Origin of the sequence: Bradyrhizobium sp. SZCCHNS3052 (assembly GCF_032484495.1) — a bacterium.
Classification (GTDB): domain Bacteria; phylum Pseudomonadota; class Alphaproteobacteria; order Rhizobiales; family Xanthobacteraceae; genus Bradyrhizobium.
In genome coordinates this window covers 456,490-570,240 of record NZ_JAUETB010000004.1, presented here as the reverse complement: position 1 = coordinate 570,240, position 113,751 = coordinate 456,490, and the positions used below count along the sequence as shown (strand labels likewise).

General features: G+C 66.5%; 101 protein-coding genes (1 of these 101 only partly in view). 49 read left to right on the top strand and 52 right to left on the bottom strand.

Annotated features, from left to right (window positions below):
- On the top strand, positions 1-1,088 hold the 3' portion of the coding sequence (locus QX073_RS17475; protein WP_316226088.1) for a citrate synthase/methylcitrate synthase. It extends 1 nt beyond the left edge of the window; only the last 1,088 of its 1,089 coding nucleotides appear in the window; the start codon is cut by the window's left edge — 2 of its three bases fall inside, at positions 1-2; it ends in the stop codon at positions 1,086-1,088.
- 43 nt (positions 1,089-1,131) lie between these two features.
- Here the strand turns inward: QX073_RS17475 and QX073_RS17470 are convergent, their stop codons facing one another.
- Positions 1,132-1,776, bottom strand: coding sequence for a J domain-containing protein (locus QX073_RS17470; RefSeq protein ID WP_315715227.1), 645 nt, complete (start codon positions 1,774-1,776; stop codon positions 1,132-1,134).
- A 110-nt stretch (positions 1,777-1,886) separates the two neighbouring features.
- Between QX073_RS17470 and QX073_RS17465 the strand changes: the two genes are divergently transcribed.
- Positions 1,887-2,156, top strand: coding sequence for a BolA family protein (locus tag QX073_RS17465; protein ID WP_316166243.1), 270 nt, complete (start codon positions 1,887-1,889; stop codon positions 2,154-2,156).
- Between the two features lie 7 nt (positions 2,157-2,163).
- Here the strand turns inward: QX073_RS17465 and QX073_RS17460 are convergent, their stop codons facing one another.
- The 3 genes from QX073_RS17460 to QX073_RS17450 all read right to left on the bottom strand — a co-directional run bounded on the left by QX073_RS17460 (position 2,164) and on the right by QX073_RS17450 (position 5,352).
- Positions 2,164-3,468 carry an HlyC/CorC family transporter gene (locus tag QX073_RS17460; RefSeq protein ID WP_315715225.1) on the bottom strand — a complete coding sequence of 435 codons (1,305 nt, stop codon included), beginning with the start codon at positions 3,466-3,468 and terminating at the stop codon, positions 2,164-2,166.
- Between the two features lie 73 nt (positions 3,469-3,541).
- Positions 3,542-4,690 (bottom strand): 3-dehydroquinate synthase, encoded by a 1,149-nt coding sequence (gene aroB / locus QX073_RS17455; protein ID WP_315715224.1) that lies wholly within the window; start codon positions 4,688-4,690, stop codon positions 3,542-3,544.
- On the bottom strand, positions 4,687-5,352 hold the full coding sequence (locus tag QX073_RS17450; RefSeq protein ID WP_315715223.1) for a shikimate kinase: 666 nt from the start codon (positions 5,350-5,352) through the stop codon (positions 4,687-4,689). The genes aroB and QX073_RS17450 overlap by 4 nt, the downstream gene beginning before the upstream one ends.
- A gap of 156 nt (positions 5,353-5,508) precedes the next feature.
- Between QX073_RS17450 and QX073_RS17445 the strand changes: the two genes are divergently transcribed.
- The 7 genes from QX073_RS17445 to QX073_RS17415 all read left to right on the top strand — a co-directional run bounded on the left by QX073_RS17445 (position 5,509) and on the right by QX073_RS17415 (position 13,475).
- Complete coding sequence (locus tag QX073_RS17445) at positions 5,509-5,655, top strand: histidine kinase (protein ID WP_315715424.1); 147 nt, start codon at positions 5,509-5,511, stop codon at positions 5,653-5,655.
- 171 nt (positions 5,656-5,826) lie between these two features.
- Positions 5,827-6,783, top strand: a complete 957-nt coding sequence (gene xerD / locus QX073_RS17440) for a site-specific tyrosine recombinase XerD (protein ID WP_316226087.1) — start codon at positions 5,827-5,829, stop codon at positions 6,781-6,783.
- A 219-nt stretch (positions 6,784-7,002) separates the two neighbouring features.
- Positions 7,003-7,965 (top strand): acetyl-CoA carboxylase carboxyltransferase subunit alpha, encoded by a 963-nt coding sequence (locus tag QX073_RS17435; protein ID WP_315825525.1) that lies wholly within the window; start codon positions 7,003-7,005, stop codon positions 7,963-7,965.
- A gap of 294 nt (positions 7,966-8,259) precedes the next feature.
- Complete coding sequence (locus QX073_RS17430; protein ID WP_316226086.1) at positions 8,260-9,747, top strand: murein L,D-transpeptidase family protein; 1,488 nt, start codon at positions 8,260-8,262, stop codon at positions 9,745-9,747.
- A gap of 984 nt (positions 9,748-10,731) precedes the next feature.
- Positions 10,732-11,196, top strand: coding sequence for an Rrf2 family transcriptional regulator (locus tag QX073_RS17425; RefSeq protein WP_315735202.1), 465 nt, complete (start codon positions 10,732-10,734; stop codon positions 11,194-11,196).
- Entirely contained in the window at positions 11,186-11,893 is a 708-nt protein-coding gene (locus QX073_RS17420; RefSeq protein WP_316226085.1) for a class I SAM-dependent methyltransferase, read from the top strand. The genes QX073_RS17425 and QX073_RS17420 overlap by 11 nt, the downstream gene beginning before the upstream one ends.
- A 262-nt stretch (positions 11,894-12,155) precedes the next feature.
- Positions 12,156-13,475 carry a hypothetical protein gene (locus QX073_RS17415; RefSeq protein ID WP_315715216.1) on the top strand — a complete coding sequence of 440 codons (1,320 nt, stop codon included), beginning with the start codon at positions 12,156-12,158 and terminating at the stop codon, positions 13,473-13,475.
- 57 nt (positions 13,476-13,532) lie between these two features.
- On the opposite strand, the gene QX073_RS17410 is transcribed toward QX073_RS17415, so the two are convergent.
- On the bottom strand, positions 13,533-14,426 hold the full coding sequence (locus tag QX073_RS17410; RefSeq protein ID WP_315715215.1) for a hypothetical protein: 894 nt from the start codon (positions 14,424-14,426) through the stop codon (positions 13,533-13,535).
- A 321-nt stretch (positions 14,427-14,747) separates the two neighbouring features.
- Here QX073_RS17410 and QX073_RS17405 point away from each other — a divergent pair, with 321 nt between their 5' ends.
- Positions 14,748-16,820: a putative bifunctional diguanylate cyclase/phosphodiesterase gene (locus QX073_RS17405; RefSeq protein WP_316226084.1), complete on the top strand. Its 2,073-nt coding sequence runs from the start codon at positions 14,748-14,750 to the stop codon at positions 16,818-16,820.
- A 263-nt stretch (positions 16,821-17,083) separates the two neighbouring features.
- Here QX073_RS17405 and QX073_RS17400 read toward each other — a convergent pair whose 3' ends face one another.
- Entirely contained in the window at positions 17,084-18,265 is a 1,182-nt protein-coding gene (locus tag QX073_RS17400; RefSeq protein WP_315825529.1) for a substrate-binding domain-containing protein, read from the bottom strand.
- A gap of 185 nt (positions 18,266-18,450) precedes the next feature.
- Here QX073_RS17400 and QX073_RS17395 point away from each other — a divergent pair, with 185 nt between their 5' ends.
- From QX073_RS17395 to QX073_RS17385, 3 genes are all read left to right on the top strand, one after another.
- A complete protein-coding gene (locus QX073_RS17395; RefSeq protein ID WP_315715212.1) occupies positions 18,451-18,894 on the top strand; it encodes a MarR family winged helix-turn-helix transcriptional regulator in 444 nt (147 codons plus the stop codon).
- A gap of 343 nt (positions 18,895-19,237) precedes the next feature.
- Positions 19,238-21,145 (top strand): acyl-CoA synthetase, encoded by a 1,908-nt coding sequence (locus tag QX073_RS17390; RefSeq protein WP_316170989.1) that lies wholly within the window; start codon positions 19,238-19,240, stop codon positions 21,143-21,145.
- Positions 21,146-21,262: 117 nt separating this feature from the next.
- The gene (locus QX073_RS17385; RefSeq protein ID WP_316170990.1) at positions 21,263-21,988 is read left to right on the top strand and encodes a porin family protein; all 726 of its coding nucleotides are present in this window, start codon (positions 21,263-21,265) and stop codon (positions 21,986-21,988) included.
- A 57-nt stretch (positions 21,989-22,045) separates the two neighbouring features.
- Here the strand turns inward: QX073_RS17385 and QX073_RS17380 are convergent, their stop codons facing one another.
- A complete protein-coding gene (locus QX073_RS17380) occupies positions 22,046-23,044 on the bottom strand; it encodes a glycerophosphodiester phosphodiesterase (RefSeq protein ID WP_316226083.1) in 999 nt (332 codons plus the stop codon).
- Positions 23,045-23,254: 210 nt separating this feature from the next.
- On the opposite strand from QX073_RS17380, the gene QX073_RS17375 reads away from it, so the two are divergent.
- The gene (locus tag QX073_RS17375; RefSeq protein ID WP_316226082.1) at positions 23,255-24,553 is read left to right on the top strand and encodes a flavin-dependent oxidoreductase; all 1,299 of its coding nucleotides are present in this window, start codon (positions 23,255-23,257) and stop codon (positions 24,551-24,553) included.
- A 72-nt stretch (positions 24,554-24,625) separates the two neighbouring features.
- The gene (locus QX073_RS17370) at positions 24,626-25,759 is read left to right on the top strand and encodes a glycoside hydrolase family 3 N-terminal domain-containing protein (RefSeq protein ID WP_315825532.1); all 1,134 of its coding nucleotides are present in this window, start codon (positions 24,626-24,628) and stop codon (positions 25,757-25,759) included.
- A gap of 288 nt (positions 25,760-26,047) precedes the next feature.
- Here the strand turns inward: QX073_RS17370 and secA are convergent, their stop codons facing one another.
- Positions 26,048-28,900, bottom strand: coding sequence for a preprotein translocase subunit SecA (gene secA / locus QX073_RS17365; protein WP_315751945.1), 2,853 nt, complete (start codon positions 28,898-28,900; stop codon positions 26,048-26,050).
- A 392-nt stretch (positions 28,901-29,292) separates the two neighbouring features.
- On the opposite strand from secA, the gene QX073_RS17360 reads away from it, so the two are divergent.
- Positions 29,293-30,222 carry a peptidylprolyl isomerase gene (locus QX073_RS17360; protein ID WP_316226081.1) on the top strand — a complete coding sequence of 310 codons (930 nt, stop codon included), beginning with the start codon at positions 29,293-29,295 and terminating at the stop codon, positions 30,220-30,222.
- 76 nt (positions 30,223-30,298) lie between these two features.
- Here the strand turns inward: QX073_RS17360 and QX073_RS17355 are convergent, their stop codons facing one another.
- A complete protein-coding gene (locus tag QX073_RS17355; RefSeq protein ID WP_315751903.1) occupies positions 30,299-31,240 on the bottom strand; it encodes a transposase in 942 nt (313 codons plus the stop codon).
- A gap of 347 nt (positions 31,241-31,587) precedes the next feature.
- Between QX073_RS17355 and argJ the strand changes: the two genes are divergently transcribed.
- Positions 31,588-32,829: a bifunctional glutamate N-acetyltransferase/amino-acid acetyltransferase ArgJ gene (gene argJ / locus QX073_RS17350; protein WP_315715203.1), complete on the top strand. Its 1,242-nt coding sequence runs from the start codon at positions 31,588-31,590 to the stop codon at positions 32,827-32,829.
- Between the two features lie 9 nt (positions 32,830-32,838).
- Here argJ and QX073_RS17345 read toward each other — a convergent pair whose 3' ends face one another.
- The gene (locus QX073_RS17345) at positions 32,839-33,210 is read right to left on the bottom strand and encodes a hypothetical protein (protein ID WP_316203484.1); all 372 of its coding nucleotides are present in this window, start codon (positions 33,208-33,210) and stop codon (positions 32,839-32,841) included.
- A 91-nt stretch (positions 33,211-33,301) separates the two neighbouring features.
- A complete protein-coding gene (locus QX073_RS17340) occupies positions 33,302-34,651 on the bottom strand; it encodes a TadE/TadG family type IV pilus assembly protein (RefSeq protein WP_316193277.1) in 1,350 nt (449 codons plus the stop codon).
- 180 nt (positions 34,652-34,831) lie between these two features.
- Between QX073_RS17340 and QX073_RS17335 the strand changes: the two genes are divergently transcribed.
- Positions 34,832-35,242 (top strand): (deoxy)nucleoside triphosphate pyrophosphohydrolase, encoded by a 411-nt coding sequence (locus tag QX073_RS17335; RefSeq protein ID WP_316226080.1) that lies wholly within the window; start codon positions 34,832-34,834, stop codon positions 35,240-35,242.
- Between the two features lie 119 nt (positions 35,243-35,361).
- Here the strand turns inward: QX073_RS17335 and QX073_RS17330 are convergent, their stop codons facing one another.
- The gene (locus QX073_RS17330; protein WP_316226079.1) at positions 35,362-36,210 is read right to left on the bottom strand and encodes a methyltransferase domain-containing protein; all 849 of its coding nucleotides are present in this window, start codon (positions 36,208-36,210) and stop codon (positions 35,362-35,364) included.
- A 126-nt stretch (positions 36,211-36,336) separates the two neighbouring features.
- On the opposite strand from QX073_RS17330, the gene QX073_RS17325 reads away from it, so the two are divergent.
- The 6 genes from QX073_RS17325 (at position 36,337) to QX073_RS17300 (ending at position 39,931) form a co-directional block, all read left to right on the top strand.
- A complete protein-coding gene (locus tag QX073_RS17325) occupies positions 36,337-36,927 on the top strand; it encodes a macro domain-containing protein (RefSeq protein ID WP_316159292.1) in 591 nt (196 codons plus the stop codon).
- A complete protein-coding gene (locus QX073_RS17320) occupies positions 36,911-37,699 on the top strand; it encodes a ComF family protein (protein WP_410052372.1) in 789 nt (262 codons plus the stop codon). Before QX073_RS17325 ends, QX073_RS17320 begins: the two co-directional genes overlap by 17 nt.
- Before the next feature lie 29 nt (positions 37,700-37,728).
- Positions 37,729-38,004: a glutaredoxin 3 gene (grxC, locus tag QX073_RS17315; protein WP_315715197.1), complete on the top strand. Its 276-nt coding sequence runs from the start codon at positions 37,729-37,731 to the stop codon at positions 38,002-38,004.
- A complete protein-coding gene (locus QX073_RS17310; protein WP_315715195.1) occupies positions 38,001-38,879 on the top strand; it encodes a carbon-nitrogen hydrolase family protein in 879 nt (292 codons plus the stop codon). Before grxC ends, QX073_RS17310 begins: the two co-directional genes overlap by 4 nt.
- On the top strand, positions 38,876-39,352 hold the full coding sequence (locus QX073_RS17305; protein ID WP_315715194.1) for a DUF1178 family protein: 477 nt from the start codon (positions 38,876-38,878) through the stop codon (positions 39,350-39,352). The genes QX073_RS17310 and QX073_RS17305 overlap by 4 nt, the downstream gene beginning before the upstream one ends.
- A 141-nt stretch (positions 39,353-39,493) precedes the next feature.
- On the top strand, positions 39,494-39,931 hold the full coding sequence (locus tag QX073_RS17300) for an EamA family transporter (protein ID WP_315715193.1): 438 nt from the start codon (positions 39,494-39,496) through the stop codon (positions 39,929-39,931).
- On the opposite strand, the gene QX073_RS17295 is transcribed toward QX073_RS17300, so the two are convergent.
- Complete coding sequence (locus tag QX073_RS17295) at positions 39,932-40,831, bottom strand: DMT family transporter (protein WP_315715192.1); 900 nt, start codon at positions 40,829-40,831, stop codon at positions 39,932-39,934.
- A 233-nt stretch (positions 40,832-41,064) separates the two neighbouring features.
- Between QX073_RS17295 and QX073_RS17290 the strand changes: the two genes are divergently transcribed.
- On the top strand, positions 41,065-41,346 hold the full coding sequence (locus tag QX073_RS17290) for a GIY-YIG nuclease family protein (RefSeq protein ID WP_316170998.1): 282 nt from the start codon (positions 41,065-41,067) through the stop codon (positions 41,344-41,346).
- Positions 41,347-41,448: 102 nt separating this feature from the next.
- Here the strand turns inward: QX073_RS17290 and ubiG are convergent, their stop codons facing one another.
- Both ubiG and QX073_RS17280 read right to left on the bottom strand, forming a co-directional pair.
- Positions 41,449-42,213 (bottom strand): bifunctional 2-polyprenyl-6-hydroxyphenol methylase/3-demethylubiquinol 3-O-methyltransferase UbiG, encoded by a 765-nt coding sequence (ubiG, locus tag QX073_RS17285; RefSeq protein WP_409977941.1) that lies wholly within the window; start codon positions 42,211-42,213, stop codon positions 41,449-41,451.
- Positions 42,214-42,260: 47 nt separating this feature from the next.
- Positions 42,261-42,728, bottom strand: a complete 468-nt coding sequence (locus QX073_RS17280) for a PH domain-containing protein (protein WP_315715189.1) — start codon at positions 42,726-42,728, stop codon at positions 42,261-42,263.
- Between the two features lie 147 nt (positions 42,729-42,875).
- Here QX073_RS17280 and QX073_RS17275 point away from each other — a divergent pair, with 147 nt between their 5' ends.
- From QX073_RS17275 to QX073_RS17255, 5 genes are all read left to right on the top strand, one after another.
- Positions 42,876-44,132, top strand: a complete 1,257-nt coding sequence (locus QX073_RS17275) for an aspartate kinase (protein WP_315715188.1) — start codon at positions 42,876-42,878, stop codon at positions 44,130-44,132.
- A 302-nt stretch (positions 44,133-44,434) separates the two neighbouring features.
- Positions 44,435-46,702 (top strand): phosphoenolpyruvate--protein phosphotransferase, encoded by a 2,268-nt coding sequence (gene ptsP, locus QX073_RS17270; RefSeq protein WP_315715187.1) that lies wholly within the window; start codon positions 44,435-44,437, stop codon positions 46,700-46,702.
- 62 nt (positions 46,703-46,764) lie between these two features.
- On the top strand, positions 46,765-47,850 hold the full coding sequence (prfA, locus tag QX073_RS17265) for a peptide chain release factor 1 (RefSeq protein WP_315751933.1): 1,086 nt from the start codon (positions 46,765-46,767) through the stop codon (positions 47,848-47,850).
- Positions 47,851-48,043: 193 nt separating this feature from the next.
- Entirely contained in the window at positions 48,044-48,931 is an 888-nt protein-coding gene (gene prmC / locus QX073_RS17260; protein ID WP_316226077.1) for a peptide chain release factor N(5)-glutamine methyltransferase, read from the top strand.
- A 551-nt stretch (positions 48,932-49,482) separates the two neighbouring features.
- On the top strand, positions 49,483-50,313 hold the full coding sequence (locus QX073_RS17255) for a DUF4167 domain-containing protein (protein WP_315751931.1): 831 nt from the start codon (positions 49,483-49,485) through the stop codon (positions 50,311-50,313).
- An 87-nt stretch (positions 50,314-50,400) separates the two neighbouring features.
- Here the strand turns inward: QX073_RS17255 and QX073_RS17250 are convergent, their stop codons facing one another.
- The gene (locus QX073_RS17250) at positions 50,401-51,177 is read right to left on the bottom strand and encodes a class I SAM-dependent methyltransferase (protein ID WP_315751930.1); all 777 of its coding nucleotides are present in this window, start codon (positions 51,175-51,177) and stop codon (positions 50,401-50,403) included.
- Between the two features lie 193 nt (positions 51,178-51,370).
- Between QX073_RS17250 and gloB the strand changes: the two genes are divergently transcribed.
- Both gloB and QX073_RS17240 read left to right on the top strand, forming a co-directional pair.
- Complete coding sequence (gene gloB, locus QX073_RS17245) at positions 51,371-52,138, top strand: hydroxyacylglutathione hydrolase (protein WP_316166271.1); 768 nt, start codon at positions 51,371-51,373, stop codon at positions 52,136-52,138.
- Between the two features lie 14 nt (positions 52,139-52,152).
- Positions 52,153-52,587 (top strand): cupin domain-containing protein, encoded by a 435-nt coding sequence (locus tag QX073_RS17240; protein WP_315715181.1) that lies wholly within the window; start codon positions 52,153-52,155, stop codon positions 52,585-52,587.
- Position 52,588: 1 nt separating this feature from the next.
- On the opposite strand, the gene QX073_RS17235 is transcribed toward QX073_RS17240, so the two are convergent.
- From QX073_RS17235 to QX073_RS17220, 4 genes are all read right to left on the bottom strand, one after another.
- The gene (locus tag QX073_RS17235) at positions 52,589-54,598 is read right to left on the bottom strand and encodes a putative bifunctional diguanylate cyclase/phosphodiesterase (RefSeq protein WP_316193272.1); all 2,010 of its coding nucleotides are present in this window, start codon (positions 54,596-54,598) and stop codon (positions 52,589-52,591) included.
- Between the two features lie 227 nt (positions 54,599-54,825).
- Positions 54,826-55,698: a DMT family transporter gene (locus QX073_RS17230; RefSeq protein WP_315715179.1), complete on the bottom strand. Its 873-nt coding sequence runs from the start codon at positions 55,696-55,698 to the stop codon at positions 54,826-54,828.
- Positions 55,699-55,851: 153 nt separating this feature from the next.
- Positions 55,852-56,577: a beta-ketoacyl-ACP reductase gene (locus QX073_RS17225; protein ID WP_315715178.1), complete on the bottom strand. Its 726-nt coding sequence runs from the start codon at positions 56,575-56,577 to the stop codon at positions 55,852-55,854.
- 271 nt (positions 56,578-56,848) lie between these two features.
- Positions 56,849-58,027: an acetyl-CoA C-acetyltransferase gene (locus QX073_RS17220; RefSeq protein WP_315715177.1), complete on the bottom strand. Its 1,179-nt coding sequence runs from the start codon at positions 58,025-58,027 to the stop codon at positions 56,849-56,851.
- A 382-nt stretch (positions 58,028-58,409) separates the two neighbouring features.
- Between QX073_RS17220 and phaR the strand changes: the two genes are divergently transcribed.
- A complete protein-coding gene (gene phaR, locus QX073_RS17215; RefSeq protein WP_315751926.1) occupies positions 58,410-59,003 on the top strand; it encodes a polyhydroxyalkanoate synthesis repressor PhaR in 594 nt (197 codons plus the stop codon).
- Between the two features lie 21 nt (positions 59,004-59,024).
- Here the strand turns inward: phaR and QX073_RS17210 are convergent, their stop codons facing one another.
- Positions 59,025-60,692, bottom strand: coding sequence for a bifunctional diguanylate cyclase/phosphodiesterase (locus QX073_RS17210; protein WP_316226117.1), 1,668 nt, complete (start codon positions 60,690-60,692; stop codon positions 59,025-59,027).
- Between the two features lie 367 nt (positions 60,693-61,059).
- Between QX073_RS17210 and QX073_RS17205 the strand changes: the two genes are divergently transcribed.
- The gene (locus QX073_RS17205; RefSeq protein ID WP_316226076.1) at positions 61,060-61,281 is read left to right on the top strand and encodes a hypothetical protein; all 222 of its coding nucleotides are present in this window, start codon (positions 61,060-61,062) and stop codon (positions 61,279-61,281) included.
- An 18-nt stretch (positions 61,282-61,299) separates the two neighbouring features.
- Here the strand turns inward: QX073_RS17205 and QX073_RS17200 are convergent, their stop codons facing one another.
- The 3 genes from QX073_RS17200 to QX073_RS17190 all read right to left on the bottom strand — a co-directional run bounded on the left by QX073_RS17200 (position 61,300) and on the right by QX073_RS17190 (position 63,235).
- Positions 61,300-62,025, bottom strand: a complete 726-nt coding sequence (locus QX073_RS17200; protein WP_316226075.1) for a hypothetical protein — start codon at positions 62,023-62,025, stop codon at positions 61,300-61,302.
- A gap of 187 nt (positions 62,026-62,212) precedes the next feature.
- On the bottom strand, positions 62,213-62,395 hold the full coding sequence (gene rpmF, locus QX073_RS17195) for a 50S ribosomal protein L32 (RefSeq protein WP_006610266.1): 183 nt from the start codon (positions 62,393-62,395) through the stop codon (positions 62,213-62,215).
- A 168-nt stretch (positions 62,396-62,563) separates the two neighbouring features.
- A complete protein-coding gene (locus QX073_RS17190; RefSeq protein WP_315751924.1) occupies positions 62,564-63,235 on the bottom strand; it encodes a transglycosylase domain-containing protein in 672 nt (223 codons plus the stop codon).
- A gap of 185 nt (positions 63,236-63,420) precedes the next feature.
- On the opposite strand from QX073_RS17190, the gene QX073_RS17185 reads away from it, so the two are divergent.
- Positions 63,421-64,344, top strand: coding sequence for a farnesyl diphosphate synthase (locus QX073_RS17185; protein ID WP_315751923.1), 924 nt, complete (start codon positions 63,421-63,423; stop codon positions 64,342-64,344).
- Positions 64,345-64,353: 9 nt separating this feature from the next.
- On the top strand, positions 64,354-65,046 hold the full coding sequence (locus QX073_RS17180; protein ID WP_316166273.1) for a DUF1345 domain-containing protein: 693 nt from the start codon (positions 64,354-64,356) through the stop codon (positions 65,044-65,046).
- Here the strand turns inward: QX073_RS17180 and QX073_RS17175 are convergent, their stop codons facing one another.
- Positions 65,047-66,945, bottom strand: coding sequence for a caspase domain-containing protein (locus QX073_RS17175; RefSeq protein ID WP_316191469.1), 1,899 nt, complete (start codon positions 66,943-66,945; stop codon positions 65,047-65,049). It lies immediately after the preceding gene.
- A 219-nt stretch (positions 66,946-67,164) separates the two neighbouring features.
- On the opposite strand from QX073_RS17175, the gene QX073_RS17170 reads away from it, so the two are divergent.
- Both QX073_RS17170 and QX073_RS17165 read left to right on the top strand, forming a co-directional pair.
- Entirely contained in the window at positions 67,165-67,539 is a 375-nt protein-coding gene (locus QX073_RS17170; RefSeq protein ID WP_315825547.1) for a nuclear transport factor 2 family protein, read from the top strand.
- Positions 67,540-67,569: 30 nt separating this feature from the next.
- Positions 67,570-69,177, top strand: a complete 1,608-nt coding sequence (locus tag QX073_RS17165) for a Na+/H+ antiporter (protein ID WP_316226074.1) — start codon at positions 67,570-67,572, stop codon at positions 69,175-69,177.
- A 1,115-nt stretch (positions 69,178-70,292) separates the two neighbouring features.
- Here the strand turns inward: QX073_RS17165 and QX073_RS17160 are convergent.
- The 4 genes from QX073_RS17160 to QX073_RS17145 form a co-directional block, all read right to left on the bottom strand.
- Entirely contained in the window at positions 70,293-70,805 is a 513-nt protein-coding gene (locus QX073_RS17160; RefSeq protein WP_315751918.1) for a GNAT family protein, read from the bottom strand.
- 460 nt (positions 70,806-71,265) lie between these two features.
- Positions 71,266-72,567: a flavodoxin-dependent (E)-4-hydroxy-3-methylbut-2-enyl-diphosphate synthase gene (gene ispG / locus QX073_RS17155; protein WP_315715167.1), complete on the bottom strand. Its 1,302-nt coding sequence runs from the start codon at positions 72,565-72,567 to the stop codon at positions 71,266-71,268.
- Between the two features lie 13 nt (positions 72,568-72,580).
- Positions 72,581-73,534, bottom strand: a complete 954-nt coding sequence (locus QX073_RS17150; RefSeq protein ID WP_315715166.1) for a DMT family transporter — start codon at positions 73,532-73,534, stop codon at positions 72,581-72,583.
- Positions 73,535-73,730: 196 nt separating this feature from the next.
- Positions 73,731-74,222 carry a Fur family transcriptional regulator gene (locus QX073_RS17145; protein ID WP_315751916.1) on the bottom strand — a complete coding sequence of 164 codons (492 nt, stop codon included), beginning with the start codon at positions 74,220-74,222 and terminating at the stop codon, positions 73,731-73,733.
- A 173-nt stretch (positions 74,223-74,395) separates the two neighbouring features.
- Here QX073_RS17145 and QX073_RS17140 point away from each other — a divergent pair, with 173 nt between their 5' ends.
- From QX073_RS17140 to QX073_RS17130, 3 genes are read left to right on the top strand one after another with little or no spacing between them, the layout of a single operon-like run.
- Positions 74,396-74,875, top strand: a complete 480-nt coding sequence (locus QX073_RS17140; protein ID WP_316226073.1) for a MarR family winged helix-turn-helix transcriptional regulator — start codon at positions 74,396-74,398, stop codon at positions 74,873-74,875.
- On the top strand, positions 74,868-76,025 hold the full coding sequence (locus QX073_RS17135; protein WP_315715163.1) for an HlyD family secretion protein: 1,158 nt from the start codon (positions 74,868-74,870) through the stop codon (positions 76,023-76,025). Before QX073_RS17140 ends, QX073_RS17135 begins: the two co-directional genes overlap by 8 nt.
- A 4-nt stretch (positions 76,026-76,029) precedes the next feature.
- Entirely contained in the window at positions 76,030-77,586 is a 1,557-nt protein-coding gene (locus QX073_RS17130) for an MDR family MFS transporter (protein WP_316226072.1), read from the top strand.
- Between the two features lie 263 nt (positions 77,587-77,849).
- Here QX073_RS17130 and QX073_RS17125 read toward each other — a convergent pair whose 3' ends face one another.
- From QX073_RS17125 to pcaF, 6 genes are all read right to left on the bottom strand, one after another.
- Complete coding sequence (locus QX073_RS17125; RefSeq protein WP_315751913.1) at positions 77,850-79,541, bottom strand: flotillin family protein; 1,692 nt, start codon at positions 79,539-79,541, stop codon at positions 77,850-77,852.
- 36 nt (positions 79,542-79,577) lie between these two features.
- Entirely contained in the window at positions 79,578-80,228 is a 651-nt protein-coding gene (locus tag QX073_RS17120) for an OB-fold-containig protein (protein ID WP_316195399.1), read from the bottom strand.
- Positions 80,229-80,250: 22 nt separating this feature from the next.
- Positions 80,251-81,423, bottom strand: coding sequence for a PspA/IM30 family protein (locus tag QX073_RS17115; RefSeq protein WP_316226071.1), 1,173 nt, complete (start codon positions 81,421-81,423; stop codon positions 80,251-80,253).
- Between the two features lie 257 nt (positions 81,424-81,680).
- The gene (locus QX073_RS17110) at positions 81,681-82,676 is read right to left on the bottom strand and encodes a phosphotransferase (RefSeq protein ID WP_316226070.1); all 996 of its coding nucleotides are present in this window, start codon (positions 82,674-82,676) and stop codon (positions 81,681-81,683) included.
- A 127-nt stretch (positions 82,677-82,803) separates the two neighbouring features.
- On the bottom strand, positions 82,804-83,697 hold the full coding sequence (locus QX073_RS17105) for a dioxygenase (protein ID WP_316226069.1): 894 nt from the start codon (positions 83,695-83,697) through the stop codon (positions 82,804-82,806).
- A gap of 131 nt (positions 83,698-83,828) precedes the next feature.
- Complete coding sequence (gene pcaF / locus QX073_RS17100) at positions 83,829-85,037, bottom strand: 3-oxoadipyl-CoA thiolase (RefSeq protein WP_315751909.1); 1,209 nt, start codon at positions 85,035-85,037, stop codon at positions 83,829-83,831.
- A 359-nt stretch (positions 85,038-85,396) separates the two neighbouring features.
- Here pcaF and mutS point away from each other — a divergent pair, with 359 nt between their 5' ends.
- The gene (mutS, locus tag QX073_RS17095) at positions 85,397-88,141 is read left to right on the top strand and encodes a DNA mismatch repair protein MutS (RefSeq protein WP_316226068.1); all 2,745 of its coding nucleotides are present in this window, start codon (positions 85,397-85,399) and stop codon (positions 88,139-88,141) included.
- 217 nt (positions 88,142-88,358) lie between these two features.
- On the opposite strand, the gene QX073_RS17090 is transcribed toward mutS, so the two are convergent.
- The 5 genes from QX073_RS17090 to QX073_RS17070 form a co-directional block, all read right to left on the bottom strand.
- Complete coding sequence (locus QX073_RS17090) at positions 88,359-89,162, bottom strand: hypothetical protein (RefSeq protein WP_316202420.1); 804 nt, start codon at positions 89,160-89,162, stop codon at positions 88,359-88,361.
- 219 nt (positions 89,163-89,381) lie between these two features.
- Positions 89,382-89,891 (bottom strand): OsmC family protein, encoded by a 510-nt coding sequence (locus QX073_RS17085; RefSeq protein WP_316226067.1) that lies wholly within the window; start codon positions 89,889-89,891, stop codon positions 89,382-89,384.
- A 57-nt stretch (positions 89,892-89,948) separates the two neighbouring features.
- Positions 89,949-90,734, bottom strand: coding sequence for an ABC transporter ATP-binding protein (locus QX073_RS17080; protein WP_315715154.1), 786 nt, complete (start codon positions 90,732-90,734; stop codon positions 89,949-89,951).
- Positions 90,734-91,585 carry an ABC transporter permease gene (locus QX073_RS17075; protein ID WP_315825556.1) on the bottom strand — a complete coding sequence of 284 codons (852 nt, stop codon included), beginning with the start codon at positions 91,583-91,585 and terminating at the stop codon, positions 90,734-90,736. The genes QX073_RS17080 and QX073_RS17075 overlap by 1 nt, the downstream gene beginning before the upstream one ends.
- Positions 91,586-91,912: 327 nt before the next feature.
- Positions 91,913-92,887, bottom strand: a complete 975-nt coding sequence (locus tag QX073_RS17070) for an aliphatic sulfonate ABC transporter substrate-binding protein (protein ID WP_315751904.1) — start codon at positions 92,885-92,887, stop codon at positions 91,913-91,915.
- A gap of 193 nt (positions 92,888-93,080) precedes the next feature.
- Here QX073_RS17070 and QX073_RS17065 point away from each other — a divergent pair, with 193 nt between their 5' ends.
- The 3 genes from QX073_RS17065 to QX073_RS17055 all read left to right on the top strand — a co-directional run bounded on the left by QX073_RS17065 (position 93,081) and on the right by QX073_RS17055 (position 97,942).
- Positions 93,081-95,876, top strand: coding sequence for a [protein-PII] uridylyltransferase (locus QX073_RS17065; protein WP_316226066.1), 2,796 nt, complete (start codon positions 93,081-93,083; stop codon positions 95,874-95,876).
- A 94-nt stretch (positions 95,877-95,970) separates the two neighbouring features.
- Positions 95,971-96,336: a DUF1304 domain-containing protein gene (locus tag QX073_RS17060; RefSeq protein WP_315715150.1), complete on the top strand. Its 366-nt coding sequence runs from the start codon at positions 95,971-95,973 to the stop codon at positions 96,334-96,336.
- Between the two features lie 379 nt (positions 96,337-96,715).
- Positions 96,716-97,942 (top strand): ABC transporter substrate-binding protein, encoded by a 1,227-nt coding sequence (locus QX073_RS17055; protein ID WP_316226065.1) that lies wholly within the window; start codon positions 96,716-96,718, stop codon positions 97,940-97,942.
- A gap of 255 nt (positions 97,943-98,197) precedes the next feature.
- Here QX073_RS17055 and QX073_RS17050 read toward each other — a convergent pair whose 3' ends face one another.
- From QX073_RS17050 to QX073_RS17035, 4 genes are all read right to left on the bottom strand, one after another.
- Positions 98,198-98,815: an ATP-dependent Clp protease proteolytic subunit gene (locus QX073_RS17050; RefSeq protein ID WP_315715148.1), complete on the bottom strand. Its 618-nt coding sequence runs from the start codon at positions 98,813-98,815 to the stop codon at positions 98,198-98,200.
- A 43-nt stretch (positions 98,816-98,858) separates the two neighbouring features.
- Positions 98,859-99,218, bottom strand: a complete 360-nt coding sequence (locus QX073_RS17045) for an SRPBCC domain-containing protein (RefSeq protein ID WP_315715147.1) — start codon at positions 99,216-99,218, stop codon at positions 98,859-98,861.
- Entirely contained in the window at positions 99,215-99,529 is a 315-nt protein-coding gene (locus QX073_RS17040; RefSeq protein WP_315715146.1) for a metalloregulator ArsR/SmtB family transcription factor, read from the bottom strand. Before QX073_RS17040 ends, QX073_RS17045 begins: the two co-directional genes overlap by 4 nt.
- 258 nt (positions 99,530-99,787) lie before the next feature.
- Entirely contained in the window at positions 99,788-100,216 is a 429-nt protein-coding gene (locus QX073_RS17035; RefSeq protein ID WP_316226064.1) for a DUF1330 domain-containing protein, read from the bottom strand.
- A gap of 154 nt (positions 100,217-100,370) precedes the next feature.
- Here QX073_RS17035 and QX073_RS17030 point away from each other — a divergent pair, with 154 nt between their 5' ends.
- A complete protein-coding gene (locus QX073_RS17030; protein ID WP_316226063.1) occupies positions 100,371-102,569 on the top strand; it encodes a penicillin-binding protein 1A in 2,199 nt (732 codons plus the stop codon).
- Between the two features lie 49 nt (positions 102,570-102,618).
- Here QX073_RS17030 and QX073_RS17025 read toward each other — a convergent pair whose 3' ends face one another.
- The 5 genes from QX073_RS17025 to QX073_RS17005 all read right to left on the bottom strand — a co-directional run bounded on the left by QX073_RS17025 (position 102,619) and on the right by QX073_RS17005 (position 109,700).
- Complete coding sequence (locus QX073_RS17025) at positions 102,619-105,282, bottom strand: EAL domain-containing protein (RefSeq protein WP_316226062.1); 2,664 nt, start codon at positions 105,280-105,282, stop codon at positions 102,619-102,621.
- A 317-nt stretch (positions 105,283-105,599) separates the two neighbouring features.
- Positions 105,600-106,439, bottom strand: a complete 840-nt coding sequence (locus QX073_RS17020) for a SprT family zinc-dependent metalloprotease (protein ID WP_315715142.1) — start codon at positions 106,437-106,439, stop codon at positions 105,600-105,602.
- A 208-nt stretch (positions 106,440-106,647) separates the two neighbouring features.
- Positions 106,648-107,976 (bottom strand): polyhydroxyalkanoate depolymerase, encoded by a 1,329-nt coding sequence (locus QX073_RS17015; protein ID WP_315715141.1) that lies wholly within the window; start codon positions 107,974-107,976, stop codon positions 106,648-106,650.
- Between the two features lie 123 nt (positions 107,977-108,099).
- Positions 108,100-108,912: an ABC transporter permease gene (locus QX073_RS17010; protein ID WP_315715140.1), complete on the bottom strand. Its 813-nt coding sequence runs from the start codon at positions 108,910-108,912 to the stop codon at positions 108,100-108,102.
- Positions 108,909-109,700 carry an ABC transporter ATP-binding protein gene (locus QX073_RS17005; RefSeq protein WP_316171018.1) on the bottom strand — a complete coding sequence of 264 codons (792 nt, stop codon included), beginning with the start codon at positions 109,698-109,700 and terminating at the stop codon, positions 108,909-108,911. Before QX073_RS17005 ends, QX073_RS17010 begins: the two co-directional genes overlap by 4 nt.
- 97 nt (positions 109,701-109,797) lie before the next feature.
- Here QX073_RS17005 and QX073_RS17000 point away from each other — a divergent pair, with 97 nt between their 5' ends.
- Both QX073_RS17000 and QX073_RS16995 read left to right on the top strand, forming a co-directional pair.
- Positions 109,798-111,153 carry an ActS/PrrB/RegB family redox-sensitive histidine kinase gene (locus QX073_RS17000; protein ID WP_315751897.1) on the top strand — a complete coding sequence of 452 codons (1,356 nt, stop codon included), beginning with the start codon at positions 109,798-109,800 and terminating at the stop codon, positions 111,151-111,153.
- 175 nt (positions 111,154-111,328) lie between these two features.
- The gene (locus QX073_RS16995) at positions 111,329-111,883 is read left to right on the top strand and encodes an ActR/PrrA/RegA family redox response regulator transcription factor (RefSeq protein ID WP_315715137.1); all 555 of its coding nucleotides are present in this window, start codon (positions 111,329-111,331) and stop codon (positions 111,881-111,883) included.
- A 23-nt stretch (positions 111,884-111,906) separates the two neighbouring features.
- Here the strand turns inward: QX073_RS16995 and QX073_RS16990 are convergent, their stop codons facing one another.
- From QX073_RS16990 to QX073_RS16980, 3 genes are all read right to left on the bottom strand, one after another.
- Entirely contained in the window at positions 111,907-112,272 is a 366-nt protein-coding gene (locus tag QX073_RS16990; RefSeq protein WP_315715136.1) for a hypothetical protein, read from the bottom strand.
- A gap of 218 nt (positions 112,273-112,490) precedes the next feature.
- Positions 112,491-112,787 (bottom strand): hypothetical protein, encoded by a 297-nt coding sequence (locus QX073_RS16985; protein ID WP_315715135.1) that lies wholly within the window; start codon positions 112,785-112,787, stop codon positions 112,491-112,493.
- Positions 112,780-113,049: a hypothetical protein gene (locus tag QX073_RS16980; RefSeq protein WP_172115156.1), complete on the bottom strand. Its 270-nt coding sequence runs from the start codon at positions 113,047-113,049 to the stop codon at positions 112,780-112,782. The genes QX073_RS16985 and QX073_RS16980 overlap by 8 nt, the downstream gene beginning before the upstream one ends.
- Positions 113,050-113,553: 504 nt before the next feature.
- On the opposite strand from QX073_RS16980, the gene QX073_RS16975 reads away from it, so the two are divergent.
- Positions 113,554-113,691, top strand: coding sequence for a hypothetical protein (locus QX073_RS16975; RefSeq protein ID WP_172115158.1), 138 nt, complete (start codon positions 113,554-113,556; stop codon positions 113,689-113,691).
- Positions 113,692-113,751 lie beyond the last annotated feature (60 nt).

Below are 113,751 nucleotides of genomic sequence, written 5' to 3'. Positions count from 1 at the left end.
TGACCATCCAGCTCGGCAAGACCCCGATCGGCCTCGACGGCATCGCCGCCGCCGAGACCGTGCTCAGCCACGTCGACGGCCAGCAGGGGGAGCTCATCATCGCCGGAGCGCACGTGGCCGATCTCGCCGCCGCCAGCGGCTTCGAGGGCGTGACCGCCCGGCTATGGAGCGCGGCGACGAAGCGCACCGTCGGCGAGGCCGAGGTCCGCGCCAGCCTTGGCCGTGCCCGCGAGCGTGCCTTTGCCCGGCTGCCCGAGCTGCTCGCCGCGACCTCCGGCCTGTCGATCATCGACGGCTTCCGCGCCGCCGTCGCGGCGCTGCGGTCCGAACCCGGGCTCGACGACGAAGCCACGATCGTCGGCGCCTGCCCGGTGATCGCCGGCGCCCTGGTCCAGCGCGCCCAGGGAACACAGCCGATCGCGCCCGACCCTGACGCCGGTCACGCCGCAGACACGTTGCGGATGGTCCGCGGCGACACGCCCGAGAGCGGCGAGGTGGCGGCGCTGGACACGTATCTCGTCACCGTCAGCGATCACGGCATGAACGCCTCGACCTTCGCCGCGCGCGTCGTCGCCTCGACCCAGGCCGACCTGTTCGCGTCAGTCACCGCCGGCTATTGCGCGCTCACCGGCCCGCTGCACGGCGGCGCGCCGGAGCCGGTGCTGGAGATGCTCAACGCGATCGGCACGCGCGACAACATCAGGCCGTGGGTCGACGCGGCGCTTGGCCGTGGCGAGCGGCTGATGGGGTTCGGGCACCGGATCTATCGCGTGCGCGATCCGCGGGCCGACGTGCTCAAGAGCGCGATCGAGCGGCTGGCGGGCAGCGGGGCCGACCTGCCGTTTGCGAGCGAGGTGGAGGCCTACATCCGCCAAGCGCTGCGGCGGAAGAATCCCGAGCGCGTGCTCGACACCAATGTCGAGTTCTTCACCGCCATCCTGCTCGATGCGCTGAAGATTCCGCGCCAGGCGTTCACGCCGATCTTCGCGGTGGCGCGTGCCGCCGGCTGGACGGCGCATGCCCGCGAGCAACAGCGCACCGGGCGGTTGATCCGGCCGAGCTCGGCCTATATCGGGCCGAAGCCCTGATACCTTCAACGCGACGTGCGGCAGCCTCGCGCGCTGCCGCGCGTCAGCCCTTCACCACCGTCTTCAGGTAGTTGTAGGCCTTGATGATCTCGATCAGGCGATCCTCGGTGGAGCGGTCGCCGCCATTGGCATCGGGATGGTGCTGCTTCACCAGCGCCTTGTACTTGACCTTGACATCCTCGAGCGTCGCGTCGGGACCGAGGCCCATCACCTGCAGCGCCTTGCGCTCGGCGTTGAAGACCTTGCGCGTCTCGGCCTTGGGAGCCGAGCGGGGATCCGGACGCCAACTGCCGCGGCCGTTGATCTCGGCGAATACGCTGAACGGATCGGCGGCATCGCCGAGATCGCCCTCGGCGCTGCCGGTGCCGCGCTTGGCCGACGTGTTGGCACCCATCTTCCAGGTCGGGCGGTGTCCGGTCAGCGCATCCTTCTGATAGCGCGCGACCGCTTCGGCGTTCATCCCCGAGAAGAAATTGTAGGACTGGTTGTACTCGCGCACGTGATCGAGACAGAAGTGCCAATACTCGCGCGCGTTCTCGCGTCCCTTGGGCGCGCGATGCGAGCCCTTGTTCTTGCAGTCCGGCCACTGACAGGGCTGGGCCTCCTCGCGCACCACCGGCTGCCGCGCAGCCTGTTTCTTGGGCTTGATGCGGATGGAGTCGAAGAATTTGTTTGAATCGATCGGCATGGCGGACTTTGACTACGCAACGCGAAAAGCTTCAAGTCTTGACATTGCGAATACCTCAGGCGGGGACCGCCGATTGACGAAAAATAATTTGATGCGTATTTCCAGAGACCATGCGGACCCGAGATGCTATCATCGATAAGTTGCGCGAAGCTTTCTCGCCCGAAAGCCTCGATGTTCAAGACGAATCACATCTGCATGAAGGCCATGTGGGCCATCAGCCGAGCGGTGAGACCCATTTCCGCGTGTATATTGTGTCGCAGGCCTTCGCCGGCAAGAGCCGTGTCGATCGCCACCGCCTGATCAACGCCGCATTGGCAGCGGAACTTGCCGGCTCGGTGCACGCGCTCGCGCTGCATGCGAAGGCGCCGGGCGAGGCTTGATCCCCAATTAGAACGCCGTGCCCGCACGGCGCGGCCGCGCCTCCTCGGTTTCGCCGCGCGGCACCGGTACGATGCGCAGCGCGGTGATGCGATTGCGCTCCCGGCGCAGCACGCGAAAGCGGAAGCCGTGGAACGTGAAGCTCTGGCCGCGCTCGGGGATCGAACGCGCCTCGTGAATGACGAGACCGGCAACTGTCGTTGCTTCCTCATCGGGCAGCGTCCAGTCCATCGCGCGATTGAGATCGCGGATCGGCACTGAGCCATCGACGACGACGGACCCGTCCGGCTGCAGGCGCACACCCGCGACCTGCACATCTTGCTCGTCGGAGATGTCGCCGACGATCTCCTCCAGAATATCCTCCAGCGTGACGATGCCTTCGACCTCGCCATACTCGTCGACCACGAGCGCGAAATGCGTCTTGCGCCGGCGGAACGCCTTCAGCTGTTCCGACACGGAGCGCATCTCCGGTACGAACCACGGCGGCAGCGCCAGTGAAGCAACGTCGATGTGCGACACATCGCCCTCGGCGGCGCGGATCGCACGCAGCAGGTCCTTCGCATGCAGCACGCCGATGATGTTCTCCGGCGTGCCGCGCCACAGCGGGATGCGTGTGTACTCGGTGGCGAGCACCTCGCGCACCAGTTCCTCCTGCGGCAGGTCCGCATTCACCATCACCATTTCGGTGCGGTGGACCATCACGTCGGACACCTGCAATTCGCGCAGATCGAGCAGGCCGCCGAGCATGTCGCGGTCCTGCTTCTCGACCTTGCCTTCATGATGCAACAGATCGACGGCACCGCGCAGGCGTTCGGTCGGCGACAGGATCGGCTGATTGGCCCCGACCTTGAAGCCGATCAGCCGCATCAGCCCGCGCACGATCGCCTCGATCACGGCAAGCACCGGACCGAGCACGAACACAGTCGCGCGCATCGGCCTGGCGACCGCGAGCGAGACGCGATCCGGCGCATTGATCGCGATCGTCTTCGGCAGCACCTCGGCAAAGATCACGACCAGCGCGGTCATCACGCCGGTCGCGTAGAGCACGCCGACCTCACCGAACCAGGCGGTAAAAATACCGGTCGCCAGCGCGGAGGCGCCGATATTGGCGATGTTGTTGCCGAGCAGCAGGGCGCCGATCAGCCGTTCGCGCATGTCGAACAGGCTCGACACCACATCGGCATCGCGATTGCCCTGCTTCGACAGCCGCAGCATCGAGGCGCGGGAGGCACCGGTCAGCGCGGTCTCGCTCAGCGCAAAGAAGGCCGAGGCGGCGAGGAGGAGGATGACGACGGAGAGTGTGAACCAGTCCATGACGCCGATGTCGCTCTGTAGGGAGGCCGCCGATGATCCGTTGGCACTGCTCAATACGGCGTAAAGCCCGGGATCAGCTTCTGCTGCGCAATTTGGCCTGGAGAAAGTCGCGGACGCGCGCCGGATCGACGTCCTTCGCGATGACGGCGCGGCCGATGGCTTCCATCAGGATGAAGGTGAGCTTGCCGCGCTTGACCTTCTTGTCCTGCGCCATCAAGGCCAAGAGCCGATCGGCGTCGCCGATCCCCTCCTGGGCGAATCCGGCGATGTCCTGCAGATGGGTCGGCAGACCGACCGCGGCAAGGTGACGCTCGATCCTGACGACGTCGTCGGGCGGCAGCATGCCGAGCTCGGCCGAGAACTGCGCCGCCAGCACCATGCCGACCGCGACGCCCTCGCCGTGGAACAGCCGGTCGGAGAAGCCGGTCACGGCCTCCAGCGCATGGCCGAAGGTGTGGCCGAGATTGAGCAGCGCCCGGTCGCCGGTCTCGCGCTCGTCGCGGGCGACGATCGCCGCCTTGGCGCGACAGGAGGTCGCGACCGCGTGCTCACGCGCCGCACCGCCCTTGACGATGTCGGCATGGTTGGCCTCGAGCCAGGCGAAGAAGCTGGCATCGCCGAGCAGGCCGTATTTGGCGACCTCGGCATAGCCGGCGCGGAACTGGCGCGGCGACAGGGTGTCGAGCACGGCCGTGTCGGCGATCACCAGCACCGGTTGGTGGAAGGCGCCGAGCAGGTTCTTGCCCTGGGGCGAATTGATGCCGGTCTTGCCGCCGACGGAGGAATCGACCTGCGCCAGCAGCGAGGTCGGCACCTGCACGAAATCGACGCCGCGGCGCAGGATGGCGGCCGCGAAGCCGGCGAGATCCCCGACCACCCCGCCGCCGAGCGCGATGACGAGATCGTTGCGCTCGATCCTGGCAGCGATCAGCGCCTCGCTGACCTTCTCCAGGCCGGCATAGGTCTTGGAGCCCTCGCCCTCATCGACCACGATCGTGGACGCCGGGATGCCCGCCTCCGCCAGGATCGCCTCGGCCGGCTTCAGCCAATGCGCGGCCACGGTACGGTCGGTGACGATGGCGGTGCGCACGCCGGGCCGCAGTGCCGCGATCCGCTGGCCGAGTGAAGCCACCACGCCGCGGCCGATGACGATGTCATAGGCGCGCTCGCCGAGCGCGACGTCGACGATGATCGGATCGGAATGCTTCAGTGGTGCTGTCATCGGAGCGCGCCCATCGCCTGCGGAGGATCGGGTTGAACTGGATCGGGTTGTGGTCCGGCCGGCCCCGCCTCGGTCTCCGGTGGCGAGAAGAACGCCTGCAGCGCCTCCATGCAGTCCTCGACAACGCGATCATGCGGCACATCGCGCGAGCAGATCGTGAGATCGGCAAGCTGGTAGACCGGCTCGCGCTCGACGAGCAGGCGAGCGACCGTGCCTTCCGGATCGGCGGTCTGCAGCAGCGGCCGGTCGGCCCGCCGCCGGACGCGGCGCATGATCACGTCGGCATCGGCCTTGAGCCACACCGAGACCGCCTTCTCCTGGATGCGCCGCCGCGTCTCCTCGCGCATGAAGGCGCCGCCACCGGTTGCCAGCACCGCCGGACCATTTTCGAGCAGACGGGCGATCACCCTGGCCTCGCCGTTGCGGAAATAGTCCTCGCCGCGCGACTCGAAGATTTCCGGTATGGTCATGCCGGCCGCGGTCTCGATCTCGGTGTCCGCATCGACGAAGGGCAGCCGCAACCGCGCCGCGAGCCGCCGGCCCACGGTCGACTTGCCGACACCCATCATGCCGACCAGCACGATCAGTCGCTTGCCGAGGCCTGCGAGAATCGCGGCCTCCGGAGCGGCTGGGCTGGGTGCGGGTTGCGTCGTGTCGGTCATCTCCAGGCTTCTAACCCAGCCCCTGCTGCTTTCAAAGGCATCCTGTTCCGTCCCCCCGAGCCAAGGCGAGCTGCCCGGTCTGCCCGACGGGCTTGCAAGGCCGATGCGAACATGTTGGATGAAACCGTTCCCTTTCTGGTGGCCTGCGCGACCGACATGCCCAGCCTGTTCCGCTTCCTGACCGTCATCGCCGTCATCGTCGGCGTGGTCTATGGCGCGATCTACGCGCTGGCGAATTTCGTCAATCCGAAGCCGCGCGAGATGACGGTGACGATCCCGCCCGACAGGTTCCAGAAGAGATGAACGGCGCCGCGGCGACGAACCGAAAAGCCACAGGGCATTGATTAAGAATTTTGCGGTTGTCTGAGGCGGCCGGGCGCCGCGATATCGGCCAGATTTGCAGTCACCGCTCGCCGTGCCGGCACGAATACCTCGTAGTGATTCGATCGCCTCGGACGCAGCGGATTTCACGACATGAAGGTCAAGGCCTCCGACGCCGGGCTGATGAGCCTCTTCCTCGACATGATGGCCGCCGAGCAGGGCGCCGGTCAGAACACGCTGGACGCCTATCGCCGCGACCTCACCGATCTCTCCGAATTTCTCGGCGGCAAGGCCAACGGCTTCGCCACGGCCGACACCCAGGCCTTGCGCGACTATCTCGCCGATCTCGACACCAGGGGTTTCAAATCCTCCAGCGTGGCGCGGCGGCTGTCGGCGATGCGGCACCTGTTTCGCTTCCTGCTGAGCGAGCGCATCCGCAGCGACGATCCCGCCGCCATCCTGTCGGGCCCGAAACGCGGCCGGCCGCTGCCCAAGGTGCTGTCGATCGGCGATGTCGACCGGATGCTGACCCGCGCCAAGGAGCTGAGCGAGGGCGGGGACGCTTCGCCGGCGCAGCGGCTGCGCGCGCTGCGGCTGTATTGCCTGCTCGAGGTGCTCTACGCGACCGGCCTGCGCGTCTCCGAGCTGGTGGCGCTGCCGCGCACCGCGGCGCGCAACGACGCCCGCATGATCGTGGTGCGCGGCAAGGGCAACAAGGAGCGGCTGGTGCCGCTGAACCAGGCCTCGCGCCAGGCGATGGCCGACTATCTCGCCGCCCTGGATGCGCTGAAGCCCGAGAAGAAGGCCAGTGCGACATTCGGCAAATGGCTGTTTCCGTCGTTCGGCGAGAGCGGCCACCTCACCCGCCAGCACTTCGCCCGCGACCTCAAGGAGCTCGCGGTGGCGAGCGGCCTGCCGGCCCGGCTGGTGTCGCCGCACGTGCTGCGCCACGCCTTCGCCAGCCATCTGCTGCACAACGGCGCCGACCTGCGCATCGTCCAGACCCTGCTCGGCCACACCGACATCTCGACCACCCAGATCTACACCCACGTGGTCGAGGAGCGGCTCAAGAGCCTGGTGCGCGACCTGCACCCGCTGGCCGAGACCTGACCTCGCTTCACACCTTCCCGAAACCAAATCCGCCGGCGTGACGCCCGGCCGGCTTGACTTCGCGCCCGTCTGCCCCGAAAGAGCGCCATCCTGCCCGCGATCCCGGCGCGATGCCTGGAGGCTGGGCACCGATCGTACCCTAAGCTCCTGAAGTCCTTCGGCTTCAGGTCCGAAGGCCGAACCGATTTCGTCTCCCAGCGCTCTTCCTTCAGCTCTTCCATGCCGGATCCCATGCGCAGCTACCTCGATTTCGAAAAGCCCGTTGCCGAGCTCGATTCCAAGGTCGACGAACTCCGTGCGATGGCCGCCTCCGGCACCGACATCGGCGAGGAGGTCAGCCGGATCGAGGAGAAGGCCGGCCAGGCGTTGGCCGAGCTCTATGCCAACCTGACCCCGTGGCAGAAGACGATGGTCGCACGTCATCCGCAGCGGCCGCACTTCACCGACTTCGTGGGTGGCCTGATCACCGAGTTCACCCCGCTCGCAGGCGACCGCAAGTTCGGCGAGGACGCCGCGTTGCTGGGCGGCTTCGGCCGCTTCCGCGGCGAGCCGATCTGCGTGATGGGCCAGGAAAAGGGCGCCACCACCGAATCCCGCCTCAAGCACAATTTCGGCATGGCCCGCCCGGAGGGCTATCGAAAGGCTGTCAGGCTGATGGAGATGGCCGAACGGTTCGGCATCCCCGTGCTGTCGCTGGTCGATTCCGCCGGCGCCTATCCCGGCATCGGCGCCGAGGAGCGCGGCCAGGCCGAGGCGATCGCCCGCTCCACCGATGCCTGCCTGGCGCTCGGCGTGCCGAACGTGGCGATCATCACCGGCGAGGGCATGTCGGGCGGCGCCATCGCGCTGACCACCGCCAACCGGGTGCTGATGCTGGAGCACGCGATCTACAGCGTCATTTCGCCGGAGGCCGCCTCCTCGATCCTGTGGCGCGACGGCACCAAGGCGCAGGAAGCCGCCAACAGCATGAAGATCACCGCCCAGGACATGCTGCGCTTCGGCGTGGTCGACACCATCCTCAAGGAGCCGGTCGGCGGCGCCCATCGCGATCCCGCGGCGATGATCGCCGCCACCGGCGAGGCGATCGCCCAGGCGCTCGACGAGCTGAAGGGGCTCGACGCCGACGCCATCCGCAAGCAGCGCCGGCAGAAGTTCATCGAGATCGGCCGCAAGCTCGGCTGACCGGGCCGGAGCCGAGCTCCCGGCGCTCGCGGTTTTGTGAGTCTTTCCAGCCGTTTGGCCGCATTTCGGCCCCGCCGGCGGGGTCTGCTGTTTAGGAGTTGTTGACCAAAGTGGCCGGGGCCTTTCGGCATCGCCGGAGCGCGGGTTGCGAGGCTTGGGGTCAAAGGCTACAATTTTAATCAATGGTTTGACGGCATGACGCAGGGTCGACCCGTGATTTATCCAGCTTTCGGGCCGATCGCGTGAGATGAGACTGGGGTGTTGCGGCATGCCGGGTTTGCGGGGAGCTTTGCTTTGATCAACCGCGCTTTCGTCCGGGTTCTGATGACCTCGGCGGTGTTGGCCGCCGGCGCGCTGCTGACGGGTTGCAACAGCGATCAGGTCGCGCTCGCCACCAACGCCAAGGCCAACCAGCCGGTGCCGCCGAAGCTCGTCGCGACGATGGGCGAGAAGGACATGGATCTGCAGTCGCCGATCCTGGTCCGCGTGTTCAAGCAGGAAGCCGAGCTCGAGGTCTGGAAGCAGGACCGCTCGGGCAAGTTCGCGCTGCTCAAGACCTATCCGATCTGCCGCTGGTCCGGCGATCTCGGACCGAAGGTGCGCGAGGGCGACCGCCAGGCGCCGGAGGGCTTCTACTCGATCAATCCGAGCCAGATGAACCCGCAATCGGCCTACTATCTGTCCTTCAACACCGGCTATCCGAACGCGTTCGACAAGGCGCTCGGCCGCACCGGCTCGCAGCTGATGGTGCATGGCGACTGCTCCTCGCGCGGCTGCTTCGCGATGACCGACGAGCAGATCGCCGAGATCTATGCGCTCGGGCGCGAGTCCTTCTTCGGCGGCCAGCGCGCCTTCCAGTTCCAGGCCTATCCGTTCCGGATGACGCCGGTGAACATGGCCAGGCACCGCAACAATCCGAACATGCCGTTCTGGCGCATGATCAAGGAAGGCTACGACCATTTCGAAGTCACCCGGCAGGAGCCGAAGGTCGACTTCTGCGAGAAGAAGTACGTCTTCGACGCCCAGAAGCCGCCAGGCGCGACGCACGATCCGGTGTTCGACGCCTCCGCCAAGTGCCCGACCTACGTCGTGCCCGACGAGATCACCGCCGCCGTGCGCGACAAGCAGCAGGCGGACGAGGCGGAATATGCCAAGCTCGTCTCCAAGGGCACGCCGGTCGCCAAGCTCAACACCGGCATCGATGGCGGCATGAACCCCATCTTCGCCAGCCGCGTGCCGGGCGCCTCCACCGGCCTGTCCGACGCCGGCGAAGCGCCGGGCCTGTCGCTCGCCAATTTCACGCCGGCGCCAGGCACGATCCCCGGTCATGTCAACCCGCCCCGCGCGCCCGGCGCCGACGAGGTCGCCGCGATGCCGGCCAGTGCGGCTCCGGCTCCCGCAGCGGCGCCCTCCACCCGGGTGGCGGCCGTCAGTGCGCCGGAGAAGCCGAGCTTCATGTCGAGCCTCGCCCGCAAGGTCGGGATCGGCGGCAATGCCGCGGCCGACACCAAGGCTGCGACCGCGAAGCCCGAGAGCAAGACCGCGGACGCCAGGCCCTCGGAGATCAAGCCCGCCGAGATCAAGCCTGCGCCCAAGCCGGTCGCGGCGAAGCCCGCCGAGACCCGGCAGGCCGCCGCGCGGCCGCCGTTCAAGCCCGCCGCCGGCGACGCGCCCGCCACCACGGCCTCGGCCCCCGCGCAGACCCAGACCGCGCTGGTCTCCGGCGCCGTACCAGTGCTGCAGTCGAACTCGTTCGACAGCCGGTTCGCAGGATTCAAATAGTAAGCCGTCCATCGAGCGCCGCTTTTTTTGGCGAGATACCGAGGGCCGCCGGACGCTAGCCGCGCGCTCGGGTGCCACCCTCCCCTGGAGGGGGAGGGTCGATCGCACGCGAAGCGGGCGAGCGGGGTGGGATGATCTCTCCACGCATGCTTTTGCGCGCGGAGACATCACCCACCCCGCCTCACGTTTCGCTTCGCTCCTCGTGAGGCGACCCTCCCCCTCCAGGGGAGGGTGAGCATCGCGTTTGTGGTGCCGTCGTGGTCAGCAATCTCAAACTGCATTTGGGGACGCGCGTCATTGTCCTCGCGACGCTCTTGGCGTCCGAGTGATGCATCGATCTCACCCTCTTCCGAAGCGAGGGTGCAGGGAAGGCCGGACCTCGACTGAGGCCCGTGGCCCGCCTGCGAAAAAAATGCAGGCGGCAGGTACCACAGGTCCAGCCGGACGACCCGGCCCTCCCTGCGCGATAGTTTTAACGGCTGCTTCGCGATCTCCCTGGGGACCGGGCTGTGTTGCCCCCATCACCGGCGAGATGCGCGGGGCATCAACAGCCGGCTTGACCTCAGCATCGGGAGGTCAGGACCACGCGACTTGACCGTGCGAGCCGATGTTGTTCGTCCGCGCGAATGATCACGCTGCAAACCGGCCCGCCCATCACATCCCGCACTCCACGCTTCGTGACGACCGCGCAGCGCCCCTCGTCGATGAGGCGGGACGGACGGAATAATTCACGAAATTCCGAAATTGAGAAGCGGCATATTTTTACTGATGGGACTGGACAGCCCAAATCAGCTTGAACGCGCGGGCAAATTCAGTTTTTCCGCGCAGCGCGTTTCTCATCGTTGGGAGGCATGGACCCGCCCGCCGCACGCGGGATGCAGGACCGAATCGCCCGACGGGCAGAGGCGCCAGCGTCGGCGCCCAAGCCTTCATGGCCGGGCCGGCCGGTTGACGGCTGGAATATCATGTCATATTAAAAGTTACATGAGACCCAACAGCCAGTTGTCCGGCATCCTGCACGTCCTGCTCCACATGGCGGAGCACGACGGTCCGGTCACGTCCGAGGCCCTCGCAGCGATGATGCAGACCAATCCGGTCGTGATCCGCAGAATCATGGCGGGCCTCCGGGACAGCGGCTATGTGCGCTCCGAGAAAGGCCATGGCGGCGGCTGGACGCTCGCCTGCGATCTGGCGACCGTCACCCTGCGCGACGTCTACGATTCACTCGGGCGTCCATCGCTGTTCGCCATCGGCCATCGGAGCGAGACTCCCGACTGCCTCGTCGAGCAGGCGGTCAATGCGGCGCTCGACACCTCCATCCGGGCCGCCGAGACCTTGCTGCTGTCCCGTCTCGGCGCCATCACGCTGGCGGCGCTGAGCGCTGATTTCCACGACCGCCTCGAACGACGCAAGCGACCTCGCAAAGGAGACATTTGTCATGCCGGCTGACATTGCCGACGGCGCTCAGCAGTTCATCCGCGCGTTTTCCGATCCCGAATTCGTCGCGCGCTACACGGATGGTCCACGGCGCTTCGTGCCCGGTCTCGACGGGCTGCACCGGATGACGGCGGTCCTGCTGGCCGAGCGGGCGCCCGAACATGCGAGGGTGCTCGTGCTGGGCGCGGGCGGCGGGCTCGAGCTCACCGCGTTGGCGGAAGCGCAACCATCGTGGACCTTCGTCGGCGTCGATCCGGCGCCGCAGATGCTGCGACTCGCCGAACGCACGCTCGGCGCGCGGACGAGCCGGGTCGAACTGATCGAGGGCACCATCGACGATGCGCCGGCCGGCCCGTTTGACGCGGCGACATGCCTGCTGACGCTGCATTTTCTGGCAGCATCGGAACGGTTGCGGACAGTCCGCGCCGTGCACGACCGGCTCCACCCTGGAGCGCCTTTCGTGGTGGCCCATAGCTGCCTGCCCAACGAGCCCGTCGAGAGATCGCTGTGGCTGGATCGGTACGCGGCCTATGCCGTTGCGTCCGGCACAGACCCCGAGCAGGCCAGGACGATGCGCGCGACCGTCGATGCCAGCGTCAACATGCTGAGCCCAGGGGAGGATGAAGCCATCCTGCGTGACGGCGGCTTTCGCGATGCCCGTCCATTCTTCACAGCGCTGACCTGGCATGGCTGGATCGGCCACGCCTGAACCGCCGCCGAGCATCACACCGATGCGCCCTGAACGATCGCGATCAGAGCCTGCTAATTAGTTGCCCGGCCTGCGCCGGCATCCACGCATGTCCCTCCCCGCGGCCCCCGAAGAGGTGGATGACGCGGCTCGCGGACAGGCTTCGCGCCGGAGCCGTGCCACGTCTCAGCCTGCGTGATGTCGCGCACGGAGCGCCGGGACGCGATCTGCGACAAACGGCGCGTCACCCGAGGCGAGGTGACGCAACCGAGAGGAGCAGGTCATGAGCTTTTGGGATGATATCGGAGATGCCGTCAGTTCCGCCGTGGACGACGTGAAGGACGTCGCGAAGGATGTGGCGGGTGCGGTCGGCGGTGCGGCGGGCGCCGTGGTCGATACGGTCGAGCACGTCGCCGGCGATGCGGCCCATGCCGTGGGCAGCGTGGTGCATGGCATCGGCGCGCTCGGCGGCGAGGCCATCCATACCGTGGGCGGCGTACTCGGCGCGATCGGGCACGGTGCCGAGGCGATCGGCGGCGGCCTGCTTCACACCGTAGGCGACGTCGCGTCGACCGTGGTCCATGTCGGCGGCGACGTCCTCCATACCGGGATCAACGTCGCCGGCGACGTGGCGTCCGGGGTCGGCCACCTGGTGCATGGCGACATCGACGGCGTCATCAACGACGTCAAGCATATCGGCGGCGACATCGTCGACGGCGGGCTCAAGGTCGGTGGCGACGTGGCGCATGGCGCCCTCGACGTCGCCGGCGACCTCGCACACACCGCGGTCGGCCTCGGCGAGGCCGGGCTGGAGGCCGCCGGCGCAGTCGGCCACGGCGCGCTCGGCATGGCCGGCACCATCGTCGGAACGGCCGGCGAGGTCGGCATGGACGCGCTCGACGCTGCAGGCGCCGTGGTGAAGGGCGGCTTCGACGCCGGCGTAGCGGTGGCCGACGGCGCCATCGGCGTGGTCACCGACACGGCGTCGGCCGCGGGCCACCTGATCGGCGGACCGATCGGCGAGGCGATCTCCGGCATCGCCCACGGCGCCGATGCGGTCGGCACCGGCATCGTCGATGGCGTCGGCCATTTCGTCGGCGAGGGTCTCAACGGGCTGGCACAGACCGCCGGCGAGTTGAGCCACTCTCTGGGGCAGCAGCTCGACGCGATCGGCCACGACCTGGGCTCGCTGGTCAACGACCTCAGCCATGGCGATCTCGGCGCGGCGATCGGCGACGTCTTCAAGCTGGCCCAGGACGGCCTGCGCAGCGACGGCAGCATCCAGATCGCTCATGCGGGACAGGACGGCGGCAGCCATGGCGGGTTCTGGGACTCGATCGCGCAGGCGATCCATCAGTCCGCCGACAACGCCCAGGGCGGCCAGGGCCCCGGCCCCGGCTTCCCCGGCCCGTTGCACGGCGAGGGCTCGTCGCACAACCCGATCATCGTCGACAATTTCGGCGACCATGGCCATGCGGGCAACACCGGCATCGTACCGCCGAATTTCGACCACGCGCCGGTGGCCGTGCACGACGCGCCGCACGCCGACTACAGCCACATCGTCCAGATGGACGACGCGCATCACTTCGCGATGCATGGCTGAGGCAACGCCGCTCGGCCGGCAGGCATCCCGCCGTGATCGTCACGGCGGGATGTCGCGTCAGGATCGATCGGCGTCGTGCTGGACGATGGCCGGCGGTGCACCGGTGGCCTGCGCGCGATCTCGCGGCAGGGGATCGTTCATCGCCGAGAGCGCGCATAGCGCCAGCGAGCCCCAGACGGCGGCGCTGAAATACAGCGACATCCAGGCGATCTCTTCCTTCCAGTGCTCGAACTCGTGGGTGACGGTCCAACGCGTGGCGGAGTCGCGCAGACCGGCGAGCGGATGCAGGAGTGGCGTGCCGGCGGCGCGCTCGATGCGCCAGCGCTTCACATACATCGGGACGTCGATCACGACCAGGAAGGCGAGATAGCAGGCGATGCCGACGAGGCCCGCGATCAGAAGGCCGCGCACCAGGCCGTCGAACTCCGGCAGCAGCCGGCCGAGGCCGATGCCGACGAACAGGAAGGCCACCGCCCACAGCGAGTTCTCGATCGCGTTGTAGAGGAAATTCCGGGTGACGACGGCGTACCAGGAACAGATCTCCGCGACGACGATCAGCGGCACGATGATGCGGGCCATGTTGACCGCGGTCTCGGCATCGGCGATCGCGCCGAGCTGCGCGAGGATGATGGCCCACTGCGCCGCGAAGGCGATCTCGGCGATGGTCGCGACGGTGCGGCCGATGAACACGCTCGACAGCCAGCTGTCGACCAGGCAGATACGCTGCACGTCGGCGCGCGGCAGCACCGAGCGGAAGGCGCAGCCGAACACATAGGCCGCCGACAGCGCCAGCATCGAACTGGTCTGGGACGCCTGACCCGACGAACTGCTGCCGCCGTTGAGCTGGCGGTACAGGATGAACCAGAACACGATGTTGGCGAGGCTGACGAGCGTCAGCATCGCCCACCACAGGGCGACCGGGTTCGACAGGGCTCGCGACTGCGCACGCATCCGGGCACTCCAAATTTCATGTGAACGACATCGGATCGTATTAATTCCGTCATGGAGCGGCAACCCATTCCGGCCACGGAGGATCGCAAAAGGCCGTGTGCCGGCGAGCCCTGCGGCCTGCACTGGGAGTTTCGTCACGATGTCCCGAGTTCCCTGCAGCGGGGCGGCCCTTGCGCCTCGATGGTCGGATTCCAAACCCCTTGCATGGATCGGCACGGGCGGAGGTGCTGCCCGCGTTGACGCTTCGCTAACCGCGAATCGCGCGTGCCAAAACCGGTCCCGCCGCGGACCGTAGCTCGGCTGAGCGAGGGTACATTGCCGATGTTGACGATCCTGTCCTGCCTGCCCGCCGATCATGATCTGCGCTACGTCGCCGCCGCACTGCTCGTCTGCGTGCTCGGCTCGATTCTGTCCATGCGGCTGCTCGCGCGGGTCCGTCGCAACGCCGGCCTCCGCCGCTTCCATCTGCTGTTTCTGGCCGGCCTCGTGGCCGGTGGCACGGTCTGGACCACGCACTTCGCCGCGGTCCTCGGCTACGACACGCCAGGATACCGCTCGTTCGAGCCGGCGATGACCTTCGCCTCGCTCGGACTGGCGGTGGCCTTTGCGTGGCTCGGCTTCTTCATCACGACACGCACCCAGCGCGGCCCGCTGATCGAGGCCGGCGGCGCGGTGTTCGGCTTCGGCATCGCCGCCATGCATTACAGCGGCATGAGCGCGCTCAAGCTCGACGGCGTGCTGACCTGGAACGTGCCGATGGTTTGGCTCTCGATCGCGCTCGCGATGGGCTTCGGTGCCGTCGCGGCGAACCGCATCGCGCGTCCCGTCACCCGCTTCTGCAAATATGGCAGCTCGCTCGCGATGGTGCTTGCGATCCTGAGCCTGCACTTCACCGGCATGCTCGCGTTGACCCTGGCCCCCATGGCGGCCAGCAGCGCGCCGGTGCAGTCGCTGTCGGACAGCCTGATGCTGGTCACGGTCGTCACCGGCATCGGCCTGATCATGGCGATGGCCGCCTCGGCCTACATGATCGACATGCAGGCGACGCAGGAAGCGGTCGAAGGCTATCGGCAATTGGCGCTGCAGGACCCGCTGACCGGCCTGCCGAACCGCAGCGGCCTCGGCCAGCGGCTCGCGCCGCTGCTGACCGAGGGCGACGAGACCGCGCATCTGGCGGTGCTCGCGATCGACCTCGATCGCTTCAAGGACGTCAACGACGCGCACGGCCATGCCGCGGGCGATGCGGTGCTGACGGTGATCGCACAGCGTATTGCATCGACGCTGCAGCCGGGCGAGTTCCTGGCGCGAATCGGCGGCGACGAGTTCGTCGCCGTCAAGAGCGAGATCTTCGCGCGCACCGAGGCGGCGAAGTTCGCCGAGCGGATGCGCGCGCTGGTGCTGGCGCCCGTCGAGTGGGAGGAGCGCAGCCTCTCGGTCGGCTGCAGCATCGGCATCGCGCTGCATCCCGACCACGGGCTGACCTCGGACGAGCTTCTTACCCGCGCCGATCTCGCGATGTACCGCGCCAAGAGTCTCGGCCAGGGCAAGATCTGCACCTATGAGCCGTCGATGGACGAGGCCAGCCGGCGCCGCGCCGAGCTCGCGATCGACCTCAAGCGCGCGCTGGTGCGCAACGAGTTCGAGCTGCACTACCAGGTGCAGAACGACACGCAGAGCGGCGGCATCGTCGGCTTCGAGGCGCTGCTGCGGTGGAACCATCCGGTGAAGGGCCGCGTGCCGCCGAACGATTTCATTCCGATGGCCGAACAAACGGGGCTGATCGTCGACATCGGCGACTGGGTGCTGCGCACCGCCTGCGCCACCGCCGCGACCTGGAGCCAGCCGTTCAAGGTCGCCGTCAACGTCGCGCCGATGCAGCTCAACCACGACCTGCCGAAGCGTGTCGCCGAGGTGCTGCGCGAGACTGGATTGGCGCCGGAGCGGCTGGAGATCGAGCTGACCGAGACCGGTATCATCGCCGACCGCCAGCACGCGCTGCAGGTGATGCAGGCCTTGAAGGCGATCGGCGTCACCGTGGCGATGGACGATTTCGGCACCGGCTATTCGTCGCTGTCGACCCTGCAGGTGTTTCCATTCGACAAGATCAAGGTCGACAAGAGCTTCATCCAGTCGGTCGAGACCAGCGTGCACGCCGCGGCCATCGTCAAGGCGACCCTGCTGCTCGGGCGCAGCCTCAACATTCCCGTGCTCGCCGAAGGCGTCGAGACCGAACAGCATCTCGCCTTCCTGCGCGAGGAAGGCTGCAGCAGCGTACAGGGCTTCCTGTTCGGCAAGCCGATGCCGCAGGAGGCGATCAGCCGGATGATTCGTGAGGTCGGAGGTACGCCGGCGGCTGCCGTCGGCGTGCATGCCAAGAAGGCTGCGGCCGCGTGACGGCAGATCTTGTCATCGTGATTGCCTTGCGGCTGAACTGAACAGGCGGCCGCGAATGTGACGGCTCACCCTCCCCTGGAGGGGGAGGGTCGATCGCACGCGAAGCGGGCGAGCGGGGTGGGGTGATGTCTCCACGCGCCGGCTCCAGAGGAGAGATCACCCCACCCCGCCTCACGCGCCGCTTCGCGCCCCGTGAGGCGACCCTCCCCTCCAGGGGAGGGTGACCGCGGCACGCAGCCCGGCCAAGCTCGGCGCAGCGTTACTCAGAACGTTCGGATGATCTTGAAGTCGAGCCCGTCGGCCGCGGCGAGATGCATCGCCATGCCGGCGCGGCCCTGCCGGATCGTCACCTCGCCGCGCGCGCCGGAATAGACGATGTTGCGGCCGGCGGCAGCGAGCGGTCGCAGGGACAGCGAGCCGGCGCGCTCGGCGGCCGCCTTGAGAAAGCGCAGGCCCTCGTAGTTCGACTGGCCGACCGATCCGACCGGCGGCGCATCGGCGCCGAACATCGCGGTGTAGCGGCTCATGAACGCGTCATTGGCCTTGGAGCCGATGCAACTGAAATAGCCGGAGGCCGAATACAGGTTCTCGGTGTTGTCGGCGCCGATGCCGAGCAGCACCGTTTCGTCCACCGCGCCGGCGAGACGCAGGGTGGTCGCGGCGAGGCCCGACTCGCCGAAGGCGCGATTGAAGGTAATGCTGTCGGTGCCGATCAGCGAGATCAGCACGACGTCGGGCCTGGCGGCGCGGATCCGCGCCAGATGCGCCTCGTGGTCATCCTCGCCCACCGGCACGAACTCCTCGCCGACCACCTGGCCGCCGGCCTCGGTGATGAAGGTCTTGGTCTGGAGGTGCGACTGCCACGGCCAGACATAGTCGCTGCCGATCAGATACCAGCGCCGGGCGCGCTTGTTCTCCGCCAGCCAGTGGATGGCGGGGCGCGTCTGGCTGTGCGGCGTCTCGCCGATCGCCATCACGCCGGGCGTGCGCTCGCCGCCTTCATAGACCGGCGTATACACATACGGGATGCGCCCGCGGGTGAGCCGGCGCAGCGCCAGCCTCACCGCGCTGATATGCGAGCCCATGACCACGTCGATGTCGTCGAATTCGAGCGCGTCCCTCGCGCGCTCGGCCACCTCGTCCGCCGGCCCGCCGGAATCGTAGAACGACAACTCGATCTCGCGCCCGAGAATGCCACCGTGGCGGTTGATGTCGGACACCGCGAGCAGCGCGCTGTTGGTCGCGGCCGGCCCCCAGATGCCGGGTGACCCGGAGAAGGTGAGGAAGTTGCCGATGCGCAGCCTGTTCTGGGAGCCGCGCCGCTGGATACGGTCAGGATCGAAGGGGGCGAGTGCAGGAAGGCCGGCCCGCCGGGGCGGGCTCCTGAACAGCAGGGATGGCGGCAGACGGAGACGCCCGGCCGTGACAGATCCTGTCGAGAGCACACCCACTCCTTGGCCGCAACCGTGCCTGGCCCATTGTGGGCCGGCGGTCATACGCCGTCAAAATCAGCACGCGTTCGGCAAATATCCTATTCGAAAATGTTGAATGTTCAAGAATTGGGATGCATATAGATCGGGCAGCTACTGCCGGACATTCATTCAAGTCGGGACCGCAAGCGAAGTTCACCGTGGCCAAACCGCCCCATCCCAACAGCCCCCTCACCGAACATCTCGCCTACCTGCTCGCGCAGGCCAACCGGGAGATCAACCGGCAGCTGGAGTCGCGCCTGAGCACCGAGGGCGTGCCCGTCGAGCAGTGGCGCATCCTCAAGGTGCTCTCCGACGGCGAGGGGCACTCGATGGGCGATCTCGCCGACGCGGTCCTGCTGAACCACCCGACCCTGACCAAGATGATCGACCGCATGGTCTCCGACTCGCTGGTCTACCGCCGCCAGGACGCCCACGACCGGCGCAAGGTGCTGATGTTCATCAGCGATCATGGCAAGGCGCTATGCAAGCGGCTGAACTCGCTGGCCGCCAGCCAGGAGGCGCACATCCTGGAGAACTACGGCGACAAGGCCACCGGCGAGCTGAAGCGGCTCTTGGAAAATCTGATCGACGCGGCGAGCTGAGGCACGCTGCGCGGCCGACATCAGGGCTAAGCTGTATCCTCCCGTCATTGCGAGCGCAGCGAAGCAATCCAGAGCCCCGCCCACCACCCTGGATTGCTTCGCTGCGCTCGCAATGACGCGGAAATCGGAGCGGTCTTCGCGTCGCATCAAGACGACTTGACCACGCCTCGTCTCCTCGCCTGCGGCAAATCGGGCGGTCCGCCCGGCAACGCCGGGATAGACGCAAGACGAATCCTCCCTCATCCTGTCCTGTGACGATCGCGACGAACGGGCCGCATAGAGCCCGCGCGCAGTCGCCGGCCGCAATCGACCGGACGAGGACACGACACAGGGAGGACAGGCCATGGGCATTCACCTGCTCGATCGCGCCATCGGCAGCGATTATCCGACATTCGCAAGCACCGCTGACATCCGCGCCGTCGAGCAGACGCCGTATGGCGAACGGATCGCCGCGCAGAGCACCTATGAGGCGTTGAAGTGCGGCGCCTCGGTCAACCCGGATGCGCCGGCGATCCAGTTTCTGCCCAACGCCGATCCGGCCGACACGCCGGTCGTGATCTCCTATCGCGACTTCATCGCCCGGGTGACGCAGGCGGCGAACATGTTTCATGCGCTCGGCGTCGGCCCCGACGACGTCGTCAGCTTCATGCTGCCTTTGGTGCCCGACGCCTTCGTCACGCTGTTCGGCGCCGAGGCCGCCGGCATCGCCAACCCGGTCAATCCGCTGCTCGAGCCGCACCAGATCGCCGAGATTCTCGATGCCGCCAGGACCAAGGTGCTGGTGGCGCTCGGCCCCCTGCCCGGCACCGACATCTGGCAGAAGGTCGAGAAGGTGCGCGGCGGCCTCAAGCACCTCAAGGCGATCGTGCAGGTGCATGGCGGCGGCGGGGACCCCGCCAACGGCATTCACGCGTTCAATGACCTGATCGGAGCGCAGCCGAGCGACCATCTCGTCAGCGGCCGGCAGATCAAGGCCAGCGACACTGCCGCCTATTTCCACACCGGCGGCACGACCGGCACGCCGAAGCTGGTGCGCCACAGCCATGGCAACCAAGTCTATCAGGCCTGGGGGATCAACCTGGTCCTGAAGGCCAAGCCCGGCGGCACCTTGCTGTTCGGCATGCCGCTATTCCATGTCGGGGGATCGCTGACCCAGGCGCTGCAGACGCTGTCGGCGGGCGGGTCCCTCGTCGTGCTGTCGGGCGCCGGCTGGCGCAATCCGAATGCGGTGCGCAACATCTGGGGTCTGGTGCAGCGCTTCAAGCCGGAGACGCTGTCGAGCGTGCCGACGGTGCTGGCGGCGACGCTCGCGGTGCCGCAAGGCGCCGCCGACATCTCCAGTCTGCGCTATGCCGCGGGCGGCGGCTCGGCGATTCCGGTCGCCGTGGGGCAGGCGATCATGGACAAGCTCAAGCTGCCGGTGATCGAGGTCTACGGCATGACCGAGACCGCGAGCGTGCACACCATGGCCTATCCGGACCAGCCGATCCGGCTCGGCTCGGTCGGCCTGCCGCTGCCTTACGCGAAGGTGCGGATCGTCAAGCTCGATGCCGACGGGCGCTATGAGCGCGACTGCGCAACGGATGAGATCGGCGTCGTCATCATGGCCGGGCCCGGCGTGTTCTCCGGCTATCTCGACGACGCCCACAACAAGGGCGCCTTCGTCCAGGGACATTGGGTCAATTCCGGCGATCTCGGCCGGCTCGATGCCGACGGCTTCCTGTGGATCACTGGCCGCGCCAAGGACCTCGTGATCCGCGGCGGCCACAACATCGATCCGGCGCCGATCGAGGAGATCCTGTTCCAGCATCCGGCCGTGGGCTTCGCCGCGGTGGTCGGTCAGCCCGACGCCTATGCGGGCGAGCTGCCGATCGGCTATGTGCAGCTCAAGCCCGGCGCGAGCGTGCAGCCGGGCGAGCTGGAGGACTGGGTGCGCGCCCGCACTCCGGAGCGCGCCGCGGTGCCGGTGCAGATCATCCCGATCGATCCGATGCCGGTGACCGGCGTCGGCAAGGTGTTCAAGCCGCAACTGCGCTGGGACGCCGCGACGCGGGTGTTCGCCAAGGTGTTGTCGCAACTGACCGACCGCGGCATCGATTGCAGCGTCAAGGTCGGCCCGCACGGCAGCCACGGCAGCATCGCCACGGTGACGTTGCGCAACGTGCCGGCGGAAAGCCGCGAGGCGATCGCAAACGAGGTGCATACGCTGCTCGCGCCGTTCGTGATCCGGCACGAGGTGGTGATGGAGTGAGCTGCCCCGAGTCGCCAGCAAAGTTCCCGTATTTTTGCGGCATGTTGCTGGCGGACAACATACAGAACTACCATCAGGTGCTACCACCTCAGCGCGAATGTGCTGAGGTGTCTTGGAATGCTCAAGGTTCTGCTGACTTCAACGGCGATCGCTTTGTCCGGTGCAGCGGCGGCTGCTGCCGATCTGCCGATCACGGCCAAAGCTCCAATTCCGGTCAGGTTCAGCTGGACCGGTTGCTACATCGGCGGTCACGTCGGAGGAGTCGTCAGCACCGACACCACGATCAACGATTTGGGAGCCGTCAGAGACTACAGCGGGGCCGGCGTTGTTGGCGGCGGCCAAATCGGTTGCGATTATCAGTTCGCACCGGCCTGGGTGATCGGCGCCGAGGCCCGCGCTGCCTGGAGCAGCCTGCGAACCAGCCATGGCGGCACGGTCCGAAATCGCATCACCGGTGTGATTCGCCCGTCGCAGTTCATCACGACGAACGATTTCCTGGGCTCTGCAACGGCCCGGCTCGGCTATGTCTACGCCGAACGCTGGCTGGTCTATGCCCGCGGCGGCGCGGCCTGGACGCGCGAGCGCAACGAGGATCCGTTCATCCTTCCGTCTGGAGTCGCCGTCGATCCGAGCACGACCTCAATGCGAACCGGATGGACGGCGGGCGCAGGTGTGGAGTGGGCCTTTGCCCCGCACTGGTCCGTGAATGCCGAGTACAACTATTACGATTTCGGCAAAAGCGGCATCGTAATGACCAACACGGTGCCGGTCGTCAACATCACGGGCTTCGAGGTCAAGGACCGCATTCACGCCGCGACCCTCGGCGTCAACTATCGGTTCTGAGACGCGCTCTACCTCTCCGGGCGTTGAAGGCAACGGACAGGCCTCCGCCGTTCATTGCTAGTTTGGTCCGGTTGCTGATGCGACGGGCAAGGCGATGCCCTTCTCCGCCAAGGCCTTGCGCAACAGATCCGGCCGATCGGAAATGATGCCATCGACGCCGGTGTCGATCAGCCGCGCCATGTCCTCCAGCTTGTTCACGGTCCAGACCACGACCTGCAGCCCGAGCGCATGCGCTTCGGCGACCAACTCCGGCGTGACGTCGGCGAAATAGGGCGACCACACCTTGCCCCCGGCCGCTTTGATCGTGCGCGGCAGCGAGCCGCCGTGATCGGCAGGATTGAAGCCGGCGGTCCAGCGGGTGGCCGCGGTCAACGACACCGTCGGCGCCTTGCCCCGCTGCAGTGACAAATAGACGGTTGGAATCCGAGGTGCGCGTTGCTGTACCAACTGCAGGGTGCGCCAGTCGAACGACTGGATCATGACGCGATCCGCGAACTGCTCAGCATCGATCAGGCCGAGCAGCAGGCTGACGAACCGCGCCGGGTCAGGCGCTTCGTTGGGAAACGCCGGATCGAGCTTGGTCTCGATGTTGAGACGCACATGGTCGTCTCCGGAGCGCCTGACGAGATCGAACACCTGCTTCAGGGGCGGAATGCGCGGCGACACGTCGCCCGCGAGCGGCTGCTGCTCCGGAAACTGCCTGGCATAGTCGCTGCCGGGGCGAATCCGGCCGACATCGTAGGACTGCACCTCGGCCAGCGGCAGGTCGATCAGCAGCGGTCCGGGCGGCGCGACGTAGTTGCCGGAAGCGTCGCGGGCGAGATCGGGATTGAGCCGCCGCTCGTGCGAGACGACCAGCACGCCGTCGGCCGTGGCGCCGACATCGAGCTCCAGCGTATCGACGCCCAACGCGAGCGCTGCGGCGAAGGCCTGCAGCGTGTTCTCCGGATGCAGTGCCCGCCCGCCGCGATGAGCCTCGACGTCGAAGGCTGTCGCGGGACTCGCCAGACCGGCCAGCAACAGGGCCGCACAGAGGGAGAGAGTTGGACGGTGCATGGCACCAGCCTACCATGACGGCGCGGATTGCCCATTCCCCTTGTTTCGGCTGGCCTTCTGAATTAGGCCTTTGCCACAGACCGGCGGATAACGCTGGCCACGGATGGATCGAGGGAGGCGATCCGCGCGCTGCACGCGTCGTGCCAGCATCCCTATCGACCCTCCTTTCGAGCTTTGTTTCCCGAGTTCAGGCGCGACGGACCCATGCCCATGACCGACCTTCCTGTCATCATCGCCGGCGGCGGCATCGGCGGCCTCGCGACCGCACTCACCCTGCAGCAGATCGGCGTGCCCTGCGTGGTCTACGAGAGCGTGCGCGAGATGCGGCCGCTCGGGGTCGGCATCAACCTGCAGCCCAATGCCGTGCGCGAGCTGTATGATCTGGGAATTGGCGCCGACGATCTCGATCAGGTCGGCGTGCCCGCGAAGGAATGGGCGCTGGTCGGGCTGAACGGCAACGACATCTATTCCGAGCCGCGCGGGCTGCTTGCCGGCTACAACTGGCCGCAATATGCGGTTCACCGCGGCAAGCTGCACATGCTGCTGTACAGCCGGCTGGTGCAGCGCGCCGGCGCTGATTGCGTGCGGCTCGGCAGCCGCGTCAGCGGCTACGAGAAGCATGCGGACGGCTCCGTGACCGCACGCGTCGAGTATGCCGATGGGTCGCGCTCCGAGCAGCGCGGGCGGCTCCTGATCGGCGCCGACGGCATCCACTCGGCGGTGCGCGCGCAGATGCACCCGGCGCAGCCGCCGATCCATTGGGGCGGCGCGGTGATGTGGCGCGGCGTCACCTGGGCGAAGCCGATGCGCACCGGATCGTCCTTCGTCGGCCTCGGCACCCATCGCCACCGCGTCGTCGTCTATCCAATCTCGCATCCCGATCCGAAGTCGGGGCTGGCGCTGATCAACTGGATCGCGGAAGTGACGATGGACAACACCGAGGGCTGGAAGCAGACCGGCTGGTTCCGCCAGGTCCCGGTCAAGGAGTTCGCCCATCACTTCGCCGGCTGGACCTATGACTGGCTCGACGTGCCCGCGCTGATCGCCGGCGCCGACGGCGCCTATGAGAACCCGATGATCGACCGCGATCCGGTGCCGACCTGGGTCGATGGTCCCGTCGCGCTGATGGGCGACGCCGCGCATGCGATGTATCCGACCGGCAGCAATGGCGCGAGCCAGGCGATCGTCGACGCCCGCGTGCTCGGCACCTGCCTGCTGGCGCACGGCGTGACGCCGGCGGCGCTCGCGGCTTACGACGACAAGCTGTGCGGCCCGATCTCGCAGGTCATCCTGCGCAACCGCGGCGCCGGCCCGTTCGGCCTGCTCAACCTGGTCGACGAGCGCTGCGGCGGGACCTTCACCAATATTGACGAGGTCATCCCACCGGCCGAGCGCGACGCGTTCATGGCCGGCTACAAGAAGGCGGCAGGGTTTGCCATCGAGCAGCTCAATGCCGCGCCGCGGACCATTGCCGAGGGGGCGACGGTCGCGAGCCTGTCAACAACCTGAGATTTGCCTTCGCGGCGATCTGACCCCGTGCATATGAGCGAGTCACCTCCACAGCCGCGAGGCGTGATCGCAATGCTGCGACGACTGGGCCGACTGTCCCTCGCCCTCGCACTCCTGATGCACTCGGGGCACGCCGGCCTTGCCGCCGGCTGCCGCAACACAGCGGCAACGTCGCGGCTCGTGGGCCCGATGATCATGGCCGGCTTCTTCGGGACCAAGGCATCGGATGCCGGATTTCAGCAGATTCTGTCCGATCTCGAGGAGGGGCTGATCGGCGGTGTCGTGATCCTCGGCCGCAATGTCGGAACGTCAGATGATCTCGCCGCGATGATCGATCGACTCCGGTCCTGCAAATGCGCGGCTCCTCCGTTCATCGCCATCGACGATGAAGGCGGAACGGTCGAGCGGCTCGGATCGAATGTCGGCCTTGCGGAAACGCCGTCGGCCGCGGAGATCGCCCGCGGCTCCGTCCCGGCGGCGCGCCGCGCTTACGCGGCACTCGCCGAGAAGCTCGCGACGCTGCACATCAACATGAATCTCGCGCCGGTGGTCGATCTCAACACCAACCCGTCGAACCCGATCATCGGTCAGCGGCAACGCAGCTATGGCCGCGACGCCGACACGGTGGTGCGCTACGCGGCAGCCTTCATCCGGGCGCACCGAAGGCAGGGCATCCTGACGGTGCTCAAGCATTTCCCGGGGCATGGATCGTCCACCGCCGACAGCCACGCCGGCATCGCCGACGTCACGACCACCTGGTCATCGGCGGAGCTGAAGCCGTACAGGCGCCTGATCAGGCGGGGACTGGCTGGCGCGATCATGGCCGGGCATCTCGCGCATTCAAGCCGATGGGGCGGCGTCGCCACCCAGAGCGGCGGCCGTGCGATCGATCGGCTGCTGCGCCGCGAGCTCGGCTATGACGGCGTGGTGATGACGGACGATCTCGCCATGAAGGCCATCCTCGATGCCAAGCCGCCGGCCGCCGCCGCCATCGCCGCCGTCAAGGCGGGCGCTGATATCATCATGTTCACCAAATTCAGCGACGAGGACCAGACCTCCGATGTCGGCCGCGAGATCAACGGTGCGCTGACGGCTGCTGTGTGCGCGGGCGAGCTCAAGGCCGGTGCGATGCAACGCTCCGTCGCGCGGATTCGAAGCTGGAGATCAGGCTGGCTTCAGCACAGCCGCAGGCAAGCACAGCAATAGCCTCGTTGTGCGCGGACCTTGGCCCATGGTTTCAGCCGGACGCAGCGCGACATGCTGGAGTTATCAAAGTGTCGCTGCAGGTAAGCCGGTGGCTATGGATCCCGGCGTACGCCGGGATGACGGCGGTGTGTTCGGCGCGGCTCGATCAACAAGCGTCATTGCGAGCCGCCCGGTCCCCGCAAAGCGCGGCCGGATGACAGGCTCCGCGAAGCAATCCAGAGTCGTGGGCGGATCTCTGGATTGCTTCGCTTGCGCTCGCCATCACGGAAGAGAGACCTCGACCCGAGCTTACGCGTACCTGCCGTGGCAGTGCTTGTACTTCTTGCCGGAGCCGCAGGGGCAGTCCTCGTTGCGGCCAATCTTGCCCCAGGTCGAGGGATCGTTCGGGTTGCGCGCTTCGGCCGGGACCGGGGCGGCGCCCGAAGAGGGCACGAGTGACACGTTGGCGAAGGCCATCTCGTCCTCGCCGGTGCTGGGATCGGCGTGGTGCGCCTGCATCGGCGGCAGCACCGGCTGCTGCTCCTCCGGTGGCACGATCTCGACCCGCATCAGCTGCGCGGTGACGGCCTCGCGCAGATGCGCGATCATCGCCTCGAACAGCGTGAAGGCTTCCGACTTGTACTCCTGCAGCGGATCGCGCTGGCCGTAGCCGCGCAGGCCGATGACCTGGCGCAAATGGTCGAGCATCACCAGGTGCTCGCGCCAGAGGTGGTCGAGCGTCTGCAGCAGGATGGTCTTCTCGACGTAGCGCATCACGTCGGGGCCCCATTGCGCGACCTTGGCGGCCATGCGCTCGTCGGCGTGGGTCTCGATGCGCTTGAGCAACTCCTCGTCGGCGATGCCCTCTTCCTTCGCCCATTCGTCGACCGGCAGGTCGATGTCGAGCACGCGCTTCAGCTCTTCTTTCAGGCCGGCGACGTCCCACTGCTCGGCATAGGCGTGCTCGGGAACGTGCTTGGCGACGAGATCGTCGATGAAGGCGTGACGCATGTCGGTGATCGTCTCGACCACGCTCTCGTCCTGCATCAGCTCGACGCGCTGGTCGAAGATCACCTTGCGCTGGTCGTTCTGGACGTTGTCGAACTTCAGGAGGTTCTTGCGGATGTCGAAGTTGCGCGCCTCGACCTTCTGCTGCGCCTTCTCCAGCGCCTTGTTGATCCAGGGATGGATGATGGCCTCGCCTTCCTTCAGGCCGAGCCGGGTCAGCATGCTGTCAAGCCGGTCGGAGCCGAAGATGCGCATCAGGTCGTCTTCCAGCGACAGGAAGAATTTCGACCGGCCGGGGTCGCCCTGACGGCCGGAGCGGCCGCGCAGCTGGTTGTCGATGCGGCGGGATTCGTGGCGCTCGGAGCCGATGATGTAGAGGCCGCCGGGCTTGGTCACGGTCTTGGCCGGCTTGGAGCCCTTGGCGGGCTCGATCTCGACCGTCTCCTCGGCCTTCAGCACGATCTCGCGGAAGCGGGCGATGTCGGCCTTGATCTGTTCGATCTTGGCGGCCTTCTCGGCCTCGTCGGTGATCCCGGCGGTCTCCTGCTGCAGGCGCATCTCGAGCGAGCCGCCGAGCTTGATGTCGGTGCCGCGGCCGGCCATGTTGGTCGCGATCGTGATCGCGCCGGGCACGCCGGCTTCGGCCACGATATAGGCTTCCTGCTCGTGGAAGCGCGCATTGAGCACCGCGAACAGTTTCGCGGGCTTGCCGGCGCGGGCCGCCGCATAGAGCTTGTCGAGCGCGCGCTCGCTGCCGAAATCGATCTGCTTGTAGCCATGCTGCTTGAGATAGGCGGCCAGCACCTCGGACTTCTCGATCGAGGCGGTGCCGACCAGCACCGGCTGCAGGCGCGAATTCGCCCGCTCGATCTCGGCGAGGATCGCGGCGTATTTCTCCTGCTGGGTGCGATAGACCTCGTCGTCCTCGTCGAGACGCGCGACCGGCAGGTTGGTCGGGATCTCCAGCACCTCGAGCTTGTAGATGTCGAACAGCTCGTCGGCCTCGGTGGCCGCCGTGCCGGTCATGCCGGCGAGCTTCTCGTACATCCGGAAGTAGTTCTGGAAGGTGATCGAGGCCAGCGTCTGGTTCTCGGGCTGCACCGGCTGGTGCTCCTTGGCCTCGAGCGCCTGGTGCAGGCCTTCCGAATAGCGCCGGCCCGGCATCATGCGGCCGGTGAATTCGTCGATGATCACGACCTCGCCGTCGCGGACGATGTAGTCCTTGTCGCGGGTGAACAGCGTGTGCGCGCGCAGCGCCTGGTTGATGTGGTGCACGACGGAGACGTTCTCGACGTCGTAGAGCGACTCGCCCTTGAGTTGGCCGGCATCGCGCAGCAGGGTCTCGATCTTCTCCATGCCGGCTTCGGTGAGCGTCACCGTGCGCTGCTTCTCGTCGACCTCGTAGTCGGTCTTGTCGAGCTTCGGCACGAAGGTGTCGATGGTGTTGTAGAACTCCGAGCGATCGTCGAGCGGGCCGGAGATGATCAGCGGCGTGCGCGCTTCATCGATGAGAATGGAGTCCACCTCGTCGACGATGGCGAAGAAGTGCCCGCGCTGGACCATGTCCTCCAGCCGGTACTTCATGTTGTCGCGCAGATAGTCGAAGCCGTATTCGTTGTTGGTGCCGTAGGTGATGTCGCAGGCATAGGCCGCCTTGCGCTCGGCATCGTCGAGGCCGTGCACGATCACACCCGTGGTCAGGCCGAGGAAGCCGTAGATCTGGCTCATCCAGCCGGCGTCGCGGCGGGCGAGGTAGTCGTTCACCGTCACGACGTGGACGCCCTTGCCGGCGAGCGCGTTGAGGTAGACCGCGAGGGTCGCCACCAGCGTCTTGCCTTCGCCGGTCTTCATCTCGGCGATGTCGCCCTCGTGCAGCACCATGCCGCCGATCAGCTGGACGTCGAAATGGCGCTGGCCGAGGGTGCGCTTGGAGGCCTCGCGGACGGTGGCGAAGGCCGGGACCAGGATGTCGTCGAGCGTCTTGCCGTCGGCGAGCTGCTTCTTGAACTCCTCGGTGCGAGCCTTGAGCTGCTCGTCGGTCAGCTTGGCGAGCTCCGGCTCCAGCGCATTGATGGCATTGACACGGGACTGGTAACCCTTGACGCGACGGTCGTTGGCGGAGCCGAATAGCTTACGGGCGAGCGCGCCGATCATTGCTGAAATCCTGCCTCTATGGGTCTGCGTTGCAGCCGTAACTCATGGTTTGGGTTTGCTGTTCCCGACGTGATGCACCGCAGCACCCGCGCCAGCCTCGACCTTCGGCGCCGGGCGGCGTCCGCCAGATGAGTGGGAGACAGGCAAACCAGGGTTCAACGGCCAAAAACGCAGCAAAATAAGCGCCATCGCCCTTGAAGCGACCGGGCAGAGATATGGCTGGGGGGGAACGTTGTCAACGGCGCCCGACAGCGGGGCCGTCGTTGCCAACCTGTCGCCGATTTCACGAAATTGACAGACTTTTCGCGTTGCCAAGGCACGGCGATTGGGCGAGTGTCCCGGCCGCCCTGAGGCCTCCCCCTCGAGCCCCCTCTTCTCAACAAGGATTTTCCATGACCACGTCGTTCCCGGTTACGAAAACCGGCCTGCGCCTCGGCCTTGCCACCGCTCTCGCCGGAAGTCTCGCGTTGTCCCTGCTTGCCGCGCCCGCACGCGCCGCCGACGATGCCAACCCGGTGCTGGCCAAGGTGAACGGCGCCGAGATCCGCAAGAGCGACGTGACGCTCGCCGAGGAGGAGCTCGGACAGAGCCTCGCGCAGATGGATCCGGCGACCAAGGACGAGAACGTGCTGTCGTTCCTGATCGACATGAAGCTGGTCGCCAAGGCGGCCGAGGACAAGAAGGTCGCCGACAGCGAGGAGTTCAAGAAGCGCCTCGCCTTCACCCGCAACCGGCTGCTGATGGACAGCCTGCTGGCCAGCGAGGGCAAGGCCGCGACCACGCCGGACGCGATGAAGAAGGTCTATGAGGAGGCCGCCAAGCAGATCGGTGGCGAGCAGGAGGTCCACGCCCGCCATATTCTGGTGGAGACCGAGGACGACGCCAAGGCCGTCAAGGCCGAGCTCGCCAAGGGCGCCGATTTCGCCGAACTCGCCAAGAAGAAGTCCAAGGATCCCGGCGCCTCGGACGGCGGCGACCTCGGCTTCTTTACCAAGGAGCAGATGGTGCCGGAATTCGCCAACGTCGCCTTCTCGCTGGAGCCGGGCAAGATCTCCGATCCGGTGAAGACCCAGTTCGGCTGGCACGTCATCAAGGTCGAGGAAAAGCGCAGCCGCAAGCCGCCGGAGTTCGACCAGGTCAAGGGCCAGATCGAGACCTACGTCACCCGCAAGGCCCAGGCCGACTACGTCGGCAAGCTGCGCGAGGCCGCCAAGATCGAGCGCCTGGACAAGCCGGCCGCCGACGCCGCCAAGCCGGCGGACGCGAAGCCGGCCGACGCGAAGCCGGCCGACGCGAAGCCGGCCGAGCCGGCGAAGAAGTAAGCGGCTCGGCTACTTGGCTTGAGACGGGACATGGTCGCGTCATAAATGGTGTCGTCCCGGCGAAAGCCGGCAACTGTTATGTTGATGGAGTGATCGCATAAGGTTTTCGGTCGCGCATCATGGCATTCAGGATGGTTAGAAGCTTCCTGGCGACGGCGATGAGGGCGAGCTTGGCGGGTTTACCGGCTTGGCGCAGACGGTTGTAAAAGATCTTGAAGCGATCGGCGCGGCGGACGGCGTTGAGGGCGGCCATGTAGAGGGCGTCGCGGACACGCTTCCGGCCGCCGCCGATCTTGCGCTTGCCACGATACGCCCCGCTATCGCGATTGAAGGGAGCCAGGCCCGCAAGAGCGGCTACCTCCTTTGGCCCGAGATGGCCGAGTTCCGGCATCTGGGTGATGAGTTGCATGCAGGCGACGGGTCCCACACCGGGCACGGAGCGCATCAGCTGTGCCTGCTCCGCAAGCACCGGCTCGGCTTTGATGAGCGCGTTGATCTCGGCCTCGATCTCGACGATCTCGTCATTGAGGACCTCGATCAGGCGGCTGATGCGTTCGGCCATGGCGCGGTCCTCGGCCTCGCTGCGGCGGTTCTTTTCCTGGGCGCGCATGGCAACCAGTTGATCCCGCCGTTTTGCAAGCCTGGCGAGGGCGCTTTGGGCAGGCGTCATGGCCTGCTCGGTGGCTGGCTGCATGGCGCGCCCAAAGGCTGCCAGCGTTCGCGCGTCGATCGGATCGGTCTTGGCGAGTTGGCCGCTGGCGCGGGCGAAATCGCGAGCTCGAGCCGGGTTGATCCGCGCAAAGCGGATGCCCGCCCGACGCAGGGCCTCGCGCAGTTCGAGGTCGTAGACACCCGTGGCCTCAAAGACCACCAGAACATCGCATCCCCAACGCGCCACCAGCTGTGTGATGGCCTGTGGCCCGTTGGCGATGCGCTCCGGCGCCCCCACGGCTTCATCAAAAATATCGAGATAGGGTTTGCAAACGTCGATTCCGACGCAACGAAAAGGTACGATCACGGTGCCTGTCCCTGTGATGCGAGGTCTGTTGGCGCAGCCTCGTGCAACTGTTCAGGTTGATAAATGGAACGGGCGGGAGACCGAGCCGGCTCACGGCGTCTAGCGCCAAGGACCCAACGGCTTCCCGCCCACCATCATCATGGCAGACTTTCCAGACACAGGGACCCATACCGCGTGATGTTTGAAACAGGCACGCGGCCGATACCGGGGCTCCCAACTGGACCCTGTGGTTATGGATCCCGGCGTTCGCCGGGATGACAGCAGTGGGTGCAGTGACATCCACTCCCACAACGACGACCGAGATGATACAGAGCGCTTCCCGCTCATTCCTGCCGGAAGCCTCTCCGATGTCCTCAGCCGTCTCCCCGCTCGCCCCCACCGATGTCCCCGACATGCCCGCCGTTGCGGGCGTCAAGCTCGCGACTGCGGCGGCCGGCATCCGCTACAAGAACCGCACCGACGTGCTGCTGGCGCTGCTCGATCCCGGCACCACCGTGGCCGGCGTGTTCACCCTGTCGAAATGCCCGTCGGCGCCGGTCGAATGGTGCCGGGCCAAGCTGAAGGGCGGCAAGGCACGCGCGCTGGTGGTCAACTCCGGCAACGCCAACGCCTTCACCGGCAAGACCGGCAAGCAGTCGACGGCCCTGACGGCGGCGATCGCCGCCAAGGCGGTCGGCTGCAAGCAGGACGAGATCTTCCTCGCCTCGACCGGCGTGATCGGCGAGCCGCTGGATGCGACCAAGTTCGACGGCGTGCTCGAAGGGTTGGCGGGCACCGCGGCCCCTGAGGACTGGATGGGCGCAGCGCGCGCCATCATGACCACCGACACCTTCCCCAAGGTCGCCACCGCCACCGTCAAGCTCGGAAAGGCCAAGGTGACGATCAACGGCATGGCCAAGGGCGCCGGCATGATCGCGCCCGACATGGCGACGATGTTGTCGTTCATCTTCACCGATGCGCCGATTTCGGCCCCCGCGCTGCAGGCCCTGCTCAAGGCCGGCGTCGAGGACACCTTCAACGCGGTGACGATCGACGGCGACACCTCGACATCCGACACGCTGCTCGCCTTCGCCACCGGGGCCGCCGCGGCGAAGGGCGCACCGAAGATCAGCCGCGCCAGCGATCCGCGCGCGAAAGCGTTCGTGAAGGCGTTCAATGCCGTGCTGGCCGACCTCGCCGAGCAGGTCGCGCGCGACGGCGAGGGCGCCCGCAAGCTGGTCGAGATCATCGTCGAGGGCGCCAAGAGCAAGCCGTCGGCGCGCAGAATCGCGATGTCGATCGCCAACTCGCCGCTGGTCAAGACCGCGATCGCCGGCGAGGACGCCAATTGGGGCCGCGTCGTGATGGCCGTCGGCAAGGCCGGCGAGCCGGCCGACCGCGACAAGCTCTCGATCTCCTTCAACGGCATCCGCGTCGCATCGAAGGGCGCGCGCGATCCGTCCTATGACGAGACGGAAGTCTCCGAGGCGATGAAGGCGCAGAAGGTGCAGATCAAGGTGGCGCTCGGCCTCGGCAAGGGCCGCGACCGCGTGCTGACCTGCGACCTGACCAAGGAGTATGTCGCGATCAACGGCGACTACCGCTCGTAGCCGCCGGGATCAGAGCTGCTGGCTGACATGGACGGTGACCTCGACGCCCTTGGTCACCGGCCGATTGAGCATATCGGCCCCGTGCCGGACGTAGGCAAAGTGGTCTTCGCCGACGAAGCCCGGCTTCGAGACGTACACGACCTGCGCCCCCTGCACGGAGACCACGCCGTGGCTCGCAGCAGACAGCACGCGGACGCCGAAAATCGGTCCGCGCGAGTGCAGGACTGCGATGCTGCAGCGCTTGCCGGTTTTAGCGTACATGTGCCCTTGAGCCGTCTGGTTTTCCAGCGTCGAGAACGGCGGTACGATGCAATTGGCGGCCGAAGCCCCCGCCGAGAACGCGACAGCCAGCACACACGCCAGCGCAGCAGCCTTGATCACGCGAACCTCCCATCGGGTCGAGCACCCGATGGGATTTCACCTCAGGTCGTGACGGCGATCAACGCCATTTTTGATTGCAATCCGCGCCAACTCAACCCGCGATCCGTGCGTCGGCGACCGCCCTGTCGAACAATTTCTGCATCGCATCCGAGATGCCCTGGGTCGGCGACACCTCGAAATAGAACCCATCGGACGCGCACGCCTGCATGTTCTGCGCAATCTCGCTGTTCGGCGAGGGGCCGAACGGCCCCTTGTTGAACGGATCGATCCAGTTCATGTACCAGTTGTTCGTCGGCAGCTGCAGGTAGGTCGTGTAGAGCACGGCGATCTTGATGCCGCGGCTCTTCAGCGCCGTGCACAGCGCCGGATTGATCGGCGACTGGCAGCGGTTGCCGCCGGCCTTGGGCTTCAGGCACGCGGCATTGCTCTCGTCGGCGACGCCATCGGAGACGAAGAACAGGTATTTCAGCGGCGAACCCGACGTGCCGTCGCCCGGTGTCGCAATCTCGTTGTTGATCGCCGGCAACACGCTGGTGAACGGCGTATCCTTGTCTGCCGTATAGGAATCGTTGTTGCCATACACGCCCATCAGGTCGATGTTCCCGGCGGCACTCTTGGCGCTGGAGAGGCTCGACGAGAGCGAGAACAGCGACCGCAACCCGATCGTCTTCGACGCCGCACCGAAATCATAGATCGCCATGCGGAACTGGTTCGGATAGGTCTGGGTCTGCTGCGCCTTGTCCATCAGCTGCTGGGTGGCGCTGCGCAGCACGTCGATCCGGGTGGTGACGCCGATGCTCTTTGCGAGGTTATAGAAGTTGTTCGAATCGTTGTAGTCGTGGCAGGCAAAGGCGCAATAGCGGTTGCTGCCGTATCTTGCGTCCGATGTCGCATTGACCATCTTGGTCACGTCCGCCGGCGTCGCCGCCACGCCCATCGACGGCGAGTTGTCGAGCAGCAGGTAGAAGTCGATGTATTTCGGCATCGAGGCCTTGGCCGTCGACGAGCCCTGCAGGGTCATGGTCTTGAACCCGACGATGTTCATGAACATCATCGGCACGGTGGCCGTGAACGACACGGTGGCGCTCAGCACCGAGCCGGCCTTCTTCACCTCCGGCGTCAGGCTGGTCAGCGTATAGCCTGAGGTGCCCGACATGTTGCCGTTGAAGATCTTCGCCGCGTCGTCATTGCCGGCGGCGATCACGCCGTCCGAGGTCATCGTGCCTGCGGCGATGAAGGCCGGCGAGGTCCGGGACACCGCGCCGACCGAGGCGGCGTCGACCGCCGCCTGCAGCTTGGCGCGCATCTGGTTGGCGCGGCTGTAGTCGACGCCGCAGCCGACCGCGGTGATCAGCGGGACGCAGACGATCGCGAACGTCACCGCGACGTTGCCGCTGACGTCGTGCCGCAGGCGGCCGAGCAGGCTGGATAAAATTCGCATGAATGATGCCTAACAAACCATGAGGGGGCCATGGCGTTCACCCGTGAAAATACGCGGCCGGCCATTAAGGTTGGCTTATTTCGACCGTGGAAACCGGGCTCGAAACGGCCTAGGTTAAGATTCCCTCAACAGGCGCACCTGGTTCTCGGACCGGCGCATCCCTCTCAAACCGATCGGACCATGCCCGACCTGAAACTCACGCTCGTGGTCGCCTGCGCGCTCGTCGACGCCGACAATCGTGTGCTGCTGGCGCAGCGGCCGCCCGGCAAGACGCTCGCGGGACTCTGGGAGTTTCCCGGCGGCAAGCTCGAGCCCGGCGAGCGCCCCGAAGCCAGCCTGATCCGCGAGCTCGACGAGGAGCTCGGCATCACCGTGCGCGAGGCCTGTCTCGCGCCGCTGACGTTTGCCAGCCACGCCTATGAGACGTTCCATCTGTTGATGCCGCTCTACATCTGCCGGCGCTGGGAAGGCGTGGTCACCGCGCGCGAGGGACAGCAACTGGCCTGGGTGCGGCCGAACAAGCTGCGCGACTATCCGATGCCACCGGCGGACATTCCGCTGCTGCCGCATCTGATCGATCTGCTGACGTGAGGCGCCGCGATAGCCTCACGCTCACTCGTCATGCGCGGGCTTGACCCGCGCATCCATCGACATTCGGACTCTTCGAGAGGGATGGATCGCCGGGTCAAGCCCGGCGATGACGAGCGGTTTTATTCCTCGCGCGGGCTCCGCTTCACCGCCGCCTCCAGGCTCGCCGTCGCCGAACCCGGCTTCAGCGGCTTCTGCTGGCTCTCGTGCGGGGCCCAGCCTGACAGCCAGATGATATCGAAGGTGGCGCGGATACGGCCGTCGGGATCGGCGAAGCGCTCGGCATAGATCTGGGCCATGCGCAGCAGGGTGGCGCGGCGCAGCGGCGTGCGGCGGCGCTCGCCCAGGCTGTTGGTCGCGCCCATGCGGCGGAGATCCTGCATCAGGCCGAGCGCGCTGGCATAGCGGACCACGACGCGGTCGACGTCGGTGACGGGCAGCGCGAAGCCGGCACGCTGCAGCAGACCGCCGATGTCGCGCAGATCGGCGAACGGCGCGACACGCGGCGAGACGCCGCCCTCGCATTCGGCTTCGGCGGCGGCGAAGCTCTGCCGGAGCTCGGTCAGCGTATCGCCGCCGATCAGCGCCGCCAGCAGCAGACCATCGGGACGCAAGGCCCGGCGAATCTGCACCAGCAGTCCGGGCAGATCGTTGACGAATTGAAACGCCAGCGCCGACAGCGCGAGATCGAGCGATTGCGCGGCCAACGGCAGCCGCTCGTCCGCGGTGGCGGGCGCGGCGATATGCGCGAGCTGCGAGAGGCGTCCCGAAAGATACGGCTTCAAGCCGGCGGCCGGCGTCCAGACGTCGGCAGCCGCGGTGAAGGACCGGTTCACCGCGGCAAGGCGATCCGCGATATCCTCGGCGACGCGCTCCAGCAGGAAGGTCTCGGGCGCGCGCGCAGCCCGCCGCAGCCTGAGCGCGAGCAAGCTGCGATCGAACAGAACGGGAGCGGTGCCGGGCGGGGTCATGGGGGCTGGTTACGCCGATCCTGGTGGCCGGGCAATGCACCGCTTGAGCCGCGTCCGAGGCCACGCTAACCTACGATGGCCCGAGCCAAAAAATAGCGGCGTTCTCCGATCGAGTTCATTGCGATCATGCTCACGGTCCACCTTCGCGACATCAGCATCGAGGTGGTCGAGGCCTGGCGGTCCGCGTTCGCGGGCGTCGGCGAGGTTCAGGTCTCTCACGGAAGCATTCTGGAACAGCAGGCCGATGCCATCGTCAGCCCGGCGAACAGCTTCGGCTTCATGGATGGCGGCATCGACTTGCACTATGCGCGCTTCTTCGGTTGGCAGGTCGAGACAGAGTTGCGCGAGCTGCTGGCCGCGCAACATTATGGCGAGCTTCCGGTCGGACAGGCCGTGATCCTCCCGACCGGACATCCGGAGCTTCGCTATCTCGTTTGCGCTCCGACCATGCGCGTGCCATCGCGCATCGACGGAACACCGAACGTCTATCTCGCCTTCCGGGCCGCTCTGATTGCGGTCCAGGCGCACAACACGAGCGAAGCCGGGCCGATCACCTCCCTGCTGGCACCGGGCATGGGCACCGGCATCGGGGCCGTGCCGCCTCGTCAAGCCGCACGCCAGATGCGAGCTGCATATGATGCGATCGTCGGCGGGCACGGACGCAGGAGCAGGACGGCGCGCGCCATCCTGGGCGAGCATCATGATCTCCTTGCCTGATCCCGTTCGCTCCGTTGTTGGTTCGGTTTGCAGCGTGATGGCCCACGCAGCCAAGCTCGCGCTCGACATTGCACTGCCGACCTTGTGCATCTGCTGCCGCGAGCCGGTCGACGGCGAGGGCGTGTGTGCGGCCTGCTGGGGCAAATTGTCGTTCATCGAGCGGCCGTATTGCCCGAAGCTCGGCATCCCCTTCGTCTACGATCCGGGCCCCGAGCTGCTGTCGATGGAAGCCATCGCGGCGCCACCGGCCTATGCCCGCGCCCGCGCCGCCGTGCGCTATGACGAGGTCGCCCGCGCGCTGGTGCATCAGCTGAAATATCAGGACCGCACTGATCTGGCGCCGATCATGGGCCGCTGGATGGCGCGCGCCGGCCGCGAGCTGCTGGCCGAGGCCGACCTCGTGGTGCCCGTGCCGCTGCACTGGCGGCGCGGCTTCAGCCGCCGCTACAACCAGTCCGGCGCGCTGGCGCGGGTGATCGCCCGGTCCAGCGGCGTCCGACTGCACGGCGATGCGCTGCGCCGCGTGCGGGCAACCGAGCAGCAGGTCGGGCTGTCGCGCGCCCAGCGCACCAGCAATGTGCAGGGCGCATTCCAGGTATCTTCAGACCGCCTGCATGACGTGCAGGGGCGCCGCATCGTGATCGTCGACGACGTGCTGACCACCGGCGCGACGGTGGATGCCTGCGCCCGCGCTCTGCTGCGCGCCAAGGCGGCCGAGGTCAGCGTGCTGGTTTTCGCCCGGGTTGTCGATGCGCCCCGCGCTCCCATATAATCTATCGTTCTGAAACAGCTGAGCGCGACATGACCGCTGCGATCGAAATCTATACCCGTCCGGGGTGCGGCTACTGCACGGCCGCCAAATCGCTTCTGACCCGCAAGAACGTTGCCTTCACCGAGCATGACGCGGGCAAGGATCCGACGATTCGGCAGAAGATGTATGATCGTGTCGGCCCGGGCTCGACCTTTCCGCAGATCTTCATCGGCCACACCCATGTCGGCGGCTGCGACGACCTCTATGCGCTCGATCGCGAGGGCAGGCTCGACGCCATGCTGGCGGGAGACAAGGCGACATCATGAGCAACGACCGCAGCTTTACCGCCGCCATGGTGCAGATGCGCACCTCGCTCCTGCCCGAGCCGAGCCTCGAGCAGGGCATCAGGCTGATCCGGGAAGCGGTCGCGCAGGGCGCGGAGTACGTCCAGACGCCGGAAGTGAGCAACATGATGCAGCTCAACCGGACGGCGCTGTTCGAGCAGCTCAAGAGCGAGGCGGACGATCCCTCTCTCAAAGCCTATCAGGCGCTCGCCAAGGAGCTGGGCATCCATCTGCACATCGGATCGCTGGCGCTGCGCTTCTCGGCAGACAAGGCCGTGAACCGCTCGTTCCTGATCGGGCCCGAGGGCAACGTGCTGGCGAGCTACGACAAGATCCACATGTTCGACATCGACCTGCCGGGCGGTGAGAGCTATCGCGAGTCCGCCAACTATCAGCCGGGCGAGACGGCCGTGATCTCGGATCTGCCCTGGGGTCGTCTGGGGCTGACGATCTGCTACGACGTGCGCTTCCCGGCGCTGTATCGCGCGCTGGCCGAGAGCGGCGCCTCCTTCATCAGCGTGCCCTCCGCCTTCACCCGCAAGACCGGCGAGGCGCACTGGCACACGCTGCTGCGCGCCCGCGCCATCGAGACGGGATGCTTCGTGTTCGCCGCCGCCCAGTGCGGCCTGCACGAGAACAAGCGCGAGACCTTCGGCCACTCGCTGATCATCGATCCATGGGGCGAGATTCTCGCCGAGGGCGGCGTCGAGCCCGGCGTGATCATGGCGCGCATCGATCCGTCGCGGGTCGAGAGCGTGCGCCAGACCATTCCTTCGCTGCAGCACGGCCGCCGGTTCGGCATCGCCGACCCCAACGCGGGTCCGGACTATCTGCACCTGGTGCGGGGCTCGGCATGATCCGCTATGCGCTGCGCTGCGAGCGTGACCATACGTTCGAAAGCTGGTTCCAGAGCTCCTCGGCCTACGATTCGCAGGTGAAGCGCAAGCTGGTGGAATGCCCGACCTGCGGCTCGACCAAGGTCGAGAAGGCGATCATGGCGCCGCGCATCGTCAACAAGAAGGGCCGCGAGGCCGTGCCGGTACCGGCCTCACCGACGCCAGCGCAGGAAGTGATTCCGCCGGGATCGACCGCGCTGATGATGGCGCAGGAGCGCGAGCTGCGCGCCAAGCTCAAGGAGCTGCGCGACCACATCGTCAAGAACGCCGACGATGTCGGCGAACGATTCCCGACCGAAGCCCGCAAGATGCATTACGGCGAGACCGAGCACCGGCCGATCTATGGCGAGGCCTCGCTCGACGAGGCCCGCGAACTGATCGAGGAAGGCATCGAGGTCGCGCCGATCCCGGTGCTGCCGGACGACCGGAATTGAGCAATAGAGACGCCCTCTCCGTCATTGCGAGCGAAGCGAAGCAATCCAGCGCCGGGCAAAGATTCTGGATTGCTTCGCTTCGCTCGCAATGACGGTTGAAATACCTTGTCTCGAACTGCCTTCTTGGTCTGAGCGATAGCGATGTCCCCCCTCTCCTCCTCCTGGCAGCTCTGGGCTCTCCTCTCCGCGCTGTTTGCGGCCCTCACCGCCATCTTCGCCAAGGTTGGCGTCGAGGGGCTCAACTCCGACCTCGCTACGCTCATCCGCACGGCGATCGTGCTGGTGACGCTAGCGCTGATCCTGTTTTCGACAGGCCAGCTGACGAGCCCCGGCCCGATCTCGATGAAGAGCTGGGTCTTCCTCACACTGTCGGCGCTCGGCACCGGCGCCTCGTGGCTGTGCTACTTCCGCGCCCTGAAGCTCGGACCAGCGACGCTGGTCGCGCCGATCGACAAACTCAGCGTCGTGCTGGTCGCCTTGTTCGGCGTCGTGTTTCTCGGCGAACGACCGAGCCTGCAGGGCTGGATCGGCATCGCCCTGATCGCGACCGGCGCCGTGCTGATCGCGATCAAGGGCTGACTACACGGCGACCAGCAGCGCCACGCCGGCGACGATCAGCGTGATGCCGCCGATCTCGCGCAGCGAAACCGGCTGCTTGAACGAATAGTACGACACGCCCTGCGCGAACAGTACCTCGATCAGCGCGAGCGTGCGGACGTTGGCGGCCGCGGTCAGCGCGAACGCCAGGAACCAGAACTGCGACGCGAAGGCGCCGACGAAGCCGGCCATCATCGATGGCCGCCACAGCGACAGGATTCCGCGCAGGATGTCGGGCGCGCGCGCCAGCAGATAGACGGTGAGGAGCGCCGTCTGCACGAATAGGCCCCAGACCAGCGTGTACGACGCGGCGGTGACGAAGGACACGCCGTCGACGGTGATGATGGCGCCGCGGAAGCCGACGGCCGACAAGGCGAACGACGCCGCGGCAACCAGGCCGGTTACGGTCGGCCTCAACTCGGCAAAGCTTTTCTCACCGCCGGGCCTGAGCGCGGTGATGACGACGCCGATGGTGGCGATCAGGATCGCGATCATCTTTGGAAGCGAGAGCGGATCGCCGAGAAAGATGAAGCCGAAGATCGCGGTCTGGATCGCTTCGGTCTTCAGATAGGCCGTGGTGACGACGAAGGAGCGGTCGGTCATCGCCAATAGCATCAGCCCGGTGGCGATGATCTGGCTGAGCGCACCGAGCAGCAGCCACGGCCAGAACACCGCCGGCGGCCACGGCAGGTGGTCGCCGGTGGCCAGCAGCACCGCGGTCAGGAACACCAGCGAGAACGGAAAGCCGAACAGGAAGCGGATATTGGTCGCCCCCCAGGTGCCGAGCTTCGCCGTCAGCGACCGCTGCATCGCATTGCGCGCGACCTGGCCGGCGGCGGCAACCAACGTGAACGGAATCCAGAGCGAGGTGATGGGGAGCATGCGGCACAATGCAGTAGTGAGATTGGCACCGTGACGACCACGGGGCGCTGGGTCAACAGCGGTGAGGCGGTTCAGCCGCATGTCAGGATTGCAGCTCTCGCCGGAAGGGCCAGGACGGATTGCGTCTTGTGGTAACCTCGCGCCACACATCCGGTGTCGTCCCTGCGAACGCAGGGACCCATAACCACCGGCTTCAATTGGGTTAGGCGATCCATCCACGCGATGGTGCGGCGATGTACTATGTCTATATTCTCGCCAGCGGCCGTCACGGTACGCTGTACATCGGTGTGACCAACTCGTTACGGACGCGGCTCGAGCAGCATCGCAAGGGCGAAGGCTCGGAGTTCGTGAAGAAGTACGGGGTGTTTCGGCTGGTCTACGTCGAAATCTACACTGTTGCTGCGGAAGCGGTCACCCGCGAGAAGCAGCTCAAGCGCTGGAAGCGTGATTGGAAAATCGAACTGATCGAGCGCGACAATCTTGAATGGCGCGATCTCAGCGACCTGATCTCCTAGCGTGCCTCAAACCCCTCCCTGTGGTTATGGGTCCCTGCGTTCGCAGGGACGACACCGGTTATGGAGCGGCAGACGGGTCAAGCCGATGAATGGCCGCGCGCGCTACACCATCTGCTCGGCGACCATCATGTAGTTCACGTCCATGTCGGTCGACAGGCTCCAGCGGTCGGCGAACGGGCTGTAGACCACGCCGCTCTGCTCGGTGATGACCAGACGGTTGTCGAGCAGGTATTTGGTCAGCTCGTCCGGCGTGACGAACTTGCTCCACTCATGCGTGCCGCGCGGCAGCCAGCGCAGCACGTATTCGGCGCCGACGATGGCGAGCGCAAAGCTCTTCCAGTTGCGGTTGAGGGTCGAGACCACCATCATGCCGCCCGGCTTCAGCACCGCGGCACAGCGGCCGAGGAAGGCGCTGACGTCGGTGACGTGCTCGACGACCTCCATCGCCAGCACGATGTCGAAGCGCTCGCGCGGGTCCATCTCCTCGATCGTGGTGCAGCGGTAGTCGATCGACAGATGACCCTTCTCGGCATGCAGCCTGGCGGCGGCAATGTTGCTGGCCGAGGGGTCGACGCCGACGACCTGCGCGCCCAGCCGCGTGAACGGCTCGCACAGCAGTCCCGCGCCGCAGCCGATGTCGAGCATGCGCAGCCCCGACAGGCAGTTGAGGCTCTTGGCGTTGCGCTCGAATTTCCGGCAGGCGGCATCGCGGATATAGGTCAGGCGCAGCGGGTTGATCTTGTGCAGGGGCGCCATCTTGCCCTTGGGGTCCCACCACGTCTCGGACAGTTTCGAGAACTTCGCGATCTCGGCCGGATCGACGGTCGAGCCGGAGGGAACAGAAGTGCTGCGGGAATCCTGAGGCATTGTCATCGCTGAATACTCAATGATCGAAGCTGCGGCGCCGTACCGGGCTAACGCGCCGTGATGGCGTTCCGGAACGCCAGCGGCTCCGCGATGGTCGAAATGGTTTCCTTGCCCTCGCCCACACCCAAGATGGTGACATCGCCGTAATTGAGAACCCGTCCCATGATGGTCTGGTTGACGTCGACGCTCTCGACCTTGTCGAGAGCCATCTCGAAGGTACGGCGCTTGATGAAACCGGTTTTGTGCACGACACGGCGATTGGTGACGTCCGTCTCGGTGGTCAGGCGATGGAACCAGGCTCGGACCGTCCAATACAGGGCAACAATGGCGATGACGGCGGCGGTGGCCAGGCACAGCAGAACCAGATTGTCGTTCACGGTCATGCGGGAGAGGACGAGCAATCCAAACACGACGATCCAGGCCCCGATCGCCGGCAGGTAGAACATCCAATGTGCATTGGTCGAATACAGCACCTTCTCGCCGGGTTGCAGGATTTCGTCGATGTAACGCGCCATTCCAAAGCCTCTACCTGACCCTGTCACCACAAGGAACCGTCTTGCCCCCAGCCGCGGCGCTATGTATACGCGCGTTTCGGCTGGCGCGCCTCCGGTTTCGCGCCCAGCCGGTCAACTTATCCTCCTGATGGGAATGAGCGCGTCGTCATGGGTCGCCTCGTGCTGAAATTCGGCGGCACATCCGTCGCCAACATCGACCGCATCCGCAACGTCGCGCGCCACGTCAAGCGCGAGGTCGACGCCGGTCATGAGGTCGCCGTCGTGGTCTCGGCCATGTCCGGCAAGACCAACGAACTGGTCGCCTGGTGCACCGAGGCGTCGCCGATGCACGATGCGCGTGAATACGATGCCGTCGTGGCCTCGGGCGAGCAGGTCACGTCCGGCCTGCTGGCGATCGTGCTGCAGAGCATGGGCATCCAGGCCCGCTCGTGGCAGGGCTGGCAGATCCCGATCAAGACCAGCGATGCCCATGCCTCGGCGCGAATCGTCGATATCGACGGCTCCGAGCTGATCCAGCGCTTTCGCGACCGCAAGGAGGTCGCGGTCATCGCCGGCTTCCAGGGCATCAACGCCGAAACCGGGCGAATCACCACGCTCGGCCGCGGCGGCTCGGACACCTCGGCGGTGGCGATCGCGGCCGCCATCAAGGCCGACCGCTGCGACATCTATACCGACGTCGACGGCGTCTATACCACCGACCCCCGGGTGGTGCCGAAGGCCAAGCGGCTCGACAAGATCGCCTTCGAGGACATGCTGGAGCTGGCGTCGCAGGGCGCCAAGGTGCTGCAGGTCCGTTCGGTGGAACTGGGCATGGTGCACAACATGCCGATCTTCGTCCGCTCCTCATTCGACAAGCCCGAGGATATCGACCCGCACGCCAACCAGCCGCCGGGGACGCTGATCTGCAGCGAGGAACAAATCATGGAAAATCACGTCGTGACCGGCATCGCCTTCTCCAAGGACGAGGCCCAGATCTCGGTGCGCCAGATCGAGGACAAGCCGGGCGTCGCCGCCTCGATCTTCGGACCACTGGCGGATGCCAATATCAACGTCGACATGATCGTCCAGAACGTCTCCGAAGACGGCAAGACCACCGATCTCACCTTCACGGTGCCGGCCACCGATTACAATCGCGCGCGCGAGACCATCACCGCGGCCAAGGACAGGATCGGCTATCAGCGCCTGGATACCGCGACCGACGTCGCCAAGGTTTCGGTGATCGGATCGGGCATGCGCAGCCATGCCGGCGTCGCCGCCAAGGGATTCGCCGCGCTCGCCGCCCGCAACATCAACATTCGCGCGATCACGACCTCCGAGATCAAGTTCTCGGTGCTGATCGACGCCGCCTACACCGAGCTCGCCGTCCGCACGCTGCATACGCTCTACGGACTGGACCAGGCCTAGAAAATCCTCCTCCGCGACCACACCTGTCCCGTTCTGTGACAGCGGGACGGGCCGGAGATCGTTCGAAAGCCGTTGACGCCGCCCGCGGTGGCAGGCGTTTTGCTTGGCAAAACAAGCCCTAATTCGCTATACGCCATCGCAGGATGGCAGCCGCAAACTGTGCTCCAGTGAAGGTTGTTCTGGTTCGGGCCGGCACTCTGAGCGTGCGATAGTGCCGAATCGAGAAAGCTGTTCGATGCCGCGAGTTTAGCGCCAGATCCGGCCGCGTGCCGGGCTGGCCCCAGGAAGGGGGATTGTGCCACATGCGAAGCGCGTCGGGAGGCCCCCGCGTCCTGCTCAGACGGCTTCGCGAGACCATGGCGGAGCAGGTCTCGGCACAGGAGCGGCTCGACAAGATCGTGGTGCTGATCGCGGCCAACATGGTCGCGGAGGTCTGCTCGGTCTATGTGCTGCGCGTCGACAACACGCTCGAGCTCTATGCCACCGAAGGTCTGAACCGCGACGCCGTGCACATGACCGTGCTGAGCGCGCATGAAGGCCTCGTCGGCCTCGTCGCCAGCGAAGCGACGCCGCTCAACCTGAACGACGCGCAGAGCCATCCCGCCTTCTCGTATCGGCCGGAGACCGGCGAAGAGATCTACCACTCCTTCCTTGGCGTGCCGATCCTGCGCGCCGGCAACACGCTCGGCGTGCTGGTGGTGCAGAACCGCGCCAAGCGCACCTATGTCGAGGAAGAGGTCGAGGCGCTGCAGACCACCGCGATGGTGCTCGCCGAGATGATCGCCTCCGGCGAGCTCGCAGCGCTGGCGCAGCCCGGCGCCGAGCCGGCGGCGCGGCACTCGATCCACAAGACCGGCACGGTGCTGTCCGATGGCATCGCGCTCGGCCATGTCGTGCTGCACGAGCCGCGCGTCGTCATCAACAACTACATCGCCGAGGACCTGCCCAAGGAGATCAAGCGGCTCGACGCCGCGCTGCTCAAGCTGCGCGCCGACCTCGACCGCATGCTGGAGCGCGGCGACGTCGCCGATGGCGGCGAGCACCGCGAGGTGCTCGAAGCCTATCGCATGTTCGCCAACGACCAGGGCTGGTCGCACAAGCTGCACGAGGCGGTGGCGACCGGCCTCACGGCGGAAGCCGCCGTCGAGCGCGTGCAGTCCGACACCCGCGCCCGCATGCTGCGCTCGACCGATCCGTATCTGCGCGAGCGGCTGCACGATCTCGAGGATCTCGGCTACCGTCTGCTGCGTCAGCTCGTCGGCCAGGACCACGCGCCGCGGCGCGAGCACCTGCCGGACAACGCCATCCTGATCGCACGCGCGATGGGTCCGGCGGCGCTGCTCGACTACGACCGCAAGCGGCTGCGCGGCCTCGTGCTCGAGGAAGGCACCGCCAATTCGCATGTCGCGATCGTGGCGCGCGCACTGGGCATTCCCGCCGTCGGCGAGGTGCCGAACGCGCCGGGCATCGCCGATCCCGGCGACGCCATCATCGTCGATGGCACCTCAGGCTCGATCTATGTGCGCCCGTCGTCGGAGATCGAATCCGCCTATGCCGAGCGGGTGCGCTTCCGCGCCCGCCGTCAGGCGCAATATGGCGAGCTGCGCAACAAGCCCTGCGTGACCAAGGACGGCCAGCCGGTCGAGCTGATGATCAATGCCGGCCTGGTCATCGACCTGCCGCATATCGAGGACACCGGCAGCGCCGGCATCGGCCTATTCCGCACCGAGCTGCAATTCATGGTGTCCGCCAGCCTGCCGCGCTCGAGCGACCAGCTGGCGCTGTATCGCACGGTTCTCGACGCCGCCGGCCACAAGCCGGTCACGTTCCGCACCTTGGACATCGGCGGCGACAAGGCGCTGCCGTACATGGAGACCGTGATCGAGGAGAATCCGGCGCTCGGCTGGCGCGCGATCCGCCTCGGCCTCGACCGTCCGGGCCTGCTGCGCGGCCAGATCCGGGCGCTGCTGCGCGCCGGCGGCGGCCGCTCGCTGCGCATCATGTTCCCGATGATCTCGGAAGTCGCCGAGTTCGACACGGCCAAGGCGATCGTCGAGCGCGAGCTGACCTATCTGCGCCAGCACGGCCATACGCTGCCGGAACGCGTCGACGTCGGCACCATGCTCGAGGTCCCGGCGCTGCTGTATCAGCTCGACGAGCTGCTTTCGAAGGTCGACTTCATCTCGGTCGGCTCGAACGACCTGTTCCAGTTCCTGTTCGCGGTCGATCGCGGCAATGCCAAGGTCTCCGAGCGCTTCGACACGCTGTCGACGCCGATCCTGCGGGCGTTGCAGCAGATCGTGCACAAGGCCAAGGCCGCCAAGCGGTCGGTGTCACTGTGCGGCGAGATGGCCTCCAAGCCGATCGGCGCATTGGCACTGATCGCGCTCGGCTACCGCTCGCTGTCGTTGTCGGCCACTGCGCACGGCCCTGTGAAGGCGATGATCCTCGAACTCGACGCCGGCAAGGCGGCGACGAAGATGGCCGAATGGCTGGCCGCGCCGGCCGGCAGCTTCTCGATGCGGCAGAAGCTGACCGAGTTCGCCGAGAGCGAAGGCCTCGCGCTGTAGCGGGTCTGTCGCGGCCTGCGCGTCTTCCGTTCGTATCGTTTGCTCCTAGAACAGATTGCATCATGTCGTCGCTTCCCCAAGCCAAACTGGATATCCTGCTCGCGCATCACGCCTCGCTCGAGGCGGAGCTGCTCGGCCAGGTCAATTCCGACCGCTACGTGCAGATCACCCGTGAGCTGGCCGAGCTCAATCCGCTGATCGACGCGGTCAAGGCCTATCGCGCCGGCGTCAAGGAGCTCGCCGACACTGAGGCGCTGATCGCCGATCCCGCCACCGATGCCGAAATGCGCGCGATGGCCGAGGCCGAGCGCGACGAGCTGATCGCGCGCCGCGGCGAGCTTGAGCAGAAGATCCGCGTCGCGCTGCTGCCGAAGGATGCGATGGACGACCGCAACGTCGTGCTCGAAATCCGCGCCGGCACCGGCGGCGACGAGGCCTCGTTGTTCGCCGGCGACCTGTTCCGGATGTATGAGCGCTTCGCCGCCCTGCAGGGCTGGAAGGTCGAGGTGGTCTCGGCCTCCGAAGGCACCGTCGGCGGCTACAAGGAGATCATCGCCGAGGTGCAGGGCCGCGGCGCCTTCGCCAAGCTGAAATTCGAATCCGGCGTGCACCGCGTGCAGCGCGTGCCCGACACCGAGACGCAAGGCCGCATCCACACCTCGGCGGCGACAGTCGCCGTGCTGCCCGAGGTCGAGGATGTCGACGTCGACATCAAGCCGGACGACCTGCGCATCGAGACCATGCGCGCGCAAGGCGCCGGCGGCCAGCACGTCAACAAGACGGAATCGGCGATCCGCATCACCCATATCCCGACCGGGATCGTCGTGATGATGCAGGACAGCCGCTCGCAGCACAAGAACCGCGCCTCCGCGATGAACATCCTGCGCTCGCGCATCTACGACGCCGAGCGGCAGAAGGTCGACGCGGCCCGCTCGGCCGAGCGCAAGGAGAAAGTCGGCTCGGGCGACCGCTCGGAGCGCATCCGCACCTATAATTTTCCGCAAGGGCGCGTCACCGACCACCGCATCAACCTGACGCTCTACAAGCTGCCGCAGGTGATCGCCGGCGAAGCGCTGGGCGAACTCATCGACGCGCTGACGACCGAGCACCAGGCCGCGCAGCTCGCCGCGCAAGGTGCTGCGGCGTGATGCGCACCGGCGCATTGCAGGAGGCGATGCGACGCTGCCCCGACACAAACGGTGTCGTCCCGGCGAACGCAGGGACCCCTAACCACCGGCCTTCGTGGCTGTCACAGAAGGCAACTCCGACCGCCCGTCCCGCCACGGCACGGCGTATGGCTCCCCGCGTTCGCGGGGATGACGCGTGGAGGGAGTTTGCGCGATGACCGGCCTCATCGCCGGCGTGACGATCGATGCCGCCCGCCGTGCCCTGGCCGCGCGCTTTGCAGATGCGGGCCTCGACTCGCCCGAGCTCGATGCGCGGCTGCTGGTCGGCCATGCGCTGCAGCTCGACCTCACCGGGCTCGTGATGCACGGGAGACGACAGCTCTCCCATGACGACGCGCAGCGCCTGGAAACGCTGGTGCAGCGCCGGCTGGCCGGCGAACCGGTCGCCCGCATCCTCGGCACCAAAGAGTTCTGGGGCCTGGACCTGCGATTGTCGGCCGACACGCTGGTGCCGCGGCCGGACACAGAGACTGTCGTCGAGCTGGCACTGGAACATCTCGCGGCCGGCGGCGACCTGAAGCGTCGCTTGCGCATCGCCGATCTCGGCACGGGCTCCGGCGCGATCCTGCTGGCGCTGCTGTCCGAGCTGCCGCGGGCCTTTGGACTCGGTACCGACATCAGCTTGGCCGCGCTGACCACCGCGCGGGATAATGCGCGCGCGCTCGGATTAGCCGACCGCGCCGGCTTCGTCGCCTGCTCCTACGCCGCAGCGCTGTCTGCGGGTTTCGACCTGATCGTGTCGAACCCGCCCTACATCCCATCGTCCGAGATCGGTGCGCTCGACGTCGAGGTGCGCACTCATGATCCGCTGCGCGCCCTGGACGGGGGCAAGGACGGGCTCGACGCCTACCGCGCGCTGATCCCGCAGGCGGCGGCCCTGCTGCGGCCGGACGGCGCTGTCATCGTGGAGGTCGGGCTTGGCCAGAGTGACGAGGTCGCTGCATTGATGGTGAGGGGTGGCCTGACGGCCGATTCCTCGACGATCCGGGCCGATCTGGCCGGTATTCCCCGAACCGTCATGGGCCTAAAAAAGCTCCGGTAAAGGTCGGGGAATGCAGAAAAAGCTCTTGGAATATCCCCCGGGAGCGACTACGTTCCATCCATAGCACCGGTGCAGGCCACGACGAGCGGTATTCACGGAACACCGCCGCGGTCAGATGCCAGAGAGCCGCGCCGGGCGATAGGTTCCAGAACGCAGATCTGCTGAGCGCGAGAGCCCGGATGGCTGCGCAGCCCGCGACTGCAAAGCGAACGAAAGCCTGACTTTGCACTTGAGGTCTTACGCTAAGCAAACTGGGTCGGTCGTGGCGCATGTCGCCTTGGCTGGCTGAATGACGTGGTTCGCCGGTCCCAGGGGCTGGCGGGTGGGGAACGCGTTTTGAACGCGCTTTTGTCGAGAGAATCGGCTGTCGATCACATCGGCATGGGTCAAACCGGCATGTCGGAACCGACATGGGTCGGATGGGACCATTTGGACCGCGCGCGAGGCGTCCGAGCCCGGCGAAGGTATTTCAATACACTCTCGGTATTCCGATAACAATCAGTGCTCAGACAATCGGTGCTCCTAACGCAGGGTTGGAATAAAGGCAGGACATGAGAAACGGTCAGAACAACAAGCGGATGCGCAACCGGAACAGCGGCGGTAACAACAACAATAACCGGCGCGGCCAGAATCCGCTGACCCGGGTGTTCGAGTCCAATGGACCGGACATCAAGATCCGCGGCACTGCCTCTCATGTCGCCGAGAAATATGTCCAGCTTGCCCGCGACGCCCGCTCTTCGGGTGACCCCGTAGCCGCCGAGAACTACTACCAGCACGCCGAGCACTATTTCCGCCTGATTGCCGCCGCGCAGGAGCAGTTCCGCCAGAATCAGCCGCAGCAGCCGCGCAACACCGAGGACCTGACCGTCGACGACCTCGACGATGACGGTGAGAGCTTCTCGCATTTCGGCCAGGAGCCCGGCTTTGTTCCGGCCCAGCCGCAGCCTCAGCCCCAACCCTTCATGCGCGACCGCGAAGGCGGCCAGCGCGAGCGCGGCGACAACCAGCCCTATCAGCGCGAGCAGCAGCCGCGCGAGCACCGCGAAGCGCGTGAGCATCGCGAGCCGCGCGAACACCGCGAGCCGCGGGAACACCGTGAACCCCGCGAACATCGCGAGCGGGAGCCGCGCGAGCACCGGGAGCGGCCGCAGCCCGTCCAGTACCAGCCGCAGCCGCAACCCCAGCCCGTCATCGCCGACAGCGGCGTCGATCGGCTGCCGTCCTTCATCACCGGTCCGCAGCCGCAGATCGCCAATCCCCCGGCCGCCTTCGAGGGCGCTGCCGAGCGCTATCCGCGGCGCCGCCGGCGTCCGCATGGTCCGCGCGCTGAAGCAGCCGCTGCTGCACCGGCGCCGAGCGAGGACCTCAATCCGGGCGAATAGCGATTACCCTCCATCATGACGAAACGGGTGGGCTCTTGAGCCCACCCGTTTTTTTGCGCGGGAAGCGCGCAGGAAAACGGCCCGGGATCATGCTTCGCGCGACGGCGGACCGACCTCGCGGCGACCGGCGCCACCGGATCCGGGGGCCGACGGTGACGGCGCCAGCACCGGTTCGAGCCGCGGGATCAGCCGAATGCGCTCGCGGCGCGCCGGGATCACCCGGTAGACCTGCTTGGTCGCCTCCACGATGTGGACACCGGCGAACGGCAGCGACAGCGCCGCGCCGACGCGCTCCCAGGCCATCGCCGATTTCAGGAACCAGCCGCCGACCGGAGGCATGAACAGCGCCTCGCCCCAGCCGGTCGGCGTGAACCAGGTCTGCCGCAGCAGTTGCGTGATCTGCGAGCGCGAATAGGGCCGGCCATGGCCGAACGGCGTGTTGTCGGTCCGCGTCCAGACGCCGCGCCGGTTCGGGATCACGATGATCATGCGTCCCGCCGGCGCCAGCACCCGCCACATCTCGCGCAGCAGCCCGGCCGGGTCGTCCGACATCTCCAGCGCATGCACGATCAGGATGCGGTCGATCGCCGCATCGGGCAGCGGCAGCGAGAACTCGTCCACCAGCGAGGCCAGCGTCGGCCGCGCCGTCGGCCATTTCAGCACCCCCTGCGCCGCCGGCATGAAGGCGATGCAGCGTTCGGAATCCTCGCGGAACAGGCCAAGATAGGGCGTGGGATAGCCGACGCCGAGCACCCGCTGCCCGGCCGCGCTCGGCCAGCGCGCGCGGATACCGCGGTTGATCAAGAGCCGCGCGACGATCCCGAGGCGACCCGAATAGAAATTTCGCAGATCGATCACGTCCATGACGTCAATGTATCATGCGAGCGCGCGCTGCCGCGCGCCGAATATTGCGTTGCGCCTCCAGCGTTAACGCCATATCTCTGCGCGGGACATCGGAGGCCGCCCCGCAGCGCTGCGCCCGGGCTCCGCTTCCACGACCTTCTGGCATCGCGAGCGCGACCATCGTGCCTCGCCCGGTCCCGCCGACGGAGACATCATGGCCGCCGACATCCGCGCCTTCACCTGCCTGTCCGACAATTTCGGCTATCTGATCCATGACCCCGCGACCGGTGCGACTGCCTCGATCGACGCCCCCGAGGCCGGACCGATCGTCCGGCAATTGGACGCCGAAGGCTGGAGGCTCACCGACATCCTGATCACGCATCATCATCACGACCATGTCGGCGGCGTCGCCGAGCTCAAGCAGAAATATGGCTGCCGGGTGGTCGCGCCCCACGACAAGACGACGGCGATCGCCAACGTCGATCTGCGAGTCGCCCATGGCGATGTCGTGAAGATCGGCGAGTTGCTCGCGCGCGTGCTGGAAACGCCGGGCCATACGCTCGACCACGTCTCCTACGTGTTCGATGCCGACAAGGCGCTGTTTGCGGCCGACACGCTGTTCTCGGTCGGCTGCGGCCGCGTGTTCGAGGGCACCTATCCGATGATGTGGGACTCGCTTCTCAAGCTGCGCGCGCTGCCGGACGACTTCCGGCTCTATTGCGGCCACGAATACACAGCCTCGAACGTCAAATTCGCCCTCACCGTCGACGGCGACAACGCGGCGCTGAAGGCTCGCGCCGAGGAGGTCACGCGGCTGCGTGCCGCCAACCGGCCGACCATTCCGTCGCTGCTGGGCGACGAGAAGACCGCCAACGTGTTCCTGCGCGCCGACGATCCGGCCGTCGCAGTGCGGCTGCGCATGAAGGGCGCCAGCGCCGAGCAGGTATTCGGCGAGTTGCGCGAGCGCAAGAACAAGTCGTAACGGCGAGGACGACGATGGCCACGCTCTCGGCTGCCGACATCATCGCGCGTCTCGGCCTGCAGCCTCATCCGGAGGGCGGACATTTTCGCGAGACCTTCCGCGATCCGGCCGTCGACGCCTCCGGCCGCGCCGCATCGACCTTGATCTATTTCCTGCTCGCGCGCGGCGAGCGTTCGCATTGGCACAGGGTCGACGCGGTCGAGACCTGGCACTTCTATGCCGGTGCGCCGCTGACCTTGCGGATCGCCGCCGAAGGCCAGGCGCCGCAAACGACGACGCTGGGCATCGACCTCGCAGCCGGCCAGCAGCCGCAGGCGGTGGTGCCCGCCCATGCCTGGCAGGCCGCCGAGAGCGCCGGCGATTGGACGCTCGTCGGCTGCACGGTGGCGCCGGGCTTCATGTTCGAAGGATTCGAGCTTGCGCCGCCCGGCTGGGAGCCGGAGGTCTGAGTCAGGCGCTCGCGCCGGCGACCTTCGCGGCCGGCTCGGCGAAGCGCTGGCGCTCCTGGGCGAGGAAGCCGGAAATCGCGTCGGCCGGCATCGGCTTCGCGAAGTAGTAGCCCTGGATGTAGTCCGCGCCCAGACGTCGCAGGCTGTCGAGCTGCTCCTTGGTCTCGACACCCTCGACGACGCACGAAATTTCCATGTCGGCGCAGAGGCCGGTCAGCGACTTGATGATCTTGTGGCTGATCGGGTTGGCGTTGACGTCGCTCACGAAACTGCGGTCGACCTTGAGCTTGTCGAGCGGCAGCCGGTGGACGTGACTGAGCGACGAGTAGCCGGTGCCGAAATCGTCCAGCGAGATGCCGCAACCGATCGCCTTCAATGCCGCGATCGACTGCTCGGCGCGGGCGAAGTCGAAGGTGACGGCGGTCTCGGTGATCTCGAACTCGATGCGGCGCGGCGGCACGCCGCTGGCATGGATGACCGCCAGCAGCGGCAGGACGCCATCCGGCGAACAGATGTCGTGCGCGGAGAGATTGAACGACACGCGAATGTCGTCCGGCCAGGTCCGCGCGGCGGCGAGCGCCTTGACCAGCAGACAACGCGTCAGGCTGCGGATGACGCCGATCCGCTCGGCGGCCGGGATGAAGCTTGCGGGCGACACCGTACCCAGCTTGGGGCTGTGCCAGCGCGCCAGGACCTCGAATCCGGTGGTGCGCGAATTCATCGCGTCCATGATCGGCTGAAACGCCAGGTCCATCTCGGCGTCGAAATCGGCCGTGCGCAACAGGTGCTCGATCACGCTGCGGCTACGGATCTCCGCCTCGAGCTCGGTCGAGAAGATGATGGCCTGGCCGCGGGCGCGGCGCTTGGCGTGGTAGAGCGCATAGTCGGCGCATTCGTACAGCGCATCCGCAACCATGGCCGAGCGCGGATACAACGCAAAGCCGGTCGAGCACGACAGGCCGGTATGGGTCGTGTCGAACTGATAGGGCAGCTTGATGAGGTCGGTGATCTGCCGTCCGAGGTTGAGCAGATCGTCGTCCGTGGGATTGCCGGCGACCACCAGTCCGAACTCGTCGCCGCCGAGCCGGGCGAGATGGACCTGGCCGCCATGGCCGGCACAGGCGTCGCGGATGCGGCGCGCGGCCTCGATCAGCACGCGGTCGCCGACCGTGTGCCCATAGGTGTCGTTGATCGGCTTGAAGCCGTCGAGATCGATGATGCCGACGGCGAGCCGCGTGCCGTCCCGGTCGGCCTCGGCGAAAGCTTGCGTGAGCTCCGAGAAGAAGCGACGGCGATTGGGCAGATCGGTCAGCGAATCCAGATTGGCGAGGCGGAAGTTTTCATCCGACAGCGCTTGCGTCGCCGCCTGCTCCGCGAGCAGCGATTTGCGGCTGGCGACGAGCGCGGCGAAATCCCGATAATAGATGAACAGCACCGTGACCATCGCGCCGGACACGAGCAGCTGATTGACTGCGATCGCCCGCAGCGCGTGAACGCCCGTGGACATGAAGAAGATGACATAGGGCACGATGACCACGAGGGTCACGATCAGGGCTGCGGAGCGCAGGTGCATCAGGCAGAAGATGATGCCGATGACCGTGACCGCCATGTAGAACGCGACCTGCCCTTTGGCGAATGGGTCGCCGTAGGGGAACAACGCGAAGGACCAGACGACGAACAGCGCCCCGATCGGGCCGGCAATCCGGTTGGTGACACGCAGGTTGCGCAGCACCTCGGCGTCGCTGCTGGCGGCCTCGCCCTGCCGCAGCCACCACAGCATGCGCGCGCCGGTAATCGTCGATAGCAACGCCGGCACCGAAATCGTGAGCCACGTCGGCGCCAGCGGCAGGAATGTGTAGGCGAGCGCCAGGCTGTTGGTGATGAGAATGAAATAGAGCAGCGGCACCTGCTTGGAGAACGCCTGGAACTGCGCGCGCGTCAGCTCGGGACTGTCGGCGGGAACGCGAAACAGCTCCCCTGCGCGGGCCATGTAACGTCTCACGTCCGGCATTGCCGCCCCGTTGTCAGCACCATTTCGCAGGGACTATCGCTCAGCACGGGTAAAGGGCGGGTTAGGTGCAGACCGCGCCAAACTGTAATCGGCGGTTGTAAGCTACCGGCCGGCGTGCCGGTTTTGCGCACGGTTAAGTGCGCAGCAAGGATAACCGGCGGATTCGGACCGCCGTGCCGAGTCCGCATGCGAGCCGGCCCCGCCTGACGTCGCTCGACCTGACGCGGTCAGCGCTTGCGCAGGAGGAACATGTCCTTGGCCGCGACCAGACCGCCGCCGGCAATCAGCAGTGCGGCCACCGCCAGGGCGGCGCTCGGGCGGGCATAGCCGGCAACGATCAGGAAAGCCGTCGACAGCAGCGGCGTCGCATAGGATGCGGCACCGAGCACGCGAATGTCTCCGCGCTTCATCCCGATGTCCCAGGCATAGAACGCGGCGCCAACCGGGCCGATGCCGAGACCGGCAACAGCGAGCCACTGCGTCGGGCCGTCGGGCCAGACCGTTCGCTCGACCGCAACATGGACCAGGGCCGCGAGCGCGGACGTCGCCATGCAGAAGCCGGCGACGGCATCGGTCGGCACCGCCTTCAGACGGCGCGAGAGCACCGAATAGATCGCCCACACGAACGCCGCGACGAAGGCGGCCGCGAGCCCCGGCAACTGGCTCGCAGCGAAGCTCGCACCGTTGCCGAGCAACAGCAGCGCGGTGCCGACAAGCCCGATCACGGCGCCGGTCACGTGATGAACCGCGAGCCGCTCCCCCGGCAGAAAGGCCGAAAATAGCACGATCAGCAGCGGCCAAAGATAGTTCAGCAGCCCGGCTTCTGCCGGCGGCGCGAAGCGCAGCGCCAGGAAGTACAGCGCGTGATAACCGAACAGCCCACCGACGCCCACGGCCCACGCCGTCAGCGGCTGCCGCAGCACCCGTAGCCCGTCCGGTCGGCGGACCAGACTGAGCAGGCCGACCGCGCCGCCGATCGCGAAGGTCATCGCCGCAAGCTGGAAGGCGGGGATCGTGCCAGTTGCCACCGTCAACAAGGCGAGCAGCGACCACATCAGGATCGCGGTCAGACCGATCAGGGTCGCATTGCGCTGGGACATCAGGCGGCAGGCTCCGTCACGGCCGGCTCATGCCGGCCACCCACGCCTGCGTCCGTGCGGGGAGCGTCCAAGACGTGAATGCCCGCGGCGAGCGCGGGCATCAGGTTTTCCTTAACCGCAGATGGTGGCCGGAGGCAACGCCGCCGGCGAGGCTCACACCATGTACTGGCCGCCATTGACCGACAGCGTCGAGCCGGTGATGGCTCCGGCCTCATCAGCCGCGAGGAACACCACGGCGCGCGCGATCTCCTCGGGCTCGCCGAGGCGCCCCACCGGAATCAGCGGCAGGATGGCTTTCTCGAGCACGTCCTTCGGCACCGCCTGCACCATCTCGGTGTTGATGTAGCCCGGGCAGATCACGTTGACGGTGATGCCGGCCTTGGCCGTCTCCAGCGCGAGCGCCTTGGTGAAGCCGATGTCGCCGGCCTTCGCCGCGGAGTAGTTGACCTGGCCGAACTGGCCCTTCTGGCCGTTGATCGAGGAGATGTTGATGATGCGGCCGAACTTGCGCGCGCGCATGCCCTCGATGACCGGGCGGGTCATGTTGAACAGCGAGCCGAGATTGGTGTTGATCACCGCGCTCCACTGCTCGAGCGTCATCTTGTGGAAGGCCGTATCACGGGTGATGCCGGCATTGTTGATCAGCACATCGATGGGACCGAGATCGGCTTCGACCTTCTTGATGCCTTCGCCGCAGGCCTCGAACGAGCTGACGTCCCATTTGTAGACGGGGATCTCGGTCTCGCTCTTGAACTTCTCCGCCGCGGCATCGTTGCCGCCGTAATTCGCCGCGACCTTGTATCCAGCCGCCTTCAGCGCCTTGCTGATCGCCGCTCCGATACCGCGCGTTCCCCCCGTCACCAACGCTACACGTGCCATGTCGAATCCTTCCCTCGATGACTGATCGCACAGGACAACCTCTGGCTGTCGCCGCGCTTGCCGTTGTTATTGGATCATGAACCTCCGCGCGACGATCAACTTGCCGCACGACCGTCCATGCTCGCTCAACTCCATTTTTTTAGTGGTCGATTATGCGACGTGTTTGACGGACATCAAGAACAAAACGCCCGGCGAGATCGCCGGGCGTTGATCTTTAGTTGAGCTGGACGCGATTGCGAAGGCTGAACGGTTCGCAGTCACTGCCGGCTTTTTAGTCGCGTGCAACGCACAGCGCGATGCCCATGCCGCCGCCGATGCACAGCGTGGCAAGACCCTTCTTCGCGTCGCGCTTCTGCATCTCGTGCAGCAGAGTCACGAGCACGCGCGCGCCGGACGCACCGATCGGATGGCCGATCGCGATCGCGCCGCCGTTGACGTTGACCTTGGCCGGATCCCAGCCGAGATCCTTGTTCACCGCGCAAGCCTGCGCGGCGAACGCCTCGTTGGCTTCGATCAGGTCGAGGTCGGCGATGTTCCAGCCGGCCTTCTTCAGCGCCGAACGCGACGCCGGGATCGGGCCGGTGCCCATGATCTTCGGGTCGACGCCGGCCTGGCCCCAGGACACGATCCGCGCCAGCGGGGTCTTGCCCTCCTTGGCCGCCTGCTTGGCGGTCATCAGCACCACGGCAGCCGCGCCGTCATTGATGCCCGACGCGTTGCCGGCCGTGACCGTGCCGTCCTTCTCGAACGCCGCACGCAGCTTGGCCATGGCCTCGATCGTCGCGCCATGACGCGGATATTCATCGGTGTCGACCACGGTGTCACCCTTGCGGCTCTTGACCGTCACGGGTGCGATCTCGTCCTTGAACCTGCCGGCCTTCTGAGCCGCCTCGGCCTTGTTCTGCGATGCAACGGCGAACTCGTCCTGCTGCGCGCGCGTGATCTGATATTGCTTCGCAACGTTCTCGGCGGTGTTGCCCATGTGATAGCCGTTGAAGGCGTCCCACAAGCCGTCCTTGATCATCGTGTCGACCAGATCGAGCGAGCCCATCTTCACGCCGGCGCGCAGATATTGCGCGTGCGCCGCCATGCTCATCGACTCCTGGCCGCCGGCGACCACGATGTCGGAGTCGCCATTGACGAGCGCCTGGTAGCCGAGCGCCACGGAGCGCAGGCCGGAGCCGCACAGTTGGTTGATGCCCCAGGCCGGGCTCTCGACTGGAATGCCGGCGGCGATCGAAGCCTGGCGCGCCGGGTTCTGGCCCTGCGCCGCAGTCAGGATCTGGCCCATAATGACCTCCGAGACGCGGCCCGGCTCGACGCCGGCGCGCTCCAGCGCGGCCTTGATGGCCACCGCCCCCAATTCGTGGGCCGGGACACTGGCGAAGGCACCGTTGAAACTTCCAACCGCGGTGCGGGCGGCGCTGACGATGACGACATCGTCTGACATGAGCATCTCCTGGGGTTCTTGATCTTGGACGTGAAAGCGAGGGCTTGAGACTCGAGGGTATTTGAAATGAAAATGATCTTTTCAGTTCACGGTCGTGCCGGCCCTCCGCAAGCCCTGGATTGGCGAGTGCGCAACCTTCGTCCTTCATCCTGTTAACGTCGTTGCGACATGTCAATTGGCGGCGTCAGCAATTCCTGTTGCAGCGCATTCAAATTGGGATGCTTGGCCGTTTCGTGGGCAAGATTTCTGCTGCGGGATTAACCGTTCCGCACAAAACCGTAGCCGAACTCGCTCGAAAGTGATTACGTTATTGCATTGCGTAGCTCTTCGCCCTGCGGCGACGCCGCCGGGTTCCCTGTTCTCGGTTTGCATGTGTGAGCTCATGGCGAAATCTGACCAACCCACCACAATCAAGAAATACGCGAACCGGCGGCTCTACAATACCGGGACGAGTACCTACGTGACCCTCGAAGATCTGGCCTCGATGGTTAAGAACGGGGAGGATTTCCTGGTCTACGACGCCAAGACTGGCGACGACATCACGCGGTCGGTCCTCGCGCAGATCATCTTCGAGCAGGAGAACAAGGCCGGCCAGAACCTGCTGCCGACCACGTTCCTGCGCCAGCTGATCCGCTTCTACGGCGACAGCATGCAGATGGTGGTGCCAAAGTACCTTGAGCAGTCGATCGATACCCTGACCCGGGAGCAGGAGAAATTCCGCAAGCAGATCGCCGACACCTTCAGCGGGACGCCGTTCGCGCCGCTCGAGGAGCAGGTGCGCCGCAACATGGAGCTGTTCCAGCAGACCTTCTCGATGTTCAAGCCGTTCACGCCGCCGGTGCGCACCGACGAGAAGGCCGCCGAGCCGGCCCCGGCCGCCGACGACAACATCGACGAGCTGCGCCGTCAGATGAAGGAAATGCAGGACCGGCTCGATCGCATGTCGGAGCCGAAGAAGGACGAGCAGCAAGGCTGACGCCGAAGGGCCGGCGGCTGATCAACCCGCCGCCGGCAGCTCCACCCTGCCGTTACCGATCCACGGCCGATCGACCGAGGCGAGGCCAATCACCCGGCCCTGGATGTAATCGCAGCCCCAGTCGCGCAGCAGCGCGACCGACGCCTCGTCCTGCACCCATTCCGCGACCGTCTTGATCTGCAGCCGTCGCGCCAGCTCGACCAGCGTCTGCACAAAGGCGCGGTCGTCAGCCGAGCGCACGAGATTCTGCACGAAGGCGCCGTCGATCTTGACGATGTCGACGCCGAGCTTGCGCAGATTGCGGAACGAGGTGTGCCCGGCGCCGAAATCATCGATGGCGATTCGGCTGCCGAGATCTTTCAGCCGCGTCACGAAGCCGCGGAGATCGTCGACGTCCTGGATCTCGACCGTCTCGGTGATCTCGACGATCAGCCGTTCGGCGACCCCAGGATGGGCGCGCATCATGGACTCGATCGAGGCCCACCAGTCCGGATCCATGGTGGTCTCGGGCGAGATGTTGAGGCTCAGGGTGACGTCGGGCGTGCTCGCGAGCTCCGCCACCACCAGCTCCAGAATGCGGTGATCGACCAGACGGATCAAACCGAGCCGTTCGGCGACTGGGACGACGTCCGGCGCCAGCAAGGCCCGGCCGTCATCCTGGCGCATCCGCACCAGGCATTCATAGAAGGCGGGCGCAAGCGTGTTGGCATTCACGACCGGCTCGAACGCTGTGACGATGCGCCGCTCATTGAGCGCGGTCACGATCTCGTCGGTGACGCGGATGTTGACCTTGCGCTGTGCGTCGCGCTCCACGTTCGGCCGCCAGGTCGAGAACGATCCGATGCGGCGGCGCTTGGCGGCGTCGAGCGTCTCATGGGCGCGGTTGACCGCTTCCTCGACCGAGCGGGCGTGACGGGGAACGCTCACGGCGCCGATCGTCGCGGTGACGGCGACCGGACCTGACTTGGTCGGCACTACCTCGTCGCGCACCGTCGCGAGAAAGCGCTCGGCCGCGGTGGTCATGTCGTCCATCGTACAGTTCTTCAGGATCAACCCGAACTTGTTGCCCGAGAACCGACCGAGCGTGTCGCCACCGCGGAGCCGGCCCCGGATGCGCTGGGCGATCTCCAGCACGACGCCGTCGGCGACGTCGAAGCCGAAGGCGTCGTTGATGCGCGCGAGATGATCGATGCCAACCAGCATGAAGGCGCAGGAGAAGCGGAACCGCTGCGACTCCTCGATCACCTCGGCAAGCGTCGCCAGCAGATGCGTCCGGTTCAGCTCGCCGGTCAGCGGATCGTGCCGTGACAGCTTGAGCAGCTGCTCCTCGCGGGCGTGGCGCTCGTTGTTGATCCGCACGATGCCCTGGGCACGCAAGGGCCGCCCCTCGGGGCCGGCGAACCAGCAGCCGGTCTCCTCGACCCAGATCAATGGCGCACCGGCGTGGGTGCGCACGCCATATTCGATCCGATACGGCGTGCCGGCGGCGCCATGCAGCGGCGTCGCCTGGAGCATGATCTCGGAGCGGATGCTGCGGTCCGGCTCGATCAGCTTGCTGAATTCGGCGCCGTTGCAGAGTTGTGGCAGCGGAACCTCGGCAAACACCGCCCCGACGTGATCGCTCCAGACGATCACGTCGCTCGCCAGATCCCAGACGAAGGCGGCTTGGCCCAGGGACGCCAGGATCATCGCGGTCTGTGGCAATTCGGATGTCAAGGTCGCCTCGTTTCGGCACAGGCCGGCAGGACCGGCGCTGATTTGGGAACGGCCAGCGCGCATCCGCGCGAGCGGCGGCGGCCGAGTTCGCGAATCAGACTACGCATCTCTGGTTAACGGAGAGCATGCCGAGGCGACGAGCGCGTGTCCGAGACGCGTCAACCATGTTTGGAACATGCAGCGCTCCAGAGCGCTTGGAACGGCATTGCTCTTGCGAGATCGAGGAGCGAAAGGCTCCGGCGTCCCAGAACGCGACAATCGCGCCGGCGGTGGTTGGACAATGTTAACGATTGATCAGGACGGCGATCGCCTGGATGGGTCGGAGGAGACCTCCCGCTCCGTGACGCTGCTGCCGAGCGATGCGAGCCATGACCGTCGCGCGCGGATCGTTCGCGCAGCACGCCCCGACGCCGGCTTCGTGACCCATCTGATCGCGACCGCCGAGCAGCTGCCGCAAACCCGCACGCTCAGGCGCGCGGCGGCTGCCGACGTCCACAGTGCCTATGCGGCGAGGCTTCAGCCGGTCACGCGTGCCGGCGGCCGGACCCGAGAAATGATCTGAGCGGCGCGCTCCTGCGCCTCAGGGCTTCGGCGTGTCGGGTTTGGGCGGCTCTGGCGCGCCCGGAGCAGCGGTCTCGGTCTCCTTTGCCTCCGCGACCCAGCCGGTCGTCGGCGCGGGAGCCGGCCGGGGGACCGAGCGGTCGAGCAGCACGGACTCGGCGACCGAAGCAGCAGCCGGCACGGCATCGATCGGCTCTTCAACGACGGGCGCGGCAGCATCCGCCTTCTGAACCTCCGCCTGCTCAACCTCCGCCTTGGCCGGTTCTTTGACCGATTCTCTGGCCGGCTCCTCGATCGGCTGAGGTTCCGAATCAGGCACGGTCGCTTCGGCCGGCGCCGGCACGGAAGCGGGAGCTGCGACGACTGAGCGGGCGGCGCGCTTGGTGCGCAGCGAGACTCCGCCGAAGAAATCGACCATCGCCAGCAGGGTCAGCAGCAGGAAGGTCGAATTCCCGAACTTCTGCCACATCGCGAATTCCGCCGCGGCGCCGCCGAAGACCAGCAGCGACAGCAGATGATCGGTCAGATATTTCCCGTTCGGCTTCGCCGCCTTGATGATTTCGAGCAGCAGCAGCAGCACGCCCAGGGCCAGCAGCATGTCGCCGAGCGAGATCGTCCAGACCTCGCCGGACGGAAGCTGAAGGCGCAGCAGCGTCTCGCTGAACGCGACCCCCGGCATCAGGAAGACGATCATGTTGTAGATCGCCAGCGGGATCAGCAGCAGCGGGAAACCGACCATGGACATCGGTTGAAGCCTTGGATGGCGCGGGCGGCGGCCCGGCGCAAAGTCAATCGGTGCGAAGATGAGACAGCGAGACGGGATCACGCGACACAGATACGCAACGGTCCCGGCGAATCACGTCGCACGGGACCGCTTTCAACCCCATCGATGGCCGAATTCGGGCAGCTTGGAAAACGGCCCGCGCGGACAATCAGGCGTCTTTCTTCTTCAGGACCTGGCGGCCCTTGTACATGCCGGTCTTCAGGTCCAGGTGGTGCGGACGACGCAGCTCGCCGGAATCCTTGTCCTCGACATAGGTCGGCTTCTTGATGGCGTCAGCCGAGCGGCGCATGCCGCGGCGCGACGGCGAAGTTTTTCTTCTGGGGACGGCCATATCGGTATCCTCTAGGGTATTTTTGCAAGGCATCGTCCGCAAAGGACGGCTGCAGCCATGAAGCTGGCGAGCCCGGATGCCGATCAAGGCCGCGCTTATAGAGGAAGGGGTGCGGCATGGCTAGGGCTCTCCGAGGCATTTTTGGCCAAAATTGCGCCCGCTCGGACCTCACCGCCGCTCCCCCCAGCAGGCCTGCAGGCTGGAGGCCTGGGCCCGCACCATGTAGGTCGCCGACAGCCGCCGCACACCCGGCCCCGGGGCCCGGGCGCTGCGCCGGACGGGGTTCGGCAGGATCGAGGCCATCAGCGCCGCCTCGCGCGGCCCTAAGCCAGCTGCCGAGCGGTTGAACGCGTAATTGGCGCCCGCCTCCACCCCGAACTGGCCGCTGGGACCGAGCTCGGCGATGTTGAGGTAGATTTCGAGGATGCGCCGCTTGCCGAGGACGAGGTCGATCCACAGCGCCAGCGGCAGTTCCAGCGCCTTGCGAACATAGCTGCGGCCCTGCCACAGGAACAGGTTCTTGGCGACCTGCTGGGTGATGGTCGAGCCGCCCCGCGAGACCTCGCCGTCCTCGGCATCGTCCATGACCTCGCGCAGCGCGCCCCAGTCGATGCCGTGATGGCTGCAGAATTTGGCATCCTCCGCGGCCACCACCGAGCGCGGCAAATACGGCGACATCGCCGAGAGGTCGATCCAGTGCCGCGTCACCGGCTGCCCCGTCACCGACCGCCACAGCATCAGGGTCGAGACGGGGTGACCCACGGCATAGAACGGCGTCAGCGCATAGGGCACGAGCAGCACCAGCACGGCGATCACGAGGATGGTTCTGACGGTACGCAAGGGCAGGCGTCGCTCGGTTGGGACCGCCGCAGGGGCAGACAATTGGCCGGGATTATCCGACATCTCGATGTGGTTTCCTGCTTTTTTCCGCCGTTACGGCCGAAAGCCGCCACCGCTCCGGCAATTGACGAAGTCGCCGCCATCAACGATTGTCCGGCGAATTTTGCCCCTGGAGCTCTTGTTAAATGACTGCGACGGCCCTCACCGACTTCACCCAACGCCTGGACAAGACCGCGGAAGAGACCGAAGCCCTGCTCGGCGAGCTCCTCGGCGATGCGCCGCTGGCGGACGAGATCATCAGGCCGAAGCGGCTGATCGAGTCGATGCGCTATTCGAGCCTGAACGGCGGCAAGCGGCTACGCCCGTTCCTGGTGGTCGAGAGCGCCGCCGTGTTCGGCGTCCCGCGCAAGGGCGCGCTGCTGACCGGCGCGGCGCTCGAATGCATCCACTGCTACTCGCTCATCCACGACGATCTGCCGGCGATGGACAATTCCGACCTGCGGCGCGGGCGTCCGACCCTGCACAAGGTCTATGACGACGCCACCGCGATCCTGGCCGGCGACGCACTGCTGACCATCGCCTTCGACATCATCACCCGCGACGAGATCCATCCCGATGCCGGCGTCCGCCTCGCTTTGACCCGGGCGCTGGCCCGCTGCGCCGGTGTCGGCGGCATGGCCGGCGGCCAGATCCTCGACCTCGCCGGCGAGGGCCGGTTCGGCGACAGCGGCCCGGTCGACGTCGCCCGCGTCCAGCAGATGAAGACCGGCGCCCTGCTCCGCTTCGGCTGCATCGCCGGCGCCCTGCTCGGCCAGGCCTCGGCGGCCGAGTACCAGGCGCTCGACGACTACGGCCGCGCTCTCGGCGAAGCCTTCCAGATCGCCGACGACCTGCTCGACGTCGAGGGCGATGCCGCCACCCTCGGCAAGCCGGCCGGTGCCGACGCCGAGCTCGGCAAGACCACCTTCGTCACCCAGCTCGGCGTCGAGGGCGCCAGGCAGCGCGTCCGCGACCTGCTCGCCCGCGGCGATGCCGCGCTATCGGTCTTCGGCGCCAAGGGCGACGTGCTGCGGGCCGCCGCGCACTTCGTCGCCGAACGCAAGAGCTGAGGCGAGGCATTGGGCGGAGTCCATCCCGACGATCCGGACCTCGCCCGCTTCACGCGGCTGCCGGCTGCGCTGCGCGTCATCTATGCCCGGCCGCGCACCTTCATATCGCTGGGCCTCGCGATCGTTGCGTTCTTCCTGCTGTCGCCGGCGCTGCGGCTGATCACGCGGCTCCTGATCAGCTGGGACATCTTCACCGCGCTCTACCTCGTGCTGGTCGCGGCGATGATGCTGCGCAGCGAGCATCATCACATCCGCCGCAAGGCGGTCATGCAGGACGACGGCCGTTTCGTGATCCTGCTGGTCACGGCGCTCGGCGCCTTCGCCAGCATCGCCGCGATCGTGCTCGAGCTCGGCGCTTCCAAGCGCGACGCTCCGGCGCTGACGCTGGCGCTGCTCACCGTCTCGCTGTCCTGGGCCGCGGTGCATGCGACCTTCGCCCTGCACTACGCCCATGACTACTACCGCGGCGCCAAGCCTGGGGGCCTGCAATTCCCGAGCGGCGACACGGACGAGCACGCCGACTACTGGGACTTCGTCTACTTCTCCTTCATCATCGGCATGACCGCCCAGGTCTCCGACGTCGGCATCACCGACAAGATCATCCGCCGCACCGCGACCGTGCACGGCATCATCTCGTTCGTCTACAACACCGCGCTGGTCGCCCTGATGGTCAACATCGCCGCCAGCGTAATCTCGTCCTGATCAGTTGCACACCTCGACGCTGGCATTATTGGCGGGTCCGCCGCCGCCGCGATATTCCAGCCGGCAGCCGGGCCTGACGGCGCGGCACAGATAGGCGTCGCAATAGATCTGCCCGCCCGACTTCGGCGGCCGGGCGGCTTGCGTCTGCGGCCTGGTGTAGCCCGGGGCCGTCCCGACGCCGAGACCGCCACCACCTCCGATCCCAACCCCGACGCCCGCACCAGGAGCCGGCATCGGCAGGCCGGCCTCCGGCGCCGCACGGGCGCGGCGGCGCGACGGCACATCTTCGTCGCTGCCATCGCGCTTGGCGACCGGCTTCCTGTCGCGCCGCTTCTCGCATTCATTGTCGTCGTTGACGAACGAACCCTCGGCGCAAACGATGCGGGCGCAGCGGTCGCCGTCCGGCTTGGTGCCATGCTGGCAGACCAGCGGGCAGACGCGCGCCTGCTTGAGCTTGATCGCCTGCAGCGCATCGGCCGAGGCGGCCTGGGTATCGAGCTTGGTGCCGGCATAGCGGTTGAACTGCGACAGCGAGCGGCGCGAGGCCGAGCCCCAATCGCCATCGGCATCCTCGGTGAGGCAGCCGACGCGGCGCAGCTCGAGCTGCACCGACTTGGCGAGATCGGCGGGCTGCGCGGCCGGGGTGAGCGAGGCGACCTGGCCCTGCTGCGGTGCTGCGGGCGTGGGCGCGCCGGGCGAGGTCGCCGCGCGCGGATTGTCGAGCGCCGCGAGCTGCTGCTCACCGCGCTTCTTCTCGGCTTCGGCCGCCTGCTGCTGCGCCACCTGATTGGCCTTCTCAGCGACAATCCGAGCCTGCTCCGCCGCCCTGGCCTCGGCCTCCGCCTTGGCGAGCGTCTCCTTGCGCGCGCCCTCGGCGGCGAGCCGCGCCCGCTCGGCCTCGGTGGCGCGGGCCTTTTCGGAAGCGGCGGCGCGATTCTCCTCGGCGGCGAGCTTGTCGAGCTGCAACTTGGCAAGGCTGGCGTAGAATCCGTCGGGATATTGCGCCAGGAAGGCGTTCAGCGCGCCCTTGTTGCCGACCTGCATCGCGAGCTCGTAATCGCGCCGGATGTCGGCCTGCGGGCTCGGCGGCGGCGTCACCGGCATCTGTGTCACGACGCGCGGCACGCCGGGAACCAACGGCACGTCCTCGCCGCCGAGCGAGCCGTACACGAACGGCTCCTGGCGGTTGGCGGTCGCTTTCAGCACCTCGTCGCGGACGAAGCCGAACGCCTTGCGGACGTCGAGGCCGGGGGTCGCGATGTGCCGCGACAGCGCCAGGGTGAACGGCGAGTTCTTGCCGTCGCCGTCCTGCGCGGTCGAGCCGGCCTTGGCGGAATAGGCGATCAGCGTATTCGGGCTGGTCGGCTCGACCTTGGCGAGGCCGCGGCCGAGGCTGCGGGTCGCCACCGTCCGCTGCATGTTGCGCGTGAACGGGTTGTCGCGGCAGGCGTCGAGAATGACCAGGCGCAGCTTCTTCGCTGGCTCGACGGCGACCAGAATACGGTCGAGCGACAGCGTCTCGTCATAGACGTCGGTGTCACGCTCGAGCCGGGCGTCGATCGGGATCAGATAGTTCGCCCCTTCGACCTCCATGCCGTGGCCGGCGTAGTAGACCACCGCAATATCGGCATCGCGGGCGGCGTCGGCGAAATCGCGCAAGGCCCGCCTGGTCTCCCGCGCGGTCAGATCGCGCCGGTAATCGACGACATCGAAGCCCGCGCTCTTGAAGGTCGCCGTCATCACCGCGCCGTCATTGGCGGGGTTCGTCAGTTGCGGCACGTTCTGATAGGCGGAATTGCCGATGACGAGCGCCACCCGCTTGTCGGCGAGCGCGGGGTGGCCGACCAGCAGCAGCGCTGCCGCCAGGATGTAACCGCCCAATCGAAGTGACCAAGACATCGTACCTACCCCCTACCGCTGGGAGACCTGCTGGGACCTGCCTATCAGAGTGCAGCCCATTAGGCTTGTGACCGGGATCACGCAGATTTATTCCCGATCGACCTGGCCTCGGCCATTATAGTCTGTCGCTGGCGCAATGACGCCAGTTCATGCCTTGCCAAGCGCCGTTTTGCATCGAAAATGCGATCCTTGTTTGTCCAGGTTCCCAGGGAGTTGGCCGTGAGCACAGACCGTTCCACCGTCGAGGCCGTCGTTCAGGGCTATTTCGATGCGCTCTACGAGGGCGACGCCGACAAGCTCGGTGCCGTGTTCCACCCCACCGCTGACCTGCGCTGGGTCGAGAATGGCGAACTCAAGATCCTGACCGTGCCGGACTGGCTGGCCTGGGTGCGCAAGCGCCCATCGGCCAAGGCTGAGGGCAAGCCGCGCGAGGACTTCATCGTCACCATCGATCGTTCGGACGACAAGACGGCCTTCATCAAGGTGCGATGCCAGCTGCCGCCGCGCTTTTTCACCGATTATCTCGTGGCGATGAAACTGAAGGACGGCTGGCAGATCGTGTCGAAGTCCTACCGCTACGACCTCCGGGATTGACGCCGGCGCGACGACGCCAAGCCCCCAGCCATGGAAGCTCACTTTCAGATATTCCTGATCCTGCTGGCCGTGTTGGCGGGAACCGCACTTCTTGCACGGCGGGCCAACCTGGCGCCGGCGATCCTCCTGATGCTCGCCGGCATCGCGCTCGCCTTCGTGCCGACGATGCCGGCGTTCGCGCTGCCGCCCGAGCTCGTGCTGCTGGTGGTGCTGCCGCCGCTGATCTATTCGTCGAGCGTCGCGATGAGCTGGCGCGAGTTCAAGGGCAATCTGCGGCCGATCGTGCTGCTCGCGGTCGGCTGCGTGATCTTCACCGCCTCCATGGTGGCCACCGCGACCCACTATCTTCTCGGCCTGCCCTGGAGCCTCGGCTTCCTGCTCGGCGCCATCGTTGCGCCGCCCGACGTGGTGGCGCCGCTCGCCATCGCCCGCCGGCTGCACCTGCCGCGCCGGGTCATGGTCATTCTCGAAGGCGAGGGCCTCGCCAATGACGCGACCGCGCTGATCCTCTATCGCTTCGCGGTGGCCGCCATCACCACCGGCGCCTTCTCCTTTCCGGTCGCGGCCGGCGAGTTCGGCCTGATCGTGGTCGGCGAGATCGCGTTCGGCATCGGCGTCGGCTGGCTGATGCTGCGCGCCCGGCACTATGCGCGCGACCCGCAGGTCGAGATCACCCTGTCCGTGCTGACGCCCTACCTCGCGTTCTGGATCCCCGAGCATGTCGGCGGCTCCGGCGTGATCGCGACGGTGGCCTGCGGCCTCTACATGAGCTGGAACGGACCGCTGTGGATCTCCTCGGCGACCCGCCTGCAGGGCATCTTCTTCTGGGACCTGATGATCTACCTCATCGAGGGCATGCTGTTCCTGCTGACCGGCTTCCAGATGCGGCTGATCTACGAGAAGTCGAAGGTCTTTCCGCTCGACGACATCATGATCGCGACCGCGCTGGTGCTCGCCATCGTCGTGATCGCGCGCTTCGCCTGGACCTTCCCGGCGACCATCCTGCCGCGCCTCCTGAGCAGTTCGCTGCGCGCGCGCGATCCGCTGCCACCGTGGCGGCAGACCTTCATCATCGGCTTCACCGGCGTGCGCGGCACGGTCTCGCTCGCCACCGCGCTGGCGCTTCCGCTGACGCTGTCGACTGGCGACGCGTTTCCCTATCGCGACCAGATCCTGTTCATCGCCTTCGGCGTGATCTTCTTCACCCTGATCGGCCTCGGCCTGACCCTGCCGGCCGTCGTGCAGTGGCTCGGGGTCGGCAACCAGGGTCGCGCCGAGCATCAGCGCGAGCATGAGCAGGAGATCGCGGCCCGGCGCGAGGCGCTCGACGGCGCCTTGCGGTCGCTGGAGACGATGACCAGCGATCGCGAGCTGTCGGACGAGGTGGTGCGGCTGCTGCGGGCGCGCCACGAGGTCCGGACCAACCAGCTCCCGGAAGGTCTGAAGCCCGAGGACAACGACGCATCCGCGCTCGGCATCGAGCTGACCCGCGAGCTGATCACGGCGGAACGCAAATTCATCCATGTGATGCTGCGCGACGGCAAGATCACCGACGAAACCCGCCGCCGCATCGAGCGCGATCTCGATCTGGAGGAAGCGAGCCTCGCCAACCGGTCGTATGGCGAGCTGCCGTTGTAGGCAGGTGAGTTGCAGAGCGCGGTCTTGCAGCATGCATGCCGTCATTGCGAGCGCAGCGAAGCAATCCAGGGCCGCGCAAGGATTCTGGATTGCTTCGCTGCGCTCGCAATGACGGCTATGGCCCGAGCCGTTTCCCAAACCACCACTGTCATCCCGGCGAACGCCGGGATTCATAACCACAAGCGCTTGGTGGGTCGCACATCTCGCAGGGCCAGCGTGGCTCACATCGGCTTCGGTGTGAATGGATCCCAGGTCGGCGCCGCACCAACGCATGCGCGTTGGCCCGCTTGCCCGGGACGACAGCGGAGGTTGTCGAACATGGCGCCTCATCCTCGCGCCCGCTTTTCGCGTCCGAGCGTTGATCAGTTTCGCCCTCTCTCGTCGGAGGGCGCAGGGAAGGCCGGGCCCCGACTGAGGCCCGTGGCCCGCCTGCGAAAAGAATGCAGGCGGCAGGTACCACAGGTTCAGCCGGACAAGACCCGGCCTTCCCCGCGCGATGGTTTTAACGGCTGCTTCGCATTCTCCCCGGGGACCGGGCTTGTTTGCCCCCGTCACCAGCGGATCATCACCGCCAGCTTGGCATCAGCATCGGGATGTCAGGACCATGCGACTTGACCGTCCGCGCCATGACGTTCGTCCGCAAGCACTGAAGCTCGCTGCGCCACGTCGCGTCCACCGCATCCCGCCTCCACGTTCGTGACGACCGCGAAGCGCCCCTCGTGAGTGAGGCGGGACGGGCGGAAGCATCGATCTGATTTGCCCGACGGCACAAGGCCCGGAGGTGCGACATGGTAACGCGACGGGCACATCAGCGCTGGCTGCGCCTGCACCGGCGCAGAAGGAAGCAGGCGCTCTCCACGCGTCATTCCGGAGCGCGCGGAGCGCGAGCCCGGAATCCATAGCCACAAGCGGTTACGAGGAGGCGGGATGCCTGTGGCGCCCATCTTCGACCAACGACCGCCTGTGGTTATGGATTCCGGGCTCATTCGCGCTGCTTCAAAATGGCTTCGCCATTTTGCGCGCGAATGCCCCGGAATGACGGCGCGGAGAGAGCCGGGCATAATTTCATCGATGTCAGGTGCTGCACGCGAATGACACGTGCGCAACGCACATCCTCACCGCTCGATCATCCAGCGCGTCACCGCCTGATGGTAGTTCATCGGACCCGGCACGGTCTTGTAGGTCTTCAGGTAACGGAAGCCGGCCTTTTGCAGCGCGCGGTTGGGGGCGGTGTTGTAGGCGTGCGGCTCGCAGAACAGCTGCTTGAGCCGCAACCTCTCGAAATAGAAATCGATGCTGCGGCGGACGCATGCGGTGCCGAGGCCGCGGCCGCGCAGCTCCGGTTCGGTGACGTGCAGGTGCATGTGGGCGCGGTTGCCGTAGACGATGCGGTCGCAGCTGGAAAAGCCGATGGCGCGGCCGTCGAGCCGCCAGATCACCAGCAGCGCCGCGCGCTCAGCCAACGGCGTCTCGTACAGGGTCTGGAAGAGTCCGGCCCACACCGGCCTGGTCGGCATCCGCGTCGGGTCGATGCCCATCAGGTCGAGTTGCTCGATGCTCGACGAATAGAAGTAGTCGATGACCAGCGAGGTCTCGGCAAGTTCCATTTCGCGGATATCGAGATTCATCGAGGCGTCCTCTTCAGCAGGCCTCAAGGTGCTGATCATGCGGGCAGCAGTGGGGCGGCGCCGGCGCGTCCGATTACGTCGGCTGCAGCCGATCCGCGCGCGAAAATTTCAGACCGCGGCGCGCGGCACAAGCAGCCGTCGGTTGCAGGTCGGCTGTCGCTCTCACGGCAGGCCGATTGGACATGGAATCTAGCTGCGGACTCGTTCTCAAGCTCCCCGCCTGCGACAGAGCGATCGCATATGACGATCGGAGTTGTGCGCCCGTCTGCTGCCACATCGTCATGGCCGGGCTCGTCCCGGCCATCCACGCCGCTCGGCATCCCCGGAATGACGTGGATGCCCGGGACAAGCCCGGGCATGACGGAGTAACGAATGGTCAGGCCTTCTCGCCGCAAGCAACCGCGCGATCAACCCAGCGGACAGGAGGCGCCGCTGGCTGAGCCGGGACCAGCGTGCCGCCCTACTCCGCCGCGGTCACGTTCTCCGGCGCTTTCGCGCCGCTGCCGTATCGCTGGTCGATGTAGTCGATCACCAGCGCCTTGAAGTCGGCGGCGATGGTGGGCCCGCGCAGGGTGCGGAACTTCTTGCCGTCAACGAAGACCGGCGCGGCCGGGGCCTCGCCGGTGCCCGGCAGGGAGATGCCGATATTGGCATGCTTGGATTCGCCGGGGCCGTTGACGATGCAGCCCATGACGGCGACGTTGAGCGCCTCGACGCCGGGATATTGCGTCTTCCAGGCCGGCATCTCCTCGCGGATGAAGTCCTGGATCGAGCGCGCCAGCTCCTGGAACGTGGTCGAGGTGGTGCGGCCGCAGCCGGGGCAGGCCGCGACCAGCGGCACGAAGGTGCGGAAGCCCATGGTCTGCAACAGCTCCTGCGCGACCTGCACCTCGAGCGTGCGGTCGCCGCCGGGCTCGGGCGTCAGCGAAATGCGGATGGTGTCGCCGATGCCCTGCTGCAGCAGGATGCCGAGCGCCGCCGAGGAGGCGACGATGCCCTTCGAGCCCATGCCGGCCTCGGTGAGGCCGAGATGGATGGCGTAGTCGGAGCGTGCGGCGAGGTCCTGATAGACCGCGATCAGGTCCTGCACGGCCGAGACCTTGGCCGACAGGATGATGCGGTCCTTCGGCATGCCGAGCTCCTGGGCCCGGGCGGCCGACAGCAATGCCGACTGCACCATGGCTTCGCGCATCACCGCGCGCGCATCGCGCGGGTTCGCGGAGGCGGCGTTCTCGTCCATCAGCTTGCTGAGCAGCTCCTGATCGAGCGAGCCCCAATTGGCGCCGATGCGCACCGGCTTGCCGTATTTGTTGGCGAGCTCGATGATGGTCGAGAACTGCGTGTCCCGCTTGTCCTTGAAGCCGACATTGCCGGGATTGATGCGGTATTTCGCCAGCGCCTCGGCGCAGGCCGGATAGTCGGTCAGCAGCTTGTGGCCGATATAGTGGAAGTCGCCGATCAGGGGCGTGGTGATGCCGCGCTTGTCGAGCTGCTCGCGGATCTGCGGGACGGCCGCGGCGGCCTCCTCGCGGTCGACCGTGATGCGGACCATCTCGGACCCGGCGCGCGCCAGCGCTGCAACCTGGGCCACCGTCTGGTCGACGTCGGCGGTGTCGGTGTTGGTCATCGACTGCACCACGATCGGGGCGCCGCCGCCGACGGCGACGTTGCCGACCATGACGCGGGTGGTCCGATGCCGGGGAGCGGGTCCGGCGACATCGGACGCTGAGGTGTTCTCGGTCAGGATCTCGGGCTTGTTCATGGGCGCTCGGATATCAGGTTTTGGTGACATTCAGCAATGGATCAGTCGCGGCCAGGACCACGCGGTTCGGGCGGTTTACGAGAAAAAGCCCAACGATCACAAGCACGGCAGCCAGGCCAAAGGCCAGCGTCAGGGCGTCATGCAGGATGAAATAGCTCGCCACCACCCCGAATAAAGGGGTGATGAAGGTAAATGCCGACAATTTGCTGGCCGAGTAGGCCTTGATCAGGGCGAACCAGATCGTGAACGTGGTCCCGACCACCCAGATCGACTGGTAGGCCATCAGGCCGATCACGAACGGGCTGGGAACCTGGGTCAACCGCTCCCCGGCAATGAGGGCCGCCAGCGCCATGATCGGGACGGAGACCGCCACCTGGTACCCCAATGCCCGCTCGGGCGCGATGAAGCGCAGCCGGGTGCCTTTGACGAACACCGTGGTCACACCCCAGAGCAGGCCGCCGCCGACCACCAGGAGATCGCCGAGCAGCACGCGGCCGTCGACATCGGCCTGGGGAATGCCGATCGCCAGCGCCACACCGGTGAAGCTGAGCGCCAGCCCGCCCCATTGCGCCGGCCCCATCCGTTCGCCGAGGAAGCGGAACGAGCCGAGCGCGACGAAGAACGGCGCGGTATACAGGAACACGATGGCGCGCGACGCCGAGGTCAGCAGCAGGCCCTGATAGATCAGCACGAATTCCAAGCCGAACAACAGGCCTGCCACCAGGCCGAGCCCCAGCGTGCCGTCGCGCTCGAACATCTTCACGCCGCGCACCCGCGCGAACACCAGCAGCACCGGCAGCGCACCGAGCGAACGGAAGGTGGCCTGCAGCAGCGGCGGAATTTCAGGCAGCGCGAGCTTCACGGCGATCTGGTTGAACGCCCAGGACAGGCACAGCACGAGGATGACGGCGATCGCGCCCAGGCCGAGCGGCCGGGTCGCGGCGGATGAGGTTGACGTTGCGGACACGAGGACGTTGGCTCCCTGGCGCGTTTCGTTTTCTGGACCGCCATCAAGGTGTGGTCAGCTTTGTCTTGGTCGGTCGGAGATGATGCGGACGTAGAGCGGCGGTGCTGGCCTCTGACTGCGCGCGCACCGGTCTCGCGCAGAAACTCGAATACGACGGTCATTCACACGTGTACAGCTTGCGCCGCAGTGAGCGTTCTCACGCCGCCTTCTGGCAATGGGCGCACAGCCCGGTGATCTCGACGACCGACAGTTTCGGCGTGAAGCCCGATGCCGCGGCGGCCAGCTTCAGGCTTTCGGCGATCGGCGCCGCCGGAACCTCGCCGACGGCGCCGCAGCTCTCGCAGATCAGGAACGCCACCAGCGCGGTCTGCTCGTGGTCATGGGCGCAGGCGAGGAAGGCGTTGCGGCTCTCGATGCGGTGCACCAGGCCGTTCGCCATCAGGAACTCGAGCGCGCGATAGACTGTGATCGGCGCCGGCCGCGCGGCGACCTTGGCAAGTTCCTCGATGATCTCGTAGGCGCCGAGCGGCCGGTGGCTCGACAGCAGCGCCTCCAACACCTGGCGGCGCTGCGGCGTGAACTTCTGGCCGCGCTGGGCGCAGATGCGCTCGGCATGGTCCAGGGCATCGGCCGCGCAGCGGCCATGGTCGTGATCCGGCGCCGGGAAGGTGGGCTTTGCGAGGGTCATTGCCGACAATCTAGCATCTCGGGCCGGTCTCGCCAAAGGCCGCGGCCGAGCCATGCATCTGCGGCGGGGCGGGTGCGCTCGGCAGGGCCATCAAATATTCATAAGCTTGCTTATCATATCCGAGGCTCATTACAGCCAAAGCTTAGTTCCCCCTCTTGGAATCGAGATCAGCCATGACCCGCACGTCGGTGGACGTGAACTTCCTGTTTACGCTCGGCGAGCTGCAGCGCCTGGTGCGCGCCTATGCCGACAAGGAGGCGGCGCGCTTCGGCATGACCCGCGCGCAATGGGCCGTGCTGGCGAAGGTCGAGCGCTACGAGGGGATGAAGCAGTCCGAGCTCGCCGAGCAGATGGAGATGCAGCCGATCACGCTGACACGGCTGATCGACAAGCTCGCCGAGGCCGGGCTGATCGAGCGGCGCGGCGACGACAGCGACCGTCGCGTCAACCGGCTCTATCTGAAGAAGACCGCGCGCCCGCTGCTCGCGAAGCTCGCGGTGCTGCGCAGCGATCTGACCGACACCGCCCTCCAGGGCATCAGCGCCGGTGATGCCGAGCGGCTGATGACCCATCTCGAAGCCATCAAGGAAAACGTGAGAAACGCCCTGCAGTCGCTGTGCGACGAGCAGCGAAAGGAGCAGCGCTATGGCTGAGCCCGCCCTGAAACTCGCCCCCGACCAGAAGGCCAGCCCGGATGCGGCGCCGCCCGCGGCCGCCGACGCGAAGCCGGCGCGCCCCGGATTGCTGCGCCGCTACCGTCGCACGCTGCTGCTGGTCGTGCTGCCCCTTGTCGCCGCCATCGGCGGCCTCGTGCTGTATCTCAATGGCGGCCGCTACGTGACGACCGACGACGCCTATGTCGGCGCCCAGAAGGTGCTCATCACCCCCGACATCTCCGGCAAGATCGTCAAGGTCGTCGTCAAGGAAGGCCAGCAGGTGCAGAAGGGCGACGAGCTGTTCGAGATCGACCCCGTGCCCTATCGCCTGGCGGTCGACCAGGCCAAGGCGGCGCTGGAGCAGGCGCGCATCAGCTATGACAACCTCACCGCCAACATCAAGATCTACGGCCAGATGCTCGATCTCGCCCAGCAGGGCATCGACCTGAAGCAGAAGGACGTCGAGCGCAAGCAGACGCTCGCCAAGAGCAATTTCGGCTCGCAGCTCGACCTCGACAATGCCGCGAATGCGCTGGTGACCGCCGGCGCACAGGCGCAGTACATCAAGCAGCAGCTGTCGAACGCGAAAACGCAGCTGCTCGGCAATCCCGATCTGCCGCTGGAGCAGTTCCCGCCTTACGTCCAGGCAAAGGCCAAGCTGGACGACGCGCAGCGCGACCTCGACCACACCACCTTGCGCGCGCCGATGCCGGGCATCGCGACGCAGGTCGACCAGATCCAGCTCGGCCGCTTCGTGGCCGCGGGCACGCCGGTGTTCTCGGTGATCGACATCAGCAATCCCTGGGTCGACGCCAACCCGAAGGAGAGCGACTTCACCTATGTCGCGGTCGGCCAGCCGGTCGAGCTCGACGTCGATGCCTTCCCCAACCACCGCTTCAAGGGCACGGTCGGCTCGCTGTCGCCGGGCACCGGCGCGCAGTTCGCGATCCTGCCGCCGCAAAATGCAAGCGGCAATTTCGTCAAGGTCGTGCAGCGCGTGCCGGTCCGGATCTATTTCGACAAGGCCGACAGGTTCGTCGCGAAGCTCAAGGCCGGCATGAGCGTCAACGTGTCGATCGATACCGGCCACGAGCGCACGCTGGCCGGGCTGTTCGGATCGGCGCACGCGGCGGACAAGGACGAGTAGCGTCATGACCGCGCCTGCGGCCTCATCCGCAGTTCCGGGCCTCCGCCGGAACATGGTGACGATCTGCGCCATGACGGCGACGATCATGCAGGCGCTCGACACCACCATCGCCAACGTCGCGCTGCCCTACATGCAGGGCACGCTGTCGGCCTCGCAGGACCAGATCAACTGGGTGCTGACGTCCTACATCGTCGCGGCCGCGATCATGACCGCTCCGGTGGGATGGATCGCCAACCGCTTCGGCCGCAAGCGCACCTTCATCGTCTGCTCGGCCGGCTTCACCATCGCCTCCGTGATGTGCGGGCTCGCCCAGGACATCACCCAGATGGTGCTGTTCCGCCTCCTGCAGGGCGTGTTCGGCGCCTCGCTGGTGCCGCTGTCGCAGGCGGTCATGCTCGACTCCTACGCGCTGCATGAGCGCGCCAAGGCGATGGCGATCTGGGGCATGGGCGTGATGCTCGGCCCGATCATGGGGCCGTCGCTCGGCGCCTGGCTGACCGAGACCTATTCCTGGCATTGGGTGTTCTTCGTCAACCTGCCGTTCGGCGCCGTGACCGTGCTCGGCCTGATGGCGTTCATGGAGGAGACCAAGCCGAACGCGGAGCTGACCTTCGACTGGTTCGGTTTCGCGGCGCTCGCCATCGGCATCGGCTCGCTGCAGATCGCGCTCGACCGCGGCGAGGATCAGGGCTGGCTGGAGAGCAACGAGATCATCATCGAGTTCATCATCGCCGCCGTCGGCTTCTATTACTTCCTGGCGCATTCGCTGACGACGCAGCGGCCGTTCATCCAGTTCGCGCTGTTCAAGGACCGCAATTTCGTCGGCGGCTGCGTGTTCATGACGGTGATGGGCCTCGTGCTGTTCTCGACCATGGCGCTGTCCTCGCCGTTCCTGCAGAACGTCATCGGCTATCCCATCATCACCGCCGGCGTGCTGCTCGCGACCCGCGGCTGCGGCACCTTCGTCGCGATGATGCTGGTCGGGCGGATGCTGCGCTATATCGAGGCGCGCACGCTGATCATCGTCGGCCTGGCGCTGACCGCAGCGTCGCTGTTCCAGATGACGGCGTGGACCGACCAGACTGGCGTGCCCGAGATCATCACCATCAGCATCATGCAGGGGTTCGGCTTCGGCCTCGTGTTCGTGCCGCTTTCGACCGTGGCATTCCTGACCTTGCCGGGCGAGTTGCGGACTGATGGAACCTCGATGCTGACCCTGGTGCGAAATGTCGCAAGCTCGATCGGCATCTCGATCGCGATCGCGCAGCTCACCGAGGGAACACGGCGCAACCACGCGATCCTGGTCGAGCACATCAACCCGTTCAATCACGCGCTGCAGATGCCCAATGTTGCCGGCCTCCTGAACCTGTCCACCGATGCCGGGCGCGCGATGGCCGACGCGATGGTGACCGTGCAGGCGCAGATCCTGGCATTCTCGCACGACTACCAGCTGGTCATGACGTTCATCCTGGTCTCGATCCCGCTCGCGGTCATGATCGGCTCGACGCGCACCGCGTTGCGCGCGCAGTCCGCCCCGGCCGACCACGCCGTGATGGAGTGACTGCTTCCCCGCGACGGAAAATGCGCGCGCTGTCGAGACAGGGTGGGGGCGGGATAGCAAAAAGGTGACCGCGACGTGATGGATTTGTAACTTCAATCCGGCGCGTTTCCGGCTATCTTCTGCTCACCCCACTCGGTTCTCTGCGTATGAGTTGCGCGCAGGGACTGCACCTCATGAGCGCCCCACTCGTGATGTGCCGGGCGGGGGCGGTGGCTCCTCCAGCGCCGCCCCCAGCCCCGGGGCCTCCCTTTTCACATTTTGGCCTACGGCTTCTGCAGCGGCTCGATCTTCGCCGGTGCGGCAGCGGGCCTGGCCTCGGCCGTCGGCAGGATCACGCCGGCCAGCGCCTGCACCGGATCGTCGCCGGGCTTGAAGCCGGACTGCACCAGGATCTCGTCGATCAACGGCTTCAGCGCGTGCACGCGCAGCAGTTCGCCGGCGAGGCCTTCGCCGAAGCCGACATTGCCGCCGGCACCGCCGTTGCCGCCGAACGCGCCGCCGGTGTGCAGGATGCGCACGTCCTTCAGATTGGCGATCGGCTTGACCATCTCGCCGAGCGCGGCCGGCATGGTCGCGATGCGCTGCTTGGCGAGCTCGAAATCGATCACGTTGCTGCCGAGCTTGTTCTGGGCTTCGTTCTTCATCAGGATGACCGCGGCTTCCGCCTCGCCGATCTGGCGCACGCCGACGGCCTTGATCTTGTTGGCCTCGGCCTCCGCTTCGGCCAGGGTCTTGGCCGCCGCGCCGCGATCGACCGCGGCGCGCTTTTCTGCCTCGGCGGCAACGGTAATGCCGGTCGAGCGCTGCTCGGCCTCTTTCCGCGCCGCCATGACCGCGGTCTGACGCTCGCGGTCGGCGATCTCGATGGCGCGCGCCGTCGTCACCTTTTCCTCCGCAGAGACCGCGAGCGCCTCGGCCGCCTTGGCGACCGCGCGCGCCTCCGAGGTTTCCTTGCTCTTGGTCGCGATCTGGATGTCGTTGTCCTGCGTTGCGATCTGGATCTCGCGGTCGGCGTCGGTCTTGCGGCGGTTGATCGCGAGATTGCTTTCGATCGCCGCGGTCTCGCGCACCTTCAAGGCTTCCGCCTCGCGCTGCGCGATCTTCTGCTGCGCCTCGATGCGCGCATTCTCCTCGGTCTGCCACGCCGTCTGCGTCGCGCTTGCGACCTCGGCGCGGGTGCTCGCGGTCTTGTTGGCGATGTCGCGCTCCTGGCTGAGCTCGGCCTCCTTCTTGGTGCGCTCGATCTGGAGCGTGAGCTGGCGCGCCTCGAGGTCCTTCTGCGCGATCGCGACCTCGTTGTCGCGTACGATCGCGTTGCGGTCGCGGCGCCGCGTCTCGGTGACCGTCTTCAACAGCGTCAGGCCTTCGGCGTCGAAGAAGTTCTCGGCGTTGAAGAACGAGATGTCGGTCTGGTCGAGCTTGGTCAGCGAGACCGATTCCAGCTCCAGGCCGTTGGACTGCACGTCGGCCTCGACTGCGGCCTGGACGTGCTTGACGAAATCCGAGCGCTTCTCCTGCAGGTCCAACAGCTCCATCGTCGCCGCGACCGAGCGCAGGCCGTCGACGAACTTGGCCTCGACCTGGTCGCGCAGCAATTCGGCATTGTTGGTGACGGCGCCGAGCGTCTGCGCCGCCAGTGCGATCGAATCCACGTCGGGCTTCACGCGCACGTAGAACTCGGCGTCGATGTCGACGCGCATGCGGTCCTTGGTGATCAGCGAATCCTTCTTCGAGCGCTCGACGCGGAGCCGCAAGGTCTTGAGGTTGACGCGCGCGATGGAGTGGAAGATCGGCAGCACCACGGCGCCGCCGTCGAGCACCACCTTCTTGCCGCCCAGGCCGGTACGCACGAACGCCTCGTCGCGGGTGGACCGATGGTAGAGAACGGCAAAGACAGTGCCGAGAACGACCAGCAGCACAACGCCGATCGACGCAGGCAGAACCAGATCAAACATGGGATTTACTTTCGGGTTGAGGAAAGTGTCTTGGAACTAAGGTGTCTTGGAGTTCGTGAGCTCGTCGGCTGCGGCGATCGCGATGAAGCGGCCATCCTTGCGGTCGACGAGGAGAACCGACGCGCCCACCGGCAAGGACGGCGAGCCCGGCGCGGCCGAGGCCGTCACCATGTGCCAGTTGCCGTGGACGTCCTTGACGCGGACGCGGCCGGGCAGCCCGCCATCGAGCGGGCCGACCGCCACCTCGCCGGTGCGGCCGACGAGATCGGACAGCCCGACCGCATAGCTCTCATCCTGCGGCACCAGCCGCGCCGCGTAGCGCGTCGAGCGCCGCAGCAGCGGCACCGTGACGACGGCGGCGAGCACGCCCGCGGCCGTTGGCGGCAACGCCACCGCCACCAGCCGCGCGGCATCCTGGATCAGAAAGCCCGTGATCGAGAAGATGCCGAGCGCGAGCAGGATGCAGATCATCAGCGGCACGCCGCCGACATTGATCCAGGACAGCACGTGGCCGACGCTGGTGCTGTGGCCGTCGTGACCGAGATCGACGGTCTGGCCGAGCAGCTCGCTGATCGACAGGCCGATCAGCATCGAGCCGATCTCGACGCCGCCGACCAGAACGATCATCACGGCGGCAATCGCGAACGGCCGCACCTCGGGTTGCATGAAATGGTCGACGATGGTCATGGGACGACGCGCCCCCGCCCGCTCAATTCTGCGATTTCAGCCGCGCCAGCCGCTCGGCGATGTCCTTGTCACGCTTCAGCTTCGACAATTCGTCGATGTCGGGCGACGGCGGGATGCCTTCCGGCACGCCGGTGGCGCGGGCGATGACGCGGGAGGCGCGCGCGGCCTTGGCGAGGCCGGCATCCGGCCCTTTGCGCGATGTGGCCTTCGGCTGGTCGGCGAGCGCCTCGCTGCGTTCGAGTTCGGCGAGACGCGCCTGCGCGTCCTGCAGGCTCGACAGAATCGCACGCAGGGTCGTCAGCACCGCATCGATGCGCTCGGCATTCTCGTCGATCGCCTTCGACAGCACCTCGAACTGGGCTTCGAGATCCATCTGCCGGGCGATGCCGGCGCGGGCGAGATCGTCGCGGTGCTCGACGATGGCGACGCGGATCTGCTCGGCCAGCACGGTCGTCTCGCGCTCGATCTCGGCGCGGCGTGCATTGAGCCGATATTCCTCCGCGCGCGCATGCGACAGGCTCTCGCGCGATTCGCGCTCGGCCTGCTCGATCTCGCGGATCGCCTGGCTGACCAGCGCGACCCGGTTCTTGTCCTCGGCCTTTTCGATCGCTCCATAGGCGATCCCGGCGATGAGGCGCCCGGCGCGTGACAGGAGCGTGTCGGGAGCCGGCGCGTGTTCGGCGAGCATGACGTGGTCCTTTCGTGGGCTGACTGTTGGGCTGAGACGAGCGTGTGACGTTGCGGTAACGCCGAAATGGACTTCGAAGTCATCTTGGTCCGTGCGCACGAGCTGCGCCGGCGTCGCGTGCGGCCAGCCCGCGACGTAGCCGGTCACCTCGAACGGGATCGCGAAGCGACCGCGCGCGGTGCCGAGCGACAACATGCCGGCATTCCTGACATTCACCAGACGGTCGTCGAGCGGCAGCCGCGGGTTCGAGGCGGCGCGATAGGCGGCACGGTCGCGCAAGCCGAGCGTGACGAGGCGCGACGGCAGCCGCGTGGCCTTGCGGATCGGGTCGTAGGCATGGCCGTGCAGCGTGACGAGATTGGCGCCGATGCCTTTGCCAGCAGCGATCTCGTCGAGCATGTCCATCATCCGGGCATAGTCGGCGAAGGTCGCCTCGATCGCGTCCCGCGCCTCGGGGGAGAGGAGCAGACGGTAGCGAACAGCCTGATCGTAAGTGCTTCCGGCCATCGGGAACGATAAAGCACAATATCCGTGCTTTAGCAAGCCAGCTCCCGATCCAAGAACGCCGCTCCCGTCCGTGACCATGTCGAACGCCATGCCCATGCCGATATGTCGCGCCGATGCTGGCCGGCGGTTTAAGGCCGGCGAACAATCTCTGGTGATCGTTAAGGGGGCTGCTAGCGACGCCGGCAAATGCACCGCAGTGACGTGTAGCGACAAAGACCTCGCCGCGCGCGTGCGGCCCTGTCGCGAGGGAAGCGCCGTCAGTCCAGCAATTCGCGGCAGCCGAGATCGTCGAACGCAAGGAAGATGCGCTCGAGATTATTCCACCAGATCACCGGCGGGAGCTGGATCGCCCATTGCCAGACCGGCTGGGCGATGTGCCAGAGCACGGCGAGACGATAGTCCTGATCCAGCGCCGCCCTATCGTAGCCGGTCACACCGCCTGCGACCAATGTCTGATGATAGCTGTCGAGCAACGGCCGCTCGATCCGCGCCCGACGGTCGGGATAGATTTGCAGCGCGATCATGTAGGCGAGATCGTTCGCGGGCACGCCGATCCGCCACTGGTCGAAATCAAAGGCGCGCACGTCGTCGCTGTCGGCGGCCTTCGGCACCAGAAAATTCCAGACATGCGCGTCGCCATGCGCCATGCTGAGGTTTCGCCGCGACAGATAGCGTTCCGAGAGCCGCGGCGTCGCCGCCATCAGGCGTTCGTAGACCGCGCGGCGGTCCGCGCTCAGGCGGTCTCCCAACTGATCGGCGAAGCGCTGATAGTGGCCGGCAAAGGTCCTGCTGCGCTCGGCGCGCTCGTCCGCGGTCGCGAAGCTGCCGATGGACACGCCGAGCCGCGGATCGTCCCACCACGCCGCATGCAGCCGCGCCAGCGCCCGCACGATCCCCTCGGCCTGGGGCAGCGCGGGCGGCAGCGGCCATGGCGTCGCCGTCTGGTGCGTGTCGGTGAGATCCTCGAGCAGCAAGTGCCAGGTGAGCGCGGCTTCGTCCCACGCGCCGCCGTAAGAGCCGGGCACCAGGCCCGTCGGCATGAGCCGCGCCAGTCCGCGATAAAAATTGACCTCGTGGCGCCCGCCCCGCCACAGCGTCTTGGCGAAGGCCGGCATCGGGATTTTCAGGATCAGCGTCTTCGGCGCGTCCGGGGCCGCGCCGCTATACGACAAGCCAAGGCGGATGATGCGCGACAACAGCATCGGCCGGTCGCTGATCACGGCGACGTCCGAGACCGCGCCGGACTCGAGCACACCCGCTCACGCATCGTCGCCGTCAACGCGGCGGGCTTGGCAACGGACGGCAAGTCGGTGGAGGACATGTGGGCGCCGTCCCTTCAGGGTTGCAGCTTGCCCACACTAGCATGGATATTCCGAATCGCTACTTGATCGGCGCGCGCGGCAGCACGGTGTCGCCGATCTCCAACCGGTAGACGTGATCGAGCGAATACCAGGGCGTGGTGACGTCGGCGTCCGTCGGATGCGGCTCGTCGTGGCGGACGAAATTGCCGAGCAGCGCCTTCGTGACGCCGAACTGCACGTCGCTGTCGATGTGCGGGTCGTTGGGGTCGTAGACCTGCGAGATCAGGACCTTGAATCCCGGCTTGACGATCAGCGCATGCAGATGCGCCGGGCGATAGGGATGGCGGCCCTGCGCCTTCAGCAGGCGGCCGACGACCCCGTCGGTCGGGATGGGATAGCCGACCATCATCACCGAGCGAAACCAGAAGCGGCCATCGGCATCGGTCACGAGCTTGCCGCGCAGGTTCATGTCGGCCTGATCGGGATCCTGGTTCTCGTAGTAGCCGACCGGCGAGGCGTGCCAGACGTCGACCTCGGCGCCGGCGACCGGCGCGCCGTTCGGATCGACCACGCGACCGTGCACGAACAGCGCCGGGCCTGATGTCGCCGAGCGCACGATCGAGCCGCCGTTATCAGTGCGCGGCGAGTTCAACCGCCAGAACGGGCCGAGCAGCGACTGCGCGGTCTCGGTGTTGCCGCCATCGCCATTGTTGAGCAGGCAGACCAGCGGCGAGACGCCGAGCGAGCCGGCCATCAGCACGACTTCGTTGTGGCTGTCGTTGGTGCGCTGACCGAGTTCGGCGATGATGGCGGCGGCTTCGCGAAATTCGACCTCGGTAAGCCTGACATCGCGGACGAAGCCGTGCAGGTGCTTGATCAGCGACACCATGATCTCGCGCAGCCGCGGGTTCTCGGTGCGCTCCATCACCGCCAGCACCGCCGGCGTGACGTCCTGTTCGCGGGAGATGGTCATCGTCAGGACTCCGTCATTCCGGGGGCGACGCGCCAGCGTCGAACCCGGAATCTCGATATTGCAGGACTCATCTCCAGATTCCGGGTTCAGCCCTGCGGGCTGCCCGGAATGACGAAGCGCTCAGCGCGTCGTCAGTTGATCGTCTCGATCGCCAGCGCGACGCCCTGGCCGACGCCGACGCACATCGTGGCGAGCGCACGCTTGCCGCCGCGGACCTCGAGGCCGTGCACCGCGGTCATCGCGATGCGCGCGCCGCTCATGCCGAGCGGATGACCGAGCGCGATGGCGCCGCCATGCGGGTTGACGAAATCGGCGTCCTCGGCGACGCCGAGCTGGCGCAGGCAGGCGATGCCCTGGGACGCGAACGCCTCGTTCAGCTCGATCAGGTCGAAATCGGTGATCTTGAGGCCGAGCCGCTCCATCAGCTTGCGCACCGCCGGCACCGGGCCGATGCCCATGATGCGGGGCGGCACGCCGGCCGAGGCGAGGCCGAGAACGCGCGCGCGCGGCGTGAGGCCGTGCTTCTTCACGGCGGCTTCGGAAGCGAGGATCATGGCGGCGGCGCCGTCATTGACGCCCGACGCATTGCCGGCGGTGACCGTGCCCGGATTGCGCACGATCGGCTTCAGTTTGGCCAGACCTTCGAGCGTGGTCTCGGGGCGCGGATGCTCGTCCTTGTCCACCGTCACAGGGCCGGCCTTGCCGCCGGGCACCATGACCGGCGTGATCTCGGCGGCGAAATAGCCCGAGGCGATGGCCTTTCCGGCGCGCTGCTGGGAGCGGATCGCGAACGCGTCCTGGTCGGCGCGCGAGACCTGGAATTCCTCGGCGACGTTCTCGCCGGTCTCCGGCATCGAATCGACGCCATACTGCTGCTTCATCAGCGGATTGATGAAGCGCCAGCCGATCGTGGTGTCGAAGATCTCGGCCGAGCGCGAGAACGCCTCCGTCGCCTTGCCCTGCACGAACGGCGCGCGCGTCATGGATTCGACGCCGCCCGCGATCGCGAGATCGACCTCGCCGGCGCGGATCGCACGTCCCGCCGCGCCGACCGCGTCGAGACCGGAGGCGCAGAGACGGTTCAAGGTCTGGCCCGGAATTGAATCCGGCAGGCCCGCGAGCAGCAGCGCCATGCGCGCGACGTTGCGGTTGTCCTCGCCGGCCTGGTTGGCGCAGCCGAAGAACACCTCGTCGACGGCAGCCCAGTCGAGATTGGGATGCTTCGCCTTGAGCGCCTTGAGCGGGGTGGCCGCGAGATCGTCGGTGCGCACCTTGGCCAGCGCGCCGCCGAACCGGCCGATCGGAGTCCGCACCGCATCACAAATGAACACGTCTCGCATCGCTCTCTCCCGAACTTTCGTGTTTCTGGTCAGAATTGACGGCGGTTTTAGGAGTGCGAACGGGGCAGGTCAAATGACGGGAGCGCGGGGTGGCATGCGCGGCGCTGTCGTATGCGACGCTCTCTCAACGCGAGCGGTGCGCCCCTCCCCCGCTTGCGGGGGAGGGTTGGGGTGGGGGCCACCCCAAGCGAGAATCCCCGTGAGGAGAGACTTCCCCCACCCGTATCGCATCTCCGATGCGATACGACCTCCCCCGCAAGCGGGGGAGGTGCAACAGCAGGCACCGCTCATCGTGGAAAACCGGGACATCGCCTGCAAAGCGGTAGGACCGTCCGGGCAAATTGGCTAGTTTCCGCGCCATGACGATCCAGCAGCCGATCTCCGCCCCGGTTCCGCAAGAATCAGTGCCTGCGGCCGCGCCCGCCGAGGCGCCGGCCAAGCTCACGCCGATGATGGAGCAGTATCTCGACATCAAGGCAGCGCATCCGGGGCTGATGCTGTTCTACCGGATGGGCGACTTCTACGAGCTGTTCTTCGAGGATGCGGAAGCCGCCTCGAAAGCGCTCGGCATCGTGCTGACCAAGCGCGGCAAGCACCTGGGCCAGGACATCCCGATGTGCGGCGTGCCGGTGGAGCGCTCCGAGGACTATCTGCATCGCTTGATCGCGCAAGGCATCCGCGTCGCCGTCTGCGAGCAGATGGAGGATCCGGCGGCGGCGCGGGCGCGCGGCAACAAGAGCGTGGTCAAGCGCGGCGTGGTGCGCGTGGTCACGCCGGGCACGCTGACGGAAGACAATCTGCTCGATGCGCGCGCCAACAACTATCTGCTGTCGATCGCGCGCAGCCGCGGCTCCTCCGGCGGCGACCGGCTCGGGCTTGCCTGGATCGATATCTCGACGTCGGACTTCATCGTCACCGAATGCGCGTTCGCCGAGCTGACGGCGACCTTGGCACGGATCAATCCCAACGAAGTCATCGTCTCCGACGCGCTGTACTCGGACGAAGCGTTCGAGCCGGTGCTGCGCGAGCTCGCCGCGGTGACGCCGCTCACGCGCGACGTGTTCGACGGGGCCACCGCCGAACGGCGGCTGTGCGACTATTTCGCCGTCGCCACCATGGACGGCCTCGCGGTGCTGTCGCGTTTGGAAGCGACCGCGGCGGCCGCCTGCGTCACCTATGTCGAACGTACGCAAGTGGGGCAGCGCCCGCCGCTGGCGCCGCCGGCGCGCGAGGCGACCGGCAGCACGATGGCGATCGATCCGGCGACGCGCGCCAATCTCGAGCTGACGCGCACGCTCGCCGGCGAGCGCCGCGGCTCGCTGCTCGACGCGATCGACTGCACGGTGACCTCGGCCGGCTCGCGCCTGCTGGCGCAGCGGCTCGCCGCGCCGCTGACGGAGCCGGTGCAGATCGGCCGGCGGCTCGATGCCGTCAACGTCTTCGTCGCCGACAGCGCCGCGCGCGAGGACATCCGCTCGATCCTGCGCGGCGCGCCCGACATGACCCGTGCTATGGCGCGGCTGTCCGTCGGCCGCGGCGGTCCGCGCGATCTCGCCGCTCTGCGCGACGGTATCGTTGCGGCCGACCAGGCGCTGGCGCGGCTGTCGGCGCTCGACCAGCCGCCGCAGGAGGTGGCGTCGGTCATGTCCGCGCTGGCGCGGCCGGCGCGCGCGCTGGCGGAAGAATTTGCGCGCGCGCTCGACGAGCAGCTGCCGCTGATCAAGCGCGATGGCGGCTTCGTGCGCGCCGGTTACGACGCGACGCTGGACGAGACGCGCAATCTGCGCGACGCCTCGCGGCTCGTCGTCGCCTCGATGCAGGCGCGCTATGCCGACCAGACCGGCGTCAAGGCGCTGAAGATCCGGCACAACAACGTGCTCGGCTATTTCGTCGAGGTCACCGCGCAGCACGGCGACAAGCTGATGTCGGCGCCGTTGAACGCGACCTTCATCCACCGCCAGACGCTGGCGGGCCAGGTGCGCTTCACGACATCAGAGCTCGGCGAGATCGAGGCCAAGATTGCGAATGCCGGCGAGCGCGCGCTCAATCTCGAGCTCGAGATCTTCGACCGGCTGTGCGCACAGGCCCTCGCGATCGGCGACGATCTGCGCGCCGCCGCGCACGGCTTTGCGATGCTCGATGTCGCCACTGCGCTGGCGAAGCTCGCGGTCGACGACAATTATGTGCGCCCGGAGGTCGACGGCTCGCTGGGCTTCGCCATCGAGGGCGGCCGTCATCCGGTGGTGGAGCAGGCGCTGAAGCGTGAGGGGCAGCCGTTCATCGCCAATTCCTGCGACCTGTCGCCGACGCCGGGGCACAAGAGCGGTCAGCTCTGGCTGCTCACCGGGCCGAACATGGCGGGCAAGTCGACCTTCCTGCGCCAGAACGCGCTGATTGCGCTGCTGGCGCAGATCGGCTCGTTCGTGCCGGCGAGCCGGGCCCGCATCGGCATCGTCGACCGGCTGTTCTCGCGCGTCGGCGCCGCCGACGATCTGGCGCGCGGACGCTCGACCTTCATGGTCGAGATGGTCGAGACCGCGGCGATCCTCAACCAGGCCGGCGAGCGCGCGCTGGTGATCCTCGACGAGATCGGGCGCGGCACCGCGACCTTCGACGGCCTCTCCATCGCCTGGGCTGCGATCGAGCACCTGCACGAGAGCAACCGCTGCCGCACGCTGTTCGCCACGCATTATCACGAGCTGACGGCGCTCGCCGCCAAGCTGCCGCGGCTGTTCAACGCCACGGTGCGGGTCAAGGAATGGCAGGGCGACGTCGTGTTCCTGCACGAGGTGCTGCCCGGCTCCGCCGACCGCTCCTACGGCATCCAGGTGGCGAAGCTCGCCGGCCTGCCGCCGGCCGTGATCAGCCGCGCCAAATCGGTGCTGGCGAAACTGGAGGCCGCCGACCGCGGCCAAAACGCCCGCGCGCTGGTCGATGATCTGCCGCTGTTCGCGGTGCCCTCGCGCGCAGCCGTGGAGCCCGCGATGTCGAAGGAGGCAGAGGAACTGATCGCCGCCGTGAAGGCGCTGCATCCGGACGAGATGACCCCGCGCGAGGCGATGGACGCGCTGTATCAACTGAAGTCGAAACTGCCGAACAAGTAGTTGCCGTCATTCCGGGGCGCGCGTAGCGCGAACCTGGAATCCATCCTTCGTCAGCGCATGCAGCCAGATGGATTCCGGGCTCGCCGCCTTCGGCGTCGCCCCGGAATGACAGAGAGATGAGTTCACGGTGCCGTAGGGTGGGCAAAGACGCGAGGCGTCGTGCCCACCATTTGCAGCGTGACATGCAACTCGGTGGGCACGCTTCGCTTTGCCCACCCTACGCAAGCTGACGAGCTGCCTTCCGTCGCCCCAGCCACCACAGGCCGAGATTCCAGCCGACGCAGGTCGCCAGCGCGCCGCTGAGGCCGACCGCCGCGCCGAGATGCAGGCTGCCGAGATGCAGCACGACGACGGCCAGCGAGAAGCCGATCAGGCCCCAGGCGCCGTTGGCCAGCACGGCCGCCGTCGCCGGCCCGCCGATGCGCGGCTGCAGGATCAGCATCATCGAGGTGAAGACGATCGGAAAAAGCGCCAGGATGCCGGACACGCTGGCGCCGGCCCAGCCGGACACCGAGGTGACGGTGGCAACGAGCGTTGCCACCAGCGAGGCGCGCAAGGGCACGTCGTACCAGCGCCGGGTGATCAGCGGCATCTTCGCATGGCGATAGCGCTGCAACAACGGCAGGCAGATCGCGAAAGTGACGATGTTGGCGACGATGCCCATCAAGAGCGTCCATTGCACGCTCTTGATCAGCGCGGCGAGACCGAGCCACACCGCGACCGCGGTGGCGCTTGCCACCAGCACGCTGCGGCGCTGCGCCAGCACGGCATAGGCAAGGCTGAGGAAGATCGTCGCGGCATTGATCGGCAGGCTGGTCAGCGCGCCCTGCGCGATGAAGGCGGCATCGTGATCCAGCGCCAGGAAGACGTAGGTCGGGCCGGCCGAGATCGGGAGGGTCGCGACCAGCGCGCCGATCACCGGGCCGGTGCGCTCGGCGATCATCGACGCCGACACCACGAACGACGCCGCGATCGCCATGCGCAGAGCCAGCAGCAGCAGGAAGGAGGGATCGAGGGACATCAGTTCATGCTGCGCAGGCAGTGGGCTCCCTCCCCCGCCTGCGGGGGAGGGCTGGGGTGGGGGCGCGGCTCGGGTGGCGATGATGGGGTGTGCCGTGTGGAGAGAAGTCCCCCACCCGCCTCGCATCGGCGATGCGAGGCGACCTCCCCCGCAGGCGGGGGAGGCGCAGACCGAGCGAGCCTCAACAGCTTGTCTCCTCAGAGGCAGCGCCGCCGCGCACTACACCCGCTTCAAGCTGACAGACACCTTCGGGCCGTTCTTGATGGTCTGATAGACCACGCAATAGCGCTCGGTGAGCTTGAGCAGGAGGTCGAGCTTGTCCTGCGGCGCGTCGGTGTCGACCTCGAAGCGCAGACGGATTTCCTGGAAGCCGACCGGCGCCTCCTTGTCGACGCCGAGCGTGCCGCGGAAATCGAGATCGCCTTCGGCGAACACGTGGCCGCTCTTGAGCGGCACCTGGACGGCGGTCGCGACCGATTTCAAGGTGACGCCGGCGCAGGCCACCAGAGCCTCCAGCAACATGTCGCCGGAGCACAGCTCGAGCCCCGAGCCGCCAGTTCCGGGATGCAGGCCGGCCACCGCCATCGCGCGCCCGGTCTCGAGCTTGCAGGTCAGCCCCTCCTGCCCGACCTCGCCCTTGGCCTTCAAGGTGATCACGGCGGCGGACGGGTCGGCCTTGTAGCGTTCCTTGATCGGCGCCTGCATGGCGCGCAGCTCGGCAGCATCCATTTGTCGTTCTCTCCCGGATTTATTTCAGACGAGATTTACCGGGCCGGGCCGCCAAAGTCACCACCACAGGCCGCCGCCGGGCTCACGCCTGCCCTGCGTGTCCGGCATCGTCCGGTCGAGCGAGCGGTCCAGCGCGGTCAAGACATGCCGCTTGAACTGCTCGAACAAGGGCGCGTTGCGGTCGCGCGGCCGCGACAGATTGATGGTGATCTCCTCGAACAGCCGGCCCGGATGCGGCCGCATCACCAGCACGCGGTCGGCCAGCACCACGGCTTCCTCCACGTCGTGGGTCACGAGCACCAGCGTCGGGCGCGTATCGGCCCAGAGATCGAGCAGATGATCCTGCAGATCCTTGCGGGTGAAGGCATCGAGCGCAGAGAACGGCTCGTCGAGCAGGAGCACCTCCGGCTGCGCCACCAATGCGCGGGCGATCGCGACGCGTTGCGCCTGGCCGCCGGACAGTTCGCGCGGCCAGACCTTGGCCTTGTCGGCGAGGCCCACACGTTGCAGCGCGCGGGCGACACGGTCGCGACGCTCGGCTGCCGGCAGCTCGGACAGGCCGAAGCCAATGTTGTCGGCGACCGTGAGCCACGGCAGCAGCCGCGGCTCCTGGAAGATGATGCCGACCTTGGGATGCGGCGCAATGATCGCCTCGCCGTCGAGCGTCACGGTGCCGGCGCTGGCGCGGTCGAGCCCGGCGATGGTGCGCAACAACGTCGACTTGCCGCAGCCGGAGCCGCCGATGATGGCGATGATCTCGCCGAGCTGGATCCCGGCCGAGAACCGCTCCAGCGCGTGGACACCGTTGGGATAGACCTTGGTGACGGATGCGAGCTGCAGCATCAGGCCGCCCCGCTCTGGCGCGCGAAACTGTCCTGCCAGCGCAACAGCGGCGCGGTTGATATCTCCAGGAGCCAGTCGGTGACCTTGCCGATGATCGCGAAGATGACGATGGCCGCCACGATCTGCGCCGGCTTGCCGAGCTGCTGGCCGTCGATCAGGAGGTAGCCGAGCCCTTCGGAGGCGCCCATGAACTCGGCGGCAACGACGAACATCCACCCCAGGCCGAGGCCGACGCGCAGCGCCACCACATAGGCCGGCAGCACCGCCGGCAGCAGGATGCGGCGGATCATGGCCGGTCCGGACAGGCGGAAAACGCGGCCGACCTCGACGATCTTGCGGTCGACCGAAAGAATGGCACCGGTCAGGCCGAGATAGACCGGGAAGAACACGCCGACTGCGATCAGCGCCACCTTGGAGGTCTCGAAGATGCCGAGCCACAGAATGAACAACGGCACCCAGGCGATCGACGGAATCGCACGCAGCGCCTGGATCGTCGGATCGACCAGCCGGCGCGCGAAACCCCAATAGCCGCAGATGCCGCCGAGCAGCGTGCCGGCGGCGACGCCGAGGCCGAAGCCGATGCCGACGCGGGTCAAGGTCATCGTGATGTGGCGGGAGAGTTCGCCGGAGCGGGCGAGCTCGGCGATGGTGGTGAAGACCTTCGAGGGCGGCGGCACCAGCCGGCCGTTGGACCAGCCGGCCCGGACGGCAAGCTCCCAGGCGAGTGCGAGCGATAGCGGCAGCAGCAGGCCCACCAGCGGCCGCGCGAAGCGTGCGAGCCGCGGCGTGGTAGCGGTCTGGGATGTCGGGGCGGCCGAAGCGGGTGCCTGCAATTCGACGGTCATGGTCATAGTGAGAACAGTGTCTCGCGCGGGAATGCAAGGCGTGGCGTTGGCGGATAGTCGTGGTGGCCGATCAGCATGGTGACCAAGGACGGCGCCCAGCAATCGCTGTCGTCCCGGCCTTGGGCCGGGACCCATACTCCGCGGCCGTCGTATTGAAGCGAGATGCCGCTCCAGCTTTGCCTCACAACAGGCGTCACGGATTATGGGTCCCGGATCTGCGCCCGCCAACGCTATCGCGTTGGCGAGCTTGTCCGGGACGACACCGGTTTTTGATCGCCGGCTCTTGGCATAGGCGATTTGGCGCAGCGGCCTATTGCCCGAGCCGTGCAAGTCCTAATTCGTCGGCAACGGGACCTGGTCGTCGATCAGGGCGTCCAGCGTGGCCTTCACATCCACCTTGGCATCGACGACACCGGCCTGCTGCAGCGCCAGGCCCGCAGCCAGAATCGACTCGCGCTGGGGTGCGCCGATGCGGCTATGGGTCAGCTCGGTGCGCTCCTTGAGCTGCTTGTCGACCACCGTCTCAGGCAGCTTCGTGACGGCGATGAAGGTCTTCTTGAGGTCGTCGTAGTTGGCCAGCGCGTCCTTGCGCGCGACCTCGTAGGTGGCGAGCACGCGGCGGACGATCTCCGGATTATCCTTCAGGAACTGCTCGCGCACGTTCAGGATGCCCCAGGTGTTGGCGTCGGCCTTGCGGTAGAACAGCCTGGCGCCCTCCTCGACCTCGGCCTGCGCCATCATCGGATCGAGCCCGGCCCAGGCGTCGACGTCGCCGCGGATCAGCGCCGCCTTGCCGTCGGCGTGCTGCAGCAATACCGGCGTGATGTCCTTGTCGGTGAGGCCCGCCGACAGCAGCGCGCGCACCAGGAAGATGTGCGGATCGGTGCCGCGGGTCACCGCGACCCGCTTGCCCTTGAGGTCGGCCACAGAGGCAATCTTGGAATCCTTGGCCGTGACCAGCGCGGTCCATTCGGGCCGCGAATAGACGTAGACCGACTTGATCGGGTTGCCGTTGATCCGGGCGACAAGCGCGGCGGAGCCGGCGGTCGAGCCGAAATCGAGCGAGCCGGCGTTGAGGAATTCGAGCGCCTTGTTGGAGCCGGCCGACTGCACCCAGACGATGCTGATGCCGTCCTTGGCGAACTCCTTCTCCAGAAGTCCTTTCTGCTTCAGCACCAGCGACACCGGATTGTAGGTCGCCCAATCCAAGCGGATCTCCTTCACCGGCTCGGCCGCGCGTGCAGCGCCGCATCCCAGTAGAACCACGGCCGCAACCGCAGCAAATCCGCGCCTCGACAATCCACCCATCGTCACCCCTCCAACCCTCAAGAAACATTGCTGTTGTTTCAATGAGTTATGCCAGGGGCGCGCGAGAATTGCTTTTCCTTTCGACGGCGCCGTTCAGAACGATCATCATCCCGTGAGCGATGACAGCATGGATCGATTGTTGCATTGGAAGTTTCGTGACAGCACAGGCCTTGTTCGATATCCGGTTGCATCCATGGACAGCGTCGCCCCCCATTCCCACCCTGATAGCCTTTCCGATTTCGACAGCGCCGGCATCGCGGCTGCGGTCGACGCGTTGGCCGCGCAGCATTCGGGACGCGAGGACATGTTCCGCGCCGCCGTGGTGCAATTCCTCAAGGCCGAGCTGGTCAAGGCGCGCGCGGCGGCCCAGGCGCAACTGTTGAAGGACCGCCACGGCCGGCGCTGCGCCGAGCAGCTCTGCTTCGTGCAGGACGAGATCATTCGCATCCTCTACGCCGCCGCCACCCAGCACCTCTATCGCTCGCAGGTGCCGAGCGGCGCCGAGCGCATGGCGGTGGTCGCCACCGGCGGCTATGGCCGCGGCCTGATGGCGCCGGAGTCCGACATCGATCTCCTGTTCATCCTGCCCTACAAGCAGACCGCCTGGGGCGAGCAGGTCGCCGAAGCCATTCTGTACTCGCTGTGGGACATGGGATTGAAGGTCGGCCACGCGACCCGCTCGGTCGACGAGTCGATCCGCCAAGCGCGCGGCGACATGACCATCCGCACCGCCATCCTGGAGACGCGCTATCTCGCGGGCGACCGGCCGCTCTATGACGAGCTGGTCGCGCGCTTCGACACCGAGGTCGTGCAGGGCACCGCAGCCGAGTTCGTCGCCGCCAAGCTCGCCGAGCGCGAGGAGCGGCACCGCCGCGGCGGCCAGTCGCGCTATCTGGTCGAGCCCAACGTCAAGGACGGCAAGGGCGGCCTGCGCGACCTGCACACGCTGTTCTGGATCGCCAAATACGTCTACCGCGTGCGCGAGACCGCCGAATTGGTCGAGCGCGGCGTGTTCGACGCGCATGAATACCGCACCTTCCGGCGCTGCGCGGACTTCCTGTGGTCGGTGCGCTGCAACCTGCATTTCGTCAGCGGCCGTCCGGAAGAACGGCTGTCGTTCGACCTGCAGCGCGAGATCGCGGTGCGGCTGGGCTACACCAGCCATCCCGGCATGCAGGATGTCGAGCGCTTCATGAAGCACTACTTCCTGGTCGCCAAGGAGGTCGGCAATCTCACCGCCATCCTGTGCGCCAAGCTCGAGGACCAGCAGGCCAAGCCGGCGCCGGTGCTGAGCCGGATGATCTCGCGCCTGACCACCGGCGCCACCTGGCGGCGCGTGCCGGAGAGCGACGACTTCATCGTCGACAACAACCGCATCAACCTCGCCGCGCCCGACGTCTTCAAGCACGATCCGGTCAATCTGATCCGCATCTTCCGGCTGGCGCAGAAGCACAACCTCGCCTTCCATCCCGACGCGATGCGCGCGGTCACGCGCTCCTTGAACCTGATCAACACCGAGCTGCGCGACGATCCCGAGGCCAACCGGCTGTTCATGGAGATCCTGACCTCCAACGATGCCGAGGTCGTGCTGCGGCGGATGAACGAGACCGGCGTGCTCGGCCACTTCATTCGCGCCTTCGGCCGCATCGTCTCGATGATGCAGTTCAACATGTATCATCACTACACGGTCGACGAGCACCTGATCCGCTGCATCGGGTTCCTGCAGGAGATCGAGCGCGGCGGCATCGACGAGTTCACCCTGGCCTCCGACCTGATGCGCAAGATCCGGCCCGAGCACCGCGCTGTCATCTACATCACCGTGCTGCTGCACGACGTCGCCAAGGGACGGCCCGAGGACCATTCCATCGCCGGCGCCAAGATCGCGCGCCGGCTGTGCCCGCGGCTCGGCTTCAACAATGCCGACACCGAACTGGTCGCCTGGCTGATCGAGGAGCATCTGACGATGTCGACGGTGGCGCAGTCGCGCGACCTGTCGGACCGCAAGACGATCGAGAATTTTGCCGCCGTGGTGCAGTCCGTCGAGCAGATGAAGCTGCTGACCATCCTGACCACCGCCGACATCCGCGGAGTCGGCCCCGGCGTCTGGAACGGCTGGAAGGCGCAGCTGCTGCGTACGCTGTATTACGAGACCGAGCCGGTGCTGACCGGCGGCTTCTCCGAGGTCAACCGCGCCAAGCGGATCACCGCGGCGCAGGCCGAATTCCGCAACGCCTTCACCGACTGGCCCGAGGACGAGCTCAACACCTATATCGGCCGGCACTATCCGGCCTACTGGCTCAAGGTCGAGCTGCCGCGCAAGATCCGCCATGCCCGCTTCGTGCGATCGAGCGAGAATGCCGGCCACAAGCTCGCGATCAACGTCGGCTTCGATCCGGCGCGGGGCGTGACCGAGCTGACGATCTTCGCGATGGACCATCCGTGGCTGCTGTCGATCATCGCCGGCGCCTGCGCCTCCGCCGGGGCCAACATCGTCGACGCCCAGATCTACACCACGACCGACGGCCGCGCGCTCGACACCATCGCGATCTCCCGCGAATATGAGCGCGACGAGGACGAAGGCCGCCGCGCGACGCGGATCGGCGAGACCATCGAGCAGGTGCTGGAGGGCAAGCTGCGGCTGCCGGACGCCGTGGCGCGGCGGACGACGCGGGGCAAACAGCACAAGGCGTTCTCGGTCGAGCCGGAGGTCACCATCAACAATCAATGGTCGGAGCTCTACACCGTCATCGAGGTCTCCGGCCTCGACCGCCCCGGCCTGCTGTACGAGCTGACCACCGCGATTTCGAAGCTGAATCTCAACATCGCCTCGGCCCATGTCGCCACCTTCGGCGAACGCGCCCGCGACGTGTTCTACGTCACCGACCTGCTGGGCGCGCAGATCAACGCGCCGACCCGGCAGGCCGCGATCAAGAGCGCGCTGCTGCATCTGCTGGCGAACGACGACGCGGCCGCTCAACCGGCGGCATGAGCGACCATCGCGCGGCCCTGAGCCGCTCGGAGCTCGATTTGAACGAGGGGACCGGCACCAGCGCCGGCCCACGCAGGCTTGGGGGAGCCGAACCATGGCATTGATTGCAGACATCGTCGTCGGGCTGATCGGCCTGCTGCACGTCTACATTCTGGTACTCGAGATGTTTCTCTGGACCAAACCGGCCGGCTTGAGAGCGTTCAACAACACGCCGGAGCGCGCGGAGCAGACCAAGGTGCTCGGCGCCAATCAGGGCCTCTACAACGGCTTCCTCGCCGCCGGCCTGTTCTGGGGCCTGGCGCACCCGACGCCGGCCTTCGCGTTCCAGATCAAGATCTTCTTCCTGCTCTGCGTGCTCGTCGCCGGGCTCTATGGCGCCGCCACCGCCAGCCGCAAGATCCTGTTCATCCAGAGCGTGCCGGCCACGATCGGCCTGGTGCTGGTTTGGCTCGCGGGCTGAGCCGGGCTGTATCTCCATCCTCTGTGTCGTCCCGGACAAGCCGTGACGCGCACAAGCGCGTCGCGGCGCCGATCCGGGGCCCATAATCCCAGGCAGCGTTTTGGGGCAGGATCGCCACTCCGAGCCGTAGCCATACGACGGCCTGTGGCCATGGATCCCGGCTCTGCGCCCGACGTCGCTGCGCGACGCCGGGCTTGGCCGGGACGACACCGAACTTGTTGAGCCAGTTGGGCTCATCATAGCGACATCGACGGAACCGCCGCACCCGTGCTCCCCTCGCCTTGCGTCCGCCCAGCCCTTCCTCCACACTCCCTCCCAGCGATGGCGCCCCGGTCGGGCAGACCAGCCGCATAACAAATCAGGAGGAACGATAGACCCCATGCGACAGGGATATTTCCGTCTTGCAGGGGCGGCCGCTTTGGCCGTCACCCTCTCCGTCACGTCAGCCTCGGCCCAGAAGAAGTACGACCCCGGCGCCTCCGACACCGAGATCAAGATCGGCCAGACCGTGCCGTTCTCGGGTCCCGCCTCGGCCTATGCCTCGATCGGCAAGACCCAGGCCGCCTATTTCAACATGATCAACGAGCAGGGCGGCATCAACGGCCGCAAGATCAAGCTGATCCAGTATGACGACGCCTATTCGCCGCCCAAGGCCGTCGAGCAGGTCCGCAAGCTGGTCGAGGACGACGGAGTTCTGCTGACCTTCCAGATCATCGGCACGCCGTCCAACGCCGCGGTCCAGAAATACCTCAACGCCAAGAAGGTGCCGCAGTTGTTCGCCGCCACCGGCGCCACCAAGTTCACGGACCCCAAGAACTTCCCGTGGACCATGGGGTACAATCCCAACTACTTCACCGAGGGCCGCATCTACGGCCAGTATATTCTGAAGGAGCATCCCAACGCCAAGATCGGCGTGCTCTATCAGAATGACGATCTCGGCAAGGACTACCTGAACGGCATCAAGGCCGGCCTCGGCGACAAGGCGTCGACGATGATCGTGTCCGAAGCCTCCTATGAGGTTTCCGATCCGACCATCGACTCGCAGATCCTGAAGGTCAAGTCGGCGGGAGCCGACCTGTTGTTCTCGGCCGCGACGCCGAAACAAGCCGCGCAGGCGATCAAGAAGCTCCATGAGCTCGATTGGCACCCCGTGCACATTGTCGACATCAACGCGACCTCGGTCGGCGCGGTCATGCAGCCTGCGGGCCTCGACGCTGCCAAGGGCGTCATCTCCGTCAACTACGGCAAGGATCCGCTCGACCCGCAGTGGAAGGACGATCCGGGCCTGAAGCGCTATTTCGATTTCATGGCCAAGTATTATCCCGAGGGTGACAAGAACTCGAACTTCAATACCTACGGCTATTCGACCGCGCAGCTCCTGGTCACCGTGCTGCAGATGTGCGGCGACAACCTGACGCACGAGAACGTCATGAAGCAGGCGGCGTCGCTGAAGGATGTAACCGGCGACTTCTCGCTACCGGGAATGAAGATCAACACCTCGCCGACCGACTATCGCGTCAACAAGCAACTGCAGATGATGAAGTTCAACGGCGAGCGCTGGGAGCTGTTCGGCCCGATCCTGGAGGACAAGGGCGCGGCGGGCTAGCTGCACTCGACGTCGTTCCAGGGCGTCGCGACAGCGACGAACCAACCTCGAGATTCCGGGTTCGATGCTGCGCTTCGCCCCGGAATGACGCGGTCAACATCGATGGTACGGGGCTGCGCGATGGCGCGGCCCCGTTCTGCATTGCGGCACGGGTTGCGCCCGTTCGCCGCTGCGTGCGCTCGCCGACGGTCATTCGACCGCATCGCGGGGGACGACGGCTGTTGCGGCAGGATCCGCCGTCGCGTCGAGGGAGTATCAGTCGTTGATGACGTCACCCAGGTCGCGTTGCTTGACGACGCGGTCGATCAAGCCCCACTGCAAGGCTTCGTCCGCGGTCATGAAGTGATCGCGATCCAGGGTGCGCTCGACGTCCTCATAGCTGCGCCCGCAATGCTCGGCGTAGAGCCTGATCATGCGGTGCTTGGTCTGCTCCATCTCCCTCGCGTGAATCAGGATGTCGGACGCCTGGCCCTGAAAGCCGCCGAGCGGCTGATGGACGTGAAGGCTTGCATTGGGCAGCGCCGTCCGCTCGCCCGGCTCTCCCGCCATCAGAAGAAACGAGCCCATCGAACGCGCCGTTCCCATGCAGAGCGTGTGCACCGGTGCTTTGACGAATTGCATCGTGTCATACATCGCCAGGCCGCTGGTGATCACGCCGCCGGGTGAATTGATGTAGAGATGGATCGGCCGCTTTGGGTTCTCCGCCTCGAGGAAAAGCAGTTGCGCGCAGACCAGGGCGGAGACCGTATCGTTGACCTCGCCGTTGAGGAAGACGATCCGCTCGCGCAGCAGCCGCGAATAGATGTCGAAGGATCGCTCTCCCCGGCTCGACTGCTCGATGACCATAGGGACGAGTTGCATCGTGTCGCGCATGCGCGAGCTCCCGGTTTCAGTGAGGTGTCGGTGACTTGGAGAATCAGGCCGCGCGCATCAGGCTGCGCCTGTTGCTGTTCGCCGCCGACGGCGTCCGCCGCATCAGCGTCGTGGCGACCAACCCGTGAATGATTCTGAGCCTGGTGCCGCCCTCGGCATTGGGCATGACCTGGAACGTCACGATGCTCTCCAGGAACGGCGGTTCGTGGTCGCGCATCCGGTAGCGGACTTCTTCGCCGGGCGTCGCGGAGATTGGCGCAGCATCGGCGAGGTCGCCGCGCGGCAGCCAGTTCTCGCGCAGCGCAGGAATGCTGATGGCACGCCAGACCTTCTCCGGCGGCGCGTCCAGTTCGTAGTCGAGCACCAGATCGTCGCTCTGCAGGTCAGCCTTGATATCGGTCATTGGTCCATGTCCTTCAGCACGGCCTTCAACGCATCGACCCGCGACGGCCAGTAGGCACGGTACTTCGCCAGCCAGCGCGCGATCTGCGCCAAGCCCTCCGGATCGACCTCATAGTTGACGAAGCGACCCTGCCGTTCTTCCCTCACCAATCCCGCGCTTCGGAGAACCGCGAGGTGCTGGGACATCGCCGGCTGGCTGATCGTCAGACCCTCGCGAAGCGCGCTGGCATTCATGCTGCCGTTCGCCAGCTTCTCGAAGATCGCGTATCGCGTCGGATCAGCCAGGGCCCTGAAGATGTCACTCTCGATCATGCCGACACATAAGCATAAACTTATGTGTCGTGCAAGCGTCGACGACGTGGATGTTGGCGTTCCCTATCGCCGTCCACCGCCGCGCTCCCTCCCCCCTTGTGGGGGAGGGTTGGGGAGGGGGGTAGCTCCGGGCGACCGTCTTCGTGGCCACCCCCCTCCCTAGCCCTCCCCCACAAGGGGGGAGGGAACGTACCTTTCGTGTGGCAACACCGTACTACCAGTCTCGCAAATGCAATGAGACGCGAAATGCAATGAGACCTACCCCGCCGGCACCTCGCCAAAGTTCTTGCCCACCGGCAGCACGGCGTGGCGGATCAGGCGCGAGTCTTCGACCGCCGCCTGGCGATGCTTCACCGCCTCGCGATAGACGGGATCGCGGATCATCTCGACGAAGGCTTGCACGCTCGGATATTCGGCGATGAAACAGTGGTCCCAACGTTCGTCCTGCGGACCGATCAGCATCAGCTCGAAGCGGCCCTGCCAGACGATGCGGCCGCCGAGGCGCTCGAACACCGGGCCGCTCTCGCGGCCATAGGCGGCATAGGCTTCCGCGCCGCTGACCTTGCGTCCATCGGGATAGGCTGCCTCCCTGCGCAGCCGCACCAGGTTCAGCATGTGGATCGGCCCCGGGCGGTCGTTCTCCCGAAACTGCGCGAACACCTCCTTGGTGGGATCGATATGGCCCATGAACTCCCTCGCCTGTTGTTGTTTACCTTGGCTTAACCATAACGCGGCGTTAGCGGCGCGAAACTCCTAATCGCGCGTTAAGGTCTTTCTAACTGCCCCTTAAACTCCGGACGTTACCGTGGTCGGACGGCGGGGTCGCGGGCTCGGGTTGCGTATGGCGCGGGGACGGAAACAGGGCGGCGGACGCAAGGAGCCGCGATTCGGTCTTGCGGCCGCGATGGCCGATCTGCGCCTCGACCCCAAGGATCGCATTCCCTCCGACGACACGCCCAAGAAGTCAGTTGCAAAGACTGCAAAGAAAAGGCCGGTCGAGCCCGACGACGAGGACGATGTGCCGGCGCGCGAGCCGAAGGCCTCGACACCGAAACCAAAGCCGAGACGCGGCAAGTCGCGCTGGGGAATGTCGATCGGGCGCATGTTCTACTGGGCGCTGGTCTGCGGCCTGTGGGGCGTGATCGCGCTGGTCGGCGTCGTGATCTGGGCCGGCGCGCATCTGCCGCCGATCCAATCGCTGGAGATCCCCAAGCGGCCGCCGACGATCGAGATCGTGGGCTATGACGGCACCATGCTGGCGCAGCGCGGCGAGATGGCCGGCGCCAACGTCGCGCTGAAGGATCTGCCGCCCTATCTGCCGAAGGCGTTCATCGCCATCGAGGACCGCCGCTTCTACCAGCATTTCGGCATCGACCCGATCGGCATCGCCCGCGCCGTCGTCGCCAACATCCTGCATCGCGGCGTGTCGCAGGGCGGCTCGACCCTGACGCAGCAGCTCGCCAAGAACCTGTTCCTGACCCAGGAGCGCACGCTGGCGCGCAAGCTGCAGGAGGCGGAGCTGGCGCTGTGGCTGGAGCGCAAATATTCCAAGCGCGAGATCCTCGAGCTGTATCTCAACCGGGTCTATTTCGGCTCGGGCGCCTACGGCGTCGAGGCCGCGGCGCAGCGCTATTTCGGCAAGTCGGCGCGGCAGGTGACGATCGGCGAAGCCGCGATGCTGGCAGGTCTCGTCAAGTCGCCGTCGCGGCTGGCGCCGAACCGCAACCCGGAGGGCGCGGCCAAGCGCGCCCAGACCGTGCTGGCGGCGATGGCGGAGGCCAAGTTCATCACCGAGGCCCAGGCGCAGGCCCAGATCGCGCATCCATCCGTCGCGGTGAAGCCGGCCGGCGCCGGCACCATCAACTACGTCGCCGACTGGATCGGCGAGGTGCTCGACGACCTCGTCGGCCAAGTCGAGGAGTCGATCGTGGTGGAGACCACGATCGATCCGAAGCTGCAGAGCGTGGCGGAAGCGGCCATCATCGACGAGCTCGCGGCGAAGAGCGTCAAGTTCAACGTCAGCCAGGGCGCGCTGGTGGCGATGACCCCCGACGGCGCCGTGCGCGCCATGGTCGGCGGCCGCAACTATGCCGACAACCAGTTCAACCGCGCCGTAACCGCCAAACGCCAGCCCGGCTCGGCGTTCAAGCCGTTCGTCTATCTCACCGCGATCGAGCAGGGCCTGACGCCGGACACGGTCCGCCAGGACGCGCCGCTCGATCTGAAGGGCTGGAGGCCGGAGAACTACACCCGCGAATATTTCGGCCCGGTGACGCTGACCCAGGCACTGGCGATGTCGCTCAACACGGTCGCCGTGCGCGTCGGCCTCGAGGTCGGACCGAAGAACGTGGTGCGGACCGCACACCGGCTCGGCATCGCCTCCAAGCTCGATCCCAACCCGTCGATCGCGCTCGGCACCTCCGAGGTGTCGATGATCGAGCTGGTCGGCGCCTACGCGCCGTTCTCCAATGGCGGCCTCACCGTCTCGCCGCATGTGGTGACGCGGATCAGGACGCTCGACGGCAAGCTGCTCTACATGCGCCAGACCGAGCAGCCGGCGCAGGTGATCGAGCCGCGCAACGCGGCGATGATGAATCAGATGATGCAGGAGACGCTGATCTCCGGCACCGCGAAGAAGGCGGAGATCCCGGGCTGGATCGCTGCCGGCAAGACCGGCACCAGCCAGGATTTCCGCGACGCCTGGTTCATCGGCTACACCGCGCATCTCGTCACCGGCGTCTGGCTCGGCAATGACGACAACTCGCCGACCAAGAAGGCGACCGGCGGCGGCCTGCCCGTCGAGGTCTGGACCCGCTTCATGCGATCAGCGCATCAGGGCGTGCCGGTCGCGGCGCTGCCGAACGCGCAGGGCTCGGGCCTGGTCCCGACCCTGGCGCAGATCGCCTCGCAGATCACGGCGCCATCCGCGCCGGCACCGAGCGCACGCTCGGCGCCGCCGAGCCGCGGCAACGCGCGGCCGGAAGCCGCCGCGGGTCTCGACGGCTGGCTGGTGGATCGATTGTTCGGTGGAAGGCGCTGAGCCGGCGAAGATGAGGTGAGAGGCGCATCCGCGAGGGGATGCGCCCTTCTCAGCTCGCGGCTGCGGCGATGGGACGCGCTGCCGGCTCGGCGGTTGCCGCGCCGGACGCTCGGGCCAGTTTGCGCCCGATCTGCCGCAGCATCAGGCTCGCCCGCAGCGCGCTGTAGTCCAGCAGCCAGCGGCTGAAGGCACTGGCGGCCATCGGCCGCGCGAACAGGAAGCCCTGCATTGCATCGCAACCGAGCTCGGCCAGCAGCTTGCGCTGCGGCTCGGTCTCGACACCTTCGGCGACCACCGCCACGTCGAGGCTTTGGCCGACGCGCACGACCGCGGTCACGATCGCCCGCGTGCCGCTGTCGTTCTCGAAATCGCGCATGAAGCTGCGATCGATCTTCAGCTCGTCGATCGGCAGCTGGGCCAGTCGGCTCAGGCTCGAATAGCCGGTGCCGAAATCGTCCAGCGACAGGCCGACGCCCATGTTGCGCAGCTCGTTCATGGTCGCGATCACGGTGGCGCGCTCGTTGAGGATGACGCCCTCGGTGATCTCCAGCATCAGCATCTTCGCCGGCAGGTCGTTGGCGGCCAGGATCTGCGCCACCATCGCCGCCAGGTTGACGTTCTGGAAGTTGATCGGCGACAGGTTCACCGAGATGCAGGGGATGTCGAGACCGGCGCGGCGCCACGACGCCATCTGCTGGCAGGCCAGCTTGATCGACCACACGCCGATCTGCTCGATCAGGCCGCATTCCTCGGCGAGCGGAATGAACTTGGCGGGCGAGACCTCGCCGAGCACCGGATCGTGCCAGCGCGCCAGCGCTTCCACGCCGTGGATCGCGCCGTCGCGGGTGCGGATCTGCGGCTGATAGTGCAATGTCAGGGCCTCGCTGGCGATCGCCTCGCGCAGCGCGGTCGAATGCATCAGCCGTTCTTCGGCGAGCTTGTCGATGTCGGCGCTGAAGAAGCGGTAGGTCGCCCGGCCGCCGCGCTTGGCCTTGTACATCGCCGCGTCGGCCTGCTTGATCAGGGTCTCGATGTCCTTGGCATTATCAGGATAGAGGCTGAGTCCCATGCTCGCCGACATCGGCACCTGGCGCTTGCCGATCGTCAGCGGCATCGCCAGCGCGGCGGTGATGCGCGCCGCCGCGAGCGAGGCTTCCAGGGCATCGCGGTTCTGCAGCACGATCACGAACTCGTCGCCGCCGAGCCGGCCCAGCATGTCGCCGGGGCGGATCTGCGCTCGCAGGCGGTTGGCGAAGCCGACCAGGAACTCGTCTCCGGCGGCATGGCCCAGCGTGTCGTTGACGTCCTTGAAATTGTCGGCGTCGAGGAAGGCCACGGCGACGTGTCCGCCGTCCGGACACGCCTTGATGGCTTCGGCGATCAGCGACGGGATGCGAGCCCGGTTCGGCAGGCCCGTCAGCATGTCGTGATAGGCGACCTGTGAGATCGTCGAGCGGACCTCCTGGCGCTCGATGGCGAGCGCACCGAGCTGGACGCAGGCGGCGACGATCTGCTCGTGCCAGGGACTGGGGCCGCGGCATTCACGGAAGTAGAAGGCAAAGGTGCCGATGACGCGGCCATCCTTACCCTTGATGGGCGACGACCAGCAGGCACGCAGGCCGGCGGCGAGCGGGCCGGCCTTGTAGGGTTGCCAACGCGGATCATTATCGATGTCGTGCGACAGCACCGGCTCGCAGAGATAGGCGGCGGTGCCGCAGGAGCCGACGTCCGGCCCGATCGCGACGCCGTCGAGGCTGGCCGAATAAGCGGGCGGCAGGCTGGGGCCGCCGAGCGGATGTACGTGCCCGTCGGAATCGACGTGCAGGATCGAGCAGACGGCGTCCGGAGCGAGCTCTTCGACCCGGCGGCACAGCTGATCGGCGATGGTCGTGATCGAAACGTCGGACGCCAGCGACGCCATGATCAACTGCTGCAGCGAGCGCAACTGCTTGGTCTCCCGGATGTCCGTGAGCAGCCCGAACAGATATCTGACCTTGCCCCGCTTGGTCCGGTGCGCCTTGACATAGGCGGTCGTCCAGATCTCGCGGCCGTCCTTGTCGTAGACCAGCACGTCCTCTTCGATGCCACGGTCGTCCTCGAGGCATTGTCTCAGCCGGTCGACGATGGCGGGATCGGTGCAGGGGCCGATCAGCAGCTCCTCGGCGCGGCGCCCGATCGCCTGTTCAGGCGTGTAGCCGAACAGGCTGGCAAAGGCGGCGTTGGTGTAGAGGACGTTGAGATCGCGATCGGTGACGATGACGGCCCGGTTGGTCCGGTCGGCGACCGACGTCAGCAGCGCATTGCGCTCGCGCATGTCGACTTCGGTGGTCACGTCACGAATGAACAGCAGCGAACGGACCGGCTGGTCCTCCCGGCCCGGCGGGAGCGCGCACAGCGACAGGCGGAGGCGGGTCCACCCGCCGTCGGCATGGCGCATCGTCATTTCGCGGGCGTCGGACTGGTCCGCCTCCTGCTGCGCGTCGGTCGTCTCGTCGCACGCGATCGCCGGGATCAGATCCGCGGGCAGACCCAGACTTTCGAGGTCGACGCCGACCAGAGCGGCCGGCTCACGCCGCAGCAGCACCGACGCCGCCCGATTGGCGTGCTGGACGTGGCCCTGCGCGTCGAGAAAGAGAATCGCCTCGGAAACACCGTCGAGCGCGGCCGAGAGCAATTGTGTGGATGCGGCCGGTTGGAACTCGCTTGCAAGCATCGTTTGATTCGAGGCGCGCTGCACGTTTCGAGAGAAACGATCTGCGCTTTGGTTGCAGCGAACGACCCGGCAGCTCGCTGGGACGTCACCTTGGGTTTGATTGCGGTAAATCTGGCGAGCGCAGCGTTACAGCCACGTTAAAGCGCCGCCGAATTGGGCAATATCCTCCGACTGCAGGCGAGAAGGCTTAAGAATTCGATAGTCCGCAGGCGGGTTCTGAGCTCATCGTTGCAGATTGGAACCCGACGAAGAAATGGCCCGGACCAGAAGGCCGGGCCATTGGGATTCACATCGTCGAGCGGTCCGTCGTCGATACCTCAATCGTCGATGCCGTAGCGATGCAGGTCGTTGCCGCAGGTGTCGAGCCACTTCTTGGCGCGCTCGACCGAGGCGCAGATCCGGCCACACACCTTCCAGAACCGCGGCGAGTGGTTCATCTCGATCAGATGCGCGACCTCGTGCGCGGCGAGATAATCGAGCACGAAGGGCGGCGCCAGGATCAGGCGCCACGAGAACGACAGCGAGCCGGCCGAGGTGCACGAGCCCCAGCGGCTGGACTGGTCGCGGATCGACAGCCGCTTGACCTTGACGCCAAGCTGCTCGGCATAGGCGTCGGCCGCCTTCTGCAGGTCACGGCGCGCCTCGCGCTTCAGGAAGTCGAGCACGCGGCGTTCAGTGTGCTCGATCCCGCCGGCCACGCACAGGATCTTCTCGCCACTGTCTCGCGTCTCGGTCCACACCGTGCCGCGCTCGCCCGCGCGATGCACGATCTTGTGCGGCACGCCGCGAAGCGGCACCAACGTGCCCGGCAGGAACGGCGCCGCCTTCGGCAGACGTCCTAGACGGGCTGCGATCCAGGCGCCGTGACGCTGCGCGAAGTCTTTCGCCTCGATGATGGTGCCGCGCGGCGGCATCGTGAGGATCGCCTCGCGATCCGACGGATGAATTCTCAGGGTATAACGTCGCGCACGACGGTGACGCCGCAATCTAATCGAGTAGATTTGCGAGCCATGCTTGACGAGAAGACGCGAGGGTTCGGCGGGCCGCCGATAGAGTAGCGCGCGAGTGGCCATTTCTGTCAGTCCGGGGGGTAAGAGCTCGCCCGGATTTTGCCATATCCACCGCCAGGGAAAGCGCTCGGCGCAAAAACAAATCATTTGCCCAACATACAGGGGTTCAGGAGGTTCCGCACCCTAGCAGTTGGGCCTCGCGCGCCCCCGAAAACATGAATTCAAATTCAAAAGCATCGCTCAAGAAGCGACGCCACATTCACTGCTTGAGTCACTCCTGAGTTTCGGTTTCGACCGTCCCTTCAAAGGGTTACCGCGCAGCCGGATTCGGAGGCGCGGTGACCATCGTCTTCGCTCATTCAGCCGCAATGGCGAGCAGTGACTTCGGATCGGCTGCCGACAACATGAAATCGTTGATGCGCGGCACGATCTCCGACTTGAATCGCGAGCCGTTGAACACGCCGTAGTGACCGACACCCGGCTGCACGTAGTGAACCCGGCGGTGATCCGGGATCGACGAGCAGAGTCCGTGCGTCGCCTCGGTCTGACCGAGACCGGAGATATCGTCCTTCTCGCCTTCGACCGTCATCAACGCCACACGCGTAACCTTCGACGGATCGACCAGGGTGCCGCGATGGGTCATCTCGCCCTTCGGCAGCGCGTGCTTGATGAACACCGTCTCCACCGTCTGCAAATAATATTCCGCAGCCAGGTCCATGACGGCGAGATACTCGTCGTAGAAGTCGCGATGCTTGTCGACCTGATCGCCATCGCCCTTCACCAGGTTGGCGAACAGCGCCTTGTGGGCGTCGACATGGCGGTCGAGATTCATGCTGATGAAGCCGTTCAGCTGCAGGAAGCCCGGATAGACGTCGCGCATCACGCCCGGATGCGGGAACGGCACCTTGGTGATGACGTGGTTGCGGAACCAGTCGATGCCGCGCTCCTGGGCGAGATTGTTCACGCCGGTGGGGTTGCGCCTGGTGTCGATGGGGCCGCCCATCAAGGTCATCGAGATCGGCGCAAACGGGTCACGCTCGGCCTCCATGACCGAGACCGCCGCCAGCACCGGCACCGCCGGCTGGCACACCGCCATGACGTGCATGTTGGTGCCGAGAAAGCGCAGCATCTCGATGACATAGTCGATGTAGTCGTCGAGATCGAAGCGGCCTTCGGCCAGCGGGACCATCCGCGCATCGGACCAATCGGTGATATAGACCTCGTGGGTCGGCAGGAACGCTTCCACCGTGCCGCGCAACAGGGTGGCGTAATGGCCGGACATCGGCGCCACGATCAGCAGCCGGGGCTGCGGCGCGCGCAAGGGGCGGGTCAGCTTGCGGTCGAAATAGAGCAGCCTGCAGAACGGCTTTTCCCAGATCGAGCGGACCTCGACCGGGGTCCGGATGCCGTTGACCTCGGTCTCGTCGAGTCCCCATTCGGGCTTGCCGTAGCGGCGTGTGGTGCGCTCGAACAGTTCGCAGGCCGCCGCGACCGATTTGCCCATCTGGGTGTGGGCCCAGGGATTGAGCGGATTCTGAAACAGGATCTTGGTGGCGTCGGTGACGGCGCGCGCCGGATTGAGCGAGGCATGCGCCATTTCGTACATCCAGTACATCGGCGTCGTCAGGACCGGACTGCCTTCCGACGCCAGGGGCGGTGCACCGCCAAACTCACCTATCGGCATTCTCGTTCAACCTCTCTGCAGCGCAGCATACTGCCGAATGCGCAATTATGCGTCAATGCGGTGGTGTACGAGAAGGTGCCTCAAAGCGACGAAAAAGCCCGGAAATCCACGGGAAAAGCGCAATTATTCCCCTGCCGCCAGCAGCGAGCCGGCGCGGCGTGCGCTGCGCAAGAGAGCAATGAATGCCGCAAACGACGCCAGCAGCAGGGCGGCATTGAGCCCGAGCGCGGTCAGCATCAGGTCGGACCGGAAGACGTGATCCGCCAGCAGCGCGCGCATGCCCTCGAACACGTAGGTCGGCGGCAGGGACCAGGCAACCAGTTGCAGCCAGTGCGGCAGCACCTGAACGGGATAGTACACGCAGGCCAGCGGCATCAGCGCGAACATCAGTGTCCAGACGATGCTTTCGGCGCCGAGCCCGTTGCGCAGCACCAGCCCCGACACGAAGATGCCGACCGCCCAGGAGGTGAAGATCAGGTTGCAGAAGAAGGCGATCAGCGGCAGGCCGATGCTGTAGAAGTTGAAGTCGAAGAACCAGACCGCGATCAGGGTCATCGGAATGATGCCGATGGCCAGCCGGATCAGGCTCATCGTCATCAGCGCCAGCAGGAATTCGATCGGGGTCAGCGGACTCATCATCAGGTTGCCGATGTTGCGCGCCCACATCTCCTCCAGGAAGGAGATCGAGAAGCCGAGCTGTCCGCGGAACAGGATGTCCCACAGGATCACCGCGCCGATCAGGGTGCCGCCGGCGCGGGCGAAGAAGCCGGCATTGGCGGCGATGTAGGTCTGCAGAAACCCCCAGGTGATGATCTGCAAGGTCGGCCAGTACATCAGCTCCAGCAGCCGCGGCCAGGACGACAGCAGCAGATACCAGTAGCGCAGGATCATCGCGCCGATCCGGTGCGGGGCGATGCGGAGCGAAAGATCGTTCATTGCGCCGCCTCCCGGTCGCGGCCGCGGGCGACGTCGAGAAAGACCTCCTCGAGCGTCGAGCGGTTGTAGCGCGCCATGATCTGCGCCGGGCTGTCGTCGTCCTCGATGCGGCCGCGCTTCATGATGATGACGCGGTCGCATAGACGCTCGACCTCGAGCATGTTGTGGGAGGCGAGCAGGATGGTGGCGCCGCGGCGCTGTCGGTATCGCTCAAGATGGCCGCGCACCCAGTCGGCGGTGTCGGGATCGAGCGAGGCCGTCGGCTCATCCAGCAGCAGCAGCTCGGGATCGTTGATCAGCGCCTTCGCCAGCGCCACGCGGGTCTTCTGCCCGGCCGAGAGCTTGCCATTGGCGCGATCGATGAAGTCGCTCAGGTCGAGCTGCGCCGCGAGCTCGGCGATCCGCTCCTTGAGGTGGTCCACCGCATAGAGTCGGCCGAAGATGGTGAGGTTCTGCCGCACCGTGAGCCGCATCGGCATGTCGACATAGGGGCTCTCGAAATTCATCCGCCCCAGCACGGCCGCAGCCTCGTCCGGCATCCTGTGGCCGAGCACGGCGACCTCGCCCGAGGTCGGCTGCACCAGCCCCATGATCATCGCAATCGTCGTGGTCTTGCCGGCACCGTTGCCGCCGAGCAGCCCGGTGATGCTGCCCCGGCGGATCGCAAACGAGACGCCGTCGACAGCGGTCGTCGTCTTGTAGACCTTGGTCAGCCGCGACACGGCAATCGCGGGGGAAACCGAGCTGGAATCGGATGAGAGGGTCGGCACTGCGTCATCTTGCGTCATGGGAGGGGTTCATTGAGGCATTGTGCCGCAAACCGCAACAGGCCACCAACGGCGGGCCAGATTTGTCGCCGTGCTTGCGCGGCATTAGGTTCCCGTCATGACCGACGACGCCCTGATCATCGACACGCCCGACACCGACTATCGCCATCCGCGACAGCGCGTCCGGCTCGACACCATCCTGCGGCTGCGCTGGCTGGCCGCGCTCGGTCAATTGAGCGCGATCTTCATCGTGGTGCAGGGCCTGGAGTTCGACCTGCCAGTGGTGCCCTGTCTCGCGGTGATCAGCATCTCGGCGCTGCTCAATCTCGGCCTGCAGATCGCCTTCAACCCGATGCAGTTGCTGGAGCCGGCCCACGCCGGCGGCCTGCTCGCGCTCAACATCATCGAGCTGACGGTGCTGCTCTATCTCACCGGCGGGCTGGAGAATCCCTTCTCCTACATGTTCCTCGCCCCGGTGCTGATCTCGGCGACCGCCCTCCCCGTCCGCCTGACGATCATGCTCGGCCTGCTCGCCGTCACCTGCGCCACCGCCTTGTTCTTCATGCATCTGCCGCTGCCGTGGGAAGGCGAGGAGCCGCTGATCTTCCCGCCGATCTATCTGTTCGGTGTCTGGCTCTCGATCGCGCTCGCGATCGGGGTCACCAGCCTCTATGCGTTCCAGGTGACCGAGGAGGCGCGCAAGCTGTCGGACGCGTTGGCGGCGACCGAGCTGGTGCTGGCGCGCGAGCAGCACCTCACCCAGCTCGACGGCCTCGCGGCGGCCGCCGCGCACGAGCTGGGCACCCCGCTCGCGACCATCGTGCTGATCTCGCGCGAGTTGGAGCGCGCCCTGCAGGACAACAGCCAGGTCACCTCCGACATCAAGACCCTGCGCGAGCAGGCGCAGCGCTGCCGCGACATTCTCGGCAAGATCACCCAGCTGTCCTCGATCGGGTCGATGTACGACCGGATGAAGCTGTCGACCTTGATCGAGGAGACGGTCGCACCGCATCGCGACTTTGGCGTCGACATCAAGGTGCGCGTCGCGGTCACCGCGGCCAAGGAGCCGGTCGGCTCGCGCAACCCCGCAATCCTCTATGGCGTCGGCAACATCCTGGAGAACGCCGTCGATTTCGCGCGCAACGCCGTCGAGGTGAACGCCTGGTGGAACAACGAGACGGTCGAGATCGTGGTGTCCGACGACGGCCCCGGCTTTGCGCCTGATATCCTGAAGCGGATCGGCGAGCCCTATCTGTCACGCCGGCCCAGCGTCGAGGACGGCCCGGGAGGTAACCAGGGCGGCGGCCTCGGGCTCGGCGTGTTCATCGCCCGCACCCTGCTGGAGCGGACCGGAGCCAAGGTCTCGTTCAGCAACCGCACCTTCCCCGACCATGGCGCCGTGGTCCAGATCGTCTGGCCGCGGCGGCGCTTCGAGGCCAGCGAGGACGATGATGGCGAGGCGGAGCCGGAATGAAACCTCCGGGGCAGCCGCCGCTGGCGCGGTCCTGGCATACAGCAAACCGGCCCCGCGCGGCGTCACGCCGCAGACTGCGGCAACCCGCGATCTTGGCAGCGGCGACTCGGCAGACCATATGAGGATGGACCAGATCGTCTCGCAACCATCGAGCCTTCTTCTCAAGGATATGACCGTGGGCGCCATCGCCGAACTGACGAACCATCCGGACCGCTCTCTCCTCATCGTGGAGGACGACAAGCCGTTCCTGGAGCGCCTGTCGCGCGCCATGGAGACCCGCGGTTTCACGGTGACCTCCTGCGAGAGCGTCGCCGAAGGTATTTCACAGATCGGCAAGGCGGCGCCGGCCTTCGCCGTGGTCGACCTCCGGCTGGGCGACGGCAACGGCCTCGACGTGGTGTCGGCGCTGAAGCGCAAGCGTCCCGAAGCGCGCGCCATCGTGCTGACCGGCTACGGCAACATCGCCACCGCCGTGACGGCGGTGAAGATGGGCGCCGTCGACTATCTCGCCAAACCGGCCGATGCCGATGACGTCGTTGCAGCGCTGCTGTCGACCACCAGCGAAAAATCCGAGCTGCCGCAGAATCCGATGTCGGCCGACCGTGTCCGCTGGGAGCATATCCAGCGCATCTATGAGATGTGCAACCGTAACGTCTCGGAAACGGCGCGCCGGCTCAACATGCACCGCCGCACCCTGCAGCGCATCCTCGCCAAGCGCGCACCGAAATAGGCGGATTTTTTGTTCGCCGCGGGTCAATGCGACTTCACGAACGCCTGCAACGCATGGAAGACGGTGCGCCGCGGGTTGCGGCTGCACCAATTGCGCATCCAGCTGTCGACCTCGGTCAGATCGAGCTTGATCTGCCGGCCCTCATCGCCGCGATCCGCGTTGATGGCGGACACGTAGCCCATCATCCACTGCTGATATTTTGAGATGGCGTTGACGTAGGGGCCGTCGCCACTGGTGATGGCCTTGTAGGTGCCGGGTGGCTGCTCCTCGGCGGCGGCGATGAAGCGCTCGCAGGAATCGGCGCCCACGCCCAGGACGTAGAACGCCATTTCCTCCGCGCGGACTCCGGTCGCGAAGAGCAGTGTCAACGCCAAGACCACCCGTCGCATCTGTCGTCCCTGTCCGCACCCCTGGGCTGGATACCGCTCGAGCCTTAAAAATGTTCCGGCATGTTGCGCCCCATGCGGGGCAATTGTCGGGCAGAGCCGGGGAAATTGCCAGGAGGCCGGGACGAGCGGATGTTGTCGCGCGCTGGCAACGGTCCTGAATCGGGCGCGGGCGGATTCACAGGTGGATCTGGAAGGCGCCACGATGCGCCGGCCCGACGTCAGCTCTCCCCCGTCAGCCGGGAGAAATCGGCCAGGACAGCAGCGATCAGCTCCCGATGCCTGGTATCCTGTTCCGCAAGGCTCGCGGCGTAGATGTTCAGGAGATAGCGCGCCTTCGCGGCGGCTTCCGGCCACGACTCGGCCGCGTTGGCGAGCAGGTGCTGCTCGAGAACAGCCTGCCGATCGCGCAGCTCCCGCGCATGACTTTCGGCCTCTGCCAACGCGCGACGGAGGTCCACGGCCTTCTGCGCGCTCATCCCGCGGTGCCTGTCGAGATCGAGCGGCTCGTCAGTCATCCGACGCACTCGCGTCGACACGCTGCGCGTCTGCAAGATCGACCGAGCTGATGGACAGCATCTCGACGGCAGCGGAGCGCGAACCGGCGACCGGGACCATCATCATTGTCGCAACCCGGCGGTAGGCAGCAAAGGACAATCCCTCGATCAGTTCCTCGTCCGTGACCACCTCGTAGGTGCCCTCGGGCAAGAGACGCTCGATGCTCCTGATCCGGAACGGGTGTTTGAATGTGACGAATTCGCGCCGCGAGCGGATGCTCATCTGCGCCTACCTTTCGCAACGGCTGTCGCTGTCGCGACTTCGAAGTCTTTCGAAGCATGCGCCTTGCGGCCGGCAATAGCCACCGCTTTCTCATCAGCACGACGTGATGAGCGGCGTGGCGTCATCGGACCGTGTCGCTGCGCTTTGGTGCTCGCTATTGCAGGAGCCAGGGTGTATCAATGGCGATCACCGCCATTCCGACGGCATTCACCGGTGACTGAGGGTCACGAGCGCTCCCGCCGCAAACCACGCGAGGGGTAGCCAATGCCGCAGTTTCGTCTGAGCGAGTGGATCGTTCCACCCATTATCGTGCCGCTTCTGCTGATCCTTCTCGCGCTCGCAGTTGCCGCACTGCATTCGTAGATCCGACCACCGCGGCGCCCGCATCGGCAACCGGTGGACGACGGCCGCCCGGCCGACCGGCAGTGACGCTGCGCACGCAGGATCGACGGGGCGCTCGTCCGATGCGTTGAACCAGCTCCAACCCGAGTCGAGGAGACCGACATGGCCAAAGGTCAGCAAAAAGGCAATCGCGAAGCCAAGAAACCCAAGAAGGAAAAGCCCAAGAGCATTGCCGCAGCGCCGAGCCAGAAGGCCGGAGCATGGCAGCCGGATTTTTCCAGCGACAAGAAGAAGCGCTAGGGGATTTCCGGTCCTCATCAGTCTGGATGGTCTCCCGCACGCAAGGCCGTGCGCAATCAA

What these genes read in the sequence shown, in the direction of transcription:
- QX073_RS17325 (WP_316159292.1), top strand. Translation starts at nt 36,337, where the DNA reads ATGCTCACGGTCCACCTTCGCGACATCAGCATCGAGGTGGTCGAGGCC.
- QX073_RS17460 (WP_315715225.1), bottom strand. Translation starts at nt 3,468, where the DNA reads ATGGACTGGTTCACACTCTCCGTCGTCATCCTCCTCCTCGCCGCCTCG.
- QX073_RS17330 (WP_316226079.1), bottom strand. Translation starts at nt 36,210, where the DNA reads ATGACCCCGCCCGGCACCGCTCCCGTTCTGTTCGATCGCAGCTTGCTC.
- QX073_RS17425 (WP_315735202.1), top strand. Translation starts at nt 10,732, where the DNA reads ATGAGACCCAACAGCCAGTTGTCCGGCATCCTGCACGTCCTGCTCCAC.
- QX073_RS17005 (WP_316171018.1), bottom strand. Translation starts at nt 109,700, where the DNA reads ATGACGCAAGATGACGCAGTGCCGACCCTCTCATCCGATTCCAGCTCG.
- ispG (WP_315715167.1), bottom strand. Translation starts at nt 72,567, where the DNA reads ATGAACAAGCCCGAGATCCTGACCGAGAACACCTCAGCGTCCGATGTC.
- prfA (WP_315751933.1), top strand. Translation starts at nt 46,765, where the DNA reads ATGTCGTCGCTTCCCCAAGCCAAACTGGATATCCTGCTCGCGCATCAC.
- secA (WP_315751945.1), bottom strand. Translation starts at nt 28,900, where the DNA reads ATGATCGGCGCGCTCGCCCGTAAGCTATTCGGCTCCGCCAACGACCGT.
- QX073_RS17320 (WP_410052372.1), top strand. Translation starts at nt 36,911, where the DNA reads ATGATCTCCTTGCCTGATCCCGTTCGCTCCGTTGTTGGTTCGGTTTGC.
- grxC (WP_315715197.1), top strand. Translation starts at nt 37,729, where the DNA reads ATGACCGCTGCGATCGAAATCTATACCCGTCCGGGGTGCGGCTACTGC.
- QX073_RS16985 (WP_315715135.1), bottom strand. Translation starts at nt 112,787, where the DNA reads ATGACTGACGAGCCGCTCGATCTCGACAGGCACCGCGGGATGAGCGCG.
- QX073_RS17145 (WP_315751916.1), bottom strand. Translation starts at nt 74,222, where the DNA reads ATGACCCTCGCAAAGCCCACCTTCCCGGCGCCGGATCACGACCATGGC.
- QX073_RS17010 (WP_315715140.1), bottom strand. Translation starts at nt 108,912, where the DNA reads ATGAACGATCTTTCGCTCCGCATCGCCCCGCACCGGATCGGCGCGATG.
- gloB (WP_316166271.1), top strand. Translation starts at nt 51,371, where the DNA reads ATGGCCGCCGACATCCGCGCCTTCACCTGCCTGTCCGACAATTTCGGC.
- argJ (WP_315715203.1), top strand. Translation starts at nt 31,588, where the DNA reads ATGTCCTCAGCCGTCTCCCCGCTCGCCCCCACCGATGTCCCCGACATG.
- QX073_RS16990 (WP_315715136.1), bottom strand. Translation starts at nt 112,272, where the DNA reads ATGCGACGGGTGGTCTTGGCGTTGACACTGCTCTTCGCGACCGGAGTC.
- aroB (WP_315715224.1), bottom strand. Translation starts at nt 4,690, where the DNA reads ATGACAGCACCACTGAAGCATTCCGATCCGATCATCGTCGACGTCGCG.
- QX073_RS17370 (WP_315825532.1), top strand. Translation starts at nt 24,626, where the DNA reads ATGCTGCGACGACTGGGCCGACTGTCCCTCGCCCTCGCACTCCTGATG.
- QX073_RS17250 (WP_315751930.1), bottom strand. Translation starts at nt 51,177, where the DNA reads ATGGACGTGATCGATCTGCGAAATTTCTATTCGGGTCGCCTCGGGATC.
- prmC (WP_316226077.1), top strand. Translation starts at nt 48,044, where the DNA reads ATGACCGGCCTCATCGCCGGCGTGACGATCGATGCCGCCCGCCGTGCC.
- QX073_RS17390 (WP_316170989.1), top strand. Translation starts at nt 19,238, where the DNA reads ATGGGCATTCACCTGCTCGATCGCGCCATCGGCAGCGATTATCCGACA.
- QX073_RS17235 (WP_316193272.1), bottom strand. Translation starts at nt 54,598, where the DNA reads ATGCCGGACGTGAGACGTTACATGGCCCGCGCAGGGGAGCTGTTTCGC.
- QX073_RS17050 (WP_315715148.1), bottom strand. Translation starts at nt 98,815, where the DNA reads ATGCGCGACACGATGCAACTCGTCCCTATGGTCATCGAGCAGTCGAGC.
- QX073_RS17105 (WP_316226069.1), bottom strand. Translation starts at nt 83,697, where the DNA reads ATGACCATCTCCCGCGAACAGGACGTCACGCCGGCGGTGCTGGCGGTG.
- QX073_RS17360 (WP_316226081.1), top strand. Translation starts at nt 29,293, where the DNA reads ATGACCACGTCGTTCCCGGTTACGAAAACCGGCCTGCGCCTCGGCCTT.
- pcaF (WP_315751909.1), bottom strand. Translation starts at nt 85,037, where the DNA reads ATGCGAGACGTGTTCATTTGTGATGCGGTGCGGACTCCGATCGGCCGG.
- QX073_RS17060 (WP_315715150.1), top strand. Translation starts at nt 95,971, where the DNA reads ATGGCATTGATTGCAGACATCGTCGTCGGGCTGATCGGCCTGCTGCAC.
- QX073_RS17025 (WP_316226062.1), bottom strand. Translation starts at nt 105,282, where the DNA reads ATGCTTGCAAGCGAGTTCCAACCGGCCGCATCCACACAATTGCTCTCG.
- QX073_RS16975 (WP_172115158.1), top strand. Translation starts at nt 113,554, where the DNA reads ATGGCCAAAGGTCAGCAAAAAGGCAATCGCGAAGCCAAGAAACCCAAG.
- QX073_RS17405 (WP_316226084.1), top strand. Translation starts at nt 14,748, where the DNA reads ATGTTGACGATCCTGTCCTGCCTGCCCGCCGATCATGATCTGCGCTAC.
- QX073_RS17125 (WP_315751913.1), bottom strand. Translation starts at nt 79,541, where the DNA reads ATGTTTGATCTGGTTCTGCCTGCGTCGATCGGCGTTGTGCTGCTGGTC.
- QX073_RS17420 (WP_316226085.1), top strand. Translation starts at nt 11,186, where the DNA reads ATGCCGGCTGACATTGCCGACGGCGCTCAGCAGTTCATCCGCGCGTTT.
- QX073_RS17335 (WP_316226080.1), top strand. Translation starts at nt 34,832, where the DNA reads ATGCCCGACCTGAAACTCACGCTCGTGGTCGCCTGCGCGCTCGTCGAC.
- QX073_RS17070 (WP_315751904.1), bottom strand. Translation starts at nt 92,887, where the DNA reads ATGGGTGGATTGTCGAGGCGCGGATTTGCTGCGGTTGCGGCCGTGGTT.
- QX073_RS17085 (WP_316226067.1), bottom strand. Translation starts at nt 89,891, where the DNA reads ATGGATGCTGCCGAGCTGCGCGCCATGCAGGCGCCGATCAAGGAACGC.
- QX073_RS17220 (WP_315715177.1), bottom strand. Translation starts at nt 58,027, where the DNA reads ATGTCAGACGATGTCGTCATCGTCAGCGCCGCCCGCACCGCGGTTGGA.
- QX073_RS17080 (WP_315715154.1), bottom strand. Translation starts at nt 90,734, where the DNA reads ATGCTGCAGCTCGCATCCGTCACCAAGGTCTATCCCAACGGTGTCCAC.
- QX073_RS17175 (WP_316191469.1), bottom strand. Translation starts at nt 66,945, where the DNA reads ATGTCTTGGTCACTTCGATTGGGCGGTTACATCCTGGCGGCAGCGCTG.
- QX073_RS17310 (WP_315715195.1), top strand. Translation starts at nt 38,001, where the DNA reads ATGAGCAACGACCGCAGCTTTACCGCCGCCATGGTGCAGATGCGCACC.
- QX073_RS17450 (WP_315715223.1), bottom strand. Translation starts at nt 5,352, where the DNA reads ATGACCGACACGACGCAACCCGCACCCAGCCCAGCCGCTCCGGAGGCC.
- QX073_RS17140 (WP_316226073.1), top strand. Translation starts at nt 74,396, where the DNA reads ATGACCCGCACGTCGGTGGACGTGAACTTCCTGTTTACGCTCGGCGAG.
- QX073_RS17065 (WP_316226066.1), top strand. Translation starts at nt 93,081, where the DNA reads ATGGACAGCGTCGCCCCCCATTCCCACCCTGATAGCCTTTCCGATTTC.
- QX073_RS17305 (WP_315715194.1), top strand. Translation starts at nt 38,876, where the DNA reads ATGATCCGCTATGCGCTGCGCTGCGAGCGTGACCATACGTTCGAAAGC.
- QX073_RS17300 (WP_315715193.1), top strand. Translation starts at nt 39,494, where the DNA reads ATGTCCCCCCTCTCCTCCTCCTGGCAGCTCTGGGCTCTCCTCTCCGCG.
- QX073_RS17295 (WP_315715192.1), bottom strand. Translation starts at nt 40,831, where the DNA reads ATGCTCCCCATCACCTCGCTCTGGATTCCGTTCACGTTGGTTGCCGCC.
- QX073_RS17240 (WP_315715181.1), top strand. Translation starts at nt 52,153, where the DNA reads ATGGCCACGCTCTCGGCTGCCGACATCATCGCGCGTCTCGGCCTGCAG.
- QX073_RS17120 (WP_316195399.1), bottom strand. Translation starts at nt 80,228, where the DNA reads ATGACCATCGTCGACCATTTCATGCAACCCGAGGTGCGGCCGTTCGCG.
- QX073_RS17470 (WP_315715227.1), bottom strand. Translation starts at nt 1,776, where the DNA reads ATGCCGATCGATTCAAACAAATTCTTCGACTCCATCCGCATCAAGCCC.
- QX073_RS17020 (WP_315715142.1), bottom strand. Translation starts at nt 106,439, where the DNA reads ATGATTTGTTTTTGCGCCGAGCGCTTTCCCTGGCGGTGGATATGGCAA.
- QX073_RS17255 (WP_315751931.1), top strand. Translation starts at nt 49,483, where the DNA reads ATGAGAAACGGTCAGAACAACAAGCGGATGCGCAACCGGAACAGCGGC.
- ptsP (WP_315715187.1), top strand. Translation starts at nt 44,435, where the DNA reads ATGCGAAGCGCGTCGGGAGGCCCCCGCGTCCTGCTCAGACGGCTTCGC.
- QX073_RS17055 (WP_316226065.1), top strand. Translation starts at nt 96,716, where the DNA reads ATGCGACAGGGATATTTCCGTCTTGCAGGGGCGGCCGCTTTGGCCGTC.
- rpmF (WP_006610266.1), bottom strand. Translation starts at nt 62,395, where the DNA reads ATGGCCGTCCCCAGAAGAAAAACTTCGCCGTCGCGCCGCGGCATGCGC.
- QX073_RS17340 (WP_316193277.1), bottom strand. Translation starts at nt 34,651, where the DNA reads ATGCGAATTTTATCCAGCCTGCTCGGCCGCCTGCGGCACGACGTCAGC.
- QX073_RS17385 (WP_316170990.1), top strand. Translation starts at nt 21,263, where the DNA reads ATGCTCAAGGTTCTGCTGACTTCAACGGCGATCGCTTTGTCCGGTGCA.
- ubiG (WP_409977941.1), bottom strand. Translation starts at nt 42,213, where the DNA reads ATGCCTCAGGATTCCCGCAGCACTTCTGTTCCCTCCGGCTCGACCGTC.
- QX073_RS17435 (WP_315825525.1), top strand. Translation starts at nt 7,003, where the DNA reads ATGCCGGATCCCATGCGCAGCTACCTCGATTTCGAAAAGCCCGTTGCC.
- QX073_RS17130 (WP_316226072.1), top strand. Translation starts at nt 76,030, where the DNA reads ATGACCGCGCCTGCGGCCTCATCCGCAGTTCCGGGCCTCCGCCGGAAC.
- QX073_RS17210 (WP_316226117.1), bottom strand. Translation starts at nt 60,692, where the DNA reads ATGATCCTGGCGTCCCTGGGCCAAGCCGCCTTCGTCTGGGATCTGGCG.
- QX073_RS17410 (WP_315715215.1), bottom strand. Translation starts at nt 14,426, where the DNA reads ATGCGTGCGCAGTCGCGAGCCCTGTCGAACCCGGTCGCCCTGTGGTGG.
- QX073_RS17280 (WP_315715189.1), bottom strand. Translation starts at nt 42,728, where the DNA reads ATGGCGCGTTACATCGACGAAATCCTGCAACCCGGCGAGAAGGTGCTG.
- phaR (WP_315751926.1), top strand. Translation starts at nt 58,410, where the DNA reads ATGGCGAAATCTGACCAACCCACCACAATCAAGAAATACGCGAACCGG.
- QX073_RS17375 (WP_316226082.1), top strand. Translation starts at nt 23,255, where the DNA reads ATGACCGACCTTCCTGTCATCATCGCCGGCGGCGGCATCGGCGGCCTC.
- QX073_RS17165 (WP_316226074.1), top strand. Translation starts at nt 67,570, where the DNA reads ATGGAAGCTCACTTTCAGATATTCCTGATCCTGCTGGCCGTGTTGGCG.
- QX073_RS17000 (WP_315751897.1), top strand. Translation starts at nt 109,798, where the DNA reads ATGACCGACGACGCCCTGATCATCGACACGCCCGACACCGACTATCGC.
- QX073_RS17290 (WP_316170998.1), top strand. Translation starts at nt 41,065, where the DNA reads ATGTACTATGTCTATATTCTCGCCAGCGGCCGTCACGGTACGCTGTAC.
- mutS (WP_316226068.1), top strand. Translation starts at nt 85,397, where the DNA reads ATGACGATCCAGCAGCCGATCTCCGCCCCGGTTCCGCAAGAATCAGTG.
- QX073_RS16980 (WP_172115156.1), bottom strand. Translation starts at nt 113,049, where the DNA reads ATGAGCATCCGCTCGCGGCGCGAATTCGTCACATTCAAACACCCGTTC.
- QX073_RS17415 (WP_315715216.1), top strand. Translation starts at nt 12,156, where the DNA reads ATGAGCTTTTGGGATGATATCGGAGATGCCGTCAGTTCCGCCGTGGAC.
- QX073_RS17225 (WP_315715178.1), bottom strand. Translation starts at nt 56,577, where the DNA reads ATGGCACGTGTAGCGTTGGTGACGGGGGGAACGCGCGGTATCGGAGCG.
- QX073_RS17030 (WP_316226063.1), top strand. Translation starts at nt 100,371, where the DNA reads ATGGCGCGGGGACGGAAACAGGGCGGCGGACGCAAGGAGCCGCGATTC.
- QX073_RS17040 (WP_315715146.1), bottom strand. Translation starts at nt 99,529, where the DNA reads ATGATCGAGAGTGACATCTTCAGGGCCCTGGCTGATCCGACGCGATAC.
- QX073_RS17160 (WP_315751918.1), bottom strand. Translation starts at nt 70,805, where the DNA reads ATGAATCTCGATATCCGCGAAATGGAACTTGCCGAGACCTCGCTGGTC.
- QX073_RS17045 (WP_315715147.1), bottom strand. Translation starts at nt 99,218, where the DNA reads ATGACCGATATCAAGGCTGACCTGCAGAGCGACGATCTGGTGCTCGAC.
- QX073_RS17465 (WP_316166243.1), top strand. Translation starts at nt 1,887, where the DNA reads ATGCGGACCCGAGATGCTATCATCGATAAGTTGCGCGAAGCTTTCTCG.
- QX073_RS17230 (WP_315715179.1), bottom strand. Translation starts at nt 55,698, where the DNA reads ATGTCCCAGCGCAATGCGACCCTGATCGGTCTGACCGCGATCCTGATG.
- QX073_RS17185 (WP_315751923.1), top strand. Translation starts at nt 63,421, where the DNA reads ATGACTGCGACGGCCCTCACCGACTTCACCCAACGCCTGGACAAGACC.
- QX073_RS17035 (WP_316226064.1), bottom strand. Translation starts at nt 100,216, where the DNA reads ATGGGCCATATCGATCCCACCAAGGAGGTGTTCGCGCAGTTTCGGGAG.
- QX073_RS17275 (WP_315715188.1), top strand. Translation starts at nt 42,876, where the DNA reads ATGGGTCGCCTCGTGCTGAAATTCGGCGGCACATCCGTCGCCAACATC.
- QX073_RS17115 (WP_316226071.1), bottom strand. Translation starts at nt 81,423, where the DNA reads ATGGCCGGAAGCACTTACGATCAGGCTGTTCGCTACCGTCTGCTCCTC.
- QX073_RS17380 (WP_316226083.1), bottom strand. Translation starts at nt 23,044, where the DNA reads ATGCACCGTCCAACTCTCTCCCTCTGTGCGGCCCTGTTGCTGGCCGGT.
- QX073_RS17200 (WP_316226075.1), bottom strand. Translation starts at nt 62,025, where the DNA reads ATGTCCATGGTCGGTTTCCCGCTGCTGCTGATCCCGCTGGCGATCTAC.
- QX073_RS17015 (WP_315715141.1), bottom strand. Translation starts at nt 107,976, where the DNA reads ATGCCGATAGGTGAGTTTGGCGGTGCACCGCCCCTGGCGTCGGAAGGC.
- QX073_RS17075 (WP_315825556.1), bottom strand. Translation starts at nt 91,585, where the DNA reads ATGACCATGACCGTCGAATTGCAGGCACCCGCTTCGGCCGCCCCGACA.
- QX073_RS17445 (WP_315715424.1), top strand. Translation starts at nt 5,509, where the DNA reads ATGCCCAGCCTGTTCCGCTTCCTGACCGTCATCGCCGTCATCGTCGGC.
- QX073_RS17090 (WP_316202420.1), bottom strand. Translation starts at nt 89,162, where the DNA reads ATGTCCCTCGATCCCTCCTTCCTGCTGCTGCTGGCTCTGCGCATGGCG.
- xerD (WP_316226087.1), top strand. Translation starts at nt 5,827, where the DNA reads ATGAAGGTCAAGGCCTCCGACGCCGGGCTGATGAGCCTCTTCCTCGAC.
- QX073_RS17135 (WP_315715163.1), top strand. Translation starts at nt 74,868, where the DNA reads ATGGCTGAGCCCGCCCTGAAACTCGCCCCCGACCAGAAGGCCAGCCCG.